Here is a 115,343-nt window from a genome sequence, read left to right on the forward strand (position 1 = left end):
ATCAGCGTGACGGTGAGTAATACCGCCGGCACCAGCGTCAGTGAAACGCGTGATATCGCGGTGGAGGCGTCAGGCACCGGGCCAGCCATCCCGACCCTGGCGATTAACGATTTCGCCGGTGATAACCAGCTCAGCAACGATGAAAAAAGCGTTGATCAGATCCTGAGCGGCACCACCACCAATATTGAAGCCGGGCAGCTGGTTAACGTGACTCTCGGCGGCCAGGTTTACAGCGCCAGCGTCGATGCCGATGGCGGCTGGAGCCTGACGGTGCCTTCCACGGCGCTGGCCGCGCTGGCGGCGGGCGATACCACTATCACGGTGTCGGTCAGCAATGCTGCCGGCACCACGATCAGCGACACTCTGCCGATCGGCGTCGCGGCACCGCTCACCCTGCCGGGCGAGCCGACCGTTACCCTCAATCAGTTTGCCGGTGATGATATTCTCAGCAACAGCGAGAAAACCGGCGCTCAGCTGCTAAGCGGCACCACCACCAATATTGAAGCCGGTCAGCCAGTCACGGTGACGCTGGGCGGTGCCACCTTCAACACCACGGTGGCCGCAGACGGCAGCTGGAGCGTCACCATTCCGGCCCCAACGCTGGCGGCTTTAGCCGCAGGCAGCGTCACGCTGAGCGTGTCGGTTAGCGATCTGGCTGGCACGACGGTAAGCGAAACGCGTGACATTGTGGTTGAGCCACCGGTGACGGCGCCCGGCACGCCGACCCTGACGCTGAATGCGTTTACTGACGATAACCTGTTGAGCAACGACGAGAAGCTGGACGCTCAGGCGGTTTCCGGCACCACCACCAATGTCGAAGCGGGCCAGATTGTGACCGTGACGCTGGGCGGCCAGTCATACAGTGGCACCGTCAGCGGCGACGGTAGCTGGAATATCAGCATTCCGGCTGATGCGCTTGGCGCACTGGCTACGGGGTCCACGACGCTGATCGTCACGGTCAGCAACGCGGCAGGCACCGCCGTGAGCGAAAGCCTGCCGATCACCGTCGAAGCCTCGCCGACCGCGCCTGACGTTCCCACGCTGACCATCGATCCGTTTGCGGTTGATGATGTGCTGAATAATGACGAGAAAGCGACCGATCAGATAGTGAGCGGCAGCACCACCAACGTCGAGGCAGGACAGACGGTGACGGTCTCGTTCGGCGATCAGAGTTTCAGCGCCACGGTAGCGGCGGACGGCAGCTGGAGTCTGACCATTCCGGCCAGCGCGCTGGCTGCACTGGCTGCCGGCAGCGCCACCGTAAGCGCTACCGTGAATAACCTGGCGGGCGTCGGGGCCAGTGAAAGCCGCGGCATCGTGGTCGAAGCCTCACCCGAGCCTGGCGCACCAGCGATTACGATCGATCCCTTTGCCGGTGACGATCTGCTGGACAACGGCGAGAAAGCTGTCGATCAGACGCTCTCCGGCACCACCCTTAACGTCGAAGCGGGGCAAACCGTCACCATCACGCTGGCAGGCGACAGTTACAGTGCGCAGGTTGGCGCGGATGGTCGCTGGAGCACTCAGATTCCGTCTGCGGCGCTAAGCGCACTGGCGGCAGGTACCACCACGCTTGCGGTGAGCGTCAGCAGCGCGGCAGGCATCGCCGCCAGCGACAGCCGTGAGATCAACATCGCGCCAGCCGCGGGCGAGCCGGGCGTACTGACCATCAGCGAGCCGTTAAGCGGCGATGGCTTCCTCAACCAGCAGGAGATCGGCAGCGATCTGCTGATCTCCGGTTCAGCCGTTGGTGTCGCCGCCGGGCAGGCCGTGCTGGTCGCCTTTAACGGCAGCACCTACAGCGGCGTGGTCACCAGCAACGGATTCTGGAGCGTCACCGTCCCGGCCAGCGATCTGGCCGGTATCGCCGATGGGGTCCAGTCGGTGTCGGTGACCGCCTTTGATGCGACTAACACGCTGCTGACCGATTCAGCACCGCTTAACGTGGTGGTGAGTAACCAGCCACAAATCAACCTGAACACCAGTGCGCTCAGTGATGGCATTCTCAACCGCGCCGAGGCCAGCAGCGATCAGCTGATCGGCGGCACGACCGGCAAAGCGGTAGCGGGTCAGCAGGTCGAGCTGGAACTCAATGGCAAAACCTACATCGCCACGGTGAACGCCGACGGCAGCTGGAGCCTGGCACTGCCGGCCAGCGATCTCGCTTTGCTGCCGCAGGGCGCCAACAGCCTGAACATCGCCGTTATCGATGAGGCGGGTAACCGCGTTGAGGAGACCCTGAATTTCAGCGTTGATACGCTGTTGCCAAATCTGATTGTGGCGGCGGTGGCTGGCGGTGACGGCATTCTCAACAGCAGCGAAGTCGCGGCCGGGCTGCCGGTCAGCGGCACCGGCGCTGCGCCGGGCGAAGTGGTGTCGGTGGTGCTGAATAACCAGAGTTACAGCGCCACGGTGGATGATGCTGGCAACTGGACCGTCACCGTACCGTCCGGCGCGCTGCAGGCGCTGGCGGATGGCAGTAGTTACACCTTAGGCGTCACCCTGACCGATGCCAGCGGCAACAGCATCACCCAGACCCAGCCGCTGGCGGTCAGTACCCAGTTGCCGGTCGCAACGGTCGCAGTCCCGGGTGGTGACGGCGTGCTCAGCAACGGTGACCTGACACAACCGTTGCTGATTGGCGGTACCGGTACGGCAGGTGATACCGTCTCGGTGCTGCTGAACGACAAAACCTACACCGCCACGGTGGAGGAGAATGGTAACTGGTCCGCTTCGGTGCCGGTTTCCGATCTCGCTGCGCTCACTAATCAGACCTATCCGGTAACGGTTACCGTCACCGATGCCGCCGGTAACAGCAGCGAGCAATCTACTGATCTGCGGGTCGCGACCGCGCTGCCCGCATTGACCCTGAACGATCTGACGGATGATGGTGTGATCAACATTGCCGATGCGCAGCAGCCGCTGATCGTCAGCGGTACCGGCGATCAGGGCGATCAGATTCTCGTCTCCCTTAACGGACAGACTTACAGCGCGGTAGTCACCCAGGATGGCAACTGGAGCGTTAACATTCCGGCTGCCGATCTGGCGCAGGTGCCGGATGGTGCGCAGACGGTTACGGTAGTCGCCACCGACAGCGATGGCAACGTCAGCCAGACGGCGGATGCCGTGACCTTCGCCAACACGCCACCGCTGCTGGATCTCTCCACACCCGGCAGCGATGGTTATATCAATATTGCTGAGCACAGCCAGGATCTGACCCTCGACGGACGTGGCGGCAGTGCTGGCGATACGGTATCGGTCGACTTTAACGGCGCGGTCTACACCACGACGGTCGATACCAGCGGCAACTGGAGCGTCACGGTGCCGGCGGCGGTAATCGGCCAGCTGGCTGACGCTATCTATCCGGTTAATGTGACCCTTACGGATGCGTACGGCAACAGCAGCAGCGTACTGTCTGACGTTACCGTGCTGGCGTCAACGCAGCCAGCGCTGACCATCAATCCGGTCACCGCTGACAATCAGGTCGATAGCGCGGAACAGCTCAGTGACATTCTGGTCACCGGCAGCGTGACCAGCGTTCCGGCCGGTACGCCGGTGCTGCTGACCCTCAACGGTCAGTCTTATGATGGCGAAGTATTGGCAAATGGCGACTGGAGCGTCTCGCTGCCGGCGGGATCGCTGGGCGCGGCCGGTGAAAAAACCTTTACGGTGGCAATTTCGGACATTGCCGGTAACCCGGCGCAGCCTGCCCAAGGGCAGTTCACCGTTATTACCACTGACGCGCCGCTGTTGTCGATTGCGCCAGTGAGTGAAGATAATGCACTTAACGCGATTGAAGCGCTGAGCGATCTGACGGTCAGCGGCAGCTCCAGCAACCTGCCTGTCGGCAGCGTGGTCAGCGTGAAGCTGGTGGCGGGCGGCACCGTCTACAGCGCCACCACCGATGAAACGGGCGCCTGGACGGTCACCGTCCCGGCGGGGGATCTGGCTAACCTGCCGCAAGGCAGCACCACGGTGACCGTGACGTCAGATGAGGTCACCAGCAGCCAGACGCTGCTGGTGGCGACCACGCCGCTGGCTGCTCCGGCAATCGATACGCCGTTTACCGACAGCGTGCTTAACAGTGCTGAAGCCAGCACAACACAGACGCTGACCGGGACCACGACGCCAGGCCAGGCGGTTAACGTTACCGTCGGCGGCAATACCTATCCGGCAACGGTAGCAGCGAATGGTGACTGGAGCCTGATCCTGCCGCCATCGACCCTGCAAAATCTTGCCCAGGGCAGTAATCCGATCACCGTTACTACCGTCGATCTGGCTGGCAACAGCACCAGCACCACGGTGCCGCTGACGGTCGATACCGGCACTCCGACGCTGGTGGTCAACCCGATTGCCAGTGATGGCATCATTAATGGCGCGGAGGCTGACGCCGATCTGACGATCAGCGGCATCGTTGCGCCCGGCAGCAGTGTCAGCCTGGCGCTGAATGATGTTCCCTGTCAGGCGATTGTCGCTGACGACGGACGCTGGACGGTCACCGTGCCACGCGCCGATTTGCAGGCGCTGAACGATGGCCGCTACGACCTTAACGTCACGGTCACCAGCGTCGGTGGTAACAGCAACAGCAGCGTCCTGCCGGTGACCGTTGATACAACCGCACCGGATTTCAGCCTTAATCCGCCAGCGGGTGACGGCGTGCTCAACGGCGCGGAACAGGCGGCCGGCTTCAGCTTTAGCGGAACCGGCAGTGAAGGTGATCGGGTCAGCCTGACGCTGAACGGCGTCACGTATACCGGCACAGTCAATATCGACGGTAACTGGTCGCTGGCCCTGCCGCCAGCCGCACTGGCGGGTCTGAATAACGGCAGCAGCTATCCGGTGGTGGTCACCGTCAGTGACGCCGCAGGCAACAGCAGCAGCCAGAGCACGACCCTGAGCGTGGCGACTGCCGCGCCGCCGCTGAGCGTCGAGCCGGTCAGCGGCGATAACGCCCTGAGCGTTGGTGATCTGACGCAGCCACTGGTGATCAGCGGCACCGGTCAGAATGGCGATCAGATTACGGTCGGACTGAACGATACGGTCTACAGCACCACCGTTGGCGTCAATGGCGAGTGGACGTTACAGATTTCCCCTGACGATCTGGCCGCGCTGCCGTCGGGCAGTAATACACTCACCGTCACCGCAACCGACGCCAATGGCAACCAGACCAGCCAGGTCATCGATCTGAACGTGGTGAATGCGCCGGAACTCCAGCCGACGCTGACCATTGACAGTGACACCTTTGCCGGTGATGGCGTGGTGAGCGCTGCCGAACAGCTGCAACCGCTGACCCTGCGCGGCACTTCCACCAACGTGGAAGCAGGACAGCAGGTTAGCGTCTCCCTCAATGGCACCGACTACCGTGGTGTAGTGGATGCCAGCGGCAGCTGGAGCATTGTGCTGCCGGCCGGTGCGCTGGCCGGTCTGAGCGAAGGCAGTCAGACCCTGACCGTCAGCGTGATCAATGCGGTGGGTAATACCGCCAGCAGCCCGCTTAACTTCAGCGTCGATACTACCCAGCCCTCTGTCGCTCTGGCACCGATCAGCGGCGATAACTACCTCAACGCCAGTGAACTGACTGGCGATGTGGCGGTAAGCGGTAGCACCAGCGGTCTGCCGCAAGGCAGCATCGTCGGGGTAACAGCAAATGGCACCACCGTCACCACCACCGTGGCGGCAGACGGAAGCTGGAGCCTGACTTTACCGGCAGGCACCTTTACCACGGCACCGGACGGTCCGCTGACCGTCACCACCACCGTGACTGATGCTGGCGGTACGCCACTGGCGACCACCGGCTCGGTCATTACCGTCATCGCCACCACACTGCCCGTCGCCACCGCAGGCGACGCCTTTGGTGACAATATTCTCAACGGTGCGGAAGCGACGACCAGCGGCATCATCACCGGCAACACCGGCGTCAGCGGCGACGGCCAGACGGTCAGCGTGACGCTGGGTGACGTCAGCTACAGCGGGTCGGTCGATGAGGCCGGTAACTGGCAGGTCACTATCCCTTCTGCAGCGCTGTCAGCTCTGCCACAGGGTGAAACCGCCTACACCGTTGTGGTCAGCGATGTGGCCGGCAACAGCAGTCAGGCAGTGGGTAGCGTGGTGGTTGATACGCTGCCACCGTCGCTCAGCCTGAATACGCCGTCGGACGGCATCATCAATGCCGCAGAGAGCCAGCAGCCGCTGGCACTGAGCGGCAGCAGTGAAGCTAACGCCCTGATTGTCGCCAGCTTTAACGGCATCAGCCTCAGCACCACGGCGAACGCCGATGGCAACTGGACGCTGGCGCTGCCCGCCACCATTTACAGCGGCCTGGTCAACGGCAGCTATCCGCTGACCGTGACCGCCAGCGATGCGGCAGGCAACAGCACCACAACCAGCACCAGTCTGGCGCTGAAAGTCGAACCGGCCAGCCTGCCAACCCTGACGCTGGATGCGTTTGCCGGCAATAATGTGGTAGATGGCGCGGAGCGGCAGACCGATCAACGCCTGTCGGGTACCACCACCAATGTTGAACCGGAGCAACTGGTCACCGTCACCCTTGACGGCAACGTCTACAGCGCGGCGGTGCAGGCGAGTGGTGCCTGGAGCCTGACCGTGCCAGCCGGTGCACTGAGTGCGCTGGCTGACGGTAGCGCCAGCCTCACGGTGGCAGTCAGCGACGTGGCGGGTAACACCGCCAGCAATACGCTGACTTTCGACGTCAACAGCAACGCTTCCGGCCTCGCGATTAATGCGCTGAGTGATGATAACTATCTGAATGCCCAGGAGCTGGGTGAGTCGCTGATCGTGACCGGCACCTCGGTCAATGTGCCGTTGAATGGCACGATCACGCTATTGCTTAACGATGTCAGCTACACCGCGCAGGTCTCGGCGAACGGCAACTGGAGCCTGATCGTACCGGCCAATGCGCTGGCCGGTCTGGCGGATGGCGCATACACCCTGACGGTCACCGCGACCGACAGCGGTGGCGCGACGCTCAGCAGCAGCTCGACGCTCACCGTACTGGCGACCAGTCTGCCCGATCCGACGATCACCAGCGCGTTTGGCGATGGCACGCTCAACAGCAGCGACATCACCCTCGCTCAGACCCTGAACGGCACCACCGGGGCGACCGGTGACGGCCAGACCGTCAGCCTGGTGCTGAATGGCAGCACCTATACCGCCACCGCTGACAGCAACGGCAACTGGTCAATTTCGGTACCCGCCGCCGCGCTGGCCGATCTGCCGGAAGAGAATATCAGCTACAGCGTGACGGTACGTGATGCGGCAGGCAATACCGCCTCCACCGACGGCACTGTGCGGGTGGATCTGACGCCGCCAGCCTTAATTCTGAATGCGGTGGCGGATGACGACATCGTCAATATCGCCGAAAGCAACGCACCGGTTATCCTGAGCGGCAGCAGTGATGCCGGCGAAGGCCAGCTGGTCACCCTGACGCTCAATAATCAGATCTGGACCACCACGGTAACGGCAAATGGCGACTGGAGCCTGACGCTACCGGCTGGCGCGCTGGCAGGGATTCCGGCCGGCCTCTATATTCTCACTGCCACTGTCAGTGATGCGGCGGGCAACCCGGTAACCGAAACGCGCGAGATCAATGTGGCAACCGGTTCGCTGTCGGTCAGCATAGAAACGCCGTTTGGTGATGGCTATCTGAGCCGCAACGAGGCTGACTCCAGCCAGACCCTCAGTGGCACCACCGGTTTGATCGGCGAAGGTCAGACGGTGATTGTCACGCTGGGCGACACCGATTATCCCGCCACGGTCGATGGGCAGGGCAACTGGACGGTGACGCTGACAGCGGCAGAGTTGCAGGGGCTGAGCGAAGGTATCGCCACGCTGATGGTGAACGTCAGCGATGCGGCCGGTAACAGCGGCTCGCTGACCAGCAGCGTCACGGTGGATTTCACGCTACCGGCGCTGAGCGTTAACGCCATCGGCGGCGACAACATCATTAACTCGCTGGAGGTGCTGCAGGATGTTGCGATTAGCGGCACCGCCTCTGTGGCCGATGCGGGTCAGGTTGTCACCGTCAGTTTCCAGGATGTGGATTATCAGACGCAGGTGCTGTCAGACGGCAGCTGGCAGCTGACACTGCCAGCCAGCGTGCTGCAGGGGCTGACGGATGGCAGCTATCTGGTTGGGGTATCGCTTACCGATGCGGCAGGCAATTCGATCAGCACCAGCCAGACGCTGACCCGTGATGCCGACGGTGCAACGCTGCCAACCCTGACTATCGGGCCGATCAGCGTCGATAATTACCTCAATCAGGCGGAAGCGGCAAACGATCTCATTATCAGCGGCACCAGCACTAATCTGGCTGAAGGTCAGGTGGTCACGGTTACGCTGAACAACACCGACTACAGCGGTACGGTCGTCGCCGGTGGCGGCTGGACGGTGACCGTTCCGGCGGCGGATGTGGGGAATCTGCCGGATGGTGAGCAGCTACTGGTGGTGGTTTCTGCTGATGTTGCCGGTAACCCTGCCAGCAGCAGCAGTAATCTGGTGGTGGTCGCCAGCGATCAGGCCCAGCCGACGCTCAGCGTCAATGTGGTCGCGGGTGATGATGTGATCAACGCCACCGAAGCTGCGGGCGAGGTGGCGGTCAGCGGCACCAGCACCCAGCTGGTCAGCGGCACGCTGGTCACGGTGACCTTCAATCAGGTCGATTACACCACCACGCTTGATGCGAATGGCAACTGGACCGTCAACATTCCTTCGACCGCCTTCGATAACCTGGCCTCGGGCAGCAGTCAGACCGTGACGGTGACAGCCAGTGACGTGGCGGGCAATCCGGCCAGCGCAACCCAGCAGATCAGCCTGGATACCACGCAGCCGATTCTGACTGACATCCTGGTCAGCGCCGGTGATAGCCTCAATCAGGTCGAGTCTCTGCAGGATCTGACCATTACCGGCAACACCGATATCGGCCTGCCGGTGGCCGTAACGCTGAACAACGTGACCTATACCGCTACCGCAAACGGCGACGGCGTCTGGACAATCACGGTGCCGGCCGGGGATTTACAGCAGCTCACTGACGGCCCTAATCCAATCAGCATCTCGGTCACGGATGCTGCCGGTAACATCACCACCGACACCACCACATCACTGAATGTGGCATTCAATACGCTGCCGACCATCACCCTGAACACGCCTTTCGGTGATGGTCTGGTCAGCGCCGATGATGCCGCCGGTGCGCTAACGCTCACCGGTAACAGCACCAGCGTGCCGGCGGATAGTCAGGTGACGATTACCATCGGCACTCAGTCCTTTACCACCACCGTCGATGCCAGCGGCAACTGGACGCTGAACCTGGAGGCGGGTGCGCTGACCGCCTTACCAGACGGCCAGACTCAGGTTGTGGTCTCCACCAGCGATGCGGCCGGTAACCCGGCGCAGGCGACGGCAGGCGTCGAAATTCTGCTGACGCCGCCAGTGGCGCCGACGTTTGCCACCACGCTGTTCGGCGATAACGTGATCAACAGCAGTGAAGCGGCAATGGTTCAGCTGATTACCGGCACGACCGCAGTGGGCGACGGCCAGACGGTCAGCGTCACGGTCGGTGATGACAGGATTCCGTTATCGGTGACGGTTGATGAGAACGGCAACTGGACCGCCAGTCTGACGCCAGAATACATCGCGATTCTTGGCGACGGGCAGCACATCCTTACCGTGACCACCACTGACCGCGCGGGTAACAGCATTGACGCGACGAAGTCTTTTGTCTCGGCGATTACGCCGATTGCCGCGCCAACGCTGGATACGCCGTTTACGGATGGCCGTATCAATGCGGACGAAGCGGCTGCCGGTGGAACGCTGACCGGCGCGCTCAACATCACCAATCCGGCCTCCGTGGCGGTCACGGTCAATGGTACGGTCTATTCCGCCGTCCTTGATGCAGATAACGGCCGCTGGACGCTGGATCTGCCACCGGCCCTGTTGCAGTCGCTGCCGGACGGTAACTGGCCAGTCACCGTAACGGTCACCGATGTCAACGGTAACAGCGCCAGCACCGGCGGTAATGTGCTGGTGGCGGTTAACACGCTGCCTGACGTTACCCTTAATCTGCCGTTTGGCGACGGTGCGCTTAGTGCGGCTGAAGCTGGCAGCGAGCAGTTGCTGAGCGGAACAACCGGCATCACCGGTGCCGGGCAGACGGTGAACGTAGTGATCGCCGGTTTTAATGGCGATCAGCCGCTGGTGGCGACGGTACAGACCGATGGCAGCTGGTCGCTGACGCTGACGCCAGCGCAGTTAGCGACCTTCACCAGCGGCAGCCACACCATTACGGTCACCGCCAGCGACATTGCCGGTAACACCGACAGCACGGCGCTGAACGTGGTGACCGAGGTCACGGTGCCTGCACCGACCTTTAACGACGGCGCACTGGGTACGGATAGCGTGCTGAACATCAGTGAAGCGGCGGCAGGCATAACGCTGACCGGCACCACCGGCAGCGTCGGGGACAATCAGGCGGTGAGCATCACGGTCGATCTCAATGGGGCACGCTACACCGGAACGGTAGACGGTGCGGGAAACTGGGCGGTCACTATTCCGGGCAACGCCCTGAACTCACTGAGCGACGGTGCGCATACCCTGACGGTCAGCGTGGTCGATGCGGCGGGCAACACCGGTACGGCAGAGCTGCCGTTCAGCGCCGATCTCACGGCACCGCTGCCGACGCTGGTGCCGGAGAGCAGCATTAACGCCGCCGATGTCGCCAGTGGCGTGACGTTGACCGGCACCACCGGTGAGGCGGGTGAGAACCAGAGCGTGCAGGTGACAATCGGCAACAACGTCTACTCCGCCGTGGTGACCGCCGATGGCGGCTGGACGCTGCCGCTGGAGAGTGCACAGCTGTCGCTGTTAACCGATGGCAGCTATCCGGTCACCGTGACGGCAACCGATGCAGCCGGTAACAGCAGCAGCATCAACAGTTCGCTGGTGATCGATACTACGCCACCGACGCTGACTGTGGGTGCCTTTGCCGGCAATGACATCCTCAACTATAGCGAGAGCATCCAGCCGCAACTGCTGAGTGGTGTCGCGAACGGGGCTGAACCGGGCAGCGTGCTCAGCGTCGCGCTGGGTGCCACCACACTCGGTACGGCGGTGGTCGGGGCAAACGGCAACTGGAGCCTGACTCTGACGCCGGAACAGATGGCCTCCTTCACGCAGCCGACCACCACGCTGGCAGTCAGCGTCAGCGATCTGGCGGGCAACAGCATCAGTCAGAATGTGACCTTCGCGGTTGATCTCACACCACCGGCAGGACCGCTGGTGGCGCTGGGAACGATCTCTGGCGATAACATTATCAGTACCGCTGACCAGGCGGGCGGGGTGGTGATCAGCGGCACCTCGACTAACCTGGGCGCGGGCGGCGTGGTCTCGGTGGTGATCAATGGCGAAACTTATGGCACTACCCTGAATGGTGATGGCAGCTGGGCGACCGTCGCCTTGCCGGTCACGGCGTTTGGCACGGGCGGTAGCGCAACCATTATCGTCAATGCCACCGACGGCACGACGCCGGTGACGACCCAGGGCAGCGTACAGATCGATCTGACGCCGCCAACGCTGACGCTTAACGACTTTACCGGCGACAACCGGATCAATGCCGCTGAAAGTGCTACCAGTCAGGTGATCAGCGGCACCGCCGATACCGCTGAAGTCGGGCGGACGGTGGTGGTCACCTTTAATAACAAAACCTATAACGCGATTGTGCAGAGTAATGGCAACTGGTCCACCACGGTACCGGCCAGCGATATGCAGGCCCTGCCGGATGGCGCATCCACCCTGATTACCGCCCAGCTGGCGGATGCCGCCGGTAACGTCACCACCGTCAGTGAGACGGTAACGGTTGACACCACGGCACCGCTGATCCTGATTGATGCCTTCCTCGGCGATAACCTGATCAATGCCGCAGATCTGGTGGTTAATCAGGTGCTGACCGGCAGCGTGCAGGGCGCAGAAGGCCAGACCATTGGCCTCTACCTGGGTGACGGCGCGCCAATTGCCACGGCGGTGGTGGGCGCCGATGGCTTCTGGACCCTTAATGTCGATCCGCAGGTGTTGTCGAGCCTGAATGATGGCGCGCTGGTGTTTGGCGTGCGGGTCAATGACGTCAGCGGTAACCAGACCGATGCTACCCTGACGGTGAATAAAGTGGTCAACAGCGCGCTGACGCTGGTGGTCGACTCGGTATTTGGCGATGGAACGCTGAGCGCCATTGATACCACGGTGGCGCAGACCATTACCGGGGTCGCGACCTCGGCGGGAGTCGGCGCGACGGTCTCGGTCGTACTGGGCGGAACGACGCTGTCAGCCGCAGTGGGTCAGGATGGCAAGTGGGCGATTGTAGTACCGCCTTCCGTGCTGGGGCTGCTCAGCGACGGCGAGCTGGCGCTGAACATCACGCTGACCGATGCCGCCGGGAACGTCCGTACCGTACCGGAAACCGTCACGGCGATTGTCGATGCCGTGCCGGTGGTCGGCGACCTTACCGGCCTGTTTGGCGGCGATAACCTGCTCAACATCGTTGAAGCCGGTGCCGGTCAGCTGATCGGTGGCGTGATTGAAAATGCCGCCGTCGGTTCGCAGGTCACCGTCACCTTCGGCAGCCGCAGCTACACCACCACGGTGCAGGCGGGCGGTAACTGGAGCGTTAACCTGCCGGGCAGCGATCTCAGTTCACTGCTGAATGGCAACCTGACACTGGGCGTCAGCGTCACCGATCCGGCGGGTAACGTGGCTTCCAACAGCGTATCTATCGGCATCTTTACCCAGACGCCATCCATCAGCCTGACCTCGCTGTTTGGTGATGGCGTGCTGAACCTGGCAGATATTGCCACCGGCCAGGTGATCAGTGGAGTGGTGAACAATGTTGCGCAGGGATCGGTGGTGACGCTGACTGTCGGCAACAGTCAGCTCACTGCCACCGTGGGCGCTGGCGGCACCTTCAGCGCCACGGTGACGCCGGATATTTTAGGCACGCTGGCGCAGGGTAACCTGACGGTCGGCGCTTCGGTCACCGATGCGGCGGGCAATACCGCCAGCACCAGTGCCGGTATCCGGATCGATACTCTGCTGCCCACCATCACCGTTAATCCGCTGTTTGGTGACGGTCTGCTCAACGTAGCGGATGCGCTGGTGACGCAGGTGATCGGCGGTGCGGTTGGCGGGGCGGAAGCGGGATCGCGTGTCGTGGTCTCTGTGGGATCGCAGCAGTTCGTGACCGCCACCGATGCGAATGGCAACTTCAACGTTTCGCTGACGCCAGCCCTGTTGCAGGGCATTGCCGATGGCAATCTCACCGTCGGGGTCAGCGTGACGGACAGCGCGGGCAACACCAGCACTGCCACCGCGGGCGCGCTGGTGGGCATTCATAACCTGCCTAAGGTAACGCTCAATCCGCTGTTTGGGGATGGGGTGCTGAACCTGGCGGAGTCGCTGGTGACCCAGACCATCAGCGGCACCGTATCGGGTGTGGCGGCAGGCAGCAGCGTCCGGCTGGCGATTGGCAACACCACCGCCACCGCGCTGGTGAACGCCGACGGCAGCTTCTCGACCACGGTGACGCCAGCGGTGCTCTCCACGCTGCTGAGCGGCAACTTCACGGTGAGCGCCTCGGTCACCGATCCGGTAGGCAACACCAGCAGCAGCAGCGCTGGCGTATCGCTGGGATTGATTCAGCCGACGCTGTCGGTGAATACGGTGTTCGGTGACGGCGTACTGAGCGCAGCGGATCTGGTCTCGAACCAGACCATCAGCGGCAGCTCCAGCCTGTCGGCCGGATCAACCGTCAGCGCCACGCTGAACGGTCTGACCTATACCACCAAAGTGGTGAGCGGCGGCAGCTGGAGTATCAGCGTGCCGAAAGCCGATCTGGCTGCTATCACCGACGGCAGCAAAACCGTCACCGTCAGCGGTACCGATATCTATGGCAATGTGGTGAACAGCAGCGGGGCGCTGAGCGTGATTGCGCATACCGCGCCTACCGTCGCCATCACCTCCCTGTTTGGTGACAATGCACTGAGCGCCATCGATGTGAAAACCGCGCAAACCATCAGCGGCAGCGCCACCAATGCGGAAGGATCGGTGGTGCGCGTGGTGCTGGGCGGCCAGACTTACAGCACCACGGTGAGCAGCAACGGCAACTGGAGCCTCTCTGTCCCGGCAGCAAATCTCGCTGCCATTAGCGATGGCCTTCAGACCGTCACCGCCAGCGTCACCAACGGCGCGGGCCTTAGCGGCAGCGGTTCGGCCTCGCTGGGTGTGGTCAGCCACACCACGCCAACGGTCAGCCTGAGCAGCTACTTTGGCGGCGATGGTTATCTGAATATCGCGGAAGCCGATGCGCCGAAAACCATCAGTGGCACCAGCACCAATGCCGTCGGCGGCACGGTGACGGTGAACGTGGCGGGTAATGTCCTCACCACCACCATTGGTGCCAACGGGGCATGGAGTATCAGCGTGCCGTCAGCGACGCTGAAAGCTATCCCGGACGGCAGTCATCCACTCACCGTCACGGTCGCCGACATTGGCGGCAACACCGTCACCAGCAACAGCAGCTTCACCGCGCTGTCGCACAATACGCCGCTGGTGGGAGCCGATCCGGTACTCAGTGTCGTGACCTCGTTACTGACCGGACTGACGGTACAGGGCGGATCGCTGAACGCGGCGCAGGGGTCGAAAGTCAGCGTCACGCTGTTGCTCAGCAACGGCGGCAACGGACCGACGATCAATACCACGACCGATGCGCTGGGACGTTACTCGGCTAACTTCGCGCCATCATTGTTGTCGGTTGGCGGGCTGCTGCTGTCGCTGGGTACGCTGGCGAAAGTCACCATCACTGACGTGGCAGGCAACAGCTATTCGACCACCAATACCTTGCTGTTAGGGTCATTGTTGCCGATTACCACTGCCGCCAGCGAGTCGGTGGCGCTGTTCTCGGTGGCCGATGACAGTGCCACGGTAGCCAGTGTCAGTGGAGAAACGCAGCACGCCAGCAGCAGTGAGGAGAGTTCCCCTCACGCTGCCGTGGTGTCCACACTGACCACGGAGGCGGATATCGTCACGCCGGTCAGCAGCAGTGACAGCGCCAACGCTACGGAGACCGCCGTCGCCGCCGCCGCGCCGGCAGAGGAGGCCAGCTACACCATTGGTGGCGTGGTAATCACCCTGGCCGATGGCAGCACGCTGGAGGGCGCGTCAGTGACCGGCAGCAGCGGGGCCGATACCGTGACGGTCAGTGACCTCAACTTTACTCACATTGATGGTGGCGCAGGCACCGATACGCTGGTGCTGAACGGCGAGCATCTGAACCTGGATCTCACCACGCTCGGCCTGAAAGTGGAGCACATTGAAGTGCTGGACCTGGGGAAAACCGGCACTAACGCGGTGAAACTCGATCTCAATGAGGCACTCAGCATTACCGATAAACAGAGTGATGATTTGATGATCAAGGGAGCTGATGGCAGCCAGGTGACGCTGGCGAACAGTAACGGCGGCGTCTGGGCCGTGACCGGTGAGCGCTCGGTTGAGGGGCAAACCTTTGAGGTTTACCACAACTCGGCGCTGACCAGCGATAACACCCTCGGCGACGTGCTGGTGCAGCATAACCTGCAGGTGCATATCGTCTAGCTCCGCTAAAAGGTCAGCAATGCTGATGAAATCAGCGGGTGTGTGAGCACCCGCTGATTTTTTTATTTACCGCCCGTGATAATTTCATTTTCCAGATTTTCGCCACTATTCATTATTAATATGAAAGATTAGGGTAGGGGCAGAAAACGGCGCCACGCCGCCGGTTGCACTGAATCTGACGTCATAATTTCTTTCGCTGCTTTTTTAGCAGCCTATTCATTAATCCTTGTTACCTGCGGGTAACCGATTCCGGCCAGCGGAAACGGGCGGCCTGCGCTCGCCCGACATAACTGCGTCAACCAGAAAGATCAGTTTATCTGATGGTTTTCGCCCGCGTTCCTGTTCTGAATTGAGGTTACCTATGTCACAACGTGATACGCTTCGTGCCGTCCGGCTCGAATCCATTTTTCAGACCGCGGTAAGTGAATTTGCCGTGCCCGCCACGCCCGATGTCGCCCCGGCCGCCAGTGGCCCTCTTTCGCTGGCTGTTGCCGGCACGTCAGCGGAGACGGCGCTAAGCTCACCGCTCAATCTCTCTGCGCTGGCGGTCAGCACCGCCGCGGATACCCAGCCACCCGCTGCGCTGCGGCCCTATGAACCGATCGCTGCAGATGGCGTGATCGCTAACTGGGAAGCCCGGAACCCGGTTCATCTGCGCGGCCAGGCGGTGGGAGAAGCGGGCTCAACCGTTACCCTGACTTTTAACGATCAGAGCTGGCACAGCACCGTCAATCAATGGGGCTACTGGAACGCCTCGATGCCCGCCGAGGTTTTGAAAGGCGTAACGGACGGTAATCACACCCTGACGCTGACCATCACCGATAAAGCCGGGAACAGCACCGATACCACGGTCGATTTCGGTCTCTATGCCGATCGCAGCATTAAGCCGACCCTGACGGTCGACACCATCAGTAAAGATGATGCGGTCAACATTGAGGAGAGTGTCTATGGCGTGGAGATCAGCGGCAGCGGCACGCATCTGGCGGCGGGCGGACGGGTCACGCTGACCCTGGGCAGCCTCACCACCACCGCCCTTGTCGACAGTGACGGCAAATGGACCGGCAACTTCAATGAAAGCGATCTGAAAGCCTTGCAGGATGGGGTCTACAGTTTGCAGGTCAGCGCGAAGGACCCTAATGGCAATAGCGCCACCGAAACGCATCAGCTCACCCTGATTACCCATCTGAGCAGCCTGCCGCAGATTAGCTTCGACAAGGTGACGGCCGACGACGTGATCAATCTGGCGGAAACCCAGCAGGATCTGCTGCTGAGCGGCACGCTCTCGACCGTGATGCCGGGCCAGCGGCTGGTGATTACCGGCGCCAATGAGAAAGATTACGCCGCCACGGTTGGCGAGGAGGGGCACTGGCAGGTGGTGATCCCGGCGGCGGATGTTCACGCCTTTATTAACGTTGGCGAGATCCGCGCCTGGTCGATTGACGGTGCCAACAACTACACCGATGCCAGCCATGAGCTGAATATCAAAACCGGCTTTATTCCGATCTATATCGAGATGAATATTGGTGGCGATATGATCCTCAACGCTCAGGAGGCGCAGCACGATCTCAGTCTGTATGTCGAAGGGGCCAATGAAATGGTACTTAATGGCAAAACCTATCAGCCGGACAGCAAAGGCATGGTCACCCTGAGCGCCAGCGATCTGCAGGCGTTACCGGATGGCCCGGTATCCGCCACCTTTAATCGCTGGGATGACTATGGCAACAGCGACAGCCAGACCTACAGTGAGCTGTTTACCGTGGCAATCCATCAACGCCCGACCCTGACGCTGGAGACCCCGTTCGACGATAACCGGATCGACGCTGCCGATGTCAATAACTGGCATCTGATCCAGGGCAGCTCGACCCATCTGGAACCGGGCAGCCTGGTGCAGTTAAGCCTCGGCGATCAGCACTACAGTGCCAGTGTGAAAGCCGATGGGGGCTGGGCGCTGACCATTCTGGCCGGGCAACTGGCCCCGCTGGATGACGGTGAATATCAGATGACGGTGAGCGCCAAAGACAGCGCCGGTAATCTGGCCAGCGCCAGCCAGACGGTAACGGTGACATCACATAGTGACACCGCCGCGACGCTCAATGCACTGGCGGTAGATCAGCTGCTGGAGAGGCTCAGCCCGAACGGTGAGGCAGAAACCCTGACGGCCGCCGCGTCGTCTCCTGCCGCTGCGGCCCACGACAGCAATCTGGTCGCCGAATCACCTTACACGCTTGCCGATCATCTGTGGCAACACGCTGCCGCGCATCCGCTGGTCTGACCCACAACACATTAGTTCAGGTACTGCCTTCCGGACGGGTTAGTTAAGCCCGTCTGGATTGGCGGGTGAATCTCTGCTGCTTAAATTTTACGCTATTGACAAAATAATTAATTATTTCATCGATATTTAGCAGGAAGAAGCCAGGGTTATGATCTAATAATGTTAAAGGTCGTTTAGCGTCTGGCTTAAGATCCATAAATTAAATGACGCAGTTCAATGAGGCGAGAGCCCGTGACGGCGCACCGTTTTGCACTCTTTGTTCACCGGGAAAACACCATGATGATAAGAACCCCTGTTGGTAAACATAATGAACAAAGCGCGATTGACCTTTTTGTTATGCGCCCTGAATGGCGTAGTGTTGCCTGCGGCCATTGCCGCACCCTTGCCCAAAGCTGAATTTAACTGGCGAGCCGCCCCCAGCGAAGAACAGATAGCCACCTTAACGCTGCGTGACGCCATCCTCCGCGCTTTCGCCCGCAACCCGAAAATCTCGGAAGCGGCCGCTCAAATCCACGTCGGTGAAGGCGATCTCGACGCCGCTAAAAGTGCCTGGTATCCGCAGATCTCTTTGCAGGGTGCGGCAGGCCGATCTCATCAGACCGACTCCGCCGGCAGCCTGAATAACAATGGGTCCGGCGGCATCATGCTCAGTCAGTTGCTGTACGATTTTGGCCGCACCGGCGGGGCCATCGATGAACAGCACGCCTTGTCCGATGCCTATCTCTTTGGCCTGTTCGACTCCATGACCACCGTGGCGGAAGATACGTTACAGGCCTATCTGGAAGTTAAACGTTACCAGGCGCTGGCGGAGACGGCCCATACCAATATCGCCTCTCTGGAGCGGGTACGGGATATCGCCCGACTGCGCGCCGATGCCGGCCTCAACTCACAATCGGACGTGTTACAGGCGGAGACCCGCATCGCCGCCATGCATGCCACGCTGGAACAGTATCGGGCGCAGCTGCGTTCGGCCAAAGCGCAGCTGACGGTGCTGACCGGCGTGGTACCGGCTGCGCTGCCGGAGTTGCCGCAGGCGCTGCTGAACCAGCAGATTACCCTCGATAAAATTGCCTACGCCAACAGCGCAGCGGTGCGCAGCGCCCAGGCGAAACAGGAAGCAGCCCGCGAGCGGGTGCGTCAGGCGCAGTCTGGCCACTGGCCGACCATCAAAGTTCAGGCGGGCCGGACCCGTTATGAAAACGATCGCCAGTCCTACTGGGATGATGAAGTCCAGCTTCAGGTTGAAGCGCCGCTCTATCAGGGCGGGATAGTCAATGCCAGAACGCAATCCGCTGAAGGCGATCGTGAAGCGGCGCAGGCGGCAGTGCAACAGGCCAAACTGACCATCAATCAGAATGCTTCTACCGCCTATGCCGACATGATTGGTGCGCAGCAGCGCCAGGCGGCCGGTGAAGTGCAGCTGGCCAGCGCCGACCATACCCGAAACGTCTACGCCGATGAGTATCGGCTCAGTAAGCGCAGCCTGAACGATCTGCTGAGCGTGGAACAGGATGTGTTTCAGGCGGACAGTTCGCGCATCACCGCGCTTTACGATGGCTGGGATGCCACCGTGCGCTACGCCGCGGCGGTCGACAATCTGCTGGATATCCTGGGTATCGATCGTCAGCGCAGCAGCGGCGATCTCCTTCCTTCGCTGCAATAGCGAGCTTCCGTATTAAAAGGCATTAACGATGAGTGCACAAAATCTGAATACCGAAAACTGGATTGCCGCCATGCTGCGCGTGGCGGCGCGCTTCGGTAAGCCTGCCGACGGCAAAACCCTACGCCAGCAGATGCGCTGGTTTGAACATCTGCCGGTGGCGCAGCAGCTTGAACGTCTCTCAGGACTGCTCGGGCTGCATCTGACCATGGTGCCGCAAAACAAGCTGCGCTGGCGTCAGGAGATCACCCCGGTGGTGCTGGTGCTGGAAAACAGCAGCGTGGCGGTGCTGGAAGGCATCGATCCCGACGGCAGCGCGCGCTACTGGCTGAGTGAAGGCGGGGACGTGGTGCGTGAAGGGGCGCTGTCCGAACTGCTGACCCGCAGCCAGGGCGATGTCGGGGTGATCGGCGTGGCAGCGCGCGGTCGCGATGCGCGCATCGATGAGTTTGTTCAGCCCTATGAGCCGCACTGGTTCTGGAAGAATTTTCGCGGTATGGGGCGACGCATTACCGAGATCTCACTGGCGTCGGTGATCAGCAACGTGCTGGCGCTGGCCGGGATCCTGTTCTCGATGCAGGTCTACGATCGGGTGATCCCGGCGCAGTCGCAGGCGACGCTCTGGGTGCTGTTTGTCGGGGTACTGATTGCGGCGGCGATTGAGTATCTGATCCGCCTGATGCGAACGCAGGTCTCTGACTTAATGGGTAAACGCATCGACCTGAAAGTCTCTGCCATGCTGTTTGCCCGGGCGATGAGCATCCGTAATGAAGCGCGGCCAAAATCGACCGGCTCATTTATATCGCAACTGCGCGAAATCGATCAGGTGCGTGAACTGCTGACTTCGACCACGGTAGGGGCCGCCGCCGATCTGCCGTTTGTTATCCTGTTCCTGTTCATCATGTCATTTATCGGTGGCTGGCTGGTGCTGATCCCGCTGGCAGCGATTCCGCTGATCGTTATCCCTGGCATGCTGGTGCAGATCCCGATGGCGCGGCTGGCGAAAGAGGGGCTGCGGGAAGGGGCGCTGCGTAATGCGGTGCTGGTGGAAACCATTGAAGGCATAGAAGATATTAAAGCGCTGCAGGCGGAACCCTATTTTCAGCGCCAGTGGGAACAGACGCACGAAGTCAGCGCTGCAATCAGTAACCAGCAACGCTTATGGGGCGCGCGGCTGACCGGCTGGGCCTCGACGGTGCAGCAGCTCACCTACGCCGGGATGCTGGTGTTTGGGGTCTACCTGATACTCGATTCGCAAATCACCACCGGTACCCTGGTCGCCTGTAGCCTGCTCTCCTCACGTACCATCGCGCCGCTGATGCAGCTCACCATGGTCTTTTCCCGCTGGCAGCACGCCAAAATGGCGATGAAAGGGCTGGATGAGCTGCTGAAGAAACCGCTCGATCAGCCGGAGGCCGCCACGCTGGCCCACTGTCCGACGCTTACCGGCCAGTACGATCTGCGTAACGTGCACTACAGCTACGACGAAGAGAATGAAAAGAACGTCCTCAACGTTCAGCAAATGCAGATCAAACCGGGCGAGAAGATCGCCATTCTCGGCAAAGTCGGTGCCGGCAAATCCACCCTGCTAAAAATTCTCGCCGGTCAGGCGCTGGCGACTCAGGGCAAGGTGATTGTCGATGGCGTCGATATTGAACGCATCGATCCAATCGATCTGCGTCGCCAGCTCGGCTGGCTATCCCACGATTCGCGGCTGTTCTTTGGCACGCTGCGGCAAAACCTGATGCTGGGGAATCCGCACGCCAGCGAACAGGAGATGCTGCAGGCGCTGCGCATCAGCGGCGCGCTGTCGCTGGTGCAGCAGGATGCGGCCAGTCTGGATCGCATTATTAATGAAGGGGGTCGCGGCCTGTCGGGTGGACAGCGTCAGATGGTGATGCTGAGCCGGATGATCCTGCGCCAGCCGCAGGTGGTGTTGCTGGATGAGCCGACGGCCGCGATGGATGAGCAGTTAGAGGAGCATGTTATCCGTCAACTACAGGGCTGGATCAGCGGCCGCACGCTGATCCTGGTCACCCATCGTCCGGCGCTGCTGAAGATGGTCGATCGCATTGTGGTGATGGATAACGGCCGGATAGTGGCCGATGGGCCGCGTGACGAGATCCTGCGCCGCGCCACCTCAACCGCCGCCCAGCCGGCGCCGGGCCCGAATAAAGGAGATGCCGCATGAGTCTGGTGATGATTGATAAAGATCTGGCGCGCCATGAACGCCGCACGTCCGCCATTATCTGGCTCTGTACCGCGGCGCTGGCCATTTTTCTTATCTGGGCGCACTTCGCCATTCTGGATGAAGTGACCGTCGGCACCGGCAAAGTGACGCCGTCCAGCCGGGCGCAGGTGATTGACAGCCTGGACGGCGGCATCGTCAAACAGCTCAACGTGCATGAGGGCGATATCGTCGAGAAAGGGCAGATTCTGGCGACGCTCGACCCGACGCGCTTCCAGTCAAATTTCGGTGAAGCCCAGGCTAAAGTACGTACGCTGCGTGCCTCGTCAGAACGGCTGGAAGCGGAGCTCTCCGGTACGCCGCTGAAATTCAGCGCCGAAACGCTGAAAGAGCCGCAGCTGGTGCTGCGGGAAAGGCAGCTGTATGAATCCCGGCGGCGCAATCTGACGGAAACCATCAGCAACCTGCAGCAGTCGCTCAAACTGGTGCAGGATGAACTGCGTCTGACCGAGCCGCTGGTGGCTAAAGGCGCGGCCGGCAGGTCGAGGTGATCCGCCTGCGGCGTCAGGTCAGCGATCTGCGCGGCAAAATCGATGAGGCGCGCAATGACTATCTGGTACGCGCCCACGAAGAGCAGGTTAAAAACAATGCTGAACTGGATGCGCAGCTACAGGTAGCGGCGGGTAAAGAGGACCAACTGACGCGCGCCACGCTCTATTCGCCGGTGCGCGGCATCGTTAAAGATATTCAGGTGACCACGGTCGGTGGCGTACTGGAGCCGGGCGGCAAGCTGATGGAGATTGTGCCGCTGGAAGATCAGTTGCTGATTGAAACCCGCATCAATCCCCGTGATATCGCCTATATCCGGCCTGGCCTGGCGGCAATCGTGAAGATCACCGCCTACGACTCCTCTATCTATGGCGATCTGCCAGGCGAGGTGGAAATTGTCTCGCCGGATACGCTGCAGGATGAGGTTAAGCGCGATCAATACTACTATCGCGTCTACGTTCGCACCCAAAAGGCGGAGCTGACCAACCGCGCCGGGCGCAAATTCCCGATTGTGCCGGGTATGGTCGCCAATGTAGAAATTAAAACTGGCCAGAAATCGGTGATGGATTATCTGCTTAAACCGCTGAATAAAGTTAAAGAATCGCTGAGAGAGCGATAATACCGCGATCCAGATATTATCTCAGCCTGCTTAATTACCGTGATAAATTAAGTGGGCGGAGTTATTGTCAGGCAAGCGGCAAATAAGGGGGAAATTAACTTTCTGTGCGGCTTAATAACAATGTTAATTCAGCCGGGCAAATCAAGTTTACGCAGAAATAGTGGTAGCGGCGGATGACAGGCAAAAAAATGCCGGACAAACATGTCCGGCGGGAAATATAGGGTAAACATCTCATTCGGGGTGAATGAAGGTAATAATGAAATAAATGATGATAGCGGGATCTATTGTATTACCTGATGACGCATAAGTTTTATCATTCAGTGCTTCAGAGTAATCCTATGTAACGCGTTGATAACAAAGGTAGCAAAATCAGATTGGCTTTTTGTGCCATATTTTTTATCGATACGTGCTGGTTATTAGTTCCCCAAATCTTACATTATGAAATAACTGTTTCGTACTCTGAAACACTTTTGGAAATTTAGTAGCATTTTCGTGATGGATTATTGCCCGATATAAAACAACAATGGCCTGCCGGCTGAATTTTTAATCATTCAGTTAGCAGTGGCAAATAATAAAGGCACATTACAGAGGGTAATAAAATGAAACGTCGCGTTCTCTCCCTGTTGGTCCCTGCGTTGCTGGTCGCAGCAGGATCGGCAAACGCAGCTGAAATCTACAACAAAGACGGCAACAAATTAGACCTGTTCGGTAAAGTCGATGGCCTGCACTACTTCTCCGATAATGATAGTTCTGATGGCGATCAGTCCTACGTCCGCTTTGGTTTTAAAGGCGAAACCGAAATCAGCGACCAGCTGACCGGTTACGGCCAGTGGGAGTATCAGGCGGCGCTGAACAATGCAGAGTCGCAGGGTACCGAAAACAGCTATACGCGCGTCGGTTTTGCCGGTGTGAAATTTGGTGATGCAGGCTCGTTCGACTACGGTCGTAACTACGGCGTTGCTTACGACATCGGCGCATGGACCGACGTTCTGCCGGAGTTCGGTGGTGATACCTATGGCGCGGACAACTTTATGTTCCAGCGCGGCAACGGTATGGCAACCTACCGCAACAGCAACTTCTTTGGCCTGGTCGATGGCTGGAACTTTGCGGTGCAGTATCAGGGCAAAAACGGCAATGGTGATGAATCACCGAACGGCCGCGATGTGCTGGGTCAGAACGGTGACGGCTGGGGCCTGAGCACCACTTACGATCTCGGTTCTGGTTTTGGTATTGGTGCGTCGGCATTCCAGTCTGACCGTACCAACGATCAGAACGGCAACCAGGCGGGTATCCTGGGCCGTGGCGACAAAGCTGAAGCCTACACCGGCGGTCTGAAATATGATGCCAACAACGTTTACCTGGCAGCGATGTACACCAAGTCGTATAACGCAACCCGCTTCGGCAGCAGTGATTCCCCAGTGTTTGGTTACGCTGATAAAGCGGAAAACTGGGAACTGGTGGCGCAGTATCAGTTCGACTTCGGTCTGCGTCCATCGCTGGCGTATGTTACCTCACGCGGCACCGACGTGCAGAACTGGGGCAAACAGAACCTGAAGAAATACATTGATGTAGGTGCGACCTACTACTTCAACAAAAACATGTCCACCTATGTGGATTACCAAATCAACCTGCTGGATGACAACCAGTTCACCGACGCGGCCGGTATCAACACCGACGACGTGGTGGCGCTGGGTCTGGTTTACCAGTTCTGATTTGTACAGATGCGCAGCCACGGCTGCGCATCTGCGTTATCAATCCTTTTCTTTTATCTCTTCTGCTGCTCGCCACGTTTTCGCTTTTGCAACGGTCGCGACCGGTGAAACCACCACGCCAAATCGGGCCCCTTCAAACGCGACGCCCCCCAGCGTAAAGGCTGAAAAGCTCAGCCACTGATGCCAGGCTGCCTGCAGGTTTTGTGACCTTTTCATTCTGCACCTCTCAGAGATAAACACTGATTCAACAGTGCAGAATTCATGCCAGCTTTACCGCTCTGATAGCCACGGGCCTGCCGCGCATTCTGGTAAACTTGCCGCGCAGATTAAGGCGGCCAATGCCCCGTTAAGGTGCAACGCTGCTGATTAATGGCGCGACCGCGACAGCGTCATGTGACGATGACGGCGCTGATGCCAGACTTTGTAGCTGCTGAAGATGAACAGACCCAGGGCGATGGCAAGAATCACATAGATCATCTGCTACTCCTTTCATTAAACCTAACCGTTAAACGTAAATCGCCCGGTTACGGGCGGATGCATAGTAGATGACTGACTGATACTGTCGCCATTGGGTAAAGTATTCAACCTTATTTTAACCTCTTTACCAGCGATTTATGCTTTGTAGCAGGAATAGATAAATTTTTACAAGTGAGGAGTGATGCGATATCAGATTAATCTGCTGTCTTTACCTTTTGCCATCCTGTTGTTAGCGGGCTGTGATAAGCCAGCGACACCTTCTGCAATGGTGCTGGAAGGCAAAACCATGGGGACGGTATGGCGCGTCAGCCTGGCGGACGTCGCCAGCGAGCGCAAAGCGGAGTTGCAGCAACGGATTCAGCAGCAGCTGGACAGCGATGACGCTGAACTTTCCACCTGGAAAGCCGATTCTGCGCTGTCACGGTTCAATCAGAGCCGCGCGCTGACGCCGCAGCCGGTCAGCGAGAACATGGCGGACATCGTCACGCTTTCCTTACGCATTGGCGCTAAAACCGGGGGCGCGATGGATATCACCGTCGGACCGCTGGTCAATCTGTGGGGCTTCGGCCCGACAAAGCAGCCGGTCCATATCCCGGATGAGACGCAAATTGCCGCGGCTAAAGCGCAGACCGGCCTGCAGCATCTGCGGGTCATTCAGGGCGCAGGCGGCCAGTGGCTGCAGAAAGATCTACCGGGCCTGTATGTTGACCTTTCAACGGTGGGCGAGGGCTTTGCCACCGATCATCTGGCTCGCCTGATGGAGCAGCTGGGGATCAACAACTACCTGGTTTCGGTAGGTGGCGCGGTACTGAGCCGTGGGCTGAATGCGCAGCATCAGCCGTGGCGGGTAGCTATTCAGAAGCCGACCGACCGCGAGAATGCGGTACAGGCGCGAGTCGATCTGCAGGGGCACGGTATCAGTACCTCTGGCAGCTATCGCAACTATTATGAACTGGACGGCAAACGCGTTTCTCACGTTATCGATCCCGTTACCGGCCGGCCGATTGAGCATAAACTGGTGTCGGCCACGGTGATTGCCACCACTGCGCTGGAGGCTGACGGCTGGGATACCGGCCTGATGGTGCTTGGCAGTGAAAAAGCCAAAGCGCTGGCGATCCAGCAGCATCTCGCGGTCTATCTGATCAGTAAAGAAGGCGAGAGTTTCGTGAGCTGGATGTCACCGCAGTTTGCCGCCTTTTTGATTAAACCTGAGTCGACAGGAGCACCCTGATGTTAGATCTGTTTAGCGAAGAGCAACCCTGGCAGGAACCGCTGGCTGACGGCGCGGTGATCCTGCGCCGCCGCGCGCGCGATGAGGCAGAAGCACTCTATCAGCAGATTCTGGCCATTGCCGACCAGAACCCGTTTGCCCACCGCATCACGCCGGGCGGCCATCGTATGTCGGTGGCGATGACCAACTGCGGCGATTTTGGCTGGTCGGTTGATTCGCGCGGATATCAGTATCAGCAGCAGGATAACCTCAACGGGCAAAAATGGCCGGCGATGCCGCCACTGTTTCGCAACCTGGCGCAGGCGGCGGCGCGTGAAGCAGGGTTTCCCGACTTTCATCCCGACGCCTGCCTGCTCAATCGTTATGAACCGGGCGCGAAGCTGACTCTGCATCAGGATAAAGATGAGAAAGATCTGCGTCAGCCGATCGTTTCGGTCTCGCTGGGATTACCGGCGGTGTTTCAGTTTGGCGGTTTTGAACGCGGCGACAGCACGCAACGGGTGTTGCTGGAACATGGCGATATCGTGGTGTGGGGCGGGCCGTCACGCCTGCGTTATCATGGCATCCTGCCGCTCAAGCCAGGCGTGCATCCGCTGGTCGGTGCCTGGCGTTATAACCTGACGTTCCGCCGCGCCTTTTAATCCGCTGCGCGACCCGAGAAGCGTTGCGAATAACTATTGCTATCATTTTGCATCACATTACACTGCAGGCTGTTTTTCGACTGCTGGATTGCCTGCATGACGTTGTTAAGCGTTGTTTTTCGCCAGTTTCGCTGGCCTTTTATCGGGGTTATCGCGCTGACGCTGCTGAGCGCGGTGTTGGGTATTGGTATGATTGCCTTTATCAACCGCGAAATGATCGTTGCGATCAATAGCTCCTATGCGGTTCTGCCGCAATTCCTGCTACAGCTGGTGGTGCTGATGGCGGTGACGCTGGCTTCCCAGCTGGCGCTGACCATGCTCGGCCATCAGTTTGTCTGGCGTATGCGCGGTGAATTTATCAAACGTATTCTGGATACCCGGGTGGAGCGCATCGAGCAGCTCGGCAGCGCGCAGCTGCTGGCGGGACTGACCAGCGACGTGCGTGCTATTACCCTGGCCTTTGTGCGTCTGCCGGAGCTGATCCAGGGCATTATCATTACGCTCGGCTCGGCGTTTTATCTGGCGTGGCTGTCACCCAAAATGCTGCTGGTGACCAGCGGCTGGCTGGCCGTCACGCTGATCGGTGGCTGGCTGCTGGTTTCCCGCGTCTATCAGCACATGGCGAAGCTGCGTGAAATTGAAGATCATCTCTATCGTGACTACCAGACGGTGATTGATGGGCGTAAAGAGTTGCAGCTCAACCGCGAGCGCGCCCGTCAGATCTATGAAACGGTCTATCAGGAAGATGCCACCGCCTGGCGACATCATATTGTGCGTGCCGATACCTATCATCTCAGCGCCGTGAACTGGTCCAACATTATGACGCTGGGCGCGATCGGCATGGTCTTTTTTATGGCCAACAGCCTGGGCTGGGCCAATACCGCGGTGGCGGCGACCTTTTCTCTGACGCTGCTGTTTCTTCGCACGCCGCTGCTGTCGGCCGTGGGCGCGCTGCCGACCCTGCTCAGTGCGCAGGTCGCATTCCGCAAACTCAATGCCTTTGATCTTGCGCCTTATCAGCCTGATTTCCATGCCTCACCGTCAAAAGCAAGCTGGCAGACGCTGGAACTGCGCGATGTCTGTTTTCATTACGGTGAAAACGGCTTTAAGGTTGGCCCGATTAACCTGACGCTGCACCGCGGTGAACTGCTGTTTCTGATTGGCGGCAACGGCAGCGGTAAATCGACGCTGGCGATGCTGCTGACCGGTCTTTATCAGCCTCAGTCTGGCACGCTGCTGCTGGATGGCCAGCCGATAGACGCGGACGGGCTGGATCGCTGGCGTCAGCACTTCTCCGCCGTCTTCACCGATGTGCATCTGTTTGATCGGCTGATTGGTCATGAAGGAATACCGGCGAATCCGGCGCTGGTGCAGCAGTGGCTGGAGCGGCTGAAAATGCAGGACAAGCTGAAGATTGAGGGCAATAAGGTGCTGAATCTGCAGCTCTCTAAAGGGCAGAGCAAACGGCTGGCGCTGCTGCTGGCGGTAGCCGAAGAGCGGGATGTGCTGCTGCTGGATGAATGGGCGGCGGATCAGGACCCGCATTTTCGCCGTATCTTCTATCGTGAACTGCTGCCCTGGCTGCAGGCGGCTGGCAAAACGGTGTTCGCTATCAGCCATGATGATCACTACTTTATCCACGCCGATCGGTTGCTGGAGATGCGGGAAGGGCAGCTGACTGAACTGACCGGCAGTGAGCGCGAACAGGCGACGCTGGACTCGGTACAACGCACCGATACCGGGCTTTGATCCAGGCTGGCAAAGCTTAGCAAAAAGGCATATTGGCTGCCTCTGCGGCTAACGGGTTATCCTGAAAATCAGCAGAGAGCCTGCTCTCTGCCATCCTGGAACTTCTTCTGTCGTCATGTGTTTACCCCGGCTAAGCCGTTTTGCTTAGCCGGTTTTTTTATCCCTGATGTGTCAGCAGGGTTATCACGCTATCCTCCCGCCATAAAAATTCTGCCTGCAAGGTTGTGCCCTGGGTAAAGCGATCGCTGAAGTGATCGGTGAGCCGCAACGTCGCGCACTGACGGCTGAGATCAACTGTTTCCAGCACTGCCTGCTGAAAATCCATTGGCTGATGCAGCTGTGGCCACAGCGCTTTATAAAGTGACTCTTTCAGCGAAAACAGCAGGGTAGCCGCCGCATTAAAACCGATGGGCAGTGCGCGCAGCCGTTGCTGCTCGTGGGACGTCATCAGCAGTTCGGCGGTTTCATTGGCCGTCGCCTCTGACATCAGCTGCTCAACATCCACGCCGATACAGCAGCCGGGCTGACGGGTCACTGCCAGCGCCACCACACCGGCGCTGTGCGACAGCGAAGCCTGCACGTCGTCGGGCCAGCAAGGCGAGCGGTCGGGCGCATTCGTCAGAATGAAGTCATCAATGCCCAGTCGGGCCATTACTGTGCGAGCCAGTTGCCGGCTGGCGAGATATTCGGCCCGCCGCGTGTTCACCGCCTGTGTCAGTCGGTCGGGCAGCGGTATGCCCCATGCGGTGGCGAGTGCATCACGGTAATGTTGCGGGTTGAAGCGGCTCACCGCCAGCCAGGGATCGCTGTCGCTCAGATGTTGAGAAAGGATAAAGCCGCCTGCGGGAGGCGGCAGCGGAACGTCGGGATAGCGCATGCGGTGCCTGACTGAAGCTAAAAAGGCATTAAATCAGGCCGGGAAGGGTGGGGCAAGCCGTCCGCAGCGATCAATCGTTCGGCGGGATAGCAAAACTTTTCAGTGAAACGACAAAATGGTGGTGACCTTTGCTGATGCGAGCGCCACGGTCGCACCAGTGGCTCGCCAGACGAAAGAAGTCGTCGCTGCCAATGTCATACGCCAGTTCCACTTTGCTAATGCCTGAATGCAACAACGCTTCTGCATCCTTCAGGCTTTTCGCTTTGATCGCCATAAAAATTATCCGTCAATTTCAGGGGAGTTCAGAGTAGACATTTTCTGTGACATTTTTGTTTCAGTTTGATGAATTGGCGTCGCGTTGTGCTTATTTTGTGAGGCAGACTGGATTTCGATGCAACCTGTAACCGGCTGAATGCATGACAGATGTTAGCTGACACGGCGAAGTTTTCTGAAAGTGCGGCTATAGAAAAGGCCGCGTCTGGCGCGGCCTTAGTGGGTTACTTCTTGTCTGGCGGTGTTTGTTGCTTATCGCCGGACTCTGGTGCTTCGGTTGGATCGTCTTTTTCGATTGCTGTCATGAACTCTCCTATCGTTACCCACACGATCTTCAGTATAGATCGGAATGGGCAGAGTGCGAGCAAAGTGACCGTTTGATGACAAAAATGAGGCTATGCCTGTTTTCAACCACTGCATCAGGATAACCGGCGTTGCGTATGATGATGCGGTGTAAAGCGGGAAGGGGACGCGGATAAAGCCTGGAGCTGAAGATCAGTGCGCTGATCTCAGCGGAAAGATAAAGACCGCATATTCGCATTGAGAAACGAAAAAAGCAGCCTTTTGGGCTGCTTCTTCAGGGAATTTGGTCGGCACGAGAGGATTTGAACCTCCGACCCCGGACACCCCATGACCGTGCGCTACCAGGCTGCGCTACGTGCCGAACACTGGAGGATTAGTCTACTGGTTCCCGCCATGAATGCAAGACACCAGCCGACTATTTGCCTCATTATTAATCAGTTAGCGATAAAACGTTTCTCTTCCGTCAGCACCTGTAACAGCAACGCCAGCTCCGGTTTATGATCTTTTAACGCCTTGCCCTGCGCATCATAGGCGCGATAGCTGCCGTTATTGTTCAACACCAGCGTCACCTGTGGCGTGGTAATCACCAGCTTGTTCTCTTCACTGCTGGCAACCCAGTCGTGGCGACGGCGCGCGGCAAACAGATCTTCACCCTGTGAATAGTTAACCGGATTGGTGCGTACATGCAGCAGACGTTGCATCAGCGTCGCCATCACATCCTGATGATCGGAAAGACGATCAACGGTTTGCGCTGGGGTATCCGGCCAGTGAATTACCAGCGGCACCTGCAGGGTTTCACGGTTACCGGCGCTATCAGGATCACCGTTCAGTGCCAGTCCGCGCTGGGCAGTAATCACCACCACGGTATTTTTCAGCAGATCGCGTGCCTGCAGGGTAGTCAGCACCGCGTGAATCTGTTCATCGACCGACGGTGCCTGACGCAGATAGCTGCGCTGGCGCGCTTTGGCGTTGTCGCCGGTGACGGTCGGGCCATTCAGCGCCACCCATGAGAACCACGGATTGCTGGCACCGTTCTGTTTGTCCAGCCAGTTCTGCCACTGCGTAACAGTACTGGCGTTAGGCTGACTGGTGCTGGCGGGCAGCGAGTAATCGGTCAGCAGCGCCTGACGATAAAGCGGCGGATTAAATCCTTCCGACGAGAACAGGCCAAACTGATAGCCCTGGGTGCTGAGCGCGCCGAGCAGCGCGGACGGCGTACGTGACGCCAGTATCCCGTTCATGTAGCTGGACGAGATGCCGTAAAACAGGCCAAACAGCCCTTTCTCCGGCGTATCGCCGGCGCTGTAGTGCTGGGTAAAGCGCACGTTTTCACTGGCAAACTGATTCAGCTGCGGCAGCGCTTTCGCCAGCGTGGCGTTATTCAGACCATCCACGGTCAGTACCAGCAGGTTATTGCGGGTACCGGCGTCACGGAAGGTAATCTCACTCAGCGGATACTCAACCGATAACGCTTCCGGATCGCCTTGCTGCACCAGACGACGCTGATATTCCTGCGCATCCAGCAAGCCGTGACGTTCCAGAAAGCGCCGGGCAGTCATCGGATAGGAGAGCGGCAGGTTGGCGCGCTGCATGGTAATCGGGCGATAGAAGTTGGCATCGGCCCAGATATACATCAGATGGCTGGCAAAGAAGGCGCTGATAAACAGTGCCGCGACCGGTTTACCAAATGAACGACGATTAAGGCTGCGCAGCTTCTGCCAGCTCCAGGTCGCAAACAGCATCTGTACCAGGAAAATCAGCGGGACGCTGATAAACATCAGCTGCCAGTCACGCGCCATCTCACTCTGATCGGGGTTGATCACCAACTCCCACACCACCGGGTTCAGGTGCAGGTGGAAGCGGCTGAACACCGCGCTGTCGACCATGATCAGCGTCAGGCCCGCGGTGGCGACCACCGCCGAGATCACCCGCAACAGCCGTTGCGACATCACCACAAAGGTCAGCGGGAAGATAATCAGCAGATAGGCGGCAAAGACGATAAAACTGAAGTGACCTACCCAGCTGCTATAGGCGTAGACACGCCCCGCCAGCGAAGAAGGCCAGTCAGCAACCAACAGGTAGCGACTGCCTAAAATCAGCGCGAAAAGGATGTTAAACAGAGCAAACCAGTGACCCCAACTGATCATCTGGGAGACTTTTTCGCGGTAGCGCTGCCGGTTGGTTACCATATTATGAGATCAAATCAGCAAATTAATGGGCGTTATCGTCACGTACCGACGCCTGCAGGGCATCAGCGAAAGATCGTGCCAGTGAACGACGTTGCGCAGGGGCGACATCGCTGTTAATTAAGTTGGTCACCATATTTCCCAGTACCATCAGGGAGAGATCGGTCGGCGCCTTGTCCTTCTGCAGGATTTGGGCCATTTCCGCGAGGAGTTGTTCCACGCGTTCGTCACTGTAACGGGAAGATTGTGGCATATCGTTATCTAAGCTCATTTCAAAAGGCGATATATTACCGGAACAGCGACCTTTTTTCCGCAATTTTATCGAAAGCGCACTGTTCGCTTTACGCATGGAGTTGAAAGCCGATGCCGGCGGTGTTTGAATACGCGCCTGTGCTAAAAGGAGAGTCTACCATGAGTCTGGATATCGACCAGATTGCCCTGCATCAGTTAATTAAACGCGATGAAAACCAGCTTGAACTGGTGCTACGTGATTCGCTGTTACCAGCCACTAACACAGTTAACGCCATGGTGGAGGAGCTGCACCGGGTTTACAGCGCGAAGAGCAAAGCCTATGGCCTGTTCAATCCTGAGAGTGAACTGGCGGAGGCGCTGCGTAATTGTCGCCAGGGCAACGATGATTTTCTCGCTTTTAGCCGCGCGGCCACCGGTCGCCTGCGCGATGAGCTGGCAAAATATCCGTTTGCCGAAGGCGGCGTGGTGCTGTTTGTTCACTATCGCTACCTGGCCGTGGAGTATCTGCTGATTGCGGTGCTTAACAGCCAGTCGAGTATGCGCGTCAATGAGCAGATGGACATCAGCAGTACCCACTATCTCGACATTAATCATGCCGACATTGTGGCGCGTATCGACCTGACCGAATGGGAAACTAATCCGGAATCGACCCGTTACCTGACTTTCCTGCGCGGCCGCGTCGGACGTAAAGTGGCTGATTTCTTTATGGATTTCCTCGGTGCGGAAGTGGGATTAGACACCAAAGCGCAGAACCGCGGTCTGTTGCAGGCGGTGGATGATTACTGCAGCGAGTCAAATCTCGATAAGCAGGAGCGTCAGAACTACCGTCAGCAGGTCTATAGCTACTGCAACGAGCAGCTGCAGGCGGGCGAGGAGATCGCGCTGGAAGAGCTGTCGGGTGAATTGCCGCCGCTGGGCGAAAAAACCTTTCAGGCGTTTACCCAGGAACAGGGCTATGAACTGGAAGAGAGCTTCCCGGCCGACCGCAGCACCCTGCGACAGTTAACCAAATTTGCCGGCAGCGGCGGGGGACTGACGCTGAACTTTGATGCGATGTTGCTCGGCGAGCGCATTTTCTGGGACCCGGCTACCGATACCCTGACCATCAAAGGGACGCCGCCGAACCTGCGCGATCAGCTGCAGCGCCGGACCAGCAGCAAATAAAAAAAGCCGGGCTGAGCCTTAATACTCGTTAGTTAAGCGACAGGTGATAACGCAGTCTGGTGCCGCTCAGGGGCTGGCGGTCCTCGCGCCGCTGCGCGGTACCTTCACTTCATTCGTCTGCCTGACGGACCGCCGGGGATGGCACATCCTGTGCCGCCCCGCCTTTCGCCCGCGTCCTGCGGGCTCTCCTGGCTAATGTTCAGCGCTGCGGATTGCCTGCCCCTGATCGGCCCCAGCCTGCTCTGAAGCTTCAGTGCGTGCTGTTAAAAAGGGCACGATGGTAGAGGCCTGAGCGCCTCTGCTGCTGAAAGGGCTATCCGCAGCGCTGAGGCGTGACGTTGGGCCAGAACGCCACGCCGGGAAGCGTGGAGAGTTCGGGGCCGGCCAGGGAAGGCCGATCCCCGAACGGTTCGTCGGCACGACGTCAAAGCCGAAGGAACCGCGCAGCGGCGCGAGGACGGCCCGGCAGCAGCAGAAGTGCTCAGCCCGCACTCCTGCACACTCGCCCAAAAAAAAGCTGCCACGTCTGACCGTGACAGCCTTTGCAAATGTAACCTTAACTGACAAGCATCAGGGCTGAGTCCGGCTTTAACCGTATCTGGCGGCAAAATAAAAGGGCCGGTTTCGCAACCGGCCCTTCTACGTTCAACTTATCCGGCGATTAAGCGCGAACGAAGTCGATGTGAAACAGTTTTGGCTTGAACGGGTGACGCTGAACAGCCTGAACTTTCACTTTGGTTTCTTTACCGTCAACAGACAGGGTCAGCACTTCGTCGTAGAAACCTGGCTTAGCTTGCAGGTTCATTACGGAGTCGTGATCCAGGTCGATGGCAACAGCCGCTTCAGAACCACCGTAGATGATGGCCGGGAAACGGTTTGCTGTACGCAGGCGGCGGCTCGCACCCTTACCCTGCTCTTTACGTTCTACTGCATTGATAGTGAGCATCAATATCTCTCTTTATTTAATTCCTGCTACAGGCGACCCAGTAACAGGCAGGTTATTCAATACCGCTAATGCACATGCAAAAGCGGGCGGCAGTATAGCCGTTATGCCAGGTGGTAGCAAACGATATACCCGCCGGCACCGTACTTAACGCAGCTCGTTGGCGCGACGGAAGCGGCCCTGATAATCAAACATCTTTTCGCGGATCTGCCAGAACTGGCCTTTGGCCCGCGCGACCACAAAGTCGGGATGACGCAGCAGCGGCTGCAGCGCCAGCACATCAGCGGCGGTCTGCCAGCCCAGCGGCACGCCAGGCGCGCGCTGATGCGGACGCATAAACAGTTGTTCAAATGCCTTACGCTGGGCTGGGGTCTGCAGGCGAAAACGTTCGCTGACGCTGGTGCCTTCCTCATCGAAGTAGGTGGCTTTCAGCCATTCACCTTTGGCATCGCGCCCCTGTTCCAGCGTCATACCGCCGCAGCGCAGCACCAGCGCATCTTTTAATTTCAGCGCGGCCTTCAGCATGTCGTCGGGATCGACCAGAATTTTACCGCACTGGTGACAGCGCCGGGCGGCAATATCATTTTCTGCGCCGCAGTCGGGGCAGCTCTTGAAGCGGAAGCGGAAGTCGCACTGCTCGCGCTCACCGTCGTCATCTTCCAGTACGCCCTGGCAGCGACGGCCAAAATGCTCAATCACCATGCCGTCGGCGGTGGCTTTGCCCCAGAAGGTATTGGCGAAACCGCAGGCGGGACAAAACACCTGCACCGGCTGATTATCACTGGCACCTTTGGGCGCGCCCACTTCCGGCGTAAACAGGTCGTGCGGGTTGCCGGCGTAATCCAGGATCAGACAGTCTGTTTTGCCCGGCGACAGCCGCAGGCCGCGGCCGACAATCTGCTGATAGAGGCTGACCGATTCCGTCGGGCGCAGAATGGCGATCAGATCAACGTGCGGCGCATCAAAACCGGTGGTCAGTACCGCCACGTTAACCAGGAACTTCAGCTGTTGCGCCTTGAACGCCACAATCAGCGCATCGCGCTCTTTGGCCGGCGTCTCCGCCGACACCAGGGCGCTGTTAGCGGGCAGCAGTTGCAGAATTTCACGCGCGTGCTCGACCGTAGAGGCAAAAATCATCACGCCCAGCCGATCTTCGGCGAACTCAACAATCTGACGAATGATATGCGGCGTCACGCGCTGCTGTTGTTTCAGTTCGCGGTTAAGATCGGCTTCGCTGAATAAGCCGTTGGCCTGGGCGGTCAGGCGACTGAAGTCATACTGCACCACCGGCATATCGAGCCGCTCCGGCGGCACCAGAAACTGATGTTTAATCATGTAGCGCAGCGGCAGTTCATAGATACAGTCACGGAACAGCGCTTTTTCATCGCCGCGCACCATACCGTGGTAGTGAAACTGGTAAATCCAGCCTTTACCGAGACGGAACGGGGTGGCGGTCAGGCCGAGCAGCCGCAGCTGCGGGTTATGTTGTCGCAGATGATTGAAAATCTGCTGATACTGGCTCTCTTTGTCATCGCCGATACGGTGGCACTCATCGACAATCACCAGAGAAAAAGCGCTGTCGAACTGGTCCAGGTTGCGCGCCACCGACTGCACGCTGCCAAACACCACTTTGCGCTGACTCTCTTTGCGCTGCAGGCCAGCGGCAAAGATATCCGCTTCCAGCCCGTAGGCCTGATATTTGCTGTGGTTCTGCGCCACCAGTTCTTTGACGTGCGCCAGCACCAGCACCCGGCCGCGCGCCAGCCGGGCCAGCTCGGCGATCACCAGGCTTTTCCCGGCACCGGTCGGCAGCACAATAACCGCAGGATGATGATGACGACGGAAATGCGCAACGGTGGCATTGACCGCGTCCTGTTGATAGGGGCGTAAGGTAAAAGACATGGCTATCACTTTTGACAAACTGAGGATAATTATGCCACGAAAGCGCGGTAAACGCGCTGTCAGGCGGGCGCGGATCACGTTATACTTCCCGCACATTTTCAACGGTTAACCAGGCCGTTTCAGGTTCCCTCCGCAGTAACAGGCAAAACGAATTCATGCGACTCGACAAATTCATCTCTCAGCAACTGGAAATCAGCCGTGCCATCGCCCATCGCGAGATCCGCGGCCAGCGTGTCACCGTAAACGGTGAAGTGGTGCGCGACACCGCCTTCAAACTGCTGCCCGACCACGAAGTCGAATATGACGGCAACGTGCTGCAAATGCAGACCGGACCACGCTACTTTATGCTGAACAAGCCGCAGGGTTACGTCTGCTCAACCGACGATCCCGATCATCCGACCATCATCTATTTTATCGAAGAGCCGATGGCTTTCAAACTGCACGCCGCCGGTCGTCTCGACATTGATACCACCGGGCTGGTGCTGCTGACGGATGATGGTCAGTGGTCACACCGTATTACCTCGCCGCGCCATCACTGCGAGAAAACCTATCGGGTGATGCTGGAGTCACCGGTCAGCGACGACACCGCCGCGCAGTTTACTGCCGGTGTGCAGCTGCACAACGAAAAAAGCCTGACCAAACCGGCGCAGCTGGAGGTGATTACGCCGACGGAAGTGCTGCTGACCCTGAGCGAAGGGCGTTATCACCAGGTGAAACGGATGTTTGCTGCGGTAGGAAATCGGGTGGTGGGTCTGCATCGCGAGCGTATCGGGGACATTTCGCTGGATGCGGATCTGGAACCGGGTGAATACCGGCCATTAACCGCCGAAGAGATCGCCAGCATCGGCGTGCCGAAAGAGCTGCAGGCGAAATAACAGTGCAGGCCGGCTGCAAGGCGCAGCGGCCGATCGGTTTTAACCAGCAAGGGCAGGAGAGGCTGTGCGCAAGGAAAAGAATTCGCCGATAGGGTTGGTGGTCATCCTCGGTCTGTTAGCGATGCTGATGCCGCTGTCGATTGACATGTATCTGCCGGCAATGCCGCAAATTGCCCGTGAATTTGGCGTCTCTGCCGGTAGCGTGCAGATGACGCTCAATCTTTATATCCTTGGTTTTGCCATTGGTCAGCTGATTTACGGACCGCTGGCTGACAGCTATGGCCGTAAGCCGGTGATTGCGCTGGGTACCCTGATTTTCGCCGTCGCCGCGGCAGCCTGTGCGCTGTCGCAGAGTATCGATCAGCTGATCGCCATGCGTTTTCTGCATGGTTTATCTGCCGCCGCCGCCAGCGTGGTGATCAATGCCCTGATGCGCGACAGTTACTCGAAAGAGGACTTCTCGCGCATGATGTCCTTCGTGATGCTGATCACCACCATTGCGCCGCTGCTGGCACCGATCATCGGCGGCTGGCTGCTGCTGATCTGGAACTGGCACGCCATCTTCTGGGCGCTCTCGGCTGCCGCGGTGGTCACCGCCGTGCTGGTGACCACGCAGATTCGTGAAACCCTGAAGCCCGAGCAGCGACAGCGTTTTCATCTGCGTACCACGCTGGGTAATTTTGTCATTCTGTTCCGGCACAAGCGCGCGTTCAGCTACATGCTGTCGAGCGGCTTCTCGTTTGCCGGGCTGTTTACCTTTCTCAACGCCGGCCCCTTTGTCTACATTGAACTGAACCACGTCTCACCGCAAAATTTTGGCTATTACTTTGGCCTTAACGTGGTGTTCCTGTTCATCTTAACCCTGATCAACAGCCGCGCGGTGCGCCGGTTTGGTCCGGTGGCGATGTTCCGGCTGGGACTGTTAATTCAGTTCTGTATGGGAATCTGGCTGCTGATCGTCAGTGTGCTCGATCTCGGTTTTCTGCCGCTGGTGATGGGCGTGGCGATGTTTATTGGCTGCGTGTCGATGGTCTCATCGAATGCAATGGCGGTGATCCTCGACGAATTTCCGCATATGGCGGGCACCGCCTCTTCGCTGGCCGGCACGCTGCGCTTTGGCGTCGGCGCGCTGGTGGGCGCACTGCTGTCGCTGGTCAGCTTTAACAGTGCCTGGCCGATGGTCGGCACCATCGCATTGTGCGCGACGCTCTCTCTGCTGCTTTTTTTCTACGCTTCCCGTCCTCGATCCGCCTCGCGTTAAGCGGGCTTAGTCGATCAGGCCGCTACGGTTACGCCGGGCGGTCCGATCGGTTACGTCACTTTGTTTCTATAATGTGAAAATATTTAGCTAATAAAGTAACCATATTGCGTCTAAAATGATTGTTAAGTGCTGCCGAACGCGGTACATATAGCCTGAATTGCGATACCACTCGCAAAAAAATAAATTCAGCGATCCGCTTTGGTGTGAATTGAGAAGGCGGGCCTTGACGTCCCGTTTCTGACGGTACCCGGCATCGGGTCAGGCGTCACTGGCGTGGATGGCGAAGTAAATTTCTCTTGGGGACATTGATAACTATGCTGCAACTTTCGATTGTGCATCGCTTGCCACAGCGTTTTCGCTGGGCCAGCGATCATCATAGTGCCATCGAAGCAGATGACGGCACGCTGGACGATCAGGATTTTATCGCGCTGCGTCTGATCAGCCATGACGGTATTCCGGCGTGGGAGATCCTGCAGCAGCTCAAAGAGGTGCTGGCTGACATTCAGGTCGATTGTAAAGTGGCCGAATGTGAAGGGCAGCCCTGTCTGTTTATCCAGCGCAGCGACGAGAGCGCGACTAACTGCTGCCTGAAAAATCAGGGCGTGGCGATTGCCGAAACCTTTATCGCGGGTTGAGTTGCGCTGAGCGCAGCAGCTCGCGCGTATATTCCGCAGCCGGCGACGCAAACAGCGTCTCACATTCCCCCTGTTCCACCACCTCTCCCTGACGCAGCACAATAAGCTGATGGCACAGCGCGCGCACCACCTCAAGATCGTGACTGATAAACAGATAGCTCAGCTGACGCTGCTGCTGCAACCGGCGTAACAGCGTCAGAATCTGTTTTTGTACCGTGCGATCCAGTGACGAGGTGGGTTCATCCAACACCAGCATCTCCGGTTCGAGGATCAGCGCACGCGCAATCGCGATACGTTGCCGCTGACCGCCGGAAAATTCAGCCGGATAGCGATGGCGGCTTTCAGCCTCCAGCCCGACCTCTGCCATCACGGCCTTAACCCGCTGCTCCTGCTGTTGGGCGCTGAGCTCAGGCTGATGCACCGCCAGCCCTTCGGCAATAATCTGCTGAACCGTCATCCGCGGATTAAGCGAAGAGTTCGGGTCCTGAAACACCACCTGAATCCGCTGGCGCAGTGGCAGCAGTTGCCGCCGAGACAGCTGATGCAGCGGCTGGCCGTCGAACCAGACCTCGCCACCGGCCTCAATCAGCCGCAGCAGCGCCAGCCCGGTAGTGCTTTTTCCTGAGCCGGATTCGCCTACCAGCCCGAGGCTTTCGCCGCGCCGCAGCGTAAAACTCAGTGCCGAAAGCGCCCGTTTTTCGCCCACCCGGCGGCGGAACAGACCGCTGCGCAGCGGGAAGCTGACCTGAAGTTGATCGACCCGCAGAATTTCCGGCGCGTCGGCGGGCAGCGGCAGCGGTTTCCCTTCCGGCTCGGCCGCCAGCAGTTGCTGAGTATAAGGATGCTGCGGCTGGCTCAGCAGCGTCTGACAGCGATTCTGCTCAACCATCTTTCCCTGACGCATCACGCTGACGGTATCGGCCAGCTGACGCACAATATTCAGGTTATGGGTGATAAACAGCATCCCCATATTAAATTCACGTTGCAGCTCGCGCAGCAGCCGCAGAATCTGTGCCTGTACCGTCACATCCAGCGCGGTGGTCGGTTCATCAGCAATCAGTAATGCAGGCCGGGTGAGCAACGCCATGGCGATCATCACCCGCTGTCGTTCACCACCGGAAAGCTGATGCGGGAAATCGTTTAGCCGGCTGGCCGGCTGGCGAATCCCGACCCGCTCCAGCACGCCAAGAATTTCACCGCGCGCCGCCGCAGGTCGTAATCCGCGATGCAGCGACAGCACTTCATACAGCTGCTTCTCCACGTTATGCAACGGATTCAGCGACACCATCGGCTCCTGAAAGATCATCGCGATCTGGTCGCCGCGAATGCCGCGCAGCCGCTGCTCGCTGGCACGCAACAGATCCTCACCGTTAAACAGAATCTCACCGCCCGGATACGCCACCGTCGAGGGATGCAGCAGCCGCATCACCGATAGGGCAGTCACGCTTTTGCCGGAACCGGACTCGCCGACCAGCGCCAGGGTTTCGCCGGCTTCGACGCGTAATGAAACCTCATCAACCACCTGATGCAGCTGCTCGCCCTGACGAAAGGCGACAGAAAGATGGTTGATAGCAAGCAGTGGCGTAGCCATTCAGACTCCGTTACCCGGATCGAAGGCGTCACGTACCGCTTCGCCGATAAAAATCAGTAGCGACAGCAGGATCGCCAGTGAGAAAAAGCCCGCCAGGCCCAGCCAGGGCGCCTGCAGATTATTTTTACCCTGCAGCAGCAGTTCTCCCAGCGACGGCGAACCCAGCGGCAAACCGAATCCGAGGAAATCGAGAGAGGTCAGCGTGGTAATCGATCCACACAGGATAAACGGCAGGAAAGTCAGGGTAGCCACCATCGCATTTGGCAGCATGTGGCGCAGCATAATCCGGCTGTCACTGATCCCCAGCGCCTGGGCCGCGCGAATGTAGTCGAAGTTTCGGGTGCGCAGAAACTCGGCCCGTACCACGCTGACCAGGCTCATCCAGCCAAAGGTTACCGTGACCAGCAGCAGCCACCAGAAACCGGGCTGAATCACGCTGGAGAGCAAAATCAGCAGAAACAGCGAGGGCATACCGGACCAGACTTCAATCAGTCGTTGTCCGATCAGATCCACTCTGCCGCCGAAATAGCCCTGTACCGCGCCGACCACCATGCCGATCACGCTGGAAAACAGCGTCAGCAGCAGGCCAAACAGCAGTGAAATGCGCGTGCCGTACAGCAGGCGAGCCATTACGTCACCGCCGGTCGCGTCGGTGCCGAGCCAGTTCTGCGCCGACGGCGGTGAAGGGAAGGGCACCTGAGTAGCAAAATTGATGGTGCTGTCGCTGAAGCGGATCGGTGCCCAAATCGCCCAGCCCTGCTGATCGATGCGCTGCCGCAGCCAGGGGTCCTGATAGTCGGCGGTGGTTGGCAGCACCCCGCCATAATCGGTCTCGCTGTAATCCACCAGCAACGGGAAATACCAGCGCTGCTGGTAATGCACCAGCAGCGGCTTGTCATTGGCGATCAGTTCGGCGCCCAGCGACAGCAGGAAAATCAACAGGAAAATCCACAGCGACCAGTAGCCGCGTCGGTTATGACGAAAGCGCTGCCAGCGCTGCTGATTCAGGGGAGACAAGCGCATCAGCGGCCCTCGAAATCAATGCGGGGATCGACCAGCGTATAAGTTAAGTCACTGAGAATATTCATCAGCAGGCCGATCAGGGTAAAAATATAGAGCGTACCGAACATCACCGGATAGTCGCGTTGCAGCGTGGCATCGTAGCCCAGCAATCCCAGTCCGTTAAGTGAAAATATCACCTCAATCAGTACCGAACTGGTGAAGAACATGCTGATAAAGGTGGCGGGGAAGCTGGCGATCACCAGCAGCATCGCATTGCGAAACACATGATGGTAGAGAATGCGGCGCTCCGGCACGCCTTTGGCGCGGGCGGTGACCACGTAGAGTTTACGGATCTCATCCAGAAAGGCATTCTTCGTCAGCATGGTCAGAGTGGCAAAGCCGCCAATCACCGTGGCCAGTACCGGCAGCGCGATGTGCCAGAAGTAATCGAGTACCTGGCCGTACCAGGGCAGGCTGTCATGCTGCGGTGAGGTGAGACCGCGCAGTGGAAACCAGTCGAGATAGCTGCCGCCGGCAAACAGCACGATCAGCATGATGCCAAACAGAAAAGCCGGAATGGAGTAGCCAATAATGATGAAGGTGCTGCTCCAGATATCAAAGGCGCTGCCATTGCGCACCGCTTTGCGAATGCCCAGTGGAATCGACACCAGATAGATAATCAGCGTGCTCCACAGGCCGAGGCTGATCGAGACCGGCAAACTCTCTTTAACCAGCTGAAGCACCGAGGCGCTGCGAAACAGGCTGTCGCCGAAGTCAAAACGGGCATAGTTCCACAACATCTCGCCATAGCGCTGCCAGATCGGCTTATCAAAGCCGTAGCGCTGCTTAATCTCGGCAATCACCTCCGGGTCCAGACCGCGCGCGCCGCGATACTGGTTATCACCGGGATTCAGTGCATTCAGGCTGGCGCGGGACGCCGCGCTGTCGGCACGGCCGCTCGCCAGCCCTGTAGTCTGACCAAACTGAATATTGGCCAGCGCCTGATCCACCGGACCGCCAGGCGCAATCTGCACAATAAAAAAGTTAAGGGTGATGATCGCCCACAGCGTGGGAATAATCAGCAACAGCCTGCGCAGAAAGTAAGTTGCCAACGTTCCACTCCTTAGCGTTTGCTGGCCGGCAGCCCGGCAGCTTTGTTCACGTCATACCACCAGTTTTCCAGCCCGAGGCTGTAAGCCGGTTTGCCGGCCGGATGGGAAAATTTATCCCAGTACGCCAGCCGTTGCTCTGCGTTGTACCACATCGGGATCATATAGGCATTCCACAACAGAATACGATCCAGCACCTGTGCCAGCGGCCGAATCGCCGGAAGATCGCCGTGATGCGCCACAATCTGTTTCACGAAGTGATCGACCAGCGGATCTTTAACCCGCGCAGTATTCCACGACGAGGCGATGTAATCTGACTGCCAGTAAACCTGCAGGCTGGAGGAGGGGATCGGCATCGCGCCATAAACGGTGGCGATCATCTCGTAGTCGCCTTCGCGTAACCGCCGCAGATACTGTGAACTGTCAACCTGACGCAGGTTGAGAGTGATGCCGAGTCGCGACAGATTGTGCTGCAACGGCAGCGCCCATTCGGTATTGGTCCCGCTGCGCAACAGCAGTTCAACCTTAAACGGCTGACCGGTTTTCGCGTTCACCAGTCGGCGATCGTTAATCTGCCAGCCCGCCTGTTTCAGCAAGGCAAATGCCCGTAACAGACTGGCGCGATCGTAACCGCTGCCGTCGGTAACGGGCGGATGGTAAGGCTGAGTGAAGAGTTCAGGCGGCAACTGCGCGCGCCACGGGGCCAGCAACGCCTGCTGCTGCGCGTCGGGCAGGCCGCTGGCCGCAAAGTCGGTATTCTGGAAATAGCTGCTGGCACGCTGATAAGCGCCATAGAACAGGGCTTTGTTCATCCACTCGAAATCAAACGCCAGCGTCAGCGCCTGCCGGACCCGACGATCGTGGAACAGCGGTTTTTCGTTGTTAAACGCCAGCCAGCGGGTATCAATGGCGGCTTCGTTTGGCAACGTCTCTTTCACAATACTGTGATCGTCAAAATGGCGGCCGCGATATTGCGTGGCCCATTTTTTGGCCGAGGTCTCTTCCCGCAAATCGAATGCACCCGCTTTGAAGGCTTCAAACGCCACGTTGTCATCCAGATAGTAGTCGTAGCGGATGCGGTCGAAATTAAAACGCCCGCGGTTAACCGGCAGATCGGCGGCCCAGTAATCTTTTACCCGGCTGTATTCAATAAACTGGCCCAGCTTCCACTTAGTGATGCGATAAGGACCGCTCGACAGCGGCGGTGAACTCAGGGGTTCGTTGAACTTTTTATCGTGCCAGAATTTTTCCGCCAGCACCGGCAGCGTCAGTAAGCCCAGCATCCGGTCTTTGTCCGGCTGCTGCGCATCAATCCGCACCGTCAGCCGATCCAGCGCCTTAACGGTCACGCCGCGATAGGCGACGCGAAACTGCGGCACCCCTTCGGTCATAAATTTGGTAAAGGAAAATGCCACATCCCCGGCGGTGATGGGCGTGCCATCCTGAAAGCGGGCACGGGGATTCAGGCGGATCTCAATCCACGTAAAGTCACTGGCGTAGCGGGCGGACAGGGCAATCAGCGGGTAATAGCTGCCGGGTTCATCATCTGAACCGGTATAAAGCCCGTCATACAGGGTTTCCGTATTGATGCCGGGATTGCCGCGCGAGGCGTAGCGGTTGAAGTTGTCGTAGGTCCCCACCACCGCCATGGTGATGCTGCCACCTTTAGGAGCATTGGGATCGGCGTAGTCATAATGGCTGAAGTCGGGCGGGTATTTCGCTTCGCCGGCCTGCGTGAAGGCGAAACTTTCTTTGATGCTGGCAGCCAGCAACGGGCTGCTGAGCAGACCACACAGCAATAATAATCCAGCACGAAGCAGCACCACGGTTACGCTCTCCTGTGATTTTCCGATTCAGGCATTATGACGCTGGAAATAGTCTATCAGCGTTTCAGGCCGCAGCGGTCGACTAAAAATGTAACCCTGAAGATGGGTAACACCGCGATTGATCAGCCAGGCGGCCTGTTCACCGGTCTCGACGCCTTCCGCCACGCTTTTAAGATTGAGCTTTTTCGCCAGCTGCAACACCGTATCCAGCACCGGCGAGGTCAGGGTATCGGTGCCGATGCTCTGAACGAAACCGCGATCGATTTTCAGGTAATCGAAGGCATATTTTTCCAGATAGATCAGCGCGCTGTGTCCGGTGCCGAAGTCATCAATCGCAATATTGATCTTTTGCTGATGCAGCCACTCAAACAGTTCGCCGACATTTTCATCGCGCACCATGGCTCGTTCAGTGATTTCAAATACGTAGTTAAAGTGCGCGGCGGGCATGGTGTCGAGCCAGCGCAGCACATCCTGGCGGAAACCGCTATCGGCCAGGTGCAGCGGCGAGATATTCAGACTGAGGCTGGCATGACGGGGAATGGTATGGCAAAGCAGTTGGGCATCGCGGGCGACCAGCTGAAACAGGTGCCGGGTCAGCGGAATAATCAGGTTCTGCGCTTCGGCGTAACCGATAAACACATCCGGCGGGATCGGTCCCTCAACAGGATGCGTCCAGCGCAGTAGCGCTTCCATACCGTAGGGCTGACCGTCGTGAGAGGTGACCAGCGGCTGATATTCAATATGAAACTCGCCGCGCTTCATGCCCTGAATCAGATCTTTTCCTGGCCGCTGACAGACCGACAGCAGCAGCCAGCAGCCGCCGGTGACCAGCACAGAGAGCAGCAGGCTGCTTAGCAGAATATTTTGATAATCGCTGAGCGCCAGCGTGGTGCCATATAACACAAATTGCAGCGGGTAACCCGGCAGTGACTGTTGCAACAGCGGCGGGGGCAGCAGAGTGTTGTCGATCACGCCTGACTGCCAGCTGGTTAACGCGCTGCGCTGCGCCACCAGCGCCATGCCAGAGATCTCTGGCCGCCATGACGGCAACAGCTGATAGGGCGCAAGGGTAATATTGAGAGTGGCAAAGACGCCAGACTGCGCGCTGCCAGGGTTCCTGATCCACAATGCCAGTGCCGGTTTATCGGGTTGCAATGGGGTTCCGCCCATCAGCTGCAGATCAATATCGCGCGTTGTATCACTCCCTGGTGATATGACGTTGAGCGGCAGGTTAAAGCTGCCGGTGGCCGATGAGCAAAAGGCGTTACCGTCATTCACCAGCAGAATTGCGCGCAGATTACCGGCAAAGGCGGCGCGTGAGGTCAGTTCGCGATTGATGGTCTGGCAGGTAGCCTGGGTAAAGGGAAGCAGGGGACTGAGTGTGTTGTTAATCAGTGAGGAGAGCGTTTGCTGCAGTGCTGTTCGGCTGTTTTCTAATAACTGCTGATGTTGCTGCTCGCGCTTGTGCCAGAGATGGTTAAGCGACAGTGCGGTAAATAATAAAAAGAACAGGCAGCCGATCATCGCGCTGCTCCATGCGATTCGACGAGGATAGGTTGCATGGCGCATCAGCGCCCCCGACAGTGGCATGAGGTGCTTCCTCTGATAAAATTATTATTATGTTATTGCGCACGACTGCTTCGGTATAAGCGCCTGAGAATATAACGAGAGGACGGGGAATGTCTCGATATTCTTTTGAAAGACAATGGTTTTCATGCCATCAGTCTCAGGCGGGTAAAGGCAACAGACGAAAAAAAACGCTGCGTTAGCAGCGTTTCATATTCTCTGGCTGAGAAGGAGATCAAAGGCGGTAATCAGGTCGGGTTACGACTTAATACGCGTCGCCCTTCACGATAACGCTTTTTCCAGTAATCATCGTTCAGATTTGAAATCATCACACCACTGCTGGTGGAAGCATGAACGAAGTTATCATTACCGAGATAGATGCCAACATGACGGCCAGTAGAACCGGCACGGAACAGCACCAGATCGCCAGGACGCAGTTTAGTGCGCGAAATCTCTTTACCGGTGCCCTGCTGCTCTGAGGTAGAGCGCGGCAGTTCTAAGCCAAATTGATCGCGGAAGGTGCGTTGTACAAAGGCGGAACAATCGATACCGCGTTTGGTATCGCCACCCAGACGATAGCGCACGCCTTTCCAGACAGCGTATTGATCCATGATGCGCGACTTAACGTCGACGTTACGCACCATTTCTTCAAACTCATCCTGAGACGCCTGAAGTAAAAAACCATTGTGGTTGTTAACTTCATGATTCTCGTTATTCGCGTTTTGACCGTTATGGGTACTGCTACAAGCTGAGAGGAGAGTTGCCAGTGCCACTGCAGGCACGATTCGCCAGATATATCTCAGTATTGGTTGAGACTTGACCATTATTCGGGTTTTCCTTCGATGTCCTTACGACAAGATTGTCGCCAGCCAGATGACAAAACAGGGAGATTAATAAGCGAAACAGACTAAGACAATTCCTTAATTACTAAAATGTGTTAATGGACACATTTTTACTGTAAAAAAAATCGAATTCTCTGATGCTGTTACCCCACAGCGACTGAGGTTAACTGATTCCAGACGCCGTGGCGAGTGCTTTCAATCAAATTCTTATAGGTTTTTCTGATGTGAAATCAAACCTTAACACACTGACTAATTTAGCAACAATTGTGGTCAAATGATGGTGAGAGCAGGGGACCAAAATGGCGCTAATTCGGCCTATAGCCTGCTAATTGAGAATTTTCTTTATGGACAAGCGAACGTGAGGATTATTTGAGCGATGAAGCCGGTCATAACCTTTTCTTTTAATGGATTTGATTAGCCTGCTAATAGTGCATCGGGTTTTTTTATAAGCGCGGGCGGCTAAGAATAAGGCCATTATTGCACCCGCGCTTATCATTCAGGCCAGGGGCTTATATTTACCCGGCAATTTGCGATAAAACCAATTAACCAGCAGATCGCTGGCCGGAGTTAATAACCACCAGCTTAATCCCACTAATACCACTGAAAGGGAACCGACAGCGATATCGGTGAACCAGTGCGCGCCCGCCATCACCCGTGGCAGTGAAAAAATAACCACAATCGCCGCCGCAATTAAAAAACGTCCGAAACCAAAATAACGCCAGATAAAGCAGGCGAAGATCATCAGCATCATGCCGTGGTCGCCAGGGAAACTGTCTTTCGAGGCATCTTTGGCCGGAATACCGGTCAGTTCACTGACCCGATGGACGTTTTCGAAGAACAGCGTCGGGCTGGAATGCTTCACCGGCAGCAGATGGCCCAGCTGGTTGAGCACCACCGCGGTGAGCAGCATGGTAATGCCGATAGCCAGCATCCGTCGCCGTGCCTGCGGGGTTTCTCCTCGCCAGATCGACAGATAAAGCAGGCCCATCGCCAGCAGCGAGACCGCATCAAAGCCACGATAGTTAGTGATCGCCACCAGCAGCGCAAAGCCGGAATGGATAATCATCTGGCTATTAAAGCCAAAGAAAATGGATTTATCGACGCCATACCAGAAACCATGTTCAGGTGGCAGATACCATGACAGGAATAGCACCACACCTAATGCGTTCAGCAGCAGGATGGTTATAAGGCGAGTTACGCGCATAGTTAAACTCATATTTAAAAAAATAACCGCCGACGATACCCTTGTCAGCGTAAACGGCACTTCAACAACGCCGATTGTAGTCTATTCCAGTCAGCCTGCTGCGAATGAATGATCTCAATACGGCTGTCGGCGGGTGGCAGCGATCGCGTTTCAAGCTGCAGATCCGCGCCCTGACGATTAATATTCAGCGATCCCTCTTCAACGCGCATGACGCCTTTTATCCGATCGCCTGGGGCCAGCCGGACCCATTCCAGCAGCGCCGCCCGATCAAACCGCGTCTCAGGGTCAAACAGCCAGCCACAGGCGCTATAGTCCTGCCCCTGATTCAGCGCCCGACGCCAGCGTGCCTGACCTTCCAGCCGCAGGGCCGCGACGCCGCTGACCGCGGCAGCCACCGGATGATGATGCTGCGGTACCGGCAGCTCGCGTGGCTTGCCGCGCGGCGTATCCAGCAGCGCCAGCGGAATCTGACCAAATTCGGTGGCAATAAAGGGCCGCTGATCCTGCGCATCCTGTTGCCAGCGGGCTAAGCGCTGATAATCCTCCGGCTGCCAGCGATCCTGCTTGTTACCGATGATTACGTCAGCTGCGGCCAGCTGATCGCGGAAATTTTCATTGGCGACCACGCGCGGATCGGCCAGCTGGCGGGCATCCAGCAGGGTGAGGGTGGCGTTAAGTTGCAGCCAGGAATGGTAGGTCGGGGAACTCAGCATCTGCAGTAACTGACGCGGATGGCCCAAACCGGTCGGCTCGATCAGCAGCCGGTCCGGTTTATTTTTCAGCAGCATATTGAGCCCGACCTGCATCGGCAGGCCGTTGACGCAGCACATGCAGCCGCCGGGGATCTCTTTTAACGTTGCGCCGCGGTTCGCCAGCAGCGCGCCATCGACACCAATCTCACCAAATTCATTGACCAGCACCGCCCATTGTTCATTGGCAGGCTTTGCCGCCAGCAGATGACATAACAGCGTGGTTTTGCCACTGCCTAAAAATCCGGTGATCAGATTGACCCGTGTCATCGGTCCGCCTCCTGTCAGCATATCCGGGTTAAAGTGTTATAATATAACAATCGGCAACCCGGCAACGTTCAGGCTGTGCGATCAGTCGGCGCGGCCCATATAACGGCGTTCGGCAATATGAATGCGGATGCGGTCGCCGTTGCTGAGGTATTCCGGTATCTGAACCACCAGCCCGGTGCTCATGCCAGCCGGTTTAGTGCGGGCACTGGCCGAGGCGCCTTTAATGCCGGGCGACGTATCGACAATTTCCATGTCCACGGTTTGCGGCAGTTCCAGCGCCAGCACCTGGCCTTCCATCGTCAGCACCTGAATGCCCGGAATCCCGCCTTCAGGAATAAACAGCAGCTCTTCTTCGATCTGCTCTTTTTTGAAGTTATAGGGAGTGTAATCTTCGTCGTCCATAAAGACGTACTCATCACCGTCTATATAAGAGAAGGTGACGCTGCGGCGGCTGAGCGAAATCGCATCAATAATTTCGTCGCCTTTAAAGCGTTCTTCTACTTTCATTCCGGTGCGTACATCGGTGAAACGCATCTTATACAGGGTGGCTGCGCCACGCGCGCTTGGGCTCTGGACATCAATATCTTTAACCAGCAGCAGTTTTCCGTTATGGGTAACGGCCATTCCTTTTTTGATCTCATTCGCTTTTGGCATTGCTGTTCTCGCTATCTCTGAGAGTGAATTGCGCGCCACGTTACTCGCGCCGGTGAAAACTGGCAATATGGCGACGGTGAAATTTTACCTGGGGCAGCGGCAGACGTGGCAATTACGCCGTCAGACTGCTATTGTCGCCGCGACTTTCTCTGCCGGAGCACAGTATGCAATGCCGTAGCCACTGCGGTGCCTGTTGTACGGCGCCCTCCATCTCTTCACCGATCCCCGGCATGCCCAACGGCAAACCCGCTAACACCCCCTGCGTGCAGCTTGATGAGGCTTTGCGCTGCAAGCTGTTTGGATCTGACTTACGTCCCGCGGTGTGTGCCGGCCTGCAGCCTGCGCACAGCATGTGTGGCGATTCACGTCAGCAGGCGATGATCTATCTGTTGCAGCTGGAAGCGGACACCGCGCCCTGATCCGCTGACGTTGCTGAACCTTTGGCTGAGTTTATGCCAGGCTTACAGCAACCGCGTCAGCGGGCAGAGAGCAAAATCTTAAAACGTCGATGAAATGTGCGTAACATCAAAAATCTGCTACGCCGTTTGCGCATTTTCTTGCCTGCTGCCAGGTGCTGTACCACAATCCTTGAAACGTTTCAGCGGTGACCACGCCACCTGTTTTCAGCAGGATGGCGTAATAATTTCCCCACTGGCTGAAACGATTCAATCTCAGCAAGCGAGGAGAATTATGTTCCAGCTCGAATTGCAGGCCATCCATACCGGAGCCAGCGCCCAGAATAAAGAAGAGGCCATTCGTCAGGTTGCAGCAGCATTGACCGCTGCCGGTAATGTGACGGAGGGCTACGTCAACGGTATGCTGGCGCGTGAGCAGCAAACCTCAACCTTTCTGGGCAACGGCATCGCGATTCCGCACGGCACCACCGATACCCGCGATCTGGTGCTGAAAACCGGCGTCCAGGTGTTCCAGTTTCCGCAGGGCATCAGCTGGGGCGACGATCAGACCGCCTATGTAGCTATTGGCATTGCCGCCAAATCGGATGAGCATCTGGCGCTGCTGCGTCAGCTGACCCATGTTCTGAGCGATGACAGCATCGCTGAACAGCTCAAAACCGCCTCTGCTGAAGATCTGCGTGCGTTGCTGATGGGCGAAAAACAAGCCGCCGAATTTAGCTTCGACACCTCATTAATTACCCTGAACGTCGCCGCCAGCGATCTGATCACCTTACAGGCGATGAATGCCGGTCGGCTGCAGTCGGCTGGCGTGGTCGATGCCAGCTACGTCGCCGATGTGGTTTCCAACCCGCCGCTGAGTCTCGGTCAGGGGATCTGGCTGAGCGACAGCAGCCTCGGCAACCTGCGCAGCGGCGTCGCCGTCAGCCGTGCCGCCCATCCGTTTGAGCATCAGGGCGAATCAGCGGCGCTGTTAATCAGCGTGGCGGCGGTGGATGAACGTCCGCTGGAAGTGCTGGGTTACCTCAGCGCGCTGTTACAGCAGGGCAAAGCGGACCGTTTGCTGAAAGCCGATGCCGCCGGTGTCTATGCGCTGCTCACCAGTGAAGTGGACGAGCAGGCTGAGGTCCTGACGGCAGAATTTACTATCCGCAACGAGCACGGTTTACATGCCCGCCCGGGTACTGCGCTGGTCAGCGTCATCAAGCAGTTCAACAGCGACATTACCGTTACCAATCTCGACGGCAGTGGCAAACCCGCCAACGGCCGCAGCCTGATGAAAGTGGTCGCGCTCGGCGTGAAGAAAGGCCATCGCCTGCGCTTTACCGCCAGCGGCGAAGACGCTCAACAGGCGCTGAACGCGATTGAAGAAGCGATCACCAGCGGACTGGGCGAGGGGGCAGCATGAGCAGACGCGTCGCAACCATCACGCTGAACCCGGCCTATGATCTGGTGGGTTATACCCCTGAAATTGAACGTGGCGAAGTTAACCTGGTAAAAACCACCGGACTGCACGCGGCGGGCAAAGGCATCAACGTTGCCAAAGTGCTGAAAGATCTCGGCATCGACGTCACCGTAGGCGGTTTCCTGGGGAAAGAGAATCAGGATGGCTTTCAGCAGCTGTTCAGCGAACTGGGCATTGCTAACCGTTTTCAGGTCGTGCCAGGCCGCACCCGTATTAACGTCAAACTGACTGAGCAGACTGGCGATGTCACCGATCTGAACTTCTCCGGATTTCAGGTCACCGGACAGGACTGGGACCGCTTTACCAGCGACTCTCTGACCTGGCTGGGCCAGTTCGATATGGTCTGCGTCAGCGGCAGCCTGCCGGAAGGGGTCGATCCTGACGCCTTTACCCGCTGGATGACCGAGCTGCGCACTCATTGCCCGTGCATTATCTTCGACAGCAGCCGTGATGCGCTGGTCGCCGGGCTGAAAGCCGCGCCGTGGCTGGTTAAACCTAACCGCCGTGAGCTGGAAATCTGGGCCGGTCGTAAACTGCCGGACCTGCAGGATGTGATTGGTGCTGCCCATGAGCTGCGCGAGCAGGGCATCGCCCATGTGGTGATCTCGCTGGGCGCAGAAGGCGCGCTGTGGGTTAACGCCTCAGGCGAATGGATTGCCAAACCACCGGTGTGCGAAGTCGTCAGCACCGTCGGCGCGGGCGATTCAATGGTGGGCGGCCTGATTTACGGGCTGTTAATGCGTGAATCCAGTGAACACACGCTGCGTCTTGCAACGGCAGTGGCGGCGATGGCCGTCAGCCAGAGCAACGTTGGCGTTTCCGATCGTACCCAGTTGGCCGCAATGATGGCGCGCGTCGACTTACAACCCGTTAACTGACAGCAGGAGAGCGATAATGAAAACGCTGCTGATAAAAGATCCTTCATTGGGACTGGCTTCCGCTTACATGGCGCAACAACGTCTGACCGCTGCGGGCCTGACGCTGACTGATAATCCTGCCGAGGCCGAACAGGTCATCGTGCTGGGCAAAAACGTGCCGGACGACGCGGCACTGAACGGTAAACCGCTGTGGCAGGGTGAGGTTCAGCTGGCGATCCGCGAGCCAGAAACTTTCCTCACTCGCGCCAGAGCCGAAGCGAAACCCTGGCAGGCTGCGGCAGCCGTTGCCGCGCCAGCAGGTGCGCCTGCGGCGGCCCAGGCCGGTGCGCAGAAACGCGTGGTTGCGATCACTGCCTGCCCAACCGGCGTAGCCCATACCTTTATGGCCGCAGAGGCGATTCAGGCTGAAGCGACCCGTCGCGGCTGGTGGGTCAAAGTAGAAACCCGCGGCTCAGTTGGTGCTGGTAATGCCATTACGCCGGAAGAAGTGGCGGCGGCCGATCTGGTGATCGTGGCGGCTGATATCGAAGTCGATCTGGCGAAATTTGCCGGTAAGCCGATGTACCGCACCTCAACCGGACTGGCACTGAAGAAAACCGCGCAGGAGCTGGATAAAGCAGTAGCCGAGGCGAAGCCGTACAAAGCCACTGGCGCGCAGAGCAGCGACAACCAGAACGAGAAGAAAGAGGGGGCAGGCGCCTATCGTCACCTGCTGACCGGCGTTTCTTACATGCTGCCGATGGTGGTAGCGGGCGGTCTGAGTATCGCGCTCTCCTTTGCCTTTGGTATCACCGCTTTTAAAGAGCAGGGCACGCTGGCTGCCGCGTTAATGCAGATCGGTGGCGGCAGCGCCTTCGCTCTGATGGTGCCGGTACTGGCAGGCTTTATCGCCTTCTCCATTGCTGACCGTCCGGGTCTGACCCCAGGCCTGATTGGCGGGATGATCGCCACCAGCATCAACGCAGGGTTCCTCGGCGGGATCATCGCCGGTTTCATCGCCGGTTACGCAGCGAAGCTGATCAGCGGCAAAGTGAAACTGCCACAGAGTATGGAAGCGCTGAAGCCGATACTGATTATTCCGCTGTTTGCCAGCCTGATTACCGGCCTGCTGATGATTTATGTGGTTGGTAAACCGGTTGCCGGTATCATGAACGGTCTGACGCACTGGCTGGCGAACATGGGTACCGCCAACGCGGTGCTGCTGGGCGCGATTCTGGGCGGCATGATGTGTACCGATATGGGCGGTCCGGTCAATAAAGTGGCTTACGCTTTTGGTGTCGGTCTGCTGAGTTCTCAGACGTATGCCCCGATGGCGGCGATCATGGCGGCCGGTATGGTGCCACCGCTGGCGATGGGCCTGGCGACGCTGGTTGCCCGTCGTAAATTCAATAAAGGTCAGCAGGAAGGGGGCAAAGCGGCGCTGGTACTGGGTCTCTGCTTTATCTCTGAAGGTGCGATTCCGTTCGCGGCCCGTGACCCGATGCGTGTTCTGCCTTGCTGCATCGTCGGCGGCGCGACCACCGGTGCCATTTCGATGGCGGTGGGTGCCAAACTGATGGCACCACACGGTGGGCTGTTTGTGCTGCTAATCCCAGGCGCGATCACCCCGGTGGTCGGCTATCTGGTAGCGATTGTGGTCGGCACGGCGATTGCTGGCCTGAGCTATGCGGTGCTGAAACGTCCGGAAGAGCAGTTGGCAAAAGCCTGATTTGCTCAGGGGCATAATCTGCTGAAGTAAAAAAACCGGGAGCCAGATGGCTCCCTGTTTGCTTTTTCAGACGGTGAATAAGGTTAAAGCGATGGATGAATACGCCTGGAGTAAAGCATTGCGCCGCCGGGATAAAACGCCAGGCGCTGGCCCGGATGCTGGCCTGAGCGCCCTTTCTAACAACATGCACTGAAGTTTCAGAGCAGGCTGGGGTCGGGCAGGGGCAGGCAATCCGCAGCGCTGAACAGAATGAGTCTGCCAGGAGAGCCCGCAGGACGCGGGCGAAAGGCGGGGCGGCACAGGATGTGCCATCCCCGGCGGTCCGTCAGGCAGAGGAATGACGTGAAGGAACCGCGCAGCGGCGCGAGGACCGCCAGCCCCTGAGCGGCACCAGACTGCGTTATCACCGATCCCTTAACTGATCGGCATTAAGCCGACTGGCTCCCTGTTTTATCCCTGCTGTTCGGACTTCAGCCAGGCAATCTCATCTTTCCAGATATCCGGGTTGATGGTTTCAAGGATTAACGGAATCCCGTCAAAACGCGCATCCTTCATCATCCAGCTGAACACGGTTTTACCGATATTGCCTTCACCCAGGCTGTGATGACGGTCAACGCGGCTGCCGAAGGTGCTTTTTGCATCGTTGAGATGCATCCCGCGCAGATACTTAAAGCCAACGATGCGCTCAAACTCAGCGAAGGTGGCGACACAGTCCGCTTCGGTACGCAGATCGTAGCCACCGGCAAAAGCGTGGCAGGTATCCAGGCAGACCCCGACGCGTGTCTTATCCTCAACCTGGTCAATAATTTCCGCCAGATGCTCAAAACGGAAACCCAGATTGCTGCCCTGACCGGCGGTGTTTTCAATCACGGCTGTGACGTTACGGCTCTGGTCGAGGGCGATGTTGATCGATTCGGCGATGCGCTTCAGGCAGGCCTGCTCGTCAATCTGATGCAGGTGGCTGCCCGGATGGAAGTTCAGCAGCGTCAGGCCAAGCTGATCGGCACGCTGCAGCTCATCAATAAAGGCAGCGCGGGATTTTTCCAGCGCCTCAGCCACCGGATGACCAAGGTTAATCAGGAAGCTGTCGTGCGGCAGGATTTGCTGCGAACTGAAGTGATATTTCTCGCAGGCGGCGCGAAAGGCATCAATCACCTCAGTGGAAAGCGGGGCGGCTTTCCACTGCCGTTGATTTTTGGTAAACAAGGCGAAGGCGGTGGCGTCGATCTCATGGGCGCGTATCACTGCCTGATCCACACCACCTGCCGCACTGACGTGTGCGCCGATATATTTCATGCCGTTCTCCTGAAGGGGCTATGCACTGAAGAGACGGCATGATACCTGATGCGGTTAGCCCATGAAATGTTGCACCAGCAGATTGATGGCGCCGCCACCGACGATCAGCCAGATAAACACCAGCGCACCCAGCAGCAGCGGTTTCACGCCCGCTTCACGTAATGCACTGAAACGGGTGGTTAATCCCAGCGCTGCCATCGCCATCGCCAGCAGTAATCCGGCCAGCTGATTCAGCATTGCGACAACTTCAGCCGGTAACAGGTGCAGCGAGTTAAACAGCGCAACCGCAATAAACAGCAGCGCAAACCACGGAAAGGTCACCGGACCCGAAGCCTGCGCGCGTGGCGTCTGGCGGCGCAGCACCGCACTGAGGCAAAGCAGGAACGGCGCCAGCATCATCACCCGCAGCATTTTGGCAATCACTGCGCTGTTCTCGGCATCCGACCCGATGCTGTGTCCGGCAGCCACTACCTGCGCCACTTCATGAATGGTTGAGCCGGTAAACACGCCAAACTGCGCCTGATCAAGGGCAGGGAAGAGCGTATGCGCCAGTGGCCACAGCAGCGGATAGATAAAAATGGCCAGGGTACCAAACAGCACCACTGTGGCGATAGCGACCGCGACTTTTGACGCTGCCGCTTTAACCACCGGTTCGGTCGCCAGCACCGCCGCCGCACCACAGATACTGCTACCGGCACCAATCAGCCAGACGGTATCGCGATCCAGCTTCAGCAGGCGTATCCCCAGCAGACAGGTAATAAAGAAGGTGCTGCTCAGGGTGAGTGCATCAATCAGGATACCGCTGAGGCCGACGTCAGCGATCTGCTGCAGCGTGATGCGGAAGCCGAACAGAATCACCCCCAGCCGCAGCAGCTTCTGTTTTGCCAGCGCCACGCCGGCATCGCAGTGTGGGGAAAGCGGCGTATAGATGCTGTTGCCGATAATAATGCCCAGCACAATCGCCAGCGTCAGCGATCCCAGCCCCCAGGAGGCGATCGCCGGTTGCCCGGCCAGCCAGCTGGCGGCAGCGGCAATCAGCGCGGTCAGCAGCAAACCAGGGAGCCAGAGCTGAAGCTGAGGGTGCGTTTTGTGAATGCTCAGATCTGCCATGTCGATTCCTCCTTCTGATTGAGACCCGATCATGGCGCTGGCTGGCTTAAAAGTGAAATTGATAATATATTTATAATTGACCAGAATAATCGATAAGACGGCTATTATGCTATTTTCGCGTCTGCGCCGGTGGGCGAGGCTGATCAAAAGGGACATCGTGGTGCTGTGGTTTGCCTTTCGCGATCCGCGCACCCCGTGGTGGAATAAGCTGGCGATGATGGGGCTGGTCGCTTATGGCATCAGCCCGATCGATATCATTCCGGATGTGATCCCGTTTGTGGGTCTGCTGGATGATGCGGTGATCATTCCCTCTGGCGCAATGATACTGCTGCGTCTGCTGCCACGCGAGGTGCGTATCAGCAGCAGCGAAAGGGCGCAGTCCCAGCGTGCGCGCGGCAAAAAAATCGCCGGCTGGCTGGTGCTGATCGCGTTGATCTGGCTGGCGGTGGTGATCTATCTCATCAGGCAATAAGTGATTTAAGGAGCGCCGATGCACATTACGCTGCGGCAGATAGAAGTATTCACGGAAGTGCTGAAAAGTGGCTCAACCACTCAGGCGTCACAGCTGCTGGCGTTGTCACAGTCGGCCGTCAGCGCGGCGCTGGCCGATCTGGAAAACCAGCTCGGCGTACAGCTGTTTGATCGGGTCGGTAAGCGGCTGGTGCTGAATGAGCATGGGCGACTGCTCTATCCGCGTGCGGTTGGCCTGCTGGAACAGGCCAGCGAAATTGAGCAACTGTTTAAAGAGGACAACGGGGCGATTCGCATTTTTGCCAGCAGCACCATCGGCAACTATCTGCTGCCGGGCATGATGGCGGCTTACCGGCGTGATTTTCCCGGCCTGCCGCTGGAGCTGAGCGTCGGCAACAGTCAGGATGTGATCACGGCGGTGTCCGATTTCCGCGTTGACGTTGGCCTGATTGAAGGACCCTGCCACATGACCGAACTGGTCAGTGAACCCTGGCTGGAGGATGAGCTGGTGGTGTTTGCCGCCCCGGATGCGGCGATCCTGCAACAGCCGGTGACGCTGGAGACGCTGGCCGCTGCGCCGTGGATCCTGCGTGAACGCGGCTCCGGCACCCGTGAAATCGTCGATTATCTGCTGCTGTCGCATCTGCCGACTTTTCAGCTGGGTATGGAGCTGGGCAATTCCGAGGCGATCAAACATGCGGTGCGCCACGGCATGGGCATCAGCTGTCTGTCACGTCGGGTGATTAGCGATCTGCTGGAGGCCGGTACGCTGGTTGAACTGGCGCTGCCGCTGCCGCGTCTGACCCGTACGCTCTATCGCATTCATCACCGACAAAAGCACATCTCGAAGGCACTGACCCGTTTTTTATCCTATTGTCGCGAGTGATTACTAATAATCCGGGCGCGATCATGAACGTAACTTATAACAGCGCGGCATTCGCTATACAGCGCAGGCTTAGCTGCTACAATCGCGCCTCATTTTTACCCAGCGTAGCGTTTACACATGCATAATGACTCAAATACAACACAACAACCTGCGTTACGACGTGCGTTAAAAGCACGTCATCTGACGATGATCGCCATTGGCGGTTCTATTGGTACCGGCCTGTTTGTCGCCTCCGGGGCGACCATTGCCCAGGCGGGGCCTGGCGGCGCGCTGCTCTCCTATATCCTGATCGGGCTGATGGTCTATTTCCTGATGACCAGCCTCGGTGAGCTGGCGGCCTTCATGCCGGTATCGGGCTCCTTTTCCACCTATGGCGCGAAATATGTCGAAGAGGGCTTTGGTTTCGCGCTCGGCTGGAACTACTGGTACAACTGGGCGGTGACCATCGCGGTTGACCTGGTGGCCTCGCAGCTGGTGATGAACTACTGGTTCCCCGATACCCCTGGCTGGATCTGGAGTGCGCTGTTCCTCTGCCTGATGTTCCTGATGAACTATATCTCGGTGAAGGGCTTTGGCGAGGCAGAATACTGGTTCTCGCTGATTAAAGTAGCGACCGTGGTTATCTTTATCGTGGTGGGCGTGCTGATGATTACCGGCATCATGCGCGGCGCGGAGCATGCAGGCTGGCAGAACTGGCAGGTGGGTGACGCACCGTTTGCCGGCGGTTTTGCAGCGATGATTGGCGTGGCGATGATTGTCGGATTCTCCTTCCAGGGCACCGAACTGATCGGTATCGCGGCGGGCGAATCTGAAGATCCGGCCAAAAACATCCCGCGCGCGGTGCGGCAGATTTTCTGGCGTATCCTGCTGTTCTACGTATTCGCCATCCTGATTATCAGCCTGATCCTGCCGTATACCGATCCGCAGCTGCTGCACAATGATATCAACGATATCAGCGTCAGCCCGTTCACTCTGGTGTTCCGCAATGCCGGGCTGCTGTCGGCGGCGGCGGTGATGAATGCGGTGATCCTGACGGCGGTGCTGTCAGCCGGTAACTCTGGCATGTACGCCTCAACCCGTATGCTCTACAACCTGGCCAGCGAAGGCAAAGCGCCGCGCATTTTTGCCCGGCTGTCAAAAGGCGGCGTGCCGCGCAATGCGCTGTGGGCCACCACCGTGGTGGCAGGGCTCTGCTTCCTGACCTCGAAATTTGGCAACCAGGAAGTGTACCTCTGGCTGCTCAACACCTCGGGTATGACCGGCTTTATCGCCTGGCTGGGTATCGCCATCAGCCACTACCGTTTCCGTCGCGGCTATGTGGCGCAGGGGCACGATCTGAATGCGCTGCCGTACCGTTCCGGCTTCTTCCCGCTGGGCCCAATCTTCGCCTTTGTGCTCTGCCTGATTATCACCCTCGGTCAGAACTACCAGGCGTTCCTCAATGACCGCATCGACTGGTACGGCGTGGCGGCGACCTACATCGGTATTCCGCTGTTCCTGATTATCTGGTTTGGCTACAAGCTGACGCGCGGCAGTCGCTTTGTGAAGTACAGCGAAATGGAATTTCCGGTTCACAAAGATTAACTTAGCGGATGGCACGGGCTCAGGGCGCTAATGCTATTGAGTCCGGTGCCTGGCAGCGCGCTTTGAGGCGTGCCTAAGGCGCTGGCTTAGCGCGCTACGTCCTGCGCAAATACGCCCTCTAAGGCAAGGTTCAGCGCGGGCGATTATGCACCTCATCCCTGAAGCGCGCCTTAGCCGGGCCAACGCTTTGCGTTGTTCAAATTGCGTTGTTCAAATTGCGTTGTTCAAAAAACGCAAAGCGTTTTTATCTGGGCGGCGCGATGCTTTGCGTCAGGCGTATGCTCCCTGAGCCAGTCTCCCACCTGTCACACCGTTTTTTACTGTTTTTTCCCCTCTCGTTTATGCTCACGAATTGATAATTATTATCACCTGCACTATTGTGGCTGCGTTTTCTGACGGCATAGCCACACAGGGTTAAAACATGACTACCGAAACTTCGCTGCTGGCGGGGGATGAGACGCTTCAGCACACCATGCAAAACTACCATCAGGTGCTGCGCCGCCGCCTGTTCTGGATTGGCATACTGCTGCTGGCGATACTCGCCTCGCTGATCCTCGACTTCACCCTGGGCCCGGCCGGTCTCTCACTGCAAACGCTGTGGAACACGCTGCTTAGCCCGGAGAGCGTCGATGCCGGTACTCGCGTTATTGTCTGGGACATTCGTCTGCCCTATGCGCTGATGGCGATTGTGGTCGGGCTGTCGCTGGGGCTGGCAGGGGCAGAGATGCAGACCATCCTGAATAACCCGCTCGCCAGTCCGTTTACCCTTGGCGTCTCGTCTGCGGCGGCGTTTGGGGCAGCGCTGGCGATCATTCTCGGCATCGGCATTCCCGGCGTCCCCGATCAGTGGCTGATCTCTGCGAATGCCTTCGTGTTTGCGCTGTTTGCTGCCCTGATGCTGGATGCAGTGACCCGCTGGACTCAGGTTTCGTCGGCAGGCGTGGTGCTGTTCGGCATCGCGCTGGTGTTCACCTTCAATGCGCTGGTCTCGATGATGCAGTTTATCGCCAGCGAAGATACGTTGCAGGGACTGGTGTTCTGGACCATGGGCAGCCTGGCGCGCGCCTCGTGGGAGAAGCTGGGCGTACTGACCGTGGCGCTGGCCATTCTGCTGCCGTTTTCACTGCTGAGCAGCTGGAAGCTGACGGCGCTGCGCTTAGGCGAAGACCGCGCGGTGAGCTTTGGCATCGATGTGCGCCGTCTGCGTCTGGCGACGTTGCTGCGCATCAGTATTCTCTCTGCGCTGGCGGTAGCCTTTGTCGGCCCAATCGGCTTTATTGGCCTGGTGGCACCGCACATCGCCCGCATGATGTTCGGTGAGGACCATCGCTTTTATCTGCCAGCCAGCGCGCTGGTCGGGGCGCTGGTGCTGTCGCTGGCGTCCGTCGCCTCGAAGAACCTGATCCCGGGCGTGATCATTCCGGTCGGTATTGTCACCTCGCTGATTGGCGTGCCGTTCTTCCTGAGCATTATTTTGCGTCATCGGGGGACAGTCTGATGAAACAGGGTCTGACGTTACGCGGGTTCAGTGCCGGTTATCCAAAGCACAAGGTGATTGAAAACCTCAATGTTGCGCCGCTGCCGCGTGGAGAAATCACCGTGCTGCTTGGGCCAAACGGCTGTGGCAAGTCAACGCTGCTGCGGGCACTGGCCGGGCTGAATAAAGGCCGTGGCGAACTGTGGCTCAATGGCGAAAACCTGATGACCCAGCCGTTTGCACAGCGGGCAAAGCATGTGGTTTATCTGCCTCAGTCATTGCCGGCCGGCGTGCATCTGCACGTGCTGGAGTCGATTATCGTGGCGCAGCGCGCCTCCGGTGGCCTGCACAGCGCTAACAGCCAGGCGGAAGTGATGCACCTGCTGGAACAGCTGGGTATTGCTCATCTGGCGATGCGCTACCTCGATCAGCTGTCGGGTGGGCAGAAGCAGCTGGTCGGGCTGGCGCAGTCACTGATTCGTCGTCCGGCGCTGCTGCTGCTGGATGAACCGCTCAGCGCGCTCGACCTGAATTATCAGTTTCACGTGATGGATCTGGTGCGACGTGAAACGGCTCAGCGCAACATGGTGACGGTGGTGGTGGTGCATGACATCAATATCGCGCTGCGTCACGCTCAGCATGCGTTAATGCTGAAGCAGGGCAGTCTGGTCGCCGAAGGTCAGCCGGATCGGGTCATTACACCCGCCACGCTGGCACAGGTGTATGGCGTGGAAGGCCGGATTGAGCACTGTAGCCGCGGTATGCCGCAGGTGATGATCGACGGGCTGGTACACGACGCACTGGTGTAATGCTGAAGCAGGGCGGTTAACCGCGAAGAAGAGAAATACCTCATCGCCTCCGGCAGGAGACGATGAGGTGAGGCTTAACGCGCCAGCAGATGCTGCGCGTGGAAGCGCAGATGATCCTCAACAAAACTGGCGATGAAGAAGTAGCTGTGATCGTAACCCGGCTGAATACGCAGGGTCAGCGGGAAGCCCGTCTCACGGGCCACCGACTCTAACCGCTCCGGCTGTAGCTGATCGGCTAAGAACTGATCGCTATCGCCCTGATCGATCAGCATCGGCAGGCGGTGTGAAACCTGCGTCATCAGCTGACAGCTATCATAGTCACGCCAGGCTGCGCGATCGTCGCCCAGATAGGCCTGAAACGCTTTCTGTCCCCACGGCACATCCATCGGATTCACTATCGGCGCAAACGCCGAGGCTGAGGCAAAGCGACCGCCCAGACGCAGCGCCAGCATCAGCGCGCCATGTCCACCCATTGAATGCCCCATGATCGACTGACGTTCGCTGACCTTGAAGTTATCCGCAATCAGCGCTGGCAGCTCACTGCTCAGATAATCGAACATGCGGAAATGGCGGGCCCACGGCTGCTGCGTGGCATTGAGGTAGAAACCGGCGCCCTGGCCGAGATCGTAACCCTCATCATTCGCCACCTCTTCACCACGCGGGCTGGTATCCGGCATGATCAGCACCAGACCCAGCTCCGCCGCGACGCGCTGCGCCCCGGCTTTGGTGGTGAAGTTTTCATCATTGCAGGTCAGGCCGGCCAGAAACCAGACCACCGGCGGCGGCGCATCATCGTGCGGAGTCGGCAGATAGATGCTGAAGGTCATCGGGCAGTTCAGCACCGCCGACTGATGACGCCAGCGCTGTTGCCAGCCGCCGAAAATGCGATGTTCTTCCAGAAGCTCCAGAGTGGATGCCATAACGCCTCCTGATTACTTGTTAAAATGCACCACCGAGCGGATCGATTTCCCTTCGTGCATCAAATCAAAGGCGTCATTAATCTCTTCCAGCGGCATGGTGTGGGTGATGAAATCATTCAGCGCAAACTTGCCGTCGAGATAATCCTGCACGATGCCTGGCAGCTGGGAACGGCCTTTCACGCCGCCAAATGCCGAACCGCGCCAGACGCGACCGGTTACCAGCTGGAAAGGACGGGTTGAGATCTCTTCGCCCGCACCGGCTACGCCGATAATCACTGACTCGCCCCAACCCTTATGGCAACACTCCAGCGCCGAGCGCATCACGTTGACGTTACCGATACATTCAAAGGAGTAATCGACGCCGCCATCGGTCAGTTCAACGATCACTTCCTGAATCGGCTTATCGTAATCTTTCGGGTTAATCAGATCGGTGGCACCCAGCTTACGTGCCAGATCGAACTTACTGGTGTTGATGTCGATGGCGATGATGCGACCGGCTTTCGCCATTTTGGCACCGATCACCGCGGACAAACCAATACCGCCGAGACCGAAGATCGCCACGGTGTCGCCTTCCTTCACTTTGGCGGTGTTCATCACCGCGCCCATGCCGGTGGTGACGCCGCAGCCCAGCAGGCAGACTTCTTCCAGCGGGGCTTCTTTGCTGATTTTCGCCAGCGAGATCTCCGGGATAACCGTATATTCAGAGAAGGTCGAGGTGCCCATATAGTGGAAAATCGGCTTACCGTCTTTGAAGAAACGGGTGGTACCGTCTGGCATCAGGCCTTTGCCCTGGGTGGTACGAATCGCCTGGCAGAGGTTGGTTTTGCCGGACAGGCAATATTTACATTGACCACACTCCGGGGTGTAGAGCGGAATCACATGGTCGCCGACTTCGACGCTGGTGACGCCTTCGCCGACCGCTTCAACGATGCCACCGCCTTCATGGCCGAGGATCGCCGGGAAAACGCCCTCAGGATCGGTGCCGGACAGGGTATAGGCATCGGTATGGCAAACGCCGGTCGCCACGATGCGAACCAGCACTTCACCTTTCTGCGGCGGCATTAAATCGACTTCTTCAATTTTCAGCGGTTCGCCAGCAGCCCAGGCAACAGCGGCACGGGTTTTGATCATATTCATGCAATCCCTCTTCCAGTCAGATTGTGACGCGCAGTGGCGTCTGGTTGGTCGTGATGATTCAGAGCCTGGCCCGCCAGGCTCTTAAACATAGCGCGGAACGCTTATTCCGCCGTCTGTAATGGGTGGATCAGCTCATCGTTGAGCGGGCGATCGTCAAATTGTTCGATAATCAGGTATTTCAGCGCTTCGACATTCGGGGTAAACGCATCGCGTCGCCACATCAGCCAGGTAGCCGTATCACGATAGCCTGGCGGCAGGCTGTGCGCCTGAACCCGTGAACGATCGGCCATCTGCTTCAGCACCGAGGCCGGGATCATCGCCACGCCCGCGCCGCCTGCCACACAGGCCAGCATGGCGTGATAGGACTGAATCTCCATCACGTTGTCAGGCGCGGTCTGGCTGTCGCGATACCAGCTTTCCAGCTTCACCCGGTAGGAGCAGCTATTGCGAAAGGCAAACAGCGTATCCCCCTGAACGTCACGCGCGCTGCTGATCGGCGCGTGATCCAGCCCGGTGATCAGCACCATCTCCTCGCGAAAGGCGATACAGCCGTTGAGATCGTCATGAGAAACCGGGCCATCGACCAGCGCGGCGGCTAAGGTGCCTTCACGCACCCGATCGATGATTTCGCCCGAGGTGCCGGTGATCAGCGACAGCGCCACTTTGGGAAAACGCTGGTGATAGGCGGCCAGCAGGCCAGGCAGTCGGGTCGCCGCGGTACTCTCCATCGATCCTAAGGCAAAATTACCGGCCGGTTCGCCGGTGCGGGTCATGCTCATCGCTTCTTCGCTCAGCGCCAGGATACGCTGCGCATAATTCAGGAAATTATGGCCCATTGGCGACAGGCGAATGCGCTGCTTCTCACGAATAAACAGATCAACGCCTAACTCTTCTTCCAGCTGGCGCAGCCGTGTGGTCAGATTAGAGGGTACGCGATGCAGCTGTTCTGCTGCGCGCGCCAGCGAACCGCTTTCGGCGACGGAACAGAACATACGTAGCTGTACTAAATCCATATCTTCTCTTCCCGTAAACAACTTGGTTAATATTATTCACTTTCCGTGAGTTTAAACATCCTGCATGCTGTAAGCAAGTCGGAAAAGATCTCAGGTCAGCACCAAACCAGCACAACAGGAGTTCAGCCATGGCGGTACGCGTCGCGCTTAGCGCATTTTTAACCTTATTTGTGGCAATGGGGATCGGGCGCTTTGCCTTTACGCCGCAGGTACCGCTGATGATTCAGGAGCACCAGCTGACGCTGACCAGTGCCAGCCTGGTGGCGGCATTAAACTATCTCGGTTATCTGTGTGGCTCTTTTGATGCGATGCGCGCGCACCGTCGGGTAGAGCTGCGGTTGCTGGCCGGTGTCTGGGGCGCGGTGATCCTGACGCTGCTTTCGGCCTGCGTTAGCGGTCCCTGGCTGCACGGGGCGATTCGTTTCCTGATTGGCTGGGCCAGTGGCTGGGCGATGGTGCTGGTGGCCGCGTGGAGCAATGAACAGCTGCATCGGCATGGCAGGGCAGGGTTATCGGCGGCGGTGTTTGCCGGTCCGGGCTGCGGTATCTTTGTCAGCGGTCTGCTGGCGGTCGCGCTGCACAGCTTTCAGGTATCTGCATCGCTGGCATGGGCCGCTTACGGCGCGCTGGCGCTGCTGCTGATTGCGCTGATTAGCCGTAACCTGCCGCGTCGGGGCGAACTGCATCGTCCGGATCAGGCACCTGAACCGCTGGTGCTGAACCGCGATCTGAAGCGGCTGGTACTGAGCTACAGCCTGGCGGGCTTTGGTTACATTTTGCCTGCCACTTTTTTGTCGCAGATGGCGGCGGCACGCTTTCCTGACGGGGCATTCGCGCAGTTCGTCTGGCCAATCTTTGGCGGGGCGGCGATGGTCGGCATTGTGATCGGCATTATGACCCGGCGCTGGGGCAGCAGCCATGCCCGGCTGGCGCTGGTGCTGTGGGCGCAGGCGCTGGGCGTGCTGGCGGCAGCGCTGTTGCCGGGCTTCAGCGGCTTGCTGATTGGAGCGCTGCTGGTGGGTGGCGGCTTCCTCAGCGTGGTGCAGCTGTCACTGCTCTATGCGCGTGAACTGGCACCGCAGCATCTGCGCTACATGGCCGGATTACTCACCACCGGTTATGCGGTCGGGCAACTGGTCGGCCCGCTGCTGTCGTTTCTGTCAACCGCGCTGCTGCACCGGCTGGAACCGGCGTTGTGGGTGGCGGGCGCGAGTCTGGTATGGGCGGGTCTGCTGGTCTGGCGACGCGCTGCCTGACCCGCGTTGATCACCAATCTGATTGATTGCTGGATTCCCCGCAAAGAAAGTTTCACAATACGCGCTCAGTAACAGGGCCCGCAGGCATTCACCGGCGGGCGCAACACCAGCCGGAGAAGAGTACGATGAGCACCTTAAGTCAGGAAGCTGCCCTGGTTCATGAAGCGCTGTTAGCGCGTGGCCTGGAAACGCCGTTACGTGCACCGACGCGCGATCTCGATGACGAAACGCGTAAGAGCCTGATTGCAGGCCACATGACCGAAATTATGCAGTTGCTGAATCTCGATCTGGAAGATGACAGCCTGATTGAAACCCCGCACCGCATTGCCAAAATGTATGTTGATGAGGTGTTCTCCGGTCTCGACTACGCCAACTTCCCTAAAATCACCGTCATTGAGAACAAAATGAAGGTTGATGAGATGGTCACCGTGCGTGATATCACCCTGACCAGCACCTGTGAACACCACTTTGTGATTATCGATGGCAAAGCGACCGTCGCCTATATCCCGAAAGATACGGTGATTGGTCTGTCGAAGATTAACCGCATCGTGCAGTTCTTCGCGCAGCGCCCGCAGGTGCAGGAGCGCCTGACGCAGCAGGTACTGGTGGCGCTGCAAACGCTGCTGGGTACCAACAATGTCGCGGTGTCGATTGATGCGGTGCACTACTGTGTGAAAGCGCGTGGCGTGAAAGATGCCACCAGCGCTACAACCACCACTTCACTCGGCGGACTTTTTAAGTCCAGTCAGAACACCCGCCAGGAATTTCTGCGCGCGGTACGCCATAGTTGAGTCAACGGCGGGCGCACTCTGGCGCCCGCGTCGTCAATGCAGGGTGCCGCATGCAACGCTATCACGCGCTGGATTTCATACGTGGATGTGCCATTCTCGGCATCCTGCTGCTTAATATTGTCGGCTTCGGACTGCCGTCCGCCGCTTATCTCAATCCTGCCTGGCAGGGCAGCGTCACGCTCTCTGATGCCTGGACATGGGCGGTTTCTGACGCACTGGCTCAGCTCAAGTTCCTCACCCTGTTTGCGCTGCTGTTTGGCGCGGGTCTGCAAATGCAGCTGCCGCGCGGCAGCCGCTGGCTGACCGCTCGCCTGACGCTGCTGGTCTTATTCGGTTTTCTGCACGGCGTGTTTCTGTGGGAAGGCGATATTCTGCTGGATTACGGCATTATCGGTCTGGTGATATGGCGGGTTTTGCGCGATGTTCCCTCGACCCGCAGCCTGATGAACACCGGCATTCTGCTCTATCTGCTGGGCTGTGGCGTATTGCTGGTGTTCGGGTCGATTTCCGACCATCAGGCGACCCGTTCATGGCTGCCGGGCGCGGCCGATCTGCAATATGAGCAATACTGGAAACTGACCGGCGGCTGGGATGCGGTGCAAAACCGGCTCGATCACCTCGCCTCGGGTTTAATGGCGCTGGCGGCACAGTATGGCTGGCAGCTGGCGGGCCTGATGATGATTGGCGGGGCGCTGCTGCGCAGTGGCTGGCTGACCGGCGAATTTTCACCACAGCATTATCGTCAGGCGGCTGCGCTGCTGCTGACGATGGGGCTGTCGATTGCGGTGGCCGGCGTGGCAGCGCAGTGGCTGTTACATTGGGAATTTCGCTGGACCGGCTTTTATCTGCAAACCCCGCGTGATTTAGCGAGTCCGCTGATCAGCCTCGGCTATGCTGCACTCTGCCTCGGCTACTGGTCACGAATTAGTCGCTGGCGTATTAGCTATGCGATTCAGTGCGTTGGCCGGATGGCGCTAACCAATTACCTGCTGCAAACCCTGATCTGCACCACGCTGTTCTATCGTTTCGGGCTGTTCATGCATTTCACCCGTCTGCAACTGGTGATGATGGTGCCCGCGGTGTGGCTGATCAATCTTCTGTTTTCACTCATCTGGTTACATTACTTTGCGCAGGGGCCGCTGGAGTGGCTATGGCGGCGTCTGACGCTGCTGGCCGCCGGTAAACCTGCCGTCACTGACAACGCCAGATAATGACCGCCATCACAAAGGTTGCAGAATTGTATGTAACCGTTTTCATTGATGTGACGCAATTCACGCTGCCTGCCTCCCGCCCCTGACAAAATAGCGCCGGTGTTCAACCCGGCGTGATGCCTTATTCTTCCTCTGTGGAACTGCTGCATGATAACGATTCGTGATGTTGCCCGTCAGGCTGGCGTGTCGGTAGCGACCGTCTCGCGCGTACTCAACAATAGTAGCGCTGTCACGTCTGATACCCGTGACGCCGTGTTACAGGCGGTTGACGCGCTGGGATATCGCCCTAACGCCAACGCGCAGGCGCTGGCTACTCAGGTCAGCGACACCATCGGCGTGGTGGTGATGGATGTTTCCGATCCCTTCTTTGGCGCACTGGTCAAAGCGGTCGATACCGTGGCGCAGCGCGTACACAAGCATGTATTAATCAGCAACTCCTGGCATCAGGAAGAGAAAGAGCGCCACGCGATTGAGGTGCTGATTCGGCAACGCTGCAGTGCGCTGGTGGTCCATGCGAAAACGCTTTCAGACCAGGAGCTGGCTGAATTTATGCAACATGTACCCGGCATGGTGGTGATTAACCGCATCGTGCCCGGTTTTGAGCACCGCAGCGTCAGCCTCGATAACGTCACCGGCGCGCTGATGGCGTCACGAACGCTGTTACAACAAGGGCATAGCCGCATTGGCTACCTCTGTTCCAGTCATCCGATTGAGGATGTCGCCCAGCGCCGCGAAGGCTGGCTGCAGGCGATGGCGGAGCAGGGCATCCGGCCGCAGGAGAGCTGGATCGCCAGCGCTGAGCCCGATATGCAGGGCGGAGAAGCGGCAATGGTGGAACTGCTGGGGCGCAACCTCAATCTGAGTGCGGTGTTTGCCTATAACGACGGCATGGCAGCGGGCGCGCTCACGGCATTAAAAGACAACGGTATTCAGGTACCACAGCATTTTTCTGTCATTGGTTTTGATGACATCCCGATTTCGCGTTACACCGATCCGCAACTGACAACCGTACGCTATCCCATTGTTTCTATGGCTAAACTGGCCACAGAGCTGGCGTTACAGGGCGCGGCAGGGCTGCTGGATGACACCGCAACTCACATCTTTATGCCGACGCTGGTACGCCGTCATTCGGTGGCGCAGCGGCAAAATGTGGAGTCCGTCACTAATTCAAGCGATTCAGCCATGTAACCGTTTTCAATCTGTGATTACATTCACAGTTAATTAACATTGCCCTCACTATGATGGCAGCGTCTCACCGGACTGAAACATTATGTAACGCCCGCGTAACCGCATCAGGCACCGCTTCAGTCACTGGATGAAATGGTTCACAACATATTCATATTCACGGAAGCGTTTGCGTACAGGGAAGTCAGATTTTGGACGGCGGTCCAGCGGCTTAGCGTAACGTTGTGTCTACTCCGCATCGCCGATCAGTTTTACCGATTGTTCTCCCGCCTCTGTGGCGCGGCAGAGCTAAAAAGACCCTGCATAAAAAACCGGAGATACCATGAATAAGAAGGTTTTCACGCTCACAGCACTGGTTGCCAGCATGATGTTTGGTGCAACCGCTCACGCAGCTGACACCCGTATCGGCGTGACCATTTACAAATATGATGACAACTTCATGTCGATGGTGCGCAAAGACATCGAGAAAGAAGCGAAAACCATCGGTGGCGTTCAGCTGCTGATGAATGACTCGCAGAACGACCAGTCTAAACAGAACGATCAGATCGACGTGCTGATGGCGAAAGGCGTGAAAGCGCTGGCGATTAACCTGGTTGACCCGGCGGCTGCCGCGGTAGTGGTCGATAAAGCGCGCGCGAATGAAGTGCCGGTGGTGTTCTTCAACAAAGAACCTAATGCCAAAGTGCTGGCCGGTTATGACAAAGCCTATTATGTCGGTACTGACTCTAAAGAGTCCGGCATCATCCAGGGCCAGCTGATTGAGAAGCACTGGAAAGCGACCCCGGCATGGGATTTGAACAAAGATGGTCAGATTCAGTTCGTGCTGCTGAAAGGCGAGCCAGGTCATCCTGATGCTGAAGCACGTACCAAATATGTGATCGATACCCTGAACAAAGATGGCCTGAAAACCCAGCAGCTAGCGATGGATACGGCGATGTGGGACACCGCTCAGGCGAAAGACAAGATGGATGCCTGGCTGTCAGGCCCGAACGCCAAAAAAATCGAAGTCGTTATCGCTAACAACGATGCCATGGCGATGGGTGCGGTTGAAGCGCTGAAAGCGCACAACATGACCTCGATTCCGGTGTTCGGCGTCGATGCACTGCCAGAAGCACTGGCGCTGGTGAAATCGGGCGCGCTGGCCGGTACCGTGCTGAACGATGCGGAAAACCAGGCGAAAGCGACGCTGGATATTGCCAACAACCTGGCAAATGGCAAAGCCGCCACTGACGGAACTAACTTCAAGATGGTTGATAAGATCGTCCGCGTTCCTTACGTTCCGGTTGATAAAGAAAATCTATCACAGTTCGTGAAATAAGATCGATTGCGGGCGCGACCGCTGTCGCGCCTTTTTTATGTCACCACCGTTTTTTAGCCAGGTAAATTATGGCCAGTGATAATACGACCGCGCAGCGAGAATATCTGCTGGAAATGACCGATGTCAGTAAATCATTTCCCGGCGTTAAAGCTTTAGATAATGTCAATTTAAAAGTGCGGCCTCACTCTGTTCATGCATTAATGGGCGAGAACGGCGCCGGAAAATCTACCTTATTAAAATGCCTGTTTGGTATTTATAAGAAAGATACCGGTAGCATTTTGTTTCAGGGTAAAGAGATCGATTATAAGAGCTCCAAAGAGGCGCTGGAAAATGGCGTGTCGATGGTGCATCAGGAATTAAACCTGGTATTACAGCGTACCGTGATGGACAACATGTGGCTGGGGCGTTATCCCCGTAAAGGCTTCTTTGTCGATCAGGACAAAATGTATAACGACACCAAGGCGATCTTTGACGAGCTGGATATCGATATCGATCCACGCGACAAAGTGGCGCATCTTTCCGTGTCGCAAATGCAGATGATTGAAATTGCCAAAGCGTTCTCTTATGACGCGAAAATTGTGATTATGGATGAGCCCACCTCCTCGTTAACCGAGAAAGAGGTCAATCATCTGTTCACCATTATTCGTAAGCTGAAAGATCGCGGCTGCGGCATTGTTTATATTTCGCACAAGATGGAAGAAATTTTCCAGCTGTGTGATGAAATCACCATTCTGCGTGATGGACAGTGGATCACCACCCAGCCGCTTGACGGGCTGGACATGGATAAGATCATCTCAATGATGGTTGGCCGTTCACTGAACCAGCGCTTTCCGGACCGGACCAACGTGCCGGGTGAAACCATCCTTGAGGTGCGTAACCTGACGTCATTGCGTCAGCCATCGATTCGCGACATCTCGTTTGATCTGCGTAAAGGGGAGATTCTCGGCATTGCCGGACTGGTGGGCGCTAAACGTACCGATATCGTCGAAACGCTGTTTGGCATTCGCGAAAAATCGGGCGGCACCATTAAACTGCACGGTAAAACGATTAATAATCACAGCGCCAACGAAGCTATTAACCACGGTTTCGCGCTGGTAACAGAAGAACGACGTTCGACCGGGATTTATGCTTTTCTGGATATTGGTTTTAACTCGCTTATTTCCAATATTAAAAAATATAAAAACAGTATGGGGCTGCTGGATAATAAACGCATGAAGAGTGATACCCAATGGGTGATCGATTCAATGCGGGTGAAAACGCCAGGTCACCATACGCAGATTGGTTCGCTTTCGGGTGGTAACCAGCAAAAAGTCATTATTGGTCGCTGGTTATTGACCCAGCCTGAAATCCTGATGCTTGATGAACCGACGCGCGGTATTGATGTCGGGGCAAAGTTCGAAATTTACCAGCTGATTGCTGAGCTGGCGAAAAGAGAAAAGGGCATCATTATTATCTCTTCCGAAATGCCAGAGCTGTTAGGCATTACCGACCGTATTCTGGTGATGAGTAATGGTCTGGTAGCAGGCATTGTTGATACCAAAACCACCACGCAGAACGAAATATTGCGTTTAGCGTCATTACACCTTTAATGAAGCAAGGGCTGTTAACATGAAAGCGACTACAAAAAAGAATGCGCTAACCTGGTTAAAAGAGGGCGGCATTTATGTCGTGCTGCTGGTACTGCTGGCTATTATTATTTTCCAGGACCCGACATTTTTAAGTTTAATGAACCTGAGTAACATTCTGACCCAATCTTCGGTGCGCATTATTATTGCACTGGGTGTGGCGGGGCTGATCGTTACCCAGGGTACTGACCTTTCCGCGGGTCGTCAGGTCGGTCTGGCTGCGGTCGTCGCAGCAACCTTGTTGCAGGCGATGGACAACGCTAACAAGGTATTCCCGTCGCTGGATACCGTGCCGATTCCGCTGGTAATCCTGACCGTCTGCATCATTGGCGGCGTGATTGGTCTGGTCAACGGTGTGATCATTGCCTACCTCAAGGTGACCCCGTTTATTACCACGCTCGGCACCATGATCATCGTTTATGGCATTAACTCGCTCTATTACGATTTTGTCGGTGCGTCACCGATTGCCGGTTTTGATGCTGGGTTCTCGAAATTTACCCAGGGCTTCTTACGCTTTGGTGATTTCAAGCTCTCGTTCATCACCTTCTACGCGGTGATTGCGATTGTGTTTGTCTGGGTGCTGTGGAACAAAACCCGCTTCGGTAAAAACATTTTTGCTATCGGTGGTAACCCGGAAGCGGCGAAAGTCTCAGGCGTTAACGTCAACCTGAACCTGATCATGATCTATGCGCTGTCCGGTGTGTTCTACGCCTTCGGCGGGATGCTGGAAGCGGGCCGTATCGGCTCGGCAACCAACAACCTCGGCTTTATGTATGAGCTGGATGCGATTGCGGCCTGTGTGGTCGGCGGCGTCTCCTTCGCCGGCGGTGTCGGTAGCGTGGCGGGCGTGGTGACCGGTGTACTGATCTTCACCGTTATCAACTACGGCCTGACCTATATCGGTGTTAACCCTTACTGGCAGTACATTATCAAAGGCGGCATCATCATTTTCGCCGTGGCGCTGGATTCGCTGAAATACTCGCGCAAAAAATAATGCGCTGGCGATGACGTCAGAAAAGCAGAGCGACCTTCGGGTCGCTTTTTTTATGGGAAAAGTGCTGGCGTTGTTGCTGTGAGACGGAGTATGCGAAGGGAACACGGTCAGATCGGAAAGTCGCAAAAGCCGTCATCCATGACATGCTCGGCCCGCGCCATCCCTGGCGCGGGACGCTTTCCTATTCTGACCGTGTTCCCTGCGCGTTGAGCTTAGTCATTGCTATCAGATTCACCCTGCTCCAACTTCTCAGCAATCTGTAGAGACCCTAAGGGGGGAGTCGTGCTGAATTCGCTGTAGTAGCATGAGAGGTGTGAGCTTAAATATCACAGCAGACTGGTCTTCACTTTTAGACGGCGACAAAAGTTAAAGCGAAGGGTCATATGCCGATAGCAAAGCATCGCGGGCCAGGGACAAAAAAGCCGGGAGCGTTTTTAACAACGCAAACGTTGGCCCGGCTACGGGCGCACCTCAGGGATGAGCTGCGGCATAGCCCATGCTGAGCCCGCCACAGAAGGCGGTTTTGCGTCTTTGCGCAAGGGCAGGCTCCCGGAGCCCTGCACGTACTATCAGACCCCAGCATGGGCGTCACAGTCAGCACAGCATAAAGAAGCCGCTGTGCGTAAGCTATTTACGCAGCTTCTGTTCCAGTTCCAGCAACTGTTCCGGCGTCACCGCCGGGTAACTTTGCGCATCTTCGGGGACCTCGCGCACTGCCGGAATGGGCACCAGCGGCCCGAGGAAGCGGGGCTCCCGCTTCAGCAGGAACAGGTCAGCCAGCGCACCCAATCGCGCACCGACCTCACGGAAACGCACGCTCAGCATGTTTTTCGGCGAGGGCACGGCATAACACTGCGCCTGAATGCCAAGCTGCAGCGCGATAAACAGCGCACGTTCACAGTGGAAGCGTTGAGTGATGATAATGAAGTCGTTGGTATCGAATACTTTACGGGTGCGGACAATCGAATCCAGGGTACGGAAACCGGCATAGTCCAGCACGATATCCGCCGGATCGACACCGGCTTTGATGAGATCGCGGCGCATGGTCATCGGCTCGTTATAGCTTTGCAGCGCATTATCACCGCTCAGCAGCAGGTAGTTTACTTTGCCGCTGTTGTAAGCATTCAGCGCGCCCTGCATCCGATAGAGGTAATACTGATTGATGACGCCGGTGCGATAATATTTAGCCGTACCCAGTACCACACCGACCTGACGATGTGGCAAAGAGGCGACATTCTCGTAGATAAAGGGCGCAGTTTTCCAGCTGATCCAGCGATCAAGGCCAAGCGCCGTCGCCACCATCAGCAGGATGATGAAAAGCAGTCCAATGAAAACGCGTTTCAGCATGCGCCTGGAGACTCGATATCAGAATGGTGAGATGGCACAAGGCTACTTGAGCCGCCGCAGCGAAGCAAGTTAGTGCCGGTTGGCTGGTCTCTTTTTGAGCATTGCCGGACCAGAATAGGTCCGGCAGCGCACGATTAGATCGAGGTACGACGATAATGACGGTATTGCGGCAGCCAGAAGTTGTTGGCAATTGCCTGCGACAGCACATCTTCAGAGGTGACGACAGCCACACCTGCCAGCTGTGCCGCTTTACCGACTTCCATAGCGATGATTTTCGACACGCCCTGGATATCTTTGATTTCAGGCAGAACCGGACCTTCGCCATCGTTAACCAGCGGGGAGCAGTCAGCCAGGGCACGGCTGGCAGTCATCAGCATGGTATCCGTCACGCGACTGGCACCTGAGGCGATAACGCCCAGACCAATACCGGGGAAGATATAGGAGTTGTTGCACTGGGCAATCGGGTAGATTTTTCCGTTCCAGCTGACCGGCGAGAACGGGCTGCCGGTGGCGACCAGTGCCGCGCCGTCGGTCCAGGCGATGATGTCGGCTGGCGTCGCTTCAACGCGTGAGGTCGGGTTAGAGAGCGGCATGACGATCGGGCGTTTGCAGTGCTTGTGCATCTCGCGGATGATCTCTTCGGTGAACAGCCCTGGCTGACCCGATACCCCAATCAGAATATCCGGCCGGGCGTTACGCACCACGTCGAGCAGCGAAATCGCGTCGCTGGTGACATCCCAGTGCTGAATGTTTTCACTTTTCTGCACCAGCTTGCTCTGGAAATCGAGCAGGTTAGGCAGCTTGTCGGTCAGCAGACCAAAGCGATCCACCATCATGACCCGGCTGCGCGCTTCTTCATCGCTCAGACCTTCCGATTTCATCTGCGCAATAATCTGTTCCGCGATGCCACAACCGGCAGAACCGGCGCCCAGGAACACCACTTTCTGTTCGCACAGGCGGCTACCGGCGGCGCGGCTGGCGGCGATCAGTGTCCCGACGGTGACCGCGGCGGTGCCCTGAATGTCGTCGTTAAAGCAGCAGACTTCATCACGATAGCGGTTAAGTAACGGCATGGCGTTCTTCTGGGCGAAATCTTCGAACTGCAACAGCACTTTCGGCCAGCGGCGTTTTACCGCCTGAATAAATTCGTTAACGAAAGCATCGTACTCTTCGCCGGTAATACGCGGGTGACGCCAGCCCATGTAGAGCGGATCGTTCAGCAACTGCTGGTTATTGGTACCGACATCCAGCACCACCGGCAGGGTATAGGCTGGGCTGATACCGCCACAGGCGGTGTAAAGCGACAGTTTACCGATCGGGATGCCCATACCGCCGATGCCCTGGTCACCCAGACCCAGAATGCGCTCACCGTCAGTAACCACAATCACTTTCACGTTCTGTTTAGTGGCGTTCTGCAGCATATCTTCGATACGGTCGCGGTTCGGGTAAGAGATGAAGACCCCGCGTGCGCGGCGATAAATTTCAGAGAAGTGTTCACAGGCAGCGCCGACGGTAGGGGTATAGATAATCGGCATCATCTCTTCGAGATGGTTATCCAGCAGGCGATAGAACAGCGTTTCGTTGGTGTCCTGGATGTTACGCAGATAGACGTGCTTATCGTTATTGTTTTTGAAATCCTGGAACTGACGCCAGGCACGCTGCGCCTGCTCTTCAATTGACTCTACCGCTTCCGGCAGCAGGCCATTGAGATTAAATTCGTTGCGTTCTTCGATGCTAAAGGCACTGCCTTTGTTGAGCAGGGGAAATTCCAGCAAAATCGGGCCAGCGTAAGGGATGTAGAGCGGACGTTTACTTTCGTAGTCGAGTTCCATGCAGTGATGCTCCGGTTGCAGTGTTGTCTGGCGTCACGCCGGAAAGGTAGCGCCAGTTTACTTACCCGTTATAGCTCAGGCTGCAGGAGCAGTGCAGCGGCCGAGTTTCCGCTGCGCATCATTCACGTACCTGCTGCTATCCTGCAACCCGAATTATTCAGAGTAATTTGTCATGACGTGAATTCTGGCGCCAGATCCTATGAAATTTCCCACAGAAGTACAGCATTTGTTCATAAAAGGTCACAAAACTGTGGCCTTTCTGACAGCCGGTTATGCTTTGTGCAATCTGACAGCCAGCAGCTCACTGCAACCAAAGGTCTGTAATGTGGCCTGCGTGGCGGCAAACTGGCTCAGCGTGGCATTTTCGACTTCTGCCAGCACCGCTCTTTTTATCTGGCTGCTGTGACCGCCCTGCATATTCAGCAGCACCAGCGCGGCCTGTAACGGCGGAAAGCTGGGGTTAAACGCCGCGTTCTCAGCATAGCGACCGGTCACAATGGTGCCGGATTCGGTTTCCAGCGCCACGCCGCTGTGTGACTGGCTGTAGGGCGCGTGACTGGCGTTGGCCGCCGCAACGGCAGCCTGTACCAGCGGATCGCCGTCAGCACGATAGCCGTGATCGACCGCGTCCATCAGCAGCGTGGTGATGTCGAGATCGCGCGGGCCAAAGGCATCAGGCAGGTAATCCGCCAGGGTGCTGATGGCGCGCTGCGGCAGCGAAATACGAATCTCTGTGCCGCTGTTGAGTTCATTCATAAACTGACGGCAGTGGCCGCACGGCGTGTAGTTGACCGTGATGGTCTCCAGCCGGCGTTCACCGCGCAGCCAGGCGTGGGTGATGGCACTCTGCTCAGCGTGTACCGTCTGTTGCAGCGGCGTGCCGGTAAACTCCATGTTGGCACCGAAGTACCAGGTACCGCTGACGCCACGGGCGATAGCACCAACGTTAAAGTGTGACACCGTCGCTACGGCACAGGCCGCTGCCAGTGGCAGCAGCGCCAGCGCCAGCGCATCGGCGTCCATCTGAGTCTGTTGCTGAAGCGACGCGACCTGGTCGGCGTTCAGCACGGCCTGAAAGTCAGGCGCGTCCAGCAGCGGAGCCAGCGCCGTTTGCAGAGTTGACGGCAACGCCTCGAAGGCGGAGAGGAAACGTGAATGCATGAGAGCCTCATTAAATTCAGCAGGGCGATATGCCAGTCATCGGTTTATATGTGATCCACATCGCTCTGACAATGCAACCTGTGTTGCATGTTTCAACTTTGCGAGATCTCTCGCAAAGTTTTAGCCAAACCAGTGCAGCAGAACCGGAAAAATAATCGGGGCTAGCAGTGAGGTGATAATGCCGCAGATCACCAGCGCCAGTGAGCTGAATGCCCCTTCCTGATAATCGAGTTCTGCGGCGCGGGCGGTGCCAAGGGCATGAGAAGCGTTGCCGATCGCCAGGCCGCGCGCCGCTTTAGATTTGACGCCAAGCAGATTCAGCAGCATATGACCGAATACCGCGCCCAGCACGCCGGCGATCAGCACGCAGATCGCGCTGATCGCCGGAATGCCGTGCAGCGAACCGGCCACCGCCATCGCAATCGGCGTGGTCACCGACTTGGGAATGATCGTGGCGGCAATTTCCGGCGTAGCACCCAGCCACAAGGCGATGGCGGTGCCCGACACCATCGCCGTCAGGCTGCCGATAAAACAGACGCCAATGATCGACTTCCAGCGGGCGCGAATCTGATGCATCTGCTCATACAGCGGCAGCGCCAGCGCCACCACCGCCGGTTGCAGCAGCTGATTGAGAATCTGACTGCCGGCAAAATAGCGCGAGTAGGGCAGCTGCAACAGCAGCAGGATCGGGATGATAATCGCCATCGCCACCAGCAGCGGATTGAGCAGCGAGATTTTCAGGGTTAGCGCCAGCTTGCGCGCCAGAAAGAAAGCCGCCAGCGTCAGCGGCAGCGACCACCAGATATCACTCATCCTCTGACTCCCTCACCGGGCGGCGGCTATGGAGCTGGTGAGCGCTTACGCCGACCACAGCCAGCACCACAAAGGTACTGACGATGCAGGAGATGACGATCGGACCAAACTGGGCGCTGAGAATATCGGTGTGGCTCATCACGCCGACGCTGATCGGCACAAACAGCAGCGCCATGTAACGAATGATCAGATGACAGCCCGGTTTTACCCAGCTGACCGGCAGGATTTGAGATGCCAGCAGGGCGAACAGGATCAGCATTCCAAGAATACTGCCAGGAATGGTGATTGGCAGCAGCGAGGCGATGCCGTTGCCACTGTATAAGCAGAGATAAATGATAATAAAGGCACGTAGGTAGCGCCCGCAGACAGACAGCACGGTGAGCATGACAGGCTCCTGTTTTCACTGAGCTTCATCATACGCATTAACCGCTTAGCGTGCTAGCGATCACATAACAGGCACCAGGCAGACGCTCGGTGGTGCAGAGCAGAAGATAACCCACACAGAAGAGGAATGAGGAGTGAGGAAAAAGAGGGGGAAGAAACGATCTTCCCCTACTGCTGTTGCCAGCAGTAAGGAAAGATCATGGCGGGCGGTTACTTAACCGGCATACCCGGTACCGCACCGCTGTCTACCGACAGCACAAACAGATCTTTGCCGCCAGGACCGGCTGACAGCACCATCCCTTCGGAGATGCCAAAGCGCATTTTTCGCGGAGCCAGGTTAGCCACGATGATGGTCATCTTGCCGACCAGCACCGATGGATCGGGATAGGCCGCGCGGATGCCAGAGAAGATCTGACGCTTCTCGCCACCCAGGTCGAGCTGCAGACGCAGCAGCTTGTCCGAGCCCTCAACCAGCTCGGCCTGCTCAATCAGCGCCACCCGCATATCGACTTTGGCAAAATCGTCGATGGTGATGGTGTCACCTACTGGCGCATCCGCCAGCGGACCGCTGACTGCCGGCGCGCTGGCCGCGGCGGCATCTTCTTTCGACGCCTCGATCAGCCCCTCAACCTTCGCCATTTCAATGCGGCTGTAGAGCGCTTTAAACGGCGCAACCTGGTGATCCAGCAGCGGCTGCGGGATCGCATCCCAGCTCAGTTCGCAGTTAAGGAAGCCTTCTGCCCGCGCACTCAGCGACGGCAGCACCGGCTTCAGCCAGGTCATCAGCACGCGGAACAGGTTAATCCCCATTGAGCAGATCGCCTGCAGATCGGCGTCACGGCCTTCCTGCTTCGCCACCACCCACGGTGCCTGCTCATCCACGTAGCGGTTTGCCAGATCGGCCAGCGCCATGATTTCACGGATAGCGCGGCTGTACTCGCGGCTCGCCCAGGCTTCGCCAATCTTCTCTGACGCATCCACAAAGGTTTGATAGAGCGCCGGATCGGCCAGTTCAGCCGCCAGCTTGCCGTCAAAGCGTTTGGTAATGAAGCCAGCGTTACGTGAGGCCAGGTTAACCACTTTATTCACGATGTCAGCATTCACGCGCTGAACGAAATCTTCCAGATTCAGGTCGATGTCGTCGATGCGGGACGAGAGCTTGGCTGCGTAGTAATAACGCAGGCTGTCGGCATCCAGATGCTGCAGCCAGGTGCTGGCTTTAATAAAGGTGCCGCGCGATTTCGACATCTTGGCCCCGTTCACTGTCACATAACCGTGCACAAACAGGTTATTCGGCTTGCGGAAGTCGCTGCCTTCCAGCATTGCCGGCCAGAACAGGCTGTGGAAGTAGACGATATCTTTGCCGATAAAGTGATAGAGCTCGGTGGTGGAGTCTTTACGCCAGAATTCATCAAAGTCGATGTCGCCACGCTTGTCACACAGGTTCTTAAACGAGCCCATGTAGCCGATTGGCGCATCCAGCCAGACGTAGAAATATTTGCCTGGCGCATCCGGGATCTCGAAACCGAAATAGGGCGCATCACGCGAAATATCCCACTGTTGCAGACCCGATTCGAACCACTCTTGCATCTTATTGGCAACCTGATCCTGCAACGCACCGGAACGGGTCCAGGCCTGCAGCATGGCGCTGAACGATGGCAGATCAAAGAAGAAGTGTTCAGAGTCGCGCAGCACCGGCGTCGCACCGGAGACCACTGACTTCGGATCAATCAGTTCGGTCGGGCTGTAGGTTGCACCGCAGACTTCACAGTTATCACCATACTGATCGGCAGATTTACATTTCGGGCAGGTGCCTTTAACAAAACGGTCCGGCAGGAACATCCCTTTTTCCGGATCGTAGAGCTGAGAAATGGTGCGGTTCTTAATGAAACCGTTCTCTTTCAGGCGGCCGTAAATCAGCGCCGAGAGCTGGCGGTTCTCGTCACCGTGCGTTGAGTGATAGTTGTCATAGCTGACGTTGAAACCGGCAAAATCCGCCTCGTGCTCCTGTTTCATTTCAGCAATCATCTGCTCCGGCGCGATGCCAAGCTGCTGCGCTTTCAGCATGATCGGCGTGCCGTGCGCGTCATCGGCGCAGATGAAGTAAACCTGATTGCCACGCATTCGCTGGTAACGCACCCAAATGTCTGCCTGAATATGCTCGAGCATGTGGCCGAGATGGATTGATCCGTTCGCGTAAGGCAGCGCGCAGGTTACCAGAATTTTTTTAGCGACTTGAGTCATAGTTTGCGTAGCTTTCTGTTGATTGAAAAAACGGGCTTAGATGGTAACCGAAGGCTCCGCTGGCGTAAACACAAGGGATTCGCCACCGCCAGTCGCCGCGAAACCCTGGCCATCTGATATCATTGACAATACATCGCTGAAGCACAGCGTAAGAACAGCAGAAAAAAGGAGTGGGGGATGACAGCACAATCCCGGGAACCGCATACGCCTGAAGCCCTGCGCGCCATCGTGGTTGGCGTGCTGAGAGGCTTTGAGCATCCGACGCTTCAACAGAATCTCACTGCGCTGAAAGCGTTACATCATGTGGCGCAGCTCGACGGCAAACTGCATATCGAACTGATTATGCCGTTTGCCTGGGCCAGCGCCTTTGAAGAACTGAAAGCTGAAACCAGCGCGGAGCTGCTGCGCCTGACCGGCACGCGCGCCATTGACTGGCGTTTAAGCCACGATATCGCCACCCTGAAGCGGGTGAAAAATCAGCCGGGCGTTAACGGCGTGAAAAATATTATTGCCGTCAGCTCCGGCAAAGGCGGCGTGGGCAAATCCAGCACCGCTGTCAATATGGCGCTGGCGCTGGCCGCCGAAGGCGCGCGCGTCGGCATCCTCGACGCCGATATTTATGGCCCGTCGGTGCCGAATATGCTCGGCACCGAACACGAGCGGCCCACCTCGCCCGATGGGACCCATATGGCACCGATTATGGCGCACGGGCTGGCCACTAACTCAATCGGCTATCTGGTAACGGACGATAACGCGATGGTATGGCGCGGCCCGATGGCCAGCAAAGCGCTGATGCAGCTGCTCAACGAAACCCTGTGGCCGGAGCTCGATTATCTGGTGCTGGATATGCCGCCCGGCACCGGCGATATCCAGCTGACGCTGGCGCAGAATGTCCCGGTCACCGGCGCGCTGGTGGTCACCACGCCGCAGGACATCGCGCTGATCGACGCCCGCAAAGGGATCGTGATGTTTGAGAAAGTCAGCGTGCCGGTGCTGGGCGTGGTAGAGAACATGAGCCTGCACATCTGCAGCCAGTGCGGATTCCACGAACCGATCTTCGGTACCGGTGGGGCACAAAAACTGGTGGCTGATTACCAGACTCAGCTACTGGCCCAGTTGCCGCTGCACATTAACCTGCGAGAAGATCTGGATGAAGGCCAGCCGACGGTGATTCGCCGGCCGGAGAGTGAATTTACCGCGCTCTACCGCCAGCTTGCCGGACGGGTTGCCGCCCAGCTTTACTGGCAGGGCGAGGTGATCCCTGGCGATATCGCGTTCCGCGCGCTCTAAGCCCGGCCCGACCCGCTGGTGTATTCAGACGCCAGCGGGTAGTGCATCAGCACATAGCCTCCCTGTTCCCCTTCGCCCTGTGAAATCATCTTCCAGCCATGTTTCAGGTAAAACGCCTGTGCTGCTTTATTCATCGACAGACACTTCAGCGCGCCGGTCGAGGTGAAGCGCGCCTGAACCGCTTCCAGCAACGCGCTGCCGGCACCGCGGCCCTGCCAGTCAGGCGCGACATAGAGGCTATGCAGGAAATTGTCATTCTCCAGCAGGCCGGCAAAGCCGACCCGCTGACCGTCGCTCTCGGCCACCAGTACGGTTTCACCGAGGATTACGCTATCAAAGTCTTCCAGCTGCCAGTCGCTGCCATCCAGCCAGTGCCAGTTATGCCGACGCGATGCCAGAAACAGCGTACGCAAAAAAGGTCGATCGGCTTCAGTAAACGGACGAATCTCCACAAGTCAGCTCCCTTTATCTCCGGTCTTACAAAGCTAGCAGCGATTGGCGGAAAAGATTTGGAAAAGATAAAGCGGGTTAATTGTCGCGCCATTCGCTGTACACTGCCTCGCGGGCCAGAGAGCATCACGCTTTCCGCGTTTGATAGCTTTCGTTTATTTGATTGATAACGACTGCATATTAGATGTTGGCCCGGAAATTCTGTAACGTACATCACATAATTCAACGGAGGCCATCAGATGTCTATTATCAATACCAAAATCAAGCCGTTTAAAAACGCAGCATTCAAAAACGGCGAGTTCATCGACGTAACCGAGAAAGACGTTGAAGGTAAATGGAGTGTGTTCTTCTTCTACCCGGCTGACTTTACCTTCGTTTGCCCGACCGAACTGGGTGACGTAGCCGATCATTACGAAGAGTTCCAGAAACTGGGCGTAGATATCTACTCCGTTTCAACCGACACCCACTTTACCCACAAAGCCTGGCACGGTTCTTCAGACACCATCGCGAAGATTCAGTACGCGATGATCGGCGACCCGACTGGCGCGCTGACCCGTAACTTCGAAATCATGCGCGAAGCAGAAGGCCTGGCTGACCGTGGTACCTTCATCGTTGACCCGGAAGGTATCATCCAGGCGATCGAAATCACTGCGGAAGGCATTGGCCGTGACGCCTCTGACCTGCTGCGTAAAGTGAAAGCGGCACAGTACGTCGCCTCTCACCCAGGCGAAGTGTGCCCGGCGAAATGGAAAGAAGGTGATGCAACACTGGCTCCATCTCTGGACCTGGTTGGCAAAATCTAATCCCGCTTCGGCCTTTCGATCTTTCTCTCATCGGGTGCCACGGCACCCGATTTTTTGACCAGGATATCACTATGCTCGACACAAATTTGAAAACTCAGCTCAAGGCTTACCTTGAGAAATTAACCAAACCTGTTGAGTTGATTGCCACTCTGGATGAGGGTGCCAAATCAACCGAGATCCGTGAACTGTTGGTCGACATCGCAGGCTTGTCTGATAAGGTCAGCTTCCGCGAAGAGAACGATCGTCAGGTCCGTAAACCGTCGTTTTTAATCACTAACCCAGGTTCGAACAACGGCCCGCGTTTTGCCGGTTCGCCACTGGGTCACGAATTTACCTCACTGGTGCTGGCGCTGTTGCAGACCGGTGGGCACCCATCGAAAGAAGCGCAGAGCCTGCTGGATCAGGTTGCCGCGCTGGATGGCGATTTCCATTTCGAAACCTATTATTCGCTCTCATGCCACAACTGCCCTGATGTGGTACAGGCGCTGAACCTGATGGCGGTGCTGAACCCACGCATCAGCCACACCGCGATTGACGGTGGCCTGTTCCAGAATGAAATTCAGGAACGCAACGTGATGGGCGTGCCGGCGGTTTACCTTAACGGTAAAGAGTTTGGTCAGGGCCGCATGAGCCTGGCAGAAATCGTCAGCAAAGTGGACACCAACGCCGACAAACGTGCCGCTGAAGAGCTGAACAAGCGTGACGCCTATGACGTTCTGATCATTGGTAGCGGACCGGCGGGCGCAGCAGCAGCAATCTATTCTGCCCGTAAAGGCATTCGTACCGGTCTGATGGGCGAACGTTTCGGCGGCCAGGTGCTGGACACTGTGGATATCGAAAACTACATTTCTGTGCCGAAAACCGAAGGGGCCAAACTGGCTGGTTCACTGCGCGCACACGTCGATGATTACAATGTCGATGTGATTGAGAGCCAGAGCGCCATCAAACTGATTCCGGCAGCGGCTGCGGGCGGCCTGCACGCGGTTGAAACTGCCTCCGGCGCAGTACTGAAATCACGCAGCATTATCCTGGCGACCGGCGCACGCTGGCGTAACATGGGTGTGCCGGGCGAAGAAGAGTATCGCACCAAAGGCGTTACCTACTGTCCGCACTGTGACGGCCCGCTGTTTAAAGGCAAGCGTACCGCAGTGATCGGCGGCGGTAACTCCGGCGTTGAAGCGGCGATTGACCTGGCTGGCATCGTTGAACATGTCACGCTGTTGGAATTTGCCGGTGAGATGCGTGCTGACAAGGTGTTGCAGGATAAACTGCGCAGCCTGAAAAACGTTGATGTGATCCTGAATGCCCAGACTACCGAAGTGAAAGGCGACGGTAGCAAGGTGACCGGTCTGCAGTATATCGACCGTACCAGCCAGACCACTCACGAACTGCCGCTGTCCGGTATTTTCGTGCAGATCGGTCTGCTGCCTAACACCCCGTGGCTGGAAGGCGCCGTTGAGCGCAACAAAATGGGTGAAATCATCATTGATGCCAAGTGCGAAACCAGCCTGAAAGGCGTTTTCGCGGCCGGTGACTGCACCACGGTGCCGTACAAACAGATCATTATCGCCAGCGGCGAAGGTGCAAAAGCCTCGCTGAGCGCCTTTGATTACCTGATTCGCACCAAAGTGGCTGAATAAGTTTTGCGATAGCCACGCAACAGCCCCTCGACAGATGTTGAGGGGCTTTTTTTTAGTATCCCGCCAGCGTCATCAGCATCATCCACAACGGCGTTGTCACCGCAGCAAACAGGGTTGAAAACAACATGCTGGCGGCAGCCGGGCCGGTTATCACGTTGAATTTCTGTGACATCAGGTAGACATTCACCCCGACCGCCATCGATCCCAACAGCACCACTACTTTACTCTCCAGCGGCGGCAGGCCGGTCAGCCAGGCGATCGCCCATACCGTCATCGGTTGCAGCACCAGCTTGAGCAGGCAGAGGGTATAGCTCTCTTTCAGGCCTTCACGCACCCGGTAATGGGCCAGACTCATGCCCAGCGTGACCAGTGACAGCGGCGCAGCGATCGATCCCAGCATTCGTAGCGGCTCAGCGGCCAGCAGCGGCAATGGGCGCTGCAGAAAACTCCAGGCGGTGCCGCTGAGAATGCCAATAATCAGCGGATTCTTCAGCACGCCGATCGCCGTGCGTCCCAGCCCCTGCATTGAAAAGCTGCCCTGTTTCGCCCATTCCACCGATACCGTCAGCAGCGTCCAGAGGATCAGGCTGTTAAATACCAGCACCAGCGCCACTGAGGGCAGGGAAGCCGGCCCCAGCAGCACGGTAGCCACCGGAATGCCCAGCATCACGTTATTCGAAAAGATGCCGCCCAGCGCGAAAACCGAGCCTGCCACGCCATCCAGCTTAAACAGTCGTTTCGCCACGATCCGGCCGACAATAAATACCAGCAGGCAACTGCCAAAGAAGGCCAGCAGCAGCCGCGCGTCAACCGGCGGACTCTGGTAGAAATGGCTCATCACGCCAAACAGCATGCAGGGCAGCGCGACGTTGAACACGAAGCGGTTCATCCCTTCGCTGATGCTGGCGGGCCATTTACCCAGCCGGGTCAGTCCGTAACCGAGCAGGATCAGGATAAACAGCGGTGCGGACAGATAAATTTGATGACTGAGGCTATTGAGCAGAAGAGGCATACGGCGGTTCATTTCAGGCAGCTAATAATTATCAGCCTAACAAATTGTTAACCAACAGGTAACCTGCCGTGGCGATAAATCTCGATCTGTCTGCTTTTTAGCCCAGCCAGCGGCGCGCCTGCCGATCGCTGATATCGCGATAATAGACACGATGAATCATTTCGCCGCAGCCCGAACAGCGGGCGGAAATATAAGTGGAAAGATAGTGTCTGCCATTTGGCGCAGTGGCACCGTGACGTTCGATATTAATGTCCTGCCATCGATGGCGGTGAGGAATAAGCGCTGACAATCGCATCATACATCCTGAATAGTATGAAGTTCCGCTTCCGGAGTCGTTTAACTCCATGAAAATAAGTGTTTTTTTTGCGATGCTGTGCGCAGGCTAATTATTATGGCGTGATGCAGCTTATCAATGGGAATAACATCCCCGCAGGGCGCTAATATCACCTACCTCAAAAGAGGTATATTTATAGCCCGCAGCATTAAGCCTGTTTTTGCCGTCACAGGAATTGATCGGGATCATACGAAGTGTTACCGGCGCGAGGATTGATCGCGCAGGGGTGACTGGTTTTCGCTGCGACGGCTCCTTATGTTGCAGGCTGTAACGTGACTCGGGTGCTCTTGCTGGTGAAGGCTGAATCGTCAGGGTTAACCCAGACACTTTCAATCCATTGAAAAAATTGGTTCTCATATTATGCCGGTGGCATCTGATTGCCTGAACCCCGCCAACGCCTGTTTTGAAGACGCTGGATCGCAGACTGCGCTGCATTGTAATGGCTGAATCGTCAGTGCCGTGCTTTTATAACCAGGTATAGAGACTGCGTTGCTGATATCAAGGCGGGTAGTGATGCTTGCAATAGAATAGTCGCGATCAATAACCGCTTTGTCCGCTTAAATTTTCTGCTCTTCGGGAAAGGGTGAAGAGCGCTGCCACCCCTGGCAGAATGGCAAGTCAGTTAACCCATCAATAGTGGAGTGCGCTTTAATGTAAAGCTCTATATGTGTTCCAAAATGGGAAGATAAAAATTAAAAACAATTAAGGTTAGTGTAATAAAACCGTTTAATTATTTGTCACTTTTTAGGTGTGTTGAGATTTTTATTTGATTTATCAGAGCGATATAAAAAGGGTGGGGCGTTCAGGTCGTTTGTTTTGCTTAACCCGGCCCCATAATTCAACCGCATCTTTCGTATCTGGCGTCACTTACGATTTTCCTATCCTGTTGCTCCTGATTTGAAGTTGATGGATATAAAGATAATTTCTTAACGGAGTGGTCAATGAAACCTAAGTTTGTTGCTTTATTATGTCTGTTTTCATTTTGTTCGGCGGCTGATACCGTTGGGTATCGAGGTGATATCCTTTATTTTAAAGGGGATCCCGCCAAAGACTCAGAGGCCACGGTTTATATTAAGGATGGCTATCTTATTGTAAAAGACGGACGCATTGTTAAATCAGGTGACTATATATCGTTGAAGGATCAGCCTGTTGATAACACCGTCGATTACAGCGGCAAAATTATTACTGCTGGATTTGTCGATACTCACGTTCATTATCCTCAGATCACGATGATCAGTGAATATGGTGAACAGCTGATTGGCTGGCTTAATACTTATACTTTTCCAACAGAGATAAAATATAAAAACCATCACTATGCTTCACAGCAAGCAGCAGAATTTCTTGACCAGTTGATCAACAACGGGACGACCACTGCGCTGGTATTTGCGACCAGTTCACCGGTATCAGTCGATGCTTTTTTTGAGCAGGCGTTAAAACGCAATATGCGCATGATTAGCGGCAAGGTATTGATGGATCGAAACGCACCTGCAGAATTGCTGGATACGCCGCAGTCAGCCTATGAAGAGAGCAAATTGCTGATTGAGAAATGGCAGCACAAAGGACGGCTGGATTATGCGGTCACACCTCGCTTTGCGCCGACATCAACGGATCAGGAGTTGGCAGTCGCAGGAAGATTGCTTAAAGAATATCCCGATGTTTATCTGCATACCCATTTAGCTGAAAACAATCAGGAAGTCGAATGGGTAAAACAGCTATTCCCGCAAAGTCGCAGCTACCTGGATGTTTATGATAAACATGGGCTGGTAACCAAAAAATCGATTTTTGCCCACTCGATCCATCTCAACGATGATGACTTCAGGGTGCTGTCAGAGAAGAACGCTAATATTGCTTTTTGTCCTACTTCAAATCTTTTTTTGGGCAGCGGGCTCTTTAACCTGGATAAATCAAGAGAATATCATATTCCTGTGGGCCTCGGGACGGACGTAGGTGCCGGTACCAGTTTATCTATTATTCAGACAATGGATGAGGCTTATAAAGTCACACAAATGCGGAAAGCGTTTACTGATAAGCCAGAAGAAGTGCACTCTCTCACGCCGAGGGAAAATCTCTATCTGGCTACGCTTGGCGGTGCTACGGTGCTGTCCCTCCAGGATAAAATAGGCAGTCTGACGCCTGGCAAAGAAGCCGATTTTGTGGTGCTCGACCCTCTGGCCGGTCCGATTCTGTCTGAGCGTAACAAGCAGGCGAAAAATATCGACGAAATTCTGTTTGGTATGGAGATGCTGGGTGATGATCGCATCGTTGCGCATACCTATGTGATGGGAAAGAAAATGAAATAATCTGACATTTCGTGACGAGTAGAAAGACGGAGAATGCCCGAACCGCTTTTATCTGAGAGCGGTGTTAACAGGCAGTAAGCCGACGCAATATATAAATTATAAGTCCTGCTAAAGGCGCTCTCCGTCTGTTTCTAAACCAATTTGACAGGCTTAAAGGCAATGTTCCTGTCACAAGCCGCCCGATTTACACTAACGGCACAAGAATCAATAGTTCAGGCGGTAGTACGCTTGTCACAGAGAATCGTCAATCACCATAAATTCCCGCATCAATGGGTGGTGAGGGCTCTTCGCCTGGCAAAAGGATGATTGTCTGCGCGTGAGCAAAGATAACGGGTTTTATAGCCACGCCTGGCAGAGAAATGCTTAGTGGCGACTAATTGAATTTAAGCCTGACAGTGTGATTTCACCTCAGCCCGCGGCGCGGCTGCCGATCGCTGATATCGCGATAATAGACACGATGAATCATTTCGCCGCAGCCCGAACAGCGGACGGAAATATAAGTGGGAATATAGTCTCTGCCGTTTGGCGCAGTGGCACCGTGACGTTCGATATTAATCTCCTGCCATTGATGGCGGTGAAGAATAAGCGCTGACAATCGCATCATACATCCTGAATAGTATGAATTTCCGCTTCAACAGTCGTTCAACTCCCTGAAAATAGGTGTTTTTTTGCGATGCTGTGCGCAGGCTAATTCTTATGGCGTGATGCAGCTTATCAATGGAAATAACATCCCCGCAGGGCGCTAATATTACCTACCTCAAAAAAGGTGTATTTATAGCCCGCAGCATTAAGCCTGTTTTTGCCGTCACAGGAATTGATCGGGATCCTACGAAGTGTTACCGGCGCGAGGATTGCTCGCGCGGGGTGACTTGCTTTCGCTGCGGCGGCTCCTTATGCTGCAGGCTGTAACATGACTCGGGGTGCCCTTCCACGTGAAGGCTGAGAAATACCCGTTGAACCTGAACTGGATAATGCCAGCGTAGGGAAGTCTGATGCCTGACCGCATTCGCCTTCTTGTTCGCCGGTTGGGAGCTATGATGAATCATCAATCTCAACACCTTTCTGCTGCGCAATTCGCGCCCATTCTGTACCGCTTCCGTCGCCAGTCACCACTGGTGCACTGCATGACCAATGACGTGGTTCAAAACTTTACCGCCAATGTGCTGCTGGCGCTCAACGCTTCGCCAGCGATGGTGATTGATGCAGAGGAGGCCGCGCAGTTCAGCGGTTTTGCCGATGCCTTGTTAATTAATGTCGGGACGCTGACCGCTGAGCGCCAGCAGGCGATGCAGGCGGCGATCACGGCTGCCCGTCAGGCCGGCACGCCCTGGACGCTGGATCCGGTGGCCGTTGGAGCACTGACGCTGCGCACGACTTTCTGTCAGCAGCTGCTGAGCCAGCAACCGGCGGTGATCCGGGGGAATGCCTCAGAGATTCTGACGCTGGCGCAGCAGGCCGGCGGCGGACGCGGAGTAGACAGCCTGCATCAGGCGGATGTGGCGCTGGAGGCGGCCCGGCAACTGGCCCGTGACTATCAGACGCTGGTGATCGTGACCGGCGAAGTGGACTACGCTACCGACGGTCTGCGGACTTTTGCCATTCACGGCGGCAGCCCGCTGATGACGCGGGTGGTCGGCACCGGCTGCGCGTTGTCGGCAGTGGTGGCGGCCTTTAGCAGTCTGACCGGTGACCGGCTGCTCAACGTGGCGACGGCCTGTCAGGTGATGGCACGCGCCGGTGAGCAGGCAGCGGCAGGCTCGACCGGGCCAGGTAGTTTTGCCACGGCGTTTCTTGATGCGCTCTGGACGCTGGAGGTGAACCATGAAGCGCATTAATGCCCTGACTATCGCCGGTACCGATCCCAGCGGCGGAGCGGGGATTCAGGCCGATCTGAAAACCTTTTCGGCGCTGGGCGCGTACGGCACCAGCGTGATCACCGCGCTGGTGGCGCAGAATACCCGAGGCGTCCAGTCGGTCTACCGCATCGATCCTGACTTTGTCGCCGCTCAGCTCGATTCAGTGCTGGATGATGTGCGTATCGACAGCGCGAAAATCGGCATGTTATCGGAAACCGCGATAGTAGAACGGGTCGCGGCACGGCTGAAGCGCGCTGAAATTCCCTTTGTGGTACTGGATACGGTGATGGTGGCGAAAAGCGGCGATGCGCTGCTCTCGCCGGATGCAATTGCCAGCGTGCGCGAACTGTTACTGCCTCAGGTGTCGCTGATCACGCCGAATCTGCCGGAGGCGGCGGCGTTGCTGGGATGTGCCGTAGCGCAGAATGAAGCGCAGATGCGGACGCAGGGCGAGGCGTTACTGGCAGCGGGATGTCAGGCGGTATTGATGAAAGGCGGACATCTTACGGCTGACGACAGTCCGGACTGGCTGCTGACGCCTTCGGATCAGCTGCGGTTCAGCACGCCGCGCGTCAATACCCGGCATACCCACGGCACCGGTTGTACGCTGTCAGCAGCGCTGGCGGCATTGCGTCCCCGCTATGCGAACTGGGCAGATACGGTGGCTGAGGCCAAAGCCTGGTTGCAGCAGGCGCTGTTGCAGGCAGATTCACTGGAGGTCGGGCAGGGGATTGGTCCGGTACACCATTTTCATCAATGGTGGTAACAGCGTTGCGTCGTCCCTGAACAGGGCGACGCAGCGGTATCAGGGGGCTTCAAACCATGCGCTGTTGCGCTCGGCGATAGGGGTAATCGAGAAGATCATCTCCTGCAGATGGCGGCGCATCGCCGCTTCGGCAGCGTCAGGGTCGTGCTGTTTTAACGCCGCGAAAATCTCCTCATGCTGCTCAATCAGGCTTTCCGGCGGGGAAACCTCACTCAGCGTCAGAAAACGCACCCGGTCCATCGCCGCTTTGATGTTCTCGACCGTTTCCCACGCCAGCTTACAATCAATACTTTCGGCAATCAGCCGGTGAAACTCATCATCCAGGCTGAGAAACGCCTGGCTGTCATGCCGCTCAGCGGCCATACGCTGCAGTTGCAGGTTGTGCGCCAGCACCATCAGCGCCGGTTCGCCAATCTCCAGCGCGGCACGACGCACCACCGACACTTCCACCGCTTCACGGATAAAGCGACCATCCGCCACCCGTTTGGCAGAGATTTTACGCACAAAGGTGCCGCGCTGCGGCAATACCTGTACCAGCCCGGCCTCGGCCAGTTTGATGAACGCTTCCCGCACCGGCTGGCGAGAGACGTTAAAACGCGCAGAGACCTCTTTTTCCGACAGCAGCGAACCAGGCTGAATCGCACAGGTCACGATATCTTTGCGCAGAAACCGGTAAATCTGCTGATTCACCGGTTCGCTGGTGGTAATGGTATAAGCGATCGACATGCAGCAATATCCATATTACGGCTGGCTGATGCCAGCCCGATGGGAAAGAGTCAGTCTAATCAGCACGCTGCGTCTGCGCCAGTGCTTTGTCACCAGGCGGTTATGCCTGGCTCATGCACTGTTGTACCGTCGCCCGCGCGCCCTGAGTCGTCAGCTGCTGATAATAGGCGGTCAGTCGGGCAACCAGATCGGCGTTTTGCGCCAGATCGTCGCCAAAGATTTCGCGCAGACCCAATAGCGCACGCACACGCGGCGCGCCTTCTTCGCTGCTGGCGACCGTCTCTGCCAGCGTGGCTTTCAGCGGATCGCGAATTTCAATCGGCTGGCCCTGCTCGTCAATGCCTCCGACATAGCGCATCCAGGCTGCCACGCCCAGCAGCAGCAGTTCGCAGCGGCTGTTGTTACGCAGATGCCAGCGCAGACTGTCCAGCAGACGCTGCGGTAATTTTTGCGATCCGTCAGTGGCGATTTGGTATGTGCGATGTTTGATGGCGCGGTTTTCATAGCGGGCAATCAGCGAATCAGCATAGGCTTCAAGGTCCACGCCCTGGGTGCGCAGGGTCGGTGCCTGCTCATCGACCATCAGTGAACGGGCTGCGGCACGGAAGTGCGGGTCCGCCATGCAGTCACTGATGTGCTGATAACCGGCAAGGTAACCCAGATAGGCGAGGAAAGAGTGGCTGCCATTCAGCATCCGCAGTTTCATCTCTTCATACGGCAGCACGTCGGAGACCAGTTCGGCACCCGCTTTTTCCCACGCCGGGCGACCGCTGACAAAGTTATCTTCGATGACCCACTGAAAGAAGGGTTCCGCTTCCACCGCCACCGGATCACGGGAGCCGAGCCGTTCGGCTAGCGCATCAAAGGCAGCATCGGTCATCGCCGGCACGATACGGTCAACCATGGTTGACGGAAAGGTGATCTGCTGCTGGATATAATCAGCCAGCGCCTTATCCTGCCGTTGTGCCAGCTGCACAATCACGTTGCGGGTCACATGGCCATTCTCCGGCATGTTGTCGCACGACATCACGCTGAAAGGGGGCAGACCCAGCTCGCGACGCCGGGCAATCGCGGCCAGAATCAGACCCGGCAACGAACGTGGCGACTGCGGGTTTTGCAGATCATGGACGATGTCGGGATGATCCGGATTGAGATTGCCGCTGGCCGGCTGGTGGCAATAGCCTTTCTCCGTCACGGTCATCGAGACAATCGCCACATCGGGCTGACACAGCGCGTCGATTACCGCATCAATGCCGTCGCCTTTACCATGCAGCGCCGCCGTGATTACGCCGATGACCCGGGTCTGCAGCGAATCATCCGCCATTTCGGTCAGGGTATAGAGCAGTTGCTGTTTGCGCAGCGCCTGAATCAGTTCGCCGCTGTTAAGGTTAACTTCGCAGTAACCCCAGTCGCTGTCGTGTTCGGCGGCCAGCTTATCGCTGCACAGCGCCTGATGGGCACGGTGAAAGGCACCAAAGCCGATGTGCACCATCCGGGTTTTAAGCTGGCTACGGTCGTAGGCAGGGCGCTGGATCTCAGCGGGCAGGCGATCAATCTGTAACATAGTCCGTCCTTATGGCAAACGGGGCGCGAGGCGCCCCGAAATCAGTGATCATGTCGCGTGATGAAGGTTATACCGAAACCGGTTTATCCTGCGTTTTCGGGCTGCGAATCACAAACAACACCAGGAAAGCACCCAGCGCGGCGACACAGCCAGCCAGCACAAAGGCGCTGTCGAATTTGCCGGTATGCTGGACAATAAAGCCGGTGACAATCGGGCCGATGATACCGGACAGGCTGCCGACCAGATGGATAAAGCCGCTGATGCTGCCGACCCGGCTCTTGTGCACCACATCCTGAATAATCGCCCAGTAGATTGCGCCGGTAATGTAGAGGAAGAAGATCGACACCGACATCATCATCACCGCGGGAACCACATCTTTTATCGTACCTGCCAGCGCCACACAAATTGCCGCCGCCAGCAGTGAGACCACCAGCACAATTTTACGGGACAACAACAGTTTGCCGGTGATGTTAAAGATTTTATCGGAGATCCAGCCGCCCAGCGCCAGGCCGACGAAACCGACAATCCACGGGATCATGGTGGTGATGCTCATCGACTTGATATCCAGGCCGTGCGCCTGCACCAGATAAGCCGGAAACCAGCTCAGGAAGAAGAACAGAATGTAGTTGTAGCAGAAGAAGGCAAACGCGGTCACCAGGATGATCGGCTGACGCAGGTAGTAGCCAAACGGATGAGCGGTTTCTGACAGATCGGCCTCATCATTGGGGTTCGCCGCTTTCAGACGTTCAATTAACAGGCGCTCCTCTTCACTCACGCGTTTGCTTTTCGCCGGGTTGTCCGCAGCGAAGAACAGCCAGAAGGTCATCCATACCAGACCGATGCAGCAGACGATAATGAATGCCGGACGCCAGCCATAGGCCAGCGCCAGATAACCGATAATCGGACCGGCTACCGCGCCACCCAGCGGCGAACCGGCGCTGAGTAATCCCATCGCGGTGGCGGCCTGTTTTTTGGGAAACCAGCCGTTGATCGCTTTGTTGGCCGAGGCACAGATAGGTCCTTCAGCCATACCGAACAGCACGCGCAGGATCAGCAGCGACCAGAAACCGGTCGCCAGCGCGGTCATGCCGCAGAAGATTGACCAGGCGCCTACCGCGACCGCCAGCACAATTTTCGGGCCAAACCGGTCAGTGGCGAGGCCACCGACGAAGTTAAACAGCGCGTAACCAAAGAAGAAGCTGCCGAAGATCATGCCGAACTGCTCAGCATTGATCGCCAGATCTTTTTCCACCAGCGGCACGGTCAGCGACAGGGCAACACGATCGAGGTAATTGATCATGTAAACCAGGAACAGCAGTAAAACGAGGGTCCAGCGCAGATTCTTGAACATACAAACTCCGTGATCTGTTTTCTCTTTATAATCATGCCGGCGGGTACGCACCGGCTGAGGACACCTGGTGTTCAGTGGGCATTAACCCATTTGCAGGATCACTTTGCAGCAGGTGCGCGGATCTTTCTCGAACAGCGTCATGGCGCGTTCAATCTCCTGAAGTGGGAAATAGTGCGTGACCAGCTTCTCTGGCTGGATTAACCCTTTTTCCATCCATTCAATCACCTGCGGGAAGCGGTTGCTGTTAAGCCGTGAGGTAAACAGCGACAGCTCTTTGCTGGTGAGACTTTGCTGCGTAATGCTGCAGGGTTCGCCGGAAAAGCCCAGCAGACCGATACGCGCCGCCGGAGAGGCGAGGGCAGCCGCTTCGGCCAGAATGGTGGGATGGCAGGCCGCGTCGATAATCAGCGTCGGCTGAACGCCTTCCAGCTGCGCTGCCAGCGGAACCTCGCTGTTGTTAAACAGCCGATCGGCCCCGTTCTGCTCTGCCAGTGCCAGCCGTTCCGGCAGGCGATCCACCACCATTACCTCTTTGACGTTGTAAACGCCTTTCAGCACCTGAATCGTGGTTAAGCCCATCGGACCGGCACCGTAAATCAGCGCCACATCCTGCGGTTGCGGCTGCAAAAACGCAGTGATGTTAGCGGCGATGGTAAACGGCTCGACCAGACTCGCCAGCCGATCGGGGATGCTGTCCGGCAGGCAGAAGGCATTGCTGGCGGGGGCCAGCGCATAGTCACTGAAGCCGCCGTCGCGATGGACGCCAATCACCTGCAGTGAAGTACAGACGTTGGGGCGACCTACCGAACAGGGATAGCAGTGACCACAGCTGACCACCGGATCGACCGCCACGCGTTCACCCAGCCGGGCCGCATCGACGCCGTCGCCGACCGCATCGATCACGCCAAAAAATTCATGACCAATCACCCGCGGATATCTGGCGAACGGGTTGTGGCCGTGCCAGATATGGACGTCAGAGCCGCAGATGCTGGCATAGGCCACTTTCACCCGGACTTCACCGGCCGCCGGTTGCGGCAGCGGACGTTCAGCCAGCACCAGCTCGCCTGGTTGTTCAATTACCACACTTTTCATCGGGCGCTCCTTACCAGTTCCACAGCGTGCCGTCTTCGAGACGGGCGACCGGCAGATAGGCGGGTTCGTAGGGATATTTCGCGGCCAGCTTCTCGTTAAATTCAATGCCCAGACCCGGTTTGTCGCCAGGATGCATATAGCCCTGGTCAAAGGTCCAGTTAGCCTCGAACAGCTCCATCATCTGTTCAGAGAAGCCCATATACTCCTGCACGCCGAAGTTAGGCACCCAGAGATCAAAGTGCAGCGCGGCTGCCATGCAGATTGGCGAGAGATCGGACGGACCGTGTGAGCCGGTGCGTACCTGATAGAGTGAGGCGAAATCCGCAATGCGGCGCATCCCGGTAATTCCGCCCGCATGGGTAATGGTGGTGCGGATATAGTCAATCAGCTGCTCTTCAATCAGCTGCTTACAATCCCAGATGCTGTTGAACACTTCTCCTACCGCAATTGGCGTCACGGTGTGCTGACGGATCAGGCGGAAACATTCCTGATTCTCGGCTGGCGTCGGATCTTCCATCCAGAACAGGCGGTAATCTTCCACGCTCTTACCGAAACGCGCCGCTTCAATCGGCGTCAGACGGTGGTGCATGTCATGCAGCAGATGCTCATCAAAGCCAAATTTGTCACGGATCGCCGCGAACAGTTTTGGTGTGAAATCGAGGTATTTCTCGGTTGACCAGAACTGCTCTTCCGGCCAGTTACCTTTGGTGGCGGGTTCATAGGCCAGCCCTTTACCTTTCGCCATGCCGTAGGTGGTTTTCATCCCCGGTACGCCGCACTGGGCACGGATCGCCTTGAATCCCAGCTCTTTATGCTTCGCGTAGTCGTCCATCACTTCATCGATGGAATGGCCGGTAGTGTGGCAATAGACCATCACACCGGTGCGTGACGCGCCGCCCAGCAGCTGATAAACCGGCATATTGGCGGCTTTGCCTTTGATATCCCACAGCGCCATATCCACCGCAGAGATGGCGGACATGGTCACCGGGCCGCGACGCCAGTAAGCGCCTTTATAGAAGAACTGCCAGATATCTTCGATTTGATGCGCATCGCGGCCAATCAGCTGCGGGCAGACGTGATCTTTCAGATAGGACGCTACCGGTAATTCGCGGCCATTCAGCGTGGCATCGCCAATGCCGGTCAGGCCCTGATCGGTAGTGATTTTGACAGTGACAAAGTTTCTGCCTGCACAGGTTACAAATACTTCAGCGTTAACAATTTTCATCCCGATAGCCTTTAGTCAGCATTCAATGATGAAAAAATACGCGCTTTAATACTACCATACAAGTTGATGCGGCAGAGTTGTGAAGGCAATCACAAAGCGTTAACGCTGGCAAAAAGAAAGGGGCTTTCGCCCCTTGTTTGATCAATCAGGCCAGCAGCGGACACTGCGGCGGCAGACGGCAACTCAGCGCACCGGCCAGCACCTCAATCACGAACTCACGTCCGGAAAGCGGCTCACCGTCAAGGTTAAAGGTCATTTCATGCGGTGAACGGATCGTCAGCGACTGCAGCTGCGTGGTGACGATGCCGGGATTGTCATCATCGCCGGTCAGCGAGTGCAGCAGCGTAGGCAGCAGCTCCTGAGCGGTGACGATGCTGACATCCAGCCGGCCATCGTTGATCAGCGCCGACGGACAGAGACGCTGTCCGCCGCCCGCCTGACGGCCATTACCAATCCCGATCACCAGCGCATCGCCCTGCCAGTGAAAGTCGGGTCCGCTGATTTCACAGGTATCGGGCTTGAGGGTATCCATCCGCATCAGGCCGTGAATAAAGTAGGAGACGCCGCCCAGAGCCGATTTCAGTTTTTCCGGCGTTTCGGTGGTGATCCGGGTGCCAAATCCGCCGGTCGCCATATTAATGAAATAGTGGGTCTGATTGACCCGCGCCAGATCGATGCTGCTGGCTTTACCCTGAATGGCCAGCCGCAACGCGGGTTCCATCTCTTCGGGGATGCCGACGCTGGTGGCAAAATCGTTGGCGGTACCCAGCGGCAGAATGCCGAGCACCGGACGATGGGCCGCTTCAGAGGCTGCCAGCGCGGTGGCGATCTCATTGATGGTGCCGTCACCGCCGCCAGCGACCACGGTTTCTGCCTGTAGTGCAATCGCCTCTTTGACATAGCGGTCACCGTCACCTTTTTCAAAGGTCACACGTACCGCGATATCAAAACCTTCTTCACGCAGCGAGCTGATTGCGTCTCGCAGATCATCATTGCCTGCGCCTTTTCCATTCAGAATCAGCAGCGTAAGCGATTTTTTATCCATTATCTGTTCCTTGAAGATCTACAGAGTGAGAGGAGGGTTATAACATAGCTGACCGCCGAAAATTATTGGCGATAGTGAGAAAAAAGAAAACCCGCACGGGGGAGCCGGGCGGGTGAATGAGGTGGTTCCAGTAATAACCTGCTGATTGTTGTTACTCGTTGGCAGCAGGCGGGACTATAAGGCAGCGCCGCTCAGGGGTCTGTGATCCTGTTCTAACTTCATCAAAATGTTTCAGTTGGTAAACGATTTGCATGAGGATCGCGCGTGTCCTGGCCGTCAGCAAAATTGCGCAGCAGCAGGCCGAAGCGCAGATCAACCTCTTCGGGTACCCGCAGCCAGACGCGGTGTCCGTCGCCGGGCGCAACATCGATCGCCTCGCCACGTGCATTCTGCAACGCATCCAGCTGACACAGCAGATTCCCGGCGGGCGTCATGATCTCCAGCTGATCGTGCAGCATGAATTTGTTTTTCACCGCCACTTCCGCCCAGTCATCCCGTCGCTCACCGGTAAATTCGCCCACGAACTGCTGACGATCGGAGACTGAAAAGCCCTGCTGATAGTTCTGGTAGCTGTCGTGGGTGTGACGACGCAGGAAACCTTCGGTATAACCGCGATGGGCCAGTCCTTCCAGCGTTTCCAGCAGCGACGGATCAAAAGGTTTTCCGGCGGCAGCATCGTCAATCGCCCGGCGATAGACCTGCGCGGTGCGGGCGCAGTAATAGTAAGATTTGGTGCGGCCTTCAATCTTCAGCGAGTGGACGCCCATCTGACTGAGACGCTCAACGTGCGCCACCGCGCGCAGATCTTTGGAGTTCATGATGTAGGTGCCGTGTTCATCTTCAAAGGCGCTCATTACCTCGCCCGGCTTCATCTTCTCTTCCAGCAGAAACACTTTGTCGGTCGGCTGCCCGACGCCGAGCGTCGGCGTGACATCCTGCACCGGGATCGGCTGATGGATACCGACGATATTGCCGACCTCATCCTGCTGGCCTTCGGCCACCTTATACTCCCAGCGGCAGGCGTTGGTGCAGGTGCCCTGATTGGGATCGCGTTTATTCATGTAACCGGAGAGCAGGCAGCGGCCGGAGTAGGCCATGCAGAGTGCGCCGTGAACAAACACCTCCAGTTCCATCTCCGGCACCTGCTGACGGATTTCGGCAATCTCTTCCAGCGACAGTTCGCGAGACAGAATCACCCGGCTCAGCCCCATCTGCTGCCAGAACTTAACCGTCGCCCAGTTAACCGCATTGGCCTGTACCGACAGATGAATCGGCATCTGCGGAAAGGCCTCCCGCACCAGCATGATCAGGCCCGGATCGGACATAATCAGCGCATCAGGCTGCATCGCCACCACCGGGGTTAAATCACGGATAAAGGTTTTCAGCTTGGCGTTATGCGGCGCAATGTTAACCACCACATAGAACTTTTTGCCCAGCGCGTGCGCTTCATCGATCCCTTTGGCGAGGTTTTCGTGGGTAAATTCATTGTTGCGCACCCGCAGGCTGTAGCGCGGCTGGCCGGCATAGACCGCATCGGCACCATAGGCGAAGGCGTAGCGCATGTTTTTCAGCGTGCCGGCAGGGGAAAGCAGTTCGGGTTTCATCGGGTTCTCACTGATGTCAGGTCAGTATGCCGCCTCAGGCGACAGCGGCAGGGCCGGTCAGAGGCCCTGCTAAAGGTGCGGAATTGTAGGCAGTGGGAAAACGGAAGTAAATTGATCGGGATCAAACTAGATCAAATGACAAACGTCAGCTTCCCAGCGATAGCCCATACCGTAGACGGCGCGGATAAAAGGTTGTTCGCTATCAAGGCTTTCCAGCTTGCGGCGCAGATTTTTAATGTGGCTGTCGATGGTCCGATCGGTGACGACACGGTAGTCGTCATACAGATGGTTGAGCAGTTGCTCACGCGAGAACACTTTGCCTGGCTCCAGCGACAGCGTTTTCAGCAGGCGAAACTCTGCCGGGGTCAGATCCAGCGGCCGATCGCGCCAGCTGGCCACAAAGCGGCCTTCATCTATCGTCAGCAGCGAGCTGTTCGGCACCTCTTCGGCACTGCGTTTCACCCGGCGCAGAATGGTTTTCACCCGCGCCACCACTTCACGCGGGCTGAACGGCTTGCAGATATAGTCATCTGCGCCGATCTCCAGCCCCAGCAGCCGATCGATCTCTTCGGTGCGGGCGGTGACCATAATAATCGGCAGTTCCGAGTGGCGACGGATCTCGCGACACAGCGTCAGCCCGTCGGTGCCGGGCAGCATCAAATCCAGCAGCATCAGGTCGGGCGGCGACTGGCGTACATAGTCCAGCACCGCATTGCCATCGGCAATATGGTGGGTGCGGTAATTGGAGGCGTGCAGATAGTCGATCATCAGCTGCGCCAGTTTTGGTTCATCTTCGACCACCAGAATTAACGGGTCGTGGTTTGGCTGGCTCATAAGCAGTTACACAGAGGGAACGTAGCGCAAGTGTAGCGCGATTTTCAGTCCACCTAAATCAGAGTGCTCTGCAGAGATGTCACCACCGTGCGCATCAACGATGTTTTTACAGATCGCGAGGCCGAGTCCCGACCCGCCGCTGGCCCGGTTACGCGAGCCTTCGGTACGGAAAAAGCGTTCGAAAATCTGCGCCTGATGTTCGCCGTCGACGCCGGGCGCACTGTCTTCCAGATCGATGCGCCAGTAAGGCGCTTCATACCACAATTTCACCTCGACCCGGCCTCCGCTGTCGGTATAGCGCAGGCTGTTTTCCAGCAGGTTGGTGAACAGCTGCATCAGGCGATCGGGATCGCCAAAGAATGGCGCTTCATCCGGCAGGTTGAGTTTCAGGGTTAAACCATAGGCGCGGTAGCGTTCAGCAAAGCTGCCGGCGGTCACCTCCAGCAACTGCACCAGATCGGTCGCCTGCTTGCGGTAGGCGAGGGCGCCCTCATCCGACAGGGAAAGCTGATGCAGATCGTCCACCAGCTTGGTCAGCACCACCACTTCACTCTGCAGCGAGGCGATTGCCTCCGGCGTGATTTTACGCACGCCATCCTGCATCGCCTCCAGCTCGCCGCGCAGAATGGCCAGCGGGGTACGCAACTCGTGGGAGATGTCCGCCATAAAGGCGCGGCGCATGCTTTCGTTTTTTTCCAGCGAGCTGGCCAGCAGGTTAAAGTCACCGGCCAGCTGACCCAGTTCATCCTGACTGCCAACCTCTACCCGGGTTGCAAAATTACCGGCCGCCAGATGATGGGTGCCGTCAACCAGCCGTTTGACCGGTGCCAACAGGCCGCGCGCCATCAGCCAGGTCACCAGCGCCGCCAGCAGCGTGGAGAGCGCGACGATATACCAGCTGGTGCGCCGCTGCTGTTGATCAAAATTAATGTCGGTGCTGCGCGTCAGCCGCTCCGGCGGCGAGCCGATCACCCAGCCAACCACTTTACCGTTGCTGGTGGTGATATTACGTCGCGATCCTTCGGGCGGCACCGGCGAGCGCGGGCCGACCATCACTTTATATTGCTGGTCGAGGATCCAGAACTGGGTGCGCCAGCCGTGGGGCGGCAGCTGATTATTGCTGTCGGGATTCTGCTCCAGCGACCGCAGAATATTAAACACCAGCCGATCGTTATGGCGCAGAAAATCCCAGTTACCGTGCTGCTCATACTGATCGGCCAGCGCGTCACTCAGCAGGCTTAACCGTTGTTCGTTGCCACGCTTGATGTAATCGACAAAGCCATGTTCAAAGCTGAGGCGGACGCCCCAGTGCATGGTGATCAAGACCAGCATGCAGGTCGAGAAAATCGCCATAAACAGCTTGGCGCCAATGCCGATGCGCAGGTTAACCTTCATGACTTTCTCCGGCGTCGTAAGTCGACGTTTTTACTCACCTGCTGCGGCACGCGCCAGAACACCAGCGCCGGCAGGATAATAATCAGGGACATGCACAAATAGGCATAAATAAACATCTGATGTTCCGCACTGCTGTCGCTGGCAGCATCCTGAGCAAAGGCACCCAGCAGCAGGCCAGCCAGCGTCACGCCGATACTCATCGACAGCTGCATAATCATCGACAGCAGGCTATTGCCGCTGGAGGCGAGTTCATCGGGCAGCTCTTTCAGCGTCAAAGTATTCATTGAAGAGAAGCGGATAGCGTTGACCATGCCCTGCAGAAATAGCACCAGCGGCAGCAGCCAGACCCAGCCCAGAATCGCCACCAGCGGGAACAGCAGCACCACCAGAGCCAGCGCAATCGTCGATACCACCAGCACGTTGCGATAGCCAAACAGGTTCACGATGCGCACCACGATGCGCTTCATTCCCATATTGCCCAGCACCATCGGGATCATCATCAGCCCGGCGTGAAACGGGCTGTAGCCCATGCCGACCTGCAGAAAAATCGGCGTCATAAAGGGCAGCATGCCGCTGCCGATGCGGCCGGTAAAACTGCCGAGCAGGCCAATCGAGTAGATGCGGTTATCAAACAGCTTCAGGCTGAACAGCGCATTGTCATTGCTGCGCGCGTGCATCAGATAGAACAGCAGTGAGAACATCCCGACCAGGATCATCGCGCCGAGCAGTAACGGCGAGCCGCCGCTGCTGCGCTGACCATCCAGCGCCAGAGTTAAGGTCGCCATACCCACCGCCAGCAGGATAAAGCCGCTGAAGTCAAACCGGCGGGTTTGCATCGCATAGTTCGGCATCAGCATCAGGGTCGCGACGGCACCGGCAATGCCGACCGGAATGTTGATCAGGAAGATCCAGTGCCAGCTGGCGTACTCCACCAGCACGCCGCCCAGCGCCGGCCCCAGCAGCGGGCCGATCTGACCCGGCAGCGTCACAAAGGTCATTGCCGACATATACTGTTCGCGCGGCACGATTTTCATCACCGTCAGGCGCCCGACCGGCACCATCATCGCGCCGCCAATGCCCTGAACCACCCGCGACATCACCAGCTGATCAAGCGTGGTGGAGAGGGCACACAGCAGTGAGCCGAGGCTGAACAACACAATGGCGCTGAAGAAAATATTGCGCACCCCGAAGCGGTCGGCCAGCCAGCCGCTGACCGGCAGCATCACCGCCACCGTCAGCACGTAACAGACAATCACCGAGTGCATATGCAGCGGACTGACGCCCAGATCGTGCGCCATCGCCGGAATGGCGGTGTTCACAATGGTGGTATCCAGCGTCTGCATAAAGAAGCCGATCGCCACTATCCATAATTGCCAGCGGACATTTGCGCTCTGTGTGTTCATCGTTCAGCCCCGAAAATCACGTCACTTCGCTCTCTTCACCCCGCGCGACGCTGCTGCGTCGCACACCCTGTTATTGCTGCTGCGCTGTGACCTGCGGATGTTTTTTACGCCGCAATTTATCCATCATCAAATAGACCACCGGCGTGGTGTAGAGCGTCAGCAACTGGCTCATCACCAGGCCACCGGCAATGGTAATGCCGAGCGGCTGGCGCAATTCCGCGCCGTCACCGCTGGTCAGCACCAGCGGCAGCGCGCCAAACAGCGCCGCCAGCGTGGTCATCAGAATCGGCCGGAAGCGCAGCAGACAGGCCTGAAAAATCGCTTCGTGCGCGCTGAGCTGGCCGTTGCGCTGTGCCTCAAGGGCGAAATCTACCATCATGATAGCGTTCTTTTTCACGATGCCGATCAGCAGCAAAATCCCGATTAGCGCAATCAGGCTGAACGGGGTATCGAACAGTTCCAGCGCCAGCAGCGCGCCGACACCAGCCGATGGCAGCGTCGACAGGATGGTCAGCGGATGAACATAGCTCTCATAGAGAATCCCCAGCACGATATAGACCGCGCCAATCGCCGCCAGCATCAGCCAGAGCTGGCTGCTCTGCGACTGCTGAAACACCTGAGCGGTACCGGCAAAGCTGCCGCGCACGCTGGAGGGGACGCCGAGTGCGGTCATGGTGCGATCGATCGCTTCAGACGCCTGCGACAGCGACACCCCTTCCGGCAGGTTAAACGAGATGGTCGACGCCGCCGAAAGCCCTTCATGGTTAACCGACAGCGGGGCGTTGGCTGGCTGCCACTTTGCAAACCACGACAGCGGAATCGCCTTGCCTTCGCTGTTGATAACAAACATCTGCGACAGAGCGCTGATGTCCTGGGTGTAGCGCGGATCGACCTCCATTACCACTTTGTACTGATTCAGCGGCTGATAGATGGTGGAGATCTGACGCTGACCAAAAGCGTTGTTTAGCAGGGCGTTAGCGTCAGAGACGCTGATGCCAAGCCGTGCCATGCTTTCACGATCGTAGCTCAGGTCCATCTCACTGCCTTTATCCTGCTGATCGGAGTTGACGTCCGCCAGCTGCGGCAGGGCGGCGAACGCCTGACGGATTTTGGGCTCCCAGGTTCGCAGATCATTGAGATCGTCCGACAGCAGCGAATACTGATAGCTGGCATTCGACTCGCGTCCGCCGACGCGCAGATCCTGCACGGCATTCAGGTAGAGGTTAGCGCCTGGCTCCTTCGCCAGTTTGATCCGCAGGCGGGCGATCACCTCCTGTGCGCTCTCTTTACGCTCGGAGAGCGGTTTGAGCGAGATAAACATCGAGCCGCTGTTGGTACGCATCCCGCCGGTAAAGCCGACCACGCTTTCGACCGCCGGATCGGCACCGACGATCTCCATGAAATCCTGCAGCTTGCTGCGCATCGCCTGGAACGAAATGCTCTGATCTGCCGAGATAAAGCCGGAGAGCCGGCCGGTATCCTGTTCGGGCATAAAGGTTTTCGGGATGCTGATAAACAGCCAGACGGTCAGGCCGATGGTGGCTAAAAACAGCAGCAATACCCAGCGGGCATGGTTCAGCACCACGCGCAGCGATCGGCCATAGCCCTGCTGGATGGCCAGCAGCAGCCGGCCTGAGCCATGCCGCCGTGGCTGGCTGCCCGGCACCGTGGGTTTCAGCAGATACGCACACATCATCGGCGTCAGGGTGACCGAGATAAACAGCGAAATCACGATCGCGACCGACAGGGTGATAGCAAACTCGGCGAAGAAGCGGCCAATCAGCCCGCCAATCATCAGCAGCGGCAGGAAGACCGCAATCAGCGACAGACTCATCGACAGCACGGTGAAGCCGACTTCCCGCACCCCTTTCAGCGCCGCGGCCAGCGGTTTCATTCCCGCCTCGACGTGGCGGGCAATGTTCTCCAGCACCACAATCGCGTCATCCACCACAAAGCCGGTGGCGATGGTCAGCGCCATCAGCGACAGATTATTCAGGCTGAAGCCGCACAGGTACATCGCGGCGAAGGTGCCAATCAGCGAAACCGGCACCGCAACCGCCGGGATCAGCGTGGCGCGACCGGAACGCAAAAAGGCGAACACCACCAGGATCACCAGCGCGACGGCAATCACCAGCGACTGCTCCACTTCATGCAGTGAAGCGCGAATGGTTGGCGAGCGATCCTGCGCAATCTGCAGATCGATAGCGGCCGGGATCACCTCATGCAGCAGCGGCAGTTCGGCGCGAATGCGATCGACGGTATCGATGACGTTGGCTTCAGGGGTTTTGCGAATCAGCAGCAGCACCGCCGGTTTACCGCGCGACATCCCGGCGTTGCGCACGTCCTGAACCGAGTCCTCAACCGTGGCAACGTCCGACAGCCTGACCGCCGCGCCGTTGTTGTAGTGCACGATCAGCGGCTGATACTCACTGGCGGTCTGCAGCGCGTCATTGGTACGCAGCTGCCAGCGCTGCTGCGAATCATCCAGTGCGCCCTGCGGCCGCCGCTGGTTGGCATTGCTGATGGCGGTGCGCACCGCATCCAGCGACACGCCCTGATTAAACAGCGCCTGCGGATTCAGCGCCACACGCACCGCAGGCAGCGAACTGCCGCCCACCGTGACGTCGCCCACGCCCTCAATCTGTGACAGCTTCTGCGCCAGCTGGGTCGAGGCGTAGTCATACAGCTGACCCGGATTGTAACTATCCGAGGTCAGCGTCATGATCATGATCGGCGCATCCGAAGGGTTCACTTTGCGATAGGTCGGGCGCGACGGCATCCCGGTCGGCAGCAGGCTCTGCGCGGCATTAATCGCCGCCTGCACATCACGCGCTGCGCCATTGATGTCGCGATCAAAATCGAACACCAGGATAATGCGGGTACTGCCCAGCGAGCTGGTAGAGGTCATTTCACTGACCCCGGCGATGCGGCCCAGCGAACGCTCCAGCGGCGTGGCGACCGACGAGGCCATGATCTCCGGCGCGGCACCGGGCAGGGAAGCCGAGATGACGATGACCGGGAAATCGACCTGCGGCAGCGGGGCGACCGGCAGCAGGCGAAAGCCCAGGATCCCGGCCAGCGCAATCGCCAGCGTCAGCAGAGTGGTGGCGACCGGCCGATGGATAAACAGCGCAAAGAACTTCACTCTGCGGCCTCCGTGCGGCCGAAGCGACGACGGGTTGCCAGCGCCAGTCGATCAAACAGCAGATAGATCACCGGCGTGGTAAACAGGGTCAGAACCTGACTGACAATCAGCCCGCCGACCATCGCAATCCCCAGCGGGTGACGCAGTTCCGCGCCGACGCCGGTACTGAGCATCAGCGGTAATGCGCCCAGCAGCGCGGCCAGAGTCGTCATCAGAATCGGCCGGAAACGCAGCAGACAGGCCTGATAGATGGCGTCGTAAGGCTGCATACCCTGTTCACGTTCGGCCGCCAGCGCGAAGTCGATCATCATGATGGCATTCTTTTTCACGATACCGATCAGCAGAATGATGCCGATGATCGCCACAATATCCAGCTCGTTGCCGCTGAGCATCAGCGCCAGCAGCGCGCCGACGCCAGCGGTCGGCAGCGTCGACAGGATAGTGATCGGATGGATAAAGCTCTCATACAGCACCCCGAGCACGATGTACATCGCCACGATGGCCGCCACAATCAGCCAGACGGTGCTGCTCAGCGCGGCTTCAAACGCCAGCGTGCTGCCCTGGAACTGGGTCATCATGTCGGCCGGCATACCGAGCTGCGCTTCCGCCTGCGACACCGCTTTAACCGCATCCTCCAGCGAATAGCCGTCAGCCACGTTGAACGAGAAGGTGGCCGACGGGAACTGATCGAGATGGTTAATGCTGAGCGGGGTATGGCGCTGCTCAATCCGGGCGATGGTGCTCAGCGGCACGCTGCCGCCGTCGCTGCTGGCCAGACGAATGCCGTCCAGACTTTGCAGGCCGGGCGTGGCGCGGTTGTCCTGCTCCAGCACCACGCGATACTGATTGGCCTGGGTATAAATGGTGGAGATCAGTCGCTGACCAAAGGCGTTATACAGCGCGTTATCCACGTCAGCCATACTGATGCCCAGCCGGCTGGCGCTGGCGCGATCAACATTGATATAGGCTTCCAGCCCCTGATCCTGCCAGTCGCTGCTGACGTCCCGCAGCTGCGGCAGGGTGTTGAGCTCGGCCAGCAGCGCCGGCACCCAGGTAGAGAGCGACGCCAGCGAGCCCGACTGCAGCGTAAACTGATAGGGCGTGCGGCTCGCCTGGGTATCGATGGTGAGATCCTGCACCGCCTGCAGCCATAACTGCACGCCCGGAATCTGGCTTACCTGCTGCTGCAGCCGTTGCTGAATCACCGGAATACGATCTTCACGCTGGTCGAGCGGCTTGAGGTTGATTTGCAGGCGGGCGCTGTTCAGCGCGGCGTTGGTGCCGTCGACGCCGACAAACGAGGTCATGCTCTGGACCGCCGGATCTTTCATGATAATCGAGGCGACGTCGCGGGTACGCTCGGCCATGCTGGCGTAGGAGACCGACTGCGGCGCCTGCAGCGTGCCCTGAATAATGCTGTTGTCCTGCTGCGGGAAGAAGCCTTTCGGGATCATCATCCACAGCATCAGCGTCAGCACCAGCGTGCCGAGCGCTACCGATAGCGTCAGCCACGGATGGCTGAGCACCCGGCGTAAACCACGGCCATAGACGGCGATAATGCGATCAAACATCGCTTCACTGGCGCGCGAGAAACGGTTCTGTTTACGCAGCGACTCGGCGCTCAGCATCCGGGCACACATCATTGGCGTCAGGGTCAGTGAAACCACCGCTGAAATCAGAATCGCCACCGCCAGCGTCACGGCAAATTCGCGGAACAGACGTCCGATTACATCGCCCATAAACAGCAGCGGGATTAATACCGCAATCAGCGAGAAGGTCAGAGAGATGATGGTAAAACCGATTTCGCCTGCGCCTTTCAGCGCCGCGGTCAGCGGTTTTTCCCCTTTTTCGATATAGCGGGAGATGTTCTCGATCACCACAATCGCGTCATCGACCACAAAGCCGGTGGCGATGGTCAGTGCCATCAGCGTCAGGTTGTTGATCGAGAAGCCGAGAAAATACATCGCCGCAAAGGTGCCGATCAGCGACAGCGGTACCGCCACCGCCGGGATCAGCGTGGCAGGCACATTGCGCAGAAACAGATAGATGATCATCACCACCAGCGCCATCGCCAGCATCAGCTCATACTGGGTATCGTTCACCGACGCGCGAATATTAGTGGTGCGATCGGTCAGCAGTTTAACGGAGACCGATTTTGGCAGCGCCGCCGTCAGCGCTGGCAGCATGGCGCGGATGTTATCGGCGGTGGCAATAATATTGGCACCCGGCTGACGCTGCACGTTGAGCACAATGGCGGCGTCGCGGTTGGCCCACGCACCCAGCCAGCTATTCTCCGCACCCTGCTCAATAGTGGCGACGTCACCCAGCCGCACCGGTGCGCCATTGTTGTAGCTGATGATCAGCTGACGGTAATCTTCTGCCGATTTCATCTGATCGTTGGCCGACAGGGTAATCGAGCGCGTTGGCCCATCCAGACTGCCTTTGGCCGAATTGACGTTAGCGTTACTGATGGCGGTGCGCACCGTCTCGCTGGTCAGGCCCAGCGCCGCCAGCGCCTGGGCATTCATTTTGACCCGCACTGCGGGCCGCTGACCGCCGGACAAGGTCACCAGACCCACACCGCTGACCTGAGAAATTTTTTGTGCCACCCGGGTTTCCACCATGTCCTGTACCTGGGTCAGCGGCATACTGCTGGTGGTAACGGCCAGCGTCATGATCGGCGGATCGGCCGGGTTCACTTTGCTGTAGACCGGCGGGTTAGGCAGATCGTTAGGCAGCAGGTTGGTGGCGGAGTTAATCGCCGCCTGCACTTCCTGTTCCGCCACGTCGAGCGGCAGGCTGAGCTGGAACTGCAGCGTTACCACCGATGCACCACCTGAACTCTGCGATGCCATCTGCTTCAGGCCCGACATCTGGCCGAACTGACGCTCCAGCGGTGCGGTAATCGACGAGGTGACGACATCCGGGCTGGCGCCGGGATAGAGCGTGACCACCTGAATCGTCGGGTAATCGACTTCCGGCAGCGCTGAGACCGGCAGGAAGCGGTACCCCAGCACGCCCGCCAGCAGAATGGCAATCATCAACAGCGTGGTGGCGACCGGACGCAGAATAAACTGGCGTGACGGTCCACCGCTGTGATCGGGAGGCATCACCTGCATTACTCACGCTCTCCTTTCGACGGCAGGGTCGCACGGCTGCTGCGCGGGGCGGTACTTTGCGGCGCGACAATCTCCACGGTTGCCCCTTCGGTCAGGCGATCCAGACCGTCAGTCACCACCCGCTCACCGGCTTCCAGACCGGCGCTGATCACCACTTTCTGGCTATCCTGCAGGCCAGCCATTACGCTTTTCTTACTGACTTTATTGTCACTGTTAACCACCCAGACGAAGTGGCCTTCATTGCCCATCTGTAGCGCAGCGGCCGGGATCACTATCGCATCCTGCAGCGTATTGACCTTCAGCCGAACGTTTACGAACTGATTCGGGAACAGCGCGTCGTCCTGGTTATCGAACCGCGCTTTGATTTTGATGGTGCCGGTGGTGACATCAATCTGGTTGTCGAGACTCAGCAGCTTACCGCTGGCAATCAGCGTCTGATTACTGCGATCCCAGGCTTCGACCTGCAGCGTTTCGCCGTTTTTCTGCGCCTTGAGAATCTGGCTGATGTTATTTTCGGCCAGCGTGAAGACCACGTCGATGGGATGCGTCTGGGTGATCACCACAATGCCGGTGGTATCGCCGCTGGTGACGTAGTTGCCGACATCAACCTGCTTCAGGCCGACCCGACCAGCAATGGGCGCGGTGATGCGGCTGTAGGTCAGATTAAGCTGGGCGCTGGCGACGCTGCCTTCATCGGCCTTCAGGGTGCCGAGGGTTTCGCTCACCAGCGAGCGCTGAGTGTCCAGCTCCTGTTGTGACACCAGCGAACTTTTCGCCAGTTTTTCGAAACGCGCCAGGTCGCGCCGGGCATTCGCCAGCGTGGCCTGATCTTTTGCCAGCTGCCCCTGCGCCTGGGTTAATGCGACCTGATACGGGCGCGGATCGACTTCCGCCAGCAATTCCCCGGCTTTGACCTGCTGACCTTCGGTAAAGTGAATCGCCACCAGATCGCCATTCACCCGGCTACGTACCGTGGCGGTATTGGCCGCGGTCACGGTGCCTAATCCGCTCAGATATTGCGGCACGCTCTGGCGAGTGGCGCTGGCCGCCTGGACCGGGGCCAGCGGACGGCGCGCGCCCTCAGCGCCACTTTTGCCGCGGGGTGCCTGACCTTTTGTCTGGCTATCGCTTTGCGGTTTAGCAGCGTGTTGCTGCCAGCCGTAATAACCGCCCACGGCGGCGATAATCACCACCAGCACAATCAGGCTCTTTTTCATAACAGGATGTCGGGTGCTCATTATTTTTCATGCTCTCCAGCAGTGACGTAGTCCCAGGCGCAGGCAGCAAACGGTGAGCCTGCAAACGACAGATTGTAGTCGCCTCTGACGGGCAAAAGTTGAAGGAAATAAGGATATCTGTCCGGGCGGGGTCATTATGCCTGTTCTGACATTAATCTCACCTCAATCGTCATAAAGGCGTTAATACGCTTTGCTATGCTCAGTAACAGACCGTTTCGATACACCACTAAGGAGCAGATAATGAGTCAGAATGAGACCCGACAGTTGGGCGACAGTGGCATTTCGGTACCGCGACTGACGTTTGGCGGCAACGTGTTTGGCTGGACCGTGGATCGGCCCACCTCGTTTTCGTTGCTGGACGCGCTGGTGGAAAAAGGGCTGTGGTTTATCGATACCGCCGATGTTTACTCACGCTGGGCGCCGGGAAATAAAGGCGGCGAATCAGAAACCCTTATCGGCGAATGGCTGAAGAAAAGCGGCAAGCGCGACAGTATCGTCCTGGCGACCAAGGTCGGGATGGAGCTTTCGCCGGAGAAAACCGGGCTGAAACCGCAATATATTCGTCAGGCGGTCGAAGACTCACTGCGGCGGTTGCAGACCGATTATATCGATCTCTACCAGGCGCACCGCGACGATCAGGACACGCCGCTGGCCGAAACCCTGAGCGCCTTTGACAGCCTGATCAAAGAGGGCAAAGTGCGGGCCATCGGGGCGTCTAACTACAGCGCGGCGCGATTGCAGCAGGCACTGGAGATCAGCGAGGCGGAAGGGCTGGCGCGTTATGAAACCCTGCAGCCGGAATACAACCTCTACGATCGTCAGCCCTACGAGTCGGAACTGGAGCCGGTGGTCACGCATCATGGTCTGGGAGTGATTAACTACTACTCGCTCGCCAGCGGCTTCCTGAGCGGCAAATACCGCCAGCCAGCGGATGCCAGCAAAAGTCAGCGCGGCCAGGGCGTAGTGGAAAAATATCTCAACCCGCGTGGCCTGAAGATCCTGGCGGCGCTGGATGCGATCAGCGAAGCGCATCAGGTTTCTCCGACCCAGGTGGCACTGGCCTGGCAGATTGCCCGTCCCAGCATCACCGCACCGATTGTCAGCGCCACCTCGCTGGCCCAGCTCGACGATCTGGTCGGGGCGACCCGGCTGACCCTGACGCCAGAACAGATTGAACAACTGTCACAGGCCAGTCGCTGACAGAACGGGGCCGCTGCGCCCCGTTTCGCCTTACTCTTCTTACGCTTCGCCTCTTCTGTCGAAAGAGTAACCACACTGCGATCCAGCTCACACTTGCACGAATAAACTGCCCGGTTGACGAATCGTGCGCACGTATTTACAAAAATTGAACTTTCCTCAGCACTATTCTCTGCGGGTCATTCCCCCGTAACTCACATAAGAATAAGCATGATGAAAAACAAACAAGCAGAACAGCGTTTTCCGCTGCGCCGTGTGGCAACCGGCACCCTGATTCTGGCGATGTTAACCGGCCAGGCGATGGCCGCTGACGCGCTGAGTCCTGATTCAGAGTGGATGTTTGGTGACTGGGGCGGTTACCGAACGCAGCTGCAGAACGATGGCATTAAATTTGACGTCAATTACACCATGGAAAGCGCCGCCAACCTGGGCGGCGGTGCCGATACCAATACCACCATGCGTTACAGCGATCAGTGGTCCTTCGGCACCAATTTCGATCTGGAAAAACTGCTGGACTGGCAGGATGCGGAATTTCAGATGACCATCACCAACCGTGACGGGCAGAACCTGTCGGAGCAGGTGGCGGACAAGCGCACCGGAATGCTCTCGTCGGTGCAGGAGGTCTATGGTCGCGGTCAGACCTGGCGTCTGACTCAGTTCTGGTTGCGGAAAGGGCTGTTTAACGATGTGGTCGATCTGAAAGCGGGTCGGGTCACGGTCGGTGAAGACTTTGATAACTTCGACGGCAACCTGTTCCAGAACCTGGCGCTGGGTAGCGGCCAGGCCGGTAACTGGCGTGGCGATCGCTGGTTTAACTGGCCGGTTTCTCAGTGGGGCGGCCGAATCAAATTCAATATCACCCCTGAAGTTTTCTTCCAGGTGGGATTCTATAACCAGAACCGGGCAAACTACGATCGCGGCGATGGCTTCCGTCTCGATACCAGCAATTCTGAAGGTAATCTGGTGCCGGTCGAACTGGGCTGGAAACCGACGCTCGGCGCGCAAAAACTGCCGGGTAACTACCGCATCGGGTATTACTACTCGTCAGCCAATGGCGATGTCTATGGCAGCTGGCGCAACGGTGCCTATCAGGACCAGGATCACGCCTACGGCGGCTACCTGCTGTTACAGCAACAGCTGACGGCGCAGGATGGCGATGTGAATCGCGGTCTTGGCGTGCGGGTTCAGGCGGTGATGAACGATCACAAAACCTCAAAAACCGACAACTATCAGTCGATCGCCTTTACCTGGAAAGGGCCGTTTGATGCGCGTCCTGACGATGAGATTGGCGTCGGTGCGGCACGCATTCACGTCAACAGCGACTACACCCGTTCGCTGCGTCAGCAGAATGAGGCCAACGGCGAAAGCCGTTTTGACAGCCCGACCTATCTGCCGATTCAGGATGGCTCAGAATATAACTACGAGGTCTATTACAACGCGAAAGTGACCAACTGGATGTCACTGCGCCCGAACCTGCAATATGTGGTTGCGCCTGGCGCGGTCAGCGAAGTAAAAGATGCGTTTATCGGCGGCATCAGCGCCAATATCGCGTTCTGATCCTGAGTTAAAACGGCACAGGGAAGTGCCGTTGAAATTGCTCCCTGAGCGTGCTCGTCGTTATCCGCAAATAAAACGGCATTCACGGGTGTAGCTCGTCAGTTAAGCAGCAGGTGATAACGCAGTCTGGTGCCGCTCAGGGGCTGGCGGTCCTCGCGCCGCTGCGCGGTACCTTCACTTCATTCGTCTGCCTGACGGACCGCCGGGGATGGCACATCCTGTGCCGCCCCGCCTTTCGCCCGCGTCCTGCGGACTCTCCTGGCCAATGTTCAGCGCTGCGGATTGCCTGCCCCTGATCGGCCCCAGCCTGCTCTGAAACTTCAGTGCGTGTTGTTAAAAAGGGCAGCAGCAGAGGTGCTCTGGCCCGCACGCCTGCACGCCTGCTTACAAAAAAAGCTGCCACGTCTGACCGTGACAGCCTTTGCACATTTAACCTTAACTGATCGGCATGACACTCACAGGTGCCGTTTTTTTATTGCAGATCAAGGTTAACGGAACATCACTTCTGCCCAGCGGGCCAGTCCTGCGGTTACCGAGGCGAAATCATCGCCGCCGGCAATCGGGGTATCAGGCAGCGCCTGCTGCAGTGCTGCACGCAGCAGCGGCGAGCGCGCACTGCCGCCGGTCAGGTAGACCACATCTGGCTTGATCTGGCTGGTGGCTCGCGCCAGCTGAACCTGCTCAAGAATTTTCTCCAGCGGCTGATTAATGGCCTCCTGCAACAGGTTGACGCTGATATCCGCCTGCAGCGTCGCCGCGACAAAGTCGAGGGATGCCGCGTGCTGCGCGCTGTCCGACAGGGCGATTTTGCTCTCTTCAGCCGCCCGAACCAGCCGATA

The 115,343-nt window shown here is 57.6% G+C and carries 83 protein-coding genes, 1 tRNA gene, 1 pseudogene and 1 riboswitch (2 of these 86 only partly in view); of the genes and pseudogenes, 38 read left to right on the forward strand and 47 right to left on the reverse strand.

Translation table 11 applies throughout. The annotated features are described in order from the left end of the window. From LZU96_RS06575 to ompC, 6 genes and pseudogenes are all read left to right on the forward strand, one after another. Positions 1-15,648 carry the 3' portion of an Ig-like domain-containing protein gene (locus LZU96_RS06575; RefSeq protein ID WP_233987551.1) on the forward strand. The gene continues 2,673 nt to the left of window position 1, outside the view, so only the last 15,648 of its 18,321 coding nucleotides appear in the window; its start codon lies off the left edge, out of view; the stop codon is at positions 15,646-15,648. 361 nt (positions 15,649-16,009) lie between these two features. Next, positions 16,010-17,920 (forward strand): Ig-like domain-containing protein, encoded by a 1,911-nt coding sequence (locus LZU96_RS06580; RefSeq protein WP_233987552.1) that lies wholly within the window; start codon positions 16,010-16,012, stop codon positions 17,918-17,920. Between the two features lie 307 nt (positions 17,921-18,227). After that, positions 18,228-19,583 carry a TolC family outer membrane protein gene (locus LZU96_RS06585; RefSeq protein ID WP_233987553.1) on the forward strand — a complete coding sequence of 452 codons (1,356 nt, stop codon included), beginning with the start codon at positions 18,228-18,230 and terminating at the stop codon, positions 19,581-19,583. A 28-nt stretch (positions 19,584-19,611) separates the two neighbouring features. After that, positions 19,612-21,771, forward strand: a complete 2,160-nt coding sequence (locus tag LZU96_RS06590; RefSeq protein ID WP_233987554.1) for a type I secretion system permease/ATPase — start codon at positions 19,612-19,614, stop codon at positions 21,769-21,771. Next, positions 21,768-22,936, forward strand: a pseudogene (locus tag LZU96_RS06595) (HlyD family efflux transporter periplasmic adaptor subunit). The gene LZU96_RS06590 and the pseudogene LZU96_RS06595 overlap by 4 nt, the downstream one beginning before the upstream one ends. 599 nt (positions 22,937-23,535) lie before the next feature. Continuing rightward, the gene (gene ompC, locus LZU96_RS06600; RefSeq protein ID WP_233987555.1) at positions 23,536-24,648 is read left to right on the forward strand and encodes a porin OmpC; all 1,113 of its coding nucleotides are present in this window, start codon (positions 23,536-23,538) and stop codon (positions 24,646-24,648) included. A 39-nt stretch (positions 24,649-24,687) separates the two neighbouring features. On the opposite strand, the gene LZU96_RS06605 is transcribed toward ompC, so the two are convergent. Beyond that, on the reverse strand, positions 24,688-24,864 hold the full coding sequence (locus LZU96_RS06605) for a hypothetical protein (protein WP_233987556.1): 177 nt from the start codon (positions 24,862-24,864) through the stop codon (positions 24,688-24,690). Between the two features lie 150 nt (positions 24,865-25,014). Continuing rightward, on the reverse strand, positions 25,015-25,125 hold the full coding sequence (locus LZU96_RS06610) for a response regulator (protein ID WP_233987557.1): 111 nt from the start codon (positions 25,123-25,125) through the stop codon (positions 25,015-25,017). 181 nt (positions 25,126-25,306) lie between these two features. On the opposite strand from LZU96_RS06610, the gene apbE reads away from it, so the two are divergent. From apbE to LZU96_RS06625, 3 genes are all read left to right on the forward strand, one after another. Further along, positions 25,307-26,356 carry an FAD:protein FMN transferase ApbE gene (apbE, locus tag LZU96_RS06615; RefSeq protein WP_233987558.1) on the forward strand — a complete coding sequence of 350 codons (1,050 nt, stop codon included), beginning with the start codon at positions 25,307-25,309 and terminating at the stop codon, positions 26,354-26,356. Continuing rightward, the gene (alkB, locus tag LZU96_RS06620) at positions 26,356-26,997 is read left to right on the forward strand and encodes a DNA oxidative demethylase AlkB (RefSeq protein WP_233987559.1); all 642 of its coding nucleotides are present in this window, start codon (positions 26,356-26,358) and stop codon (positions 26,995-26,997) included. The genes apbE and alkB overlap by 1 nt, the downstream gene beginning before the upstream one ends. 96 nt (positions 26,998-27,093) lie before the next feature. Then, a complete protein-coding gene (locus LZU96_RS06625; protein ID WP_233987560.1) occupies positions 27,094-28,746 on the forward strand; it encodes a multidrug ABC transporter permease/ATP-binding protein in 1,653 nt (550 codons plus the stop codon). Between the two features lie 157 nt (positions 28,747-28,903). On the opposite strand, the gene LZU96_RS06630 is transcribed toward LZU96_RS06625, so the two are convergent. From LZU96_RS06630 to LZU96_RS06655, 5 genes are all read right to left on the reverse strand, one after another. Beyond that, entirely contained in the window at positions 28,904-29,623 is a 720-nt protein-coding gene (locus tag LZU96_RS06630; RefSeq protein WP_233987561.1) for a 4'-phosphopantetheinyl transferase family protein, read from the reverse strand. A 70-nt stretch (positions 29,624-29,693) separates the two neighbouring features. Further along, entirely contained in the window at positions 29,694-29,897 is a 204-nt protein-coding gene (locus tag LZU96_RS06635) for a hypothetical protein (RefSeq protein WP_031377240.1), read from the reverse strand. A gap of 586 nt (positions 29,898-30,483) precedes the next feature. Then, positions 30,484-30,560 (reverse strand) — tRNA-Pro (locus LZU96_RS06645). 73 nt (positions 30,561-30,633) lie between these two features. Continuing rightward, on the reverse strand, positions 30,634-32,388 hold the full coding sequence (gene yejM / locus LZU96_RS06650) for an LPS biosynthesis-modulating metalloenzyme YejM (protein WP_233987562.1): 1,755 nt from the start codon (positions 32,386-32,388) through the stop codon (positions 30,634-30,636). Positions 32,389-32,410: 22 nt separating this feature from the next. Further along, entirely contained in the window at positions 32,411-32,638 is a 228-nt protein-coding gene (locus LZU96_RS06655) for a YejL family protein (RefSeq protein WP_009089108.1), read from the reverse strand. Positions 32,639-32,796: 158 nt separating this feature from the next. Between LZU96_RS06655 and yejK the strand changes: the two genes are divergently transcribed. Continuing rightward, positions 32,797-33,801, forward strand: a complete 1,005-nt coding sequence (gene yejK, locus LZU96_RS06660; RefSeq protein WP_233987563.1) for a nucleoid-associated protein YejK — start codon at positions 32,797-32,799, stop codon at positions 33,799-33,801. Between the two features lie 661 nt (positions 33,802-34,462). On the opposite strand, the gene rplY is transcribed toward yejK, so the two are convergent. After that, positions 34,463-34,747, reverse strand: a complete 285-nt coding sequence (gene rplY, locus LZU96_RS06665) for a 50S ribosomal protein L25 (protein ID WP_013358540.1) — start codon at positions 34,745-34,747, stop codon at positions 34,463-34,465. Between the two features lie 144 nt (positions 34,748-34,891). Continuing rightward, on the reverse strand, positions 34,892-36,646 hold the full coding sequence (locus LZU96_RS06670) for a DEAD/DEAH box helicase (RefSeq protein ID WP_233987564.1): 1,755 nt from the start codon (positions 36,644-36,646) through the stop codon (positions 34,892-34,894). A gap of 155 nt (positions 36,647-36,801) precedes the next feature. Between LZU96_RS06670 and rsuA the strand changes: the two genes are divergently transcribed. The 3 genes from rsuA to LZU96_RS06685 all read left to right on the forward strand — a co-directional run bounded on the left by rsuA (position 36,802) and on the right by LZU96_RS06685 (position 39,417). Continuing rightward, entirely contained in the window at positions 36,802-37,521 is a 720-nt protein-coding gene (rsuA, locus tag LZU96_RS06675; protein ID WP_233987565.1) for a 16S rRNA pseudouridine(516) synthase RsuA, read from the forward strand. 64 nt (positions 37,522-37,585) lie between these two features. Continuing rightward, the gene (locus LZU96_RS06680; protein WP_233987566.1) at positions 37,586-38,782 is read left to right on the forward strand and encodes a Bcr/CflA family multidrug efflux MFS transporter; all 1,197 of its coding nucleotides are present in this window, start codon (positions 37,586-37,588) and stop codon (positions 38,780-38,782) included. Positions 38,783-39,096: 314 nt separating this feature from the next. Then, entirely contained in the window at positions 39,097-39,417 is a 321-nt protein-coding gene (locus tag LZU96_RS06685) for a hypothetical protein (RefSeq protein WP_233987567.1), read from the forward strand. Here the strand turns inward: LZU96_RS06685 and yejF are convergent. From yejF to yeiP, 9 genes are all read right to left on the reverse strand, one after another. After that, entirely contained in the window at positions 39,404-41,008 is a 1,605-nt protein-coding gene (yejF, locus tag LZU96_RS06690) for a microcin C ABC transporter ATP-binding protein YejF (protein ID WP_233987568.1), read from the reverse strand. The genes LZU96_RS06685 and yejF overlap by 14 nt on opposite strands. Further along, complete coding sequence (locus LZU96_RS06695) at positions 41,009-42,031, reverse strand: ABC transporter permease (RefSeq protein WP_233987569.1); 1,023 nt, start codon at positions 42,029-42,031, stop codon at positions 41,009-41,011. Beyond that, complete coding sequence (locus LZU96_RS06700) at positions 42,031-43,122, reverse strand: microcin C ABC transporter permease YejB (RefSeq protein WP_233987570.1); 1,092 nt, start codon at positions 43,120-43,122, stop codon at positions 42,031-42,033. The genes LZU96_RS06695 and LZU96_RS06700 overlap by 1 nt, the downstream gene beginning before the upstream one ends. An 11-nt stretch (positions 43,123-43,133) precedes the next feature. Further along, positions 43,134-44,942 (reverse strand): extracellular solute-binding protein, encoded by a 1,809-nt coding sequence (locus LZU96_RS06705; protein ID WP_233988146.1) that lies wholly within the window; start codon positions 44,940-44,942, stop codon positions 43,134-43,136. Positions 44,943-44,972: 30 nt separating this feature from the next. Then, positions 44,973-46,535 (reverse strand): cyclic di-GMP phosphodiesterase, encoded by a 1,563-nt coding sequence (locus LZU96_RS06710; protein ID WP_233987571.1) that lies wholly within the window; start codon positions 46,533-46,535, stop codon positions 44,973-44,975. 224 nt (positions 46,536-46,759) lie between these two features. Next, complete coding sequence (gene mepS / locus LZU96_RS06715; protein ID WP_031377229.1) at positions 46,760-47,335, reverse strand: bifunctional murein DD-endopeptidase/murein LD-carboxypeptidase; 576 nt, start codon at positions 47,333-47,335, stop codon at positions 46,760-46,762. 514 nt (positions 47,336-47,849) lie between these two features. Beyond that, on the reverse strand, positions 47,850-48,557 hold the full coding sequence (locus tag LZU96_RS06720) for a phosphatase PAP2 family protein (RefSeq protein ID WP_233987572.1): 708 nt from the start codon (positions 48,555-48,557) through the stop codon (positions 47,850-47,852). Positions 48,558-48,601: 44 nt separating this feature from the next. Continuing rightward, positions 48,602-49,576 (reverse strand): CobW family GTP-binding protein, encoded by a 975-nt coding sequence (locus tag LZU96_RS06725; RefSeq protein WP_233987573.1) that lies wholly within the window; start codon positions 49,574-49,576, stop codon positions 48,602-48,604. 81 nt (positions 49,577-49,657) lie between these two features. Beyond that, the gene (yeiP, locus tag LZU96_RS06730; RefSeq protein WP_233987574.1) at positions 49,658-50,230 is read right to left on the reverse strand and encodes an elongation factor P-like protein YeiP; all 573 of its coding nucleotides are present in this window, start codon (positions 50,228-50,230) and stop codon (positions 49,658-49,660) included. Positions 50,231-50,394: 164 nt separating this feature from the next. Between yeiP and LZU96_RS06735 the strand changes: the two genes are divergently transcribed. Next, positions 50,395-50,649 carry a YkgJ family cysteine cluster protein gene (locus LZU96_RS06735; protein ID WP_233987575.1) on the forward strand — a complete coding sequence of 85 codons (255 nt, stop codon included), beginning with the start codon at positions 50,395-50,397 and terminating at the stop codon, positions 50,647-50,649. Positions 50,650-50,755: 106 nt separating this feature from the next. On the opposite strand, the gene LZU96_RS06740 is transcribed toward LZU96_RS06735, so the two are convergent. Continuing rightward, a complete protein-coding gene (locus LZU96_RS06740; RefSeq protein WP_233987576.1) occupies positions 50,756-50,950 on the reverse strand; it encodes a hypothetical protein in 195 nt (64 codons plus the stop codon). Between LZU96_RS06740 and fruB the strand changes: the two genes are divergently transcribed. Genes fruB through LZU96_RS06760 form a run of 4 tightly spaced genes read left to right on the forward strand, consistent with a single transcriptional unit; the run spans position 50,921 to position 54,887 of the window. Next, on the forward strand, positions 50,921-52,051 hold the full coding sequence (fruB, locus tag LZU96_RS06745; protein ID WP_233987577.1) for a fused PTS fructose transporter subunit IIA/HPr protein: 1,131 nt from the start codon (positions 50,921-50,923) through the stop codon (positions 52,049-52,051). The genes LZU96_RS06740 and fruB overlap by 30 nt on opposite strands. Beyond that, positions 52,048-52,986: a 1-phosphofructokinase gene (gene fruK, locus LZU96_RS06750; protein ID WP_233987578.1), complete on the forward strand. Its 939-nt coding sequence runs from the start codon at positions 52,048-52,050 to the stop codon at positions 52,984-52,986. Before fruB ends, fruK begins: the two co-directional genes overlap by 4 nt. Before the next feature lie 16 nt (positions 52,987-53,002). Then, positions 53,003-54,694 (forward strand): PTS fructose transporter subunit IIBC, encoded by a 1,692-nt coding sequence (fruA, locus tag LZU96_RS06755; protein WP_233987579.1) that lies wholly within the window; start codon positions 53,003-53,005, stop codon positions 54,692-54,694. 46 nt (positions 54,695-54,740) lie between these two features. Continuing rightward, positions 54,741-54,887, forward strand: coding sequence for a hypothetical protein (locus tag LZU96_RS06760; protein WP_233987580.1), 147 nt, complete (start codon positions 54,741-54,743; stop codon positions 54,885-54,887). A 257-nt stretch (positions 54,888-55,144) separates the two neighbouring features. Here the strand turns inward: LZU96_RS06760 and nfo are convergent, their stop codons facing one another. After that, positions 55,145-55,990 carry a deoxyribonuclease IV gene (gene nfo / locus LZU96_RS06765; protein ID WP_233987581.1) on the reverse strand — a complete coding sequence of 282 codons (846 nt, stop codon included), beginning with the start codon at positions 55,988-55,990 and terminating at the stop codon, positions 55,145-55,147. Between the two features lie 54 nt (positions 55,991-56,044). Further along, positions 56,045-57,100 carry a YeiH family putative sulfate export transporter gene (locus LZU96_RS06770; protein WP_233987582.1) on the reverse strand — a complete coding sequence of 352 codons (1,056 nt, stop codon included), beginning with the start codon at positions 57,098-57,100 and terminating at the stop codon, positions 56,045-56,047. 106 nt (positions 57,101-57,206) lie between these two features. Between LZU96_RS06770 and LZU96_RS06775 the strand changes: the two genes are divergently transcribed. The 5 genes from LZU96_RS06775 to LZU96_RS06795 all read left to right on the forward strand — a co-directional run bounded on the left by LZU96_RS06775 (position 57,207) and on the right by LZU96_RS06795 (position 62,327). Next, positions 57,207-57,572: a YkvA family protein gene (locus tag LZU96_RS06775; RefSeq protein WP_233987583.1), complete on the forward strand. Its 366-nt coding sequence runs from the start codon at positions 57,207-57,209 to the stop codon at positions 57,570-57,572. 18 nt (positions 57,573-57,590) lie between these two features. Further along, entirely contained in the window at positions 57,591-58,457 is an 867-nt protein-coding gene (gene yieE / locus LZU96_RS06780; RefSeq protein WP_233987584.1) for a DNA-binding transcriptional regulator YeiE, read from the forward strand. A gap of 117 nt (positions 58,458-58,574) precedes the next feature. Next, the gene (locus LZU96_RS06785) at positions 58,575-60,041 is read left to right on the forward strand and encodes an amino acid permease (RefSeq protein WP_233987585.1); all 1,467 of its coding nucleotides are present in this window, start codon (positions 58,575-58,577) and stop codon (positions 60,039-60,041) included. A gap of 421 nt (positions 60,042-60,462) precedes the next feature. After that, on the forward strand, positions 60,463-61,539 hold the full coding sequence (locus tag LZU96_RS06790; RefSeq protein ID WP_233987586.1) for a FecCD family ABC transporter permease: 1,077 nt from the start codon (positions 60,463-60,465) through the stop codon (positions 61,537-61,539). Further along, a complete protein-coding gene (locus LZU96_RS06795) occupies positions 61,539-62,327 on the forward strand; it encodes an ABC transporter ATP-binding protein (RefSeq protein WP_233987587.1) in 789 nt (262 codons plus the stop codon). The genes LZU96_RS06790 and LZU96_RS06795 overlap by 1 nt, the downstream gene beginning before the upstream one ends. A gap of 74 nt (positions 62,328-62,401) precedes the next feature. On the opposite strand, the gene fghA is transcribed toward LZU96_RS06795, so the two are convergent. The 3 genes from fghA to ptrR all read right to left on the reverse strand — a co-directional run bounded on the left by fghA (position 62,402) and on the right by ptrR (position 65,397). Then, the gene (gene fghA / locus LZU96_RS06800; RefSeq protein WP_233987588.1) at positions 62,402-63,247 is read right to left on the reverse strand and encodes an S-formylglutathione hydrolase; all 846 of its coding nucleotides are present in this window, start codon (positions 63,245-63,247) and stop codon (positions 62,402-62,404) included. Positions 63,248-63,259: 12 nt separating this feature from the next. Next, positions 63,260-64,384, reverse strand: a complete 1,125-nt coding sequence (locus LZU96_RS06805; RefSeq protein WP_233987589.1) for an S-(hydroxymethyl)glutathione dehydrogenase/class III alcohol dehydrogenase — start codon at positions 64,382-64,384, stop codon at positions 63,260-63,262. Positions 64,385-64,485: 101 nt separating this feature from the next. Further along, a complete protein-coding gene (gene ptrR / locus LZU96_RS06810) occupies positions 64,486-65,397 on the reverse strand; it encodes a putrescine utilization regulator PtrR (RefSeq protein ID WP_233987590.1) in 912 nt (303 codons plus the stop codon). 128 nt (positions 65,398-65,525) lie between these two features. On the opposite strand from ptrR, the gene LZU96_RS06815 reads away from it, so the two are divergent. The 7 genes from LZU96_RS06815 (at position 65,526) to mglC (ending at position 73,777) form a co-directional block, all read left to right on the forward strand. Next, on the forward strand, positions 65,526-66,653 hold the full coding sequence (locus LZU96_RS06815; RefSeq protein WP_233987591.1) for a YbfB/YjiJ family MFS transporter: 1,128 nt from the start codon (positions 65,526-65,528) through the stop codon (positions 66,651-66,653). A gap of 125 nt (positions 66,654-66,778) precedes the next feature. Then, the gene (folE, locus tag LZU96_RS06820; RefSeq protein WP_233987592.1) at positions 66,779-67,444 is read left to right on the forward strand and encodes a GTP cyclohydrolase I FolE; all 666 of its coding nucleotides are present in this window, start codon (positions 66,779-66,781) and stop codon (positions 67,442-67,444) included. A 50-nt stretch (positions 67,445-67,494) separates the two neighbouring features. Further along, on the forward strand, positions 67,495-68,655 hold the full coding sequence (yeiB, locus tag LZU96_RS06825; protein WP_233987593.1) for a DUF418 domain-containing protein YeiB: 1,161 nt from the start codon (positions 67,495-67,497) through the stop codon (positions 68,653-68,655). A gap of 147 nt (positions 68,656-68,802) precedes the next feature. Then, on the forward strand, positions 68,803-69,843 hold the full coding sequence (galS, locus tag LZU96_RS06830) for an HTH-type transcriptional regulator GalS (RefSeq protein ID WP_233987594.1): 1,041 nt from the start codon (positions 68,803-68,805) through the stop codon (positions 69,841-69,843). A gap of 319 nt (positions 69,844-70,162) precedes the next feature. Continuing rightward, on the forward strand, positions 70,163-71,158 hold the full coding sequence (gene mglB, locus LZU96_RS06835) for a galactose/glucose ABC transporter substrate-binding protein MglB (protein WP_233987595.1): 996 nt from the start codon (positions 70,163-70,165) through the stop codon (positions 71,156-71,158). Between the two features lie 68 nt (positions 71,159-71,226). Beyond that, positions 71,227-72,747 (forward strand): galactose/methyl galactoside ABC transporter ATP-binding protein MglA, encoded by a 1,521-nt coding sequence (gene mglA, locus LZU96_RS06840; protein WP_233987596.1) that lies wholly within the window; start codon positions 71,227-71,229, stop codon positions 72,745-72,747. A gap of 19 nt (positions 72,748-72,766) precedes the next feature. Continuing rightward, a complete protein-coding gene (gene mglC / locus LZU96_RS06845) occupies positions 72,767-73,777 on the forward strand; it encodes a galactose/methyl galactoside ABC transporter permease MglC (protein ID WP_233987597.1) in 1,011 nt (336 codons plus the stop codon). A 627-nt stretch (positions 73,778-74,404) separates the two neighbouring features. Here the strand turns inward: mglC and sanA are convergent. The 6 genes from sanA to metG form a co-directional block, all read right to left on the reverse strand. Next, positions 74,405-75,124 carry an outer membrane permeability protein SanA gene (sanA, locus tag LZU96_RS06850; RefSeq protein ID WP_233987598.1) on the reverse strand — a complete coding sequence of 240 codons (720 nt, stop codon included), beginning with the start codon at positions 75,122-75,124 and terminating at the stop codon, positions 74,405-74,407. 134 nt (positions 75,125-75,258) lie between these two features. Beyond that, a complete protein-coding gene (locus LZU96_RS06855; protein WP_233987599.1) occupies positions 75,259-76,956 on the reverse strand; it encodes an NAD-dependent malic enzyme in 1,698 nt (565 codons plus the stop codon). 270 nt (positions 76,957-77,226) lie between these two features. Next, positions 77,227-78,117 carry a cytidine deaminase gene (gene cdd / locus LZU96_RS06860; RefSeq protein WP_233987600.1) on the reverse strand — a complete coding sequence of 297 codons (891 nt, stop codon included), beginning with the start codon at positions 78,115-78,117 and terminating at the stop codon, positions 77,227-77,229. A 120-nt stretch (positions 78,118-78,237) separates the two neighbouring features. Beyond that, the gene (locus tag LZU96_RS06865; RefSeq protein ID WP_233987601.1) at positions 78,238-78,930 is read right to left on the reverse strand and encodes a CidB/LrgB family autolysis modulator; all 693 of its coding nucleotides are present in this window, start codon (positions 78,928-78,930) and stop codon (positions 78,238-78,240) included. After that, positions 78,923-79,315 (reverse strand): CidA/LrgA family protein, encoded by a 393-nt coding sequence (locus LZU96_RS06870; protein WP_233987602.1) that lies wholly within the window; start codon positions 79,313-79,315, stop codon positions 78,923-78,925. Before LZU96_RS06870 ends, LZU96_RS06865 begins: the two co-directional genes overlap by 8 nt. 209 nt (positions 79,316-79,524) lie before the next feature. After that, complete coding sequence (metG, locus tag LZU96_RS06875; RefSeq protein ID WP_233987603.1) at positions 79,525-81,558, reverse strand: methionine--tRNA ligase; 2,034 nt, start codon at positions 81,556-81,558, stop codon at positions 79,525-79,527. Positions 81,559-81,735: 177 nt separating this feature from the next. Here metG and apbC point away from each other — a divergent pair, with 177 nt between their 5' ends. After that, complete coding sequence (gene apbC, locus LZU96_RS06880) at positions 81,736-82,848, forward strand: iron-sulfur cluster carrier protein ApbC (protein ID WP_233987604.1); 1,113 nt, start codon at positions 81,736-81,738, stop codon at positions 82,846-82,848. Here the strand turns inward: apbC and LZU96_RS06885 are convergent. Next, positions 82,845-83,300: a GNAT family N-acetyltransferase gene (locus tag LZU96_RS06885; RefSeq protein WP_233987605.1), complete on the reverse strand. Its 456-nt coding sequence runs from the start codon at positions 83,298-83,300 to the stop codon at positions 82,845-82,847. The genes apbC and LZU96_RS06885 overlap by 4 nt on opposite strands. A gap of 237 nt (positions 83,301-83,537) precedes the next feature. On the opposite strand from LZU96_RS06885, the gene ahpC reads away from it, so the two are divergent. Together ahpC and ahpF are read left to right on the forward strand one after the other, a co-directional pair. Then, positions 83,538-84,101 (forward strand): alkyl hydroperoxide reductase subunit C, encoded by a 564-nt coding sequence (gene ahpC / locus LZU96_RS06890; RefSeq protein WP_010617942.1) that lies wholly within the window; start codon positions 83,538-83,540, stop codon positions 84,099-84,101. 71 nt (positions 84,102-84,172) lie between these two features. Next, positions 84,173-85,741, forward strand: coding sequence for an alkyl hydroperoxide reductase subunit F (gene ahpF / locus LZU96_RS06895; RefSeq protein WP_233987606.1), 1,569 nt, complete (start codon positions 84,173-84,175; stop codon positions 85,739-85,741). A gap of 52 nt (positions 85,742-85,793) precedes the next feature. On the opposite strand, the gene LZU96_RS06900 is transcribed toward ahpF, so the two are convergent. Both LZU96_RS06900 and LZU96_RS06905 read right to left on the reverse strand, forming a co-directional pair. Further along, on the reverse strand, positions 85,794-86,753 hold the full coding sequence (locus LZU96_RS06900; RefSeq protein ID WP_233987607.1) for an AEC family transporter: 960 nt from the start codon (positions 86,751-86,753) through the stop codon (positions 85,794-85,796). Positions 86,754-86,850: 97 nt separating this feature from the next. Continuing rightward, positions 86,851-87,048, reverse strand: coding sequence for a hypothetical protein (locus LZU96_RS06905; protein WP_233988147.1), 198 nt, complete (start codon positions 87,046-87,048; stop codon positions 86,851-86,853). A gap of 980 nt (positions 87,049-88,028) precedes the next feature. Between LZU96_RS06905 and guaD the strand changes: the two genes are divergently transcribed. From guaD to thiD, 3 genes are all read left to right on the forward strand, one after another. Further along, entirely contained in the window at positions 88,029-89,387 is a 1,359-nt protein-coding gene (guaD, locus tag LZU96_RS06910; RefSeq protein WP_233987608.1) for a guanine deaminase, read from the forward strand. A 906-nt stretch (positions 89,388-90,293) separates the two neighbouring features. Further along, positions 90,294-90,390, forward strand: a riboswitch (TPP riboswitch). A gap of 34 nt (positions 90,391-90,424) precedes the next feature. Beyond that, the gene (gene thiM, locus LZU96_RS06915; protein ID WP_233988148.1) at positions 90,425-91,222 is read left to right on the forward strand and encodes a hydroxyethylthiazole kinase; all 798 of its coding nucleotides are present in this window, start codon (positions 90,425-90,427) and stop codon (positions 91,220-91,222) included. After that, positions 91,209-92,009: a bifunctional hydroxymethylpyrimidine kinase/phosphomethylpyrimidine kinase gene (gene thiD / locus LZU96_RS06920; protein ID WP_233987609.1), complete on the forward strand. Its 801-nt coding sequence runs from the start codon at positions 91,209-91,211 to the stop codon at positions 92,007-92,009. Before thiM ends, thiD begins: the two co-directional genes overlap by 14 nt. Before the next feature lie 39 nt (positions 92,010-92,048). On the opposite strand, the gene LZU96_RS06925 is transcribed toward thiD, so the two are convergent. From LZU96_RS06925 to LZU96_RS06985, 13 genes are all read right to left on the reverse strand, one after another. Further along, on the reverse strand, positions 92,049-92,735 hold the full coding sequence (locus LZU96_RS06925) for a GntR family transcriptional regulator (RefSeq protein ID WP_233987610.1): 687 nt from the start codon (positions 92,733-92,735) through the stop codon (positions 92,049-92,051). 100 nt (positions 92,736-92,835) lie between these two features. Next, complete coding sequence (locus LZU96_RS06930; protein WP_233987611.1) at positions 92,836-94,299, reverse strand: mannitol dehydrogenase family protein; 1,464 nt, start codon at positions 94,297-94,299, stop codon at positions 92,836-92,838. A 67-nt stretch (positions 94,300-94,366) separates the two neighbouring features. Continuing rightward, positions 94,367-95,650, reverse strand: coding sequence for an MFS transporter (locus LZU96_RS06935; protein WP_233987612.1), 1,284 nt, complete (start codon positions 95,648-95,650; stop codon positions 94,367-94,369). Between the two features lie 81 nt (positions 95,651-95,731). Then, a complete protein-coding gene (locus LZU96_RS06940; protein WP_233987613.1) occupies positions 95,732-96,742 on the reverse strand; it encodes a Zn-dependent oxidoreductase in 1,011 nt (336 codons plus the stop codon). A gap of 10 nt (positions 96,743-96,752) precedes the next feature. After that, positions 96,753-97,967, reverse strand: a complete 1,215-nt coding sequence (manD, locus tag LZU96_RS06945) for a D-mannonate dehydratase ManD (RefSeq protein WP_233987614.1) — start codon at positions 97,965-97,967, stop codon at positions 96,753-96,755. Positions 97,968-98,112: 145 nt separating this feature from the next. Further along, entirely contained in the window at positions 98,113-99,012 is a 900-nt protein-coding gene (gene yegS, locus LZU96_RS06950) for a lipid kinase YegS (protein ID WP_233987615.1), read from the reverse strand. A 221-nt stretch (positions 99,013-99,233) separates the two neighbouring features. Next, positions 99,234-100,616 (reverse strand): tRNA 5-hydroxyuridine modification protein YegQ, encoded by a 1,383-nt coding sequence (gene yegQ / locus LZU96_RS06955; RefSeq protein ID WP_233987616.1) that lies wholly within the window; start codon positions 100,614-100,616, stop codon positions 99,234-99,236. A 126-nt stretch (positions 100,617-100,742) separates the two neighbouring features. Then, a complete protein-coding gene (gene baeR, locus LZU96_RS06960) occupies positions 100,743-101,450 on the reverse strand; it encodes a two-component system response regulator BaeR (RefSeq protein WP_233987617.1) in 708 nt (235 codons plus the stop codon). A 6-nt stretch (positions 101,451-101,456) separates the two neighbouring features. Then, positions 101,457-102,845, reverse strand: coding sequence for a two-component system sensor histidine kinase BaeS (gene baeS / locus LZU96_RS06965; RefSeq protein ID WP_233987618.1), 1,389 nt, complete (start codon positions 102,843-102,845; stop codon positions 101,457-101,459). After that, a complete protein-coding gene (locus LZU96_RS06970) occupies positions 102,842-104,248 on the reverse strand; it encodes an MFS transporter (protein WP_233987619.1) in 1,407 nt (468 codons plus the stop codon). The genes baeS and LZU96_RS06970 overlap by 4 nt, the downstream gene beginning before the upstream one ends. Before the next feature lie 70 nt (positions 104,249-104,318). Continuing rightward, positions 104,319-107,393, reverse strand: a complete 3,075-nt coding sequence (mdtC, locus tag LZU96_RS06975) for a multidrug efflux RND transporter permease subunit MdtC (RefSeq protein ID WP_233987620.1) — start codon at positions 107,391-107,393, stop codon at positions 104,319-104,321. Then, positions 107,390-110,512 (reverse strand): MdtB/MuxB family multidrug efflux RND transporter permease subunit, encoded by a 3,123-nt coding sequence (locus LZU96_RS06980; protein WP_233987621.1) that lies wholly within the window; start codon positions 110,510-110,512, stop codon positions 107,390-107,392. The genes mdtC and LZU96_RS06980 overlap by 4 nt, the downstream gene beginning before the upstream one ends. Continuing rightward, positions 110,512-111,750, reverse strand: a complete 1,239-nt coding sequence (locus tag LZU96_RS06985) for an MdtA/MuxA family multidrug efflux RND transporter periplasmic adaptor subunit (RefSeq protein WP_233987622.1) — start codon at positions 111,748-111,750, stop codon at positions 110,512-110,514. The genes LZU96_RS06980 and LZU96_RS06985 overlap by 1 nt, the downstream gene beginning before the upstream one ends. A 240-nt stretch (positions 111,751-111,990) precedes the next feature. Between LZU96_RS06985 and LZU96_RS06990 the strand changes: the two genes are divergently transcribed. Beyond that, positions 111,991-112,950: an aldo/keto reductase gene (locus LZU96_RS06990; RefSeq protein ID WP_233987623.1), complete on the forward strand. Its 960-nt coding sequence runs from the start codon at positions 111,991-111,993 to the stop codon at positions 112,948-112,950. Between the two features lie 210 nt (positions 112,951-113,160). Further along, complete coding sequence (locus LZU96_RS06995) at positions 113,161-114,504, forward strand: carbohydrate porin (RefSeq protein ID WP_233988149.1); 1,344 nt, start codon at positions 113,161-113,163, stop codon at positions 114,502-114,504. Between the two features lie 488 nt (positions 114,505-114,992). Here the strand turns inward: LZU96_RS06995 and yegD are convergent, their stop codons facing one another. Continuing rightward, positions 114,993-115,343: the final stretch of a molecular chaperone gene (yegD, locus tag LZU96_RS07000; RefSeq protein WP_233987624.1), read on the reverse strand. The gene runs 1,002 nt beyond the window's last position; only the last 351 of its 1,353 coding nucleotides appear in the window; its start codon lies off the right edge, out of view — the gene reads right to left on this strand; it ends in the stop codon at positions 114,993-114,995.

The sequence above is a fragment of the Pantoea agglomerans genome, assembly GCF_021397715.1.
Classification (GTDB): Bacteria; Pseudomonadota; Gammaproteobacteria; order Enterobacterales; family Enterobacteriaceae; genus Pantoea; species Pantoea astica.

Excerpts from the sequence above, each read along its gene's own strand:
- ompC (WP_233987555.1), top strand. The coding sequence starts at position 23,536 with ATGAAACGTCGCGTTCTCTCCCTGTTGGTCCCTGCGTTGCTGGTCGCA.
- yeiB (WP_233987593.1), top strand. The coding sequence starts at position 67,495 with ATGCAACGCTATCACGCGCTGGATTTCATACGTGGATGTGCCATTCTC.
- LZU96_RS06635 (WP_031377240.1), bottom strand. The coding sequence starts at position 29,897 with ATGGCGATCAAAGCGAAAAGCCTGAAGGATGCAGAAGCGTTGTTGCAT.
- thiM (WP_233988148.1), top strand. The coding sequence starts at position 90,425 with ATGAATCATCAATCTCAACACCTTTCTGCTGCGCAATTCGCGCCCATT.
- LZU96_RS06775 (WP_233987583.1), top strand. The coding sequence starts at position 57,207 with ATGCTATTTTCGCGTCTGCGCCGGTGGGCGAGGCTGATCAAAAGGGAC.
- yeiP (WP_233987574.1), bottom strand. The coding sequence starts at position 50,230 with ATGCCAAAAGCGAATGAGATCAAAAAAGGAATGGCCGTTACCCATAAC.
- LZU96_RS06710 (WP_233987571.1), bottom strand. The coding sequence starts at position 46,535 with ATGCCACTGTCGGGGGCGCTGATGCGCCATGCAACCTATCCTCGTCGA.
- apbC (WP_233987604.1), top strand. The coding sequence starts at position 81,736 with ATGACAGCACAATCCCGGGAACCGCATACGCCTGAAGCCCTGCGCGCC.
- LZU96_RS06720 (WP_233987572.1), bottom strand. The coding sequence starts at position 48,557 with ATGCGCGTAACTCGCCTTATAACCATCCTGCTGCTGAACGCATTAGGT.
- LZU96_RS06585 (WP_233987553.1), top strand. The coding sequence starts at position 18,228 with ATGAACAAAGCGCGATTGACCTTTTTGTTATGCGCCCTGAATGGCGTA.
- fruA (WP_233987579.1), top strand. The coding sequence starts at position 53,003 with ATGAAAACGCTGCTGATAAAAGATCCTTCATTGGGACTGGCTTCCGCT.
- LZU96_RS06580 (WP_233987552.1), top strand. The coding sequence starts at position 16,010 with ATGTCACAACGTGATACGCTTCGTGCCGTCCGGCTCGAATCCATTTTT.
- LZU96_RS06725 (WP_233987573.1), bottom strand. The coding sequence starts at position 49,576 with ATGACACGGGTCAATCTGATCACCGGATTTTTAGGCAGTGGCAAAACC.
- LZU96_RS06625 (WP_233987560.1), top strand. The coding sequence starts at position 27,094 with ATGACGTTGTTAAGCGTTGTTTTTCGCCAGTTTCGCTGGCCTTTTATC.
- apbE (WP_233987558.1), top strand. The coding sequence starts at position 25,307 with ATGCGATATCAGATTAATCTGCTGTCTTTACCTTTTGCCATCCTGTTG.
- yieE (WP_233987584.1), top strand. The coding sequence starts at position 57,591 with ATGCACATTACGCTGCGGCAGATAGAAGTATTCACGGAAGTGCTGAAA.
- LZU96_RS06935 (WP_233987612.1), bottom strand. The coding sequence starts at position 95,650 with ATGTTCAAGAATCTGCGCTGGACCCTCGTTTTACTGCTGTTCCTGGTT.
- mglA (WP_233987596.1), top strand. The coding sequence starts at position 71,227 with ATGGCCAGTGATAATACGACCGCGCAGCGAGAATATCTGCTGGAAATG.
- rsuA (WP_233987565.1), top strand. The coding sequence starts at position 36,802 with ATGCGACTCGACAAATTCATCTCTCAGCAACTGGAAATCAGCCGTGCC.
- LZU96_RS06770 (WP_233987582.1), bottom strand. The coding sequence starts at position 57,100 with ATGGCAGATCTGAGCATTCACAAAACGCACCCTCAGCTTCAGCTCTGG.
- yejM (WP_233987562.1), bottom strand. The coding sequence starts at position 32,388 with ATGGTAACCAACCGGCAGCGCTACCGCGAAAAAGTCTCCCAGATGATC.
- manD (WP_233987614.1), bottom strand. The coding sequence starts at position 97,967 with ATGAAAATTGTTAACGCTGAAGTATTTGTAACCTGTGCAGGCAGAAAC.
- yejK (WP_233987563.1), top strand. The coding sequence starts at position 32,797 with ATGAGTCTGGATATCGACCAGATTGCCCTGCATCAGTTAATTAAACGC.
- cdd (WP_233987600.1), bottom strand. The coding sequence starts at position 78,117 with ATGCATTCACGTTTCCTCTCCGCCTTCGAGGCGTTGCCGTCAACTCTG.
- yegQ (WP_233987616.1), bottom strand. The coding sequence starts at position 100,616 with ATGAAACCCGAACTGCTTTCCCCTGCCGGCACGCTGAAAAACATGCGC.
- guaD (WP_233987608.1), top strand. The coding sequence starts at position 88,029 with ATGAAACCTAAGTTTGTTGCTTTATTATGTCTGTTTTCATTTTGTTCG.
- LZU96_RS06695 (WP_233987569.1), bottom strand. The coding sequence starts at position 42,031 with ATGCGCTTGTCTCCCCTGAATCAGCAGCGCTGGCAGCGCTTTCGTCAT.
- LZU96_RS06805 (WP_233987589.1), bottom strand. The coding sequence starts at position 64,384 with ATGAATATGATCAAAACCCGTGCCGCTGTTGCCTGGGCTGCTGGCGAA.
- LZU96_RS06655 (WP_009089108.1), bottom strand. The coding sequence starts at position 32,638 with ATGCCACAATCTTCCCGTTACAGTGACGAACGCGTGGAACAACTCCTC.
- LZU96_RS06905 (WP_233988147.1), bottom strand. The coding sequence starts at position 87,048 with ATGCGATTGTCAGCGCTTATTCCTCACCGCCATCGATGGCAGGACATT.
- mglC (WP_233987597.1), top strand. The coding sequence starts at position 72,767 with ATGAAAGCGACTACAAAAAAGAATGCGCTAACCTGGTTAAAAGAGGGC.
- LZU96_RS06630 (WP_233987561.1), bottom strand. The coding sequence starts at position 29,623 with ATGCGCTATCCCGACGTTCCGCTGCCGCCTCCCGCAGGCGGCTTTATC.
- LZU96_RS06855 (WP_233987599.1), bottom strand. The coding sequence starts at position 76,956 with ATGGAACTCGACTACGAAAGTAAACGTCCGCTCTACATCCCTTACGCT.
- metG (WP_233987603.1), bottom strand. The coding sequence starts at position 81,558 with ATGACTCAAGTCGCTAAAAAAATTCTGGTAACCTGCGCGCTGCCTTAC.
- LZU96_RS06985 (WP_233987622.1), bottom strand. The coding sequence starts at position 111,750 with ATGAGCACCCGACATCCTGTTATGAAAAAGAGCCTGATTGTGCTGGTG.
- LZU96_RS06740 (WP_233987576.1), bottom strand. The coding sequence starts at position 50,950 with ATGGATGGCCTGCAATTCGAGCTGGAACATAATTCTCCTCGCTTGCTG.
- LZU96_RS06670 (WP_233987564.1), bottom strand. The coding sequence starts at position 36,646 with ATGTCTTTTACCTTACGCCCCTATCAACAGGACGCGGTCAATGCCACC.
- nfo (WP_233987581.1), bottom strand. The coding sequence starts at position 55,990 with ATGAAATATATCGGCGCACACGTCAGTGCGGCAGGTGGTGTGGATCAG.
- LZU96_RS06760 (WP_233987580.1), top strand. The coding sequence starts at position 54,741 with ATGGCTCCCTGTTTGCTTTTTCAGACGGTGAATAAGGTTAAAGCGATG.
- fruK (WP_233987578.1), top strand. The coding sequence starts at position 52,048 with ATGAGCAGACGCGTCGCAACCATCACGCTGAACCCGGCCTATGATCTG.
- LZU96_RS06925 (WP_233987610.1), bottom strand. The coding sequence starts at position 92,735 with ATGTCGATCGCTTATACCATTACCACCAGCGAACCGGTGAATCAGCAG.
- LZU96_RS06610 (WP_233987557.1), bottom strand. The coding sequence starts at position 25,125 with ATGATCTATGTGATTCTTGCCATCGCCCTGGGTCTGTTCATCTTCAGC.
- LZU96_RS06990 (WP_233987623.1), top strand. The coding sequence starts at position 111,991 with ATGAGTCAGAATGAGACCCGACAGTTGGGCGACAGTGGCATTTCGGTA.
- LZU96_RS06940 (WP_233987613.1), bottom strand. The coding sequence starts at position 96,742 with ATGAAAAGTGTGGTAATTGAACAACCAGGCGAGCTGGTGCTGGCTGAA.
- thiD (WP_233987609.1), top strand. The coding sequence starts at position 91,209 with ATGAAGCGCATTAATGCCCTGACTATCGCCGGTACCGATCCCAGCGGC.
- LZU96_RS06790 (WP_233987586.1), top strand. The coding sequence starts at position 60,463 with ATGACTACCGAAACTTCGCTGCTGGCGGGGGATGAGACGCTTCAGCAC.
- ptrR (WP_233987590.1), bottom strand. The coding sequence starts at position 65,397 with ATGGATTTAGTACAGCTACGTATGTTCTGTTCCGTCGCCGAAAGCGGT.
- baeS (WP_233987618.1), bottom strand. The coding sequence starts at position 102,845 with ATGAAGGTTAACCTGCGCATCGGCATTGGCGCCAAGCTGTTTATGGCG.
- galS (WP_233987594.1), top strand. The coding sequence starts at position 68,803 with ATGATAACGATTCGTGATGTTGCCCGTCAGGCTGGCGTGTCGGTAGCG.
- LZU96_RS06970 (WP_233987619.1), bottom strand. The coding sequence starts at position 104,248 with ATGAACACACAGAGCGCAAATGTCCGCTGGCAATTATGGATAGTGGCG.
- LZU96_RS06865 (WP_233987601.1), bottom strand. The coding sequence starts at position 78,930 with ATGAGTGATATCTGGTGGTCGCTGCCGCTGACGCTGGCGGCTTTCTTT.
- LZU96_RS06900 (WP_233987607.1), bottom strand. The coding sequence starts at position 86,753 with ATGCCTCTTCTGCTCAATAGCCTCAGTCATCAAATTTATCTGTCCGCA.
- fghA (WP_233987588.1), bottom strand. The coding sequence starts at position 63,247 with ATGGCATCCACTCTGGAGCTTCTGGAAGAACATCGCATTTTCGGCGGC.
- LZU96_RS06815 (WP_233987591.1), top strand. The coding sequence starts at position 65,526 with ATGGCGGTACGCGTCGCGCTTAGCGCATTTTTAACCTTATTTGTGGCA.
- LZU96_RS06870 (WP_233987602.1), bottom strand. The coding sequence starts at position 79,315 with ATGCTCACCGTGCTGTCTGTCTGCGGGCGCTACCTACGTGCCTTTATT.
- sanA (WP_233987598.1), bottom strand. The coding sequence starts at position 75,124 with ATGCTGAAACGCGTTTTCATTGGACTGCTTTTCATCATCCTGCTGATG.
- mepS (WP_031377229.1), bottom strand. The coding sequence starts at position 47,335 with ATGGTCAAGTCTCAACCAATACTGAGATATATCTGGCGAATCGTGCCT.
- LZU96_RS06590 (WP_233987554.1), top strand. The coding sequence starts at position 19,612 with ATGAGTGCACAAAATCTGAATACCGAAAACTGGATTGCCGCCATGCTG.
- LZU96_RS06995 (WP_233988149.1), top strand. The coding sequence starts at position 113,161 with ATGAAAAACAAACAAGCAGAACAGCGTTTTCCGCTGCGCCGTGTGGCA.
- fruB (WP_233987577.1), top strand. The coding sequence starts at position 50,921 with ATGTTCCAGCTCGAATTGCAGGCCATCCATACCGGAGCCAGCGCCCAG.
- ahpC (WP_010617942.1), top strand. The coding sequence starts at position 83,538 with ATGTCTATTATCAATACCAAAATCAAGCCGTTTAAAAACGCAGCATTC.
- LZU96_RS06795 (WP_233987587.1), top strand. The coding sequence starts at position 61,539 with ATGAAACAGGGTCTGACGTTACGCGGGTTCAGTGCCGGTTATCCAAAG.
- LZU96_RS06685 (WP_233987567.1), top strand. The coding sequence starts at position 39,097 with ATGCTGCAACTTTCGATTGTGCATCGCTTGCCACAGCGTTTTCGCTGG.
- ahpF (WP_233987606.1), top strand. The coding sequence starts at position 84,173 with ATGCTCGACACAAATTTGAAAACTCAGCTCAAGGCTTACCTTGAGAAA.
- baeR (WP_233987617.1), bottom strand. The coding sequence starts at position 101,450 with ATGAGCCAGCCAAACCACGACCCGTTAATTCTGGTGGTCGAAGATGAA.
- alkB (WP_233987559.1), top strand. The coding sequence starts at position 26,356 with ATGTTAGATCTGTTTAGCGAAGAGCAACCCTGGCAGGAACCGCTGGCT.
- folE (WP_233987592.1), top strand. The coding sequence starts at position 66,779 with ATGAGCACCTTAAGTCAGGAAGCTGCCCTGGTTCATGAAGCGCTGTTA.
- LZU96_RS06605 (WP_233987556.1), bottom strand. The coding sequence starts at position 24,864 with ATGAAAAGGTCACAAAACCTGCAGGCAGCCTGGCATCAGTGGCTGAGC.
- LZU96_RS06785 (WP_233987585.1), top strand. The coding sequence starts at position 58,575 with ATGCATAATGACTCAAATACAACACAACAACCTGCGTTACGACGTGCG.
- LZU96_RS06980 (WP_233987621.1), bottom strand. The coding sequence starts at position 110,512 with ATGCAGGTGATGCCTCCCGATCACAGCGGTGGACCGTCACGCCAGTTT.
- LZU96_RS06930 (WP_233987611.1), bottom strand. The coding sequence starts at position 94,299 with ATGTTACAGATTGATCGCCTGCCCGCTGAGATCCAGCGCCCTGCCTAC.
- yegS (WP_233987615.1), bottom strand. The coding sequence starts at position 99,012 with ATGGATAAAAAATCGCTTACGCTGCTGATTCTGAATGGAAAAGGCGCA.
- rplY (WP_013358540.1), bottom strand. The coding sequence starts at position 34,747 with ATGCTCACTATCAATGCAGTAGAACGTAAAGAGCAGGGTAAGGGTGCG.
- mglB (WP_233987595.1), top strand. The coding sequence starts at position 70,163 with ATGAATAAGAAGGTTTTCACGCTCACAGCACTGGTTGCCAGCATGATG.
- LZU96_RS06735 (WP_233987575.1), top strand. The coding sequence starts at position 50,395 with ATGCAATGCCGTAGCCACTGCGGTGCCTGTTGTACGGCGCCCTCCATC.
- yejF (WP_233987568.1), bottom strand. The coding sequence starts at position 41,008 with ATGGCTACGCCACTGCTTGCTATCAACCATCTTTCTGTCGCCTTTCGT.